93 protein-coding genes and 2 tRNA genes (2 of these 95 only partly in view) are annotated in these 115343 nt (G+C 56.1%); 49 read left to right on the forward strand and 46 right to left on the reverse strand.

Features of this window, described 5'->3' with window-relative positions:
- Positions 1 to 973, reverse strand: partial view of an alpha-glucan family phosphorylase gene (gene glgP / locus ABGT65_RS06245; protein ID WP_346700616.1) — the beginning only. The gene continues 3278 nt to the left of window position 1, outside the view; only the first 973 of its 4251 coding nucleotides appear in the window; it begins with the start codon at positions 971 to 973; its stop codon lies off the left edge, out of view.
- A gap of 156 nt (positions 974 to 1129) precedes the next feature.
- Positions 1130 to 2242 (reverse strand): radical SAM family heme chaperone HemW, encoded by a 1113-nt coding sequence (gene hemW / locus ABGT65_RS06250; protein WP_346700617.1) that lies wholly within the window; start codon positions 2240 to 2242, stop codon positions 1130 to 1132.
- A 353-nt stretch (positions 2243 to 2595) separates the two neighbouring features.
- Here hemW and pckA point away from each other — a divergent pair, with 353 nt between their 5' ends.
- Both pckA and ABGT65_RS06260 read left to right on the forward strand, forming a co-directional pair.
- Positions 2596 to 4200: a phosphoenolpyruvate carboxykinase (ATP) gene (gene pckA / locus ABGT65_RS06255; RefSeq protein ID WP_346700619.1), complete on the forward strand. Its 1605-nt coding sequence runs from the start codon at positions 2596 to 2598 to the stop codon at positions 4198 to 4200.
- A 140-nt stretch (positions 4201 to 4340) separates the two neighbouring features.
- Entirely contained in the window at positions 4341 to 5747 is a 1407-nt protein-coding gene (locus ABGT65_RS06260) for an alpha/beta fold hydrolase (RefSeq protein ID WP_346700621.1), read from the forward strand.
- 172 nt (positions 5748 to 5919) lie between these two features.
- Here the strand turns inward: ABGT65_RS06260 and frr are convergent, their stop codons facing one another.
- From frr to pyrH, 3 genes are read right to left on the reverse strand one after another with little or no spacing between them, the layout of a single operon-like run.
- Positions 5920 to 6477 carry a ribosome recycling factor gene (gene frr, locus ABGT65_RS06265; RefSeq protein WP_346700622.1) on the reverse strand — a complete coding sequence of 186 codons (558 nt, stop codon included), beginning with the start codon at positions 6475 to 6477 and terminating at the stop codon, positions 5920 to 5922.
- Between the two features lie 48 nt (positions 6478 to 6525).
- Positions 6526 to 7134 (reverse strand): redoxin domain-containing protein, encoded by a 609-nt coding sequence (locus ABGT65_RS06270; protein WP_346700624.1) that lies wholly within the window; start codon positions 7132 to 7134, stop codon positions 6526 to 6528.
- A 4-nt stretch (positions 7135 to 7138) separates the two neighbouring features.
- Entirely contained in the window at positions 7139 to 7846 is a 708-nt protein-coding gene (gene pyrH / locus ABGT65_RS06275; protein ID WP_346700626.1) for a UMP kinase, read from the reverse strand.
- 81 nt (positions 7847 to 7927) lie between these two features.
- Between pyrH and dxs the strand changes: the two genes are divergently transcribed.
- Entirely contained in the window at positions 7928 to 9832 is a 1905-nt protein-coding gene (dxs, locus tag ABGT65_RS06280; RefSeq protein WP_346700627.1) for a 1-deoxy-D-xylulose-5-phosphate synthase, read from the forward strand.
- 69 nt (positions 9833 to 9901) lie between these two features.
- Here the strand turns inward: dxs and ABGT65_RS06285 are convergent, their stop codons facing one another.
- Positions 9902 to 10657 carry a YaaA family protein gene (locus ABGT65_RS06285; protein WP_346700628.1) on the reverse strand — a complete coding sequence of 252 codons (756 nt, stop codon included), beginning with the start codon at positions 10655 to 10657 and terminating at the stop codon, positions 9902 to 9904.
- 38 nt (positions 10658 to 10695) lie between these two features.
- A complete protein-coding gene (locus ABGT65_RS06290) occupies positions 10696 to 11469 on the reverse strand; it encodes a radical SAM protein (RefSeq protein WP_346700630.1) in 774 nt (257 codons plus the stop codon).
- Positions 11470 to 11518: 49 nt separating this feature from the next.
- Between ABGT65_RS06290 and ABGT65_RS06295 the strand changes: the two genes are divergently transcribed.
- The 4 genes from ABGT65_RS06295 (at position 11519) to ABGT65_RS06310 (ending at position 15588) form a co-directional block, all read left to right on the forward strand.
- Positions 11519 to 12685 (forward strand): dicarboxylate/amino acid:cation symporter, encoded by a 1167-nt coding sequence (locus tag ABGT65_RS06295; RefSeq protein WP_346700631.1) that lies wholly within the window; start codon positions 11519 to 11521, stop codon positions 12683 to 12685.
- A gap of 320 nt (positions 12686 to 13005) precedes the next feature.
- Complete coding sequence (locus ABGT65_RS06300) at positions 13006 to 13242, forward strand: helix-turn-helix domain-containing protein (RefSeq protein ID WP_300258805.1); 237 nt, start codon at positions 13006 to 13008, stop codon at positions 13240 to 13242.
- Between the two features lie 160 nt (positions 13243 to 13402).
- Positions 13403 to 14341: a phage/plasmid replication protein gene (locus ABGT65_RS06305; RefSeq protein ID WP_346700633.1), complete on the forward strand. Its 939-nt coding sequence runs from the start codon at positions 13403 to 13405 to the stop codon at positions 14339 to 14341.
- Positions 14342 to 14448: 107 nt separating this feature from the next.
- Positions 14449 to 15588 (forward strand): IS481 family transposase, encoded by a 1140-nt coding sequence (locus ABGT65_RS06310; RefSeq protein ID WP_346699178.1) that lies wholly within the window; start codon positions 14449 to 14451, stop codon positions 15586 to 15588.
- 82 nt (positions 15589 to 15670) lie between these two features.
- Here ABGT65_RS06310 and ABGT65_RS06315 read toward each other — a convergent pair whose 3' ends face one another.
- Positions 15671 to 16249 (reverse strand): hypothetical protein, encoded by a 579-nt coding sequence (locus ABGT65_RS06315; RefSeq protein ID WP_346700635.1) that lies wholly within the window; start codon positions 16247 to 16249, stop codon positions 15671 to 15673.
- A 448-nt stretch (positions 16250 to 16697) separates the two neighbouring features.
- Positions 16698 to 17840 (reverse strand): site-specific integrase, encoded by a 1143-nt coding sequence (locus ABGT65_RS06320; RefSeq protein WP_346700636.1) that lies wholly within the window; start codon positions 17838 to 17840, stop codon positions 16698 to 16700.
- A gap of 405 nt (positions 17841 to 18245) precedes the next feature.
- Between ABGT65_RS06320 and ABGT65_RS06325 the strand changes: the two genes are divergently transcribed.
- Positions 18246 to 19517 carry an aminotransferase class I/II-fold pyridoxal phosphate-dependent enzyme gene (locus ABGT65_RS06325; RefSeq protein WP_346700638.1) on the forward strand — a complete coding sequence of 424 codons (1272 nt, stop codon included), beginning with the start codon at positions 18246 to 18248 and terminating at the stop codon, positions 19515 to 19517.
- A gap of 150 nt (positions 19518 to 19667) precedes the next feature.
- Positions 19668 to 19743, forward strand: a tRNA-Gly gene (locus tag ABGT65_RS06330).
- 225 nt (positions 19744 to 19968) lie between these two features.
- Here the strand turns inward: ABGT65_RS06330 and ABGT65_RS06335 are convergent.
- Together ABGT65_RS06335 and ABGT65_RS06340 are read right to left on the reverse strand one after the other, a co-directional pair.
- Positions 19969 to 20739 (reverse strand): CPBP family intramembrane glutamic endopeptidase, encoded by a 771-nt coding sequence (locus ABGT65_RS06335; protein WP_346700640.1) that lies wholly within the window; start codon positions 20737 to 20739, stop codon positions 19969 to 19971.
- Positions 20740 to 21037: 298 nt separating this feature from the next.
- Positions 21038 to 21340 carry a hypothetical protein gene (locus ABGT65_RS06340; protein WP_346700642.1) on the reverse strand — a complete coding sequence of 101 codons (303 nt, stop codon included), beginning with the start codon at positions 21338 to 21340 and terminating at the stop codon, positions 21038 to 21040.
- A 79-nt stretch (positions 21341 to 21419) separates the two neighbouring features.
- Between ABGT65_RS06340 and ABGT65_RS06345 the strand changes: the two genes are divergently transcribed.
- The 6 genes from ABGT65_RS06345 to ABGT65_RS06370 all read left to right on the forward strand — a co-directional run bounded on the left by ABGT65_RS06345 (position 21420) and on the right by ABGT65_RS06370 (position 28971).
- On the forward strand, positions 21420 to 21638 hold the full coding sequence (locus ABGT65_RS06345) for a hypothetical protein (protein WP_346700644.1): 219 nt from the start codon (positions 21420 to 21422) through the stop codon (positions 21636 to 21638).
- Positions 21639 to 22118: 480 nt separating this feature from the next.
- Positions 22119 to 22964 carry a prephenate dehydratase gene (locus ABGT65_RS06350; RefSeq protein WP_346700646.1) on the forward strand — a complete coding sequence of 282 codons (846 nt, stop codon included), beginning with the start codon at positions 22119 to 22121 and terminating at the stop codon, positions 22962 to 22964.
- A gap of 57 nt (positions 22965 to 23021) precedes the next feature.
- Complete coding sequence (locus ABGT65_RS06355; protein ID WP_346703068.1) at positions 23022 to 24089, forward strand: bifunctional 3-deoxy-7-phosphoheptulonate synthase/chorismate mutase type II; 1068 nt, start codon at positions 23022 to 23024, stop codon at positions 24087 to 24089.
- Between the two features lie 311 nt (positions 24090 to 24400).
- Positions 24401 to 25081 carry a response regulator transcription factor gene (locus ABGT65_RS06360; RefSeq protein WP_346700648.1) on the forward strand — a complete coding sequence of 227 codons (681 nt, stop codon included), beginning with the start codon at positions 24401 to 24403 and terminating at the stop codon, positions 25079 to 25081.
- Entirely contained in the window at positions 25059 to 26507 is a 1449-nt protein-coding gene (locus ABGT65_RS06365) for a HAMP domain-containing sensor histidine kinase (protein WP_346700650.1), read from the forward strand. The genes ABGT65_RS06360 and ABGT65_RS06365 overlap by 23 nt, the downstream gene beginning before the upstream one ends.
- Positions 26508 to 26724: 217 nt before the next feature.
- Positions 26725 to 28971, forward strand: a complete 2247-nt coding sequence (locus ABGT65_RS06370; RefSeq protein WP_346700652.1) for an inorganic phosphate transporter — start codon at positions 26725 to 26727, stop codon at positions 28969 to 28971.
- A 202-nt stretch (positions 28972 to 29173) separates the two neighbouring features.
- Here ABGT65_RS06370 and ABGT65_RS06375 read toward each other — a convergent pair whose 3' ends face one another.
- On the reverse strand, positions 29174 to 29566 hold the full coding sequence (locus ABGT65_RS06375) for a DUF2721 domain-containing protein (protein ID WP_346700654.1): 393 nt from the start codon (positions 29564 to 29566) through the stop codon (positions 29174 to 29176).
- Positions 29567 to 29785: 219 nt separating this feature from the next.
- Here ABGT65_RS06375 and pflB point away from each other — a divergent pair, with 219 nt between their 5' ends.
- Both pflB and pflA read left to right on the forward strand, forming a co-directional pair.
- Entirely contained in the window at positions 29786 to 32014 is a 2229-nt protein-coding gene (gene pflB, locus ABGT65_RS06380) for a formate C-acetyltransferase (protein ID WP_346700656.1), read from the forward strand.
- Positions 32015 to 32133: 119 nt separating this feature from the next.
- A complete protein-coding gene (gene pflA / locus ABGT65_RS06385; RefSeq protein WP_346700658.1) occupies positions 32134 to 32859 on the forward strand; it encodes a pyruvate formate-lyase-activating protein in 726 nt (241 codons plus the stop codon).
- A gap of 90 nt (positions 32860 to 32949) precedes the next feature.
- Here the strand turns inward: pflA and ABGT65_RS06390 are convergent, their stop codons facing one another.
- A complete protein-coding gene (locus ABGT65_RS06390) occupies positions 32950 to 33840 on the reverse strand; it encodes an endonuclease/exonuclease/phosphatase family protein (RefSeq protein ID WP_346700659.1) in 891 nt (296 codons plus the stop codon).
- Positions 33841 to 33864: 24 nt separating this feature from the next.
- Entirely contained in the window at positions 33865 to 37260 is a 3396-nt protein-coding gene (locus ABGT65_RS06395) for a DUF5689 domain-containing protein (RefSeq protein ID WP_346700661.1), read from the reverse strand.
- Positions 37261 to 37523: 263 nt separating this feature from the next.
- Between ABGT65_RS06395 and ABGT65_RS06400 the strand changes: the two genes are divergently transcribed.
- The 5 genes from ABGT65_RS06400 to ABGT65_RS06420 all read left to right on the forward strand — a co-directional run bounded on the left by ABGT65_RS06400 (position 37524) and on the right by ABGT65_RS06420 (position 45780).
- Positions 37524 to 40394 (forward strand): TonB-dependent receptor, encoded by a 2871-nt coding sequence (locus tag ABGT65_RS06400; RefSeq protein ID WP_346700663.1) that lies wholly within the window; start codon positions 37524 to 37526, stop codon positions 40392 to 40394.
- Positions 40303 to 40644, forward strand: a complete 342-nt coding sequence (locus ABGT65_RS06405; RefSeq protein ID WP_346700665.1) for a hypothetical protein — start codon at positions 40303 to 40305, stop codon at positions 40642 to 40644. Before ABGT65_RS06400 ends, ABGT65_RS06405 begins: the two co-directional genes overlap by 92 nt.
- Before the next feature lie 24 nt (positions 40645 to 40668).
- Entirely contained in the window at positions 40669 to 42576 is a 1908-nt protein-coding gene (locus ABGT65_RS06410; RefSeq protein ID WP_346700667.1) for a RagB/SusD family nutrient uptake outer membrane protein, read from the forward strand.
- Between the two features lie 79 nt (positions 42577 to 42655).
- Positions 42656 to 44827, forward strand: coding sequence for a DUF6259 domain-containing protein (locus ABGT65_RS06415; protein ID WP_346700669.1), 2172 nt, complete (start codon positions 42656 to 42658; stop codon positions 44825 to 44827).
- Positions 44824 to 45780 carry a hypothetical protein gene (locus ABGT65_RS06420; RefSeq protein WP_346700671.1) on the forward strand — a complete coding sequence of 319 codons (957 nt, stop codon included), beginning with the start codon at positions 44824 to 44826 and terminating at the stop codon, positions 45778 to 45780. Before ABGT65_RS06415 ends, ABGT65_RS06420 begins: the two co-directional genes overlap by 4 nt.
- A gap of 69 nt (positions 45781 to 45849) precedes the next feature.
- Here the strand turns inward: ABGT65_RS06420 and ABGT65_RS06425 are convergent, their stop codons facing one another.
- Genes ABGT65_RS06425 through ABGT65_RS06445 form a run of 5 tightly spaced genes read right to left on the reverse strand, consistent with a single transcriptional unit; the run spans position 45850 to position 52873 of the window.
- Positions 45850 to 46812 carry an ROK family protein gene (locus tag ABGT65_RS06425; protein WP_346700672.1) on the reverse strand — a complete coding sequence of 321 codons (963 nt, stop codon included), beginning with the start codon at positions 46810 to 46812 and terminating at the stop codon, positions 45850 to 45852.
- The gene (locus ABGT65_RS06430) at positions 46793 to 48652 is read right to left on the reverse strand and encodes a phosphoheptose isomerase (protein ID WP_346700674.1); all 1860 of its coding nucleotides are present in this window, start codon (positions 48650 to 48652) and stop codon (positions 46793 to 46795) included. Before ABGT65_RS06430 ends, ABGT65_RS06425 begins: the two co-directional genes overlap by 20 nt.
- A gap of 25 nt (positions 48653 to 48677) precedes the next feature.
- Complete coding sequence (locus ABGT65_RS06435) at positions 48678 to 50120, reverse strand: hypothetical protein (RefSeq protein ID WP_346700675.1); 1443 nt, start codon at positions 50118 to 50120, stop codon at positions 48678 to 48680.
- Positions 50110 to 51381, reverse strand: coding sequence for an MFS transporter (locus ABGT65_RS06440; RefSeq protein ID WP_346700677.1), 1272 nt, complete (start codon positions 51379 to 51381; stop codon positions 50110 to 50112). Before ABGT65_RS06440 ends, ABGT65_RS06435 begins: the two co-directional genes overlap by 11 nt.
- Before the next feature lie 19 nt (positions 51382 to 51400).
- A complete protein-coding gene (locus ABGT65_RS06445; RefSeq protein ID WP_346700679.1) occupies positions 51401 to 52873 on the reverse strand; it encodes a GH39 family glycosyl hydrolase in 1473 nt (490 codons plus the stop codon).
- Between the two features lie 159 nt (positions 52874 to 53032).
- Between ABGT65_RS06445 and ABGT65_RS06450 the strand changes: the two genes are divergently transcribed.
- The 10 genes from ABGT65_RS06450 to ABGT65_RS06495 all read left to right on the forward strand — a co-directional run bounded on the left by ABGT65_RS06450 (position 53033) and on the right by ABGT65_RS06495 (position 57720).
- On the forward strand, positions 53033 to 54067 hold the full coding sequence (locus ABGT65_RS06450) for a GntR family transcriptional regulator (protein WP_346700681.1): 1035 nt from the start codon (positions 53033 to 53035) through the stop codon (positions 54065 to 54067).
- A complete protein-coding gene (locus ABGT65_RS06455; protein ID WP_346703106.1) occupies positions 54031 to 54255 on the forward strand; it encodes a hypothetical protein in 225 nt (74 codons plus the stop codon). The genes ABGT65_RS06450 and ABGT65_RS06455 overlap by 37 nt, the downstream gene beginning before the upstream one ends.
- Complete coding sequence (locus ABGT65_RS06460) at positions 54197 to 54553, forward strand: FAD-dependent oxidoreductase (RefSeq protein WP_346700682.1); 357 nt, start codon at positions 54197 to 54199, stop codon at positions 54551 to 54553. The genes ABGT65_RS06455 and ABGT65_RS06460 overlap by 59 nt, the downstream gene beginning before the upstream one ends.
- Positions 54554 to 55091: 538 nt before the next feature.
- A complete protein-coding gene (locus ABGT65_RS06465; RefSeq protein ID WP_346700684.1) occupies positions 55092 to 55343 on the forward strand; it encodes a glycoside hydrolase family 88 protein in 252 nt (83 codons plus the stop codon).
- A gap of 394 nt (positions 55344 to 55737) precedes the next feature.
- A complete protein-coding gene (locus ABGT65_RS06470; protein ID WP_346700686.1) occupies positions 55738 to 56115 on the forward strand; it encodes a hypothetical protein in 378 nt (125 codons plus the stop codon).
- Positions 56042 to 56368 (forward strand): carboxypeptidase-like regulatory domain-containing protein, encoded by a 327-nt coding sequence (locus ABGT65_RS06475; protein WP_346700688.1) that lies wholly within the window; start codon positions 56042 to 56044, stop codon positions 56366 to 56368. Before ABGT65_RS06470 ends, ABGT65_RS06475 begins: the two co-directional genes overlap by 74 nt.
- Positions 56369 to 56619: 251 nt before the next feature.
- Complete coding sequence (locus tag ABGT65_RS06480; RefSeq protein ID WP_346700690.1) at positions 56620 to 56850, forward strand: hypothetical protein; 231 nt, start codon at positions 56620 to 56622, stop codon at positions 56848 to 56850.
- Between the two features lie 2 nt (positions 56851 to 56852).
- Positions 56853 to 57035, forward strand: a complete 183-nt coding sequence (locus tag ABGT65_RS06485) for a hypothetical protein (protein WP_346700692.1) — start codon at positions 56853 to 56855, stop codon at positions 57033 to 57035.
- A gap of 90 nt (positions 57036 to 57125) precedes the next feature.
- A complete protein-coding gene (locus ABGT65_RS06490; protein ID WP_346700694.1) occupies positions 57126 to 57437 on the forward strand; it encodes a hypothetical protein in 312 nt (103 codons plus the stop codon).
- A gap of 151 nt (positions 57438 to 57588) precedes the next feature.
- A complete protein-coding gene (locus ABGT65_RS06495; RefSeq protein ID WP_346700696.1) occupies positions 57589 to 57720 on the forward strand; it encodes a hypothetical protein in 132 nt (43 codons plus the stop codon).
- A 247-nt stretch (positions 57721 to 57967) separates the two neighbouring features.
- Here the strand turns inward: ABGT65_RS06495 and ABGT65_RS06500 are convergent, their stop codons facing one another.
- The 14 genes from ABGT65_RS06500 to ABGT65_RS06565 form a co-directional block, all read right to left on the reverse strand.
- Entirely contained in the window at positions 57968 to 59017 is a 1050-nt protein-coding gene (locus ABGT65_RS06500; protein ID WP_346700697.1) for a Gfo/Idh/MocA family oxidoreductase, read from the reverse strand.
- Between the two features lie 7 nt (positions 59018 to 59024).
- Positions 59025 to 60425 carry a neutral/alkaline non-lysosomal ceramidase N-terminal domain-containing protein gene (locus tag ABGT65_RS06505; protein WP_346700699.1) on the reverse strand — a complete coding sequence of 467 codons (1401 nt, stop codon included), beginning with the start codon at positions 60423 to 60425 and terminating at the stop codon, positions 59025 to 59027.
- 12 nt (positions 60426 to 60437) lie between these two features.
- Positions 60438 to 61829, reverse strand: coding sequence for a hypothetical protein (locus ABGT65_RS06510; RefSeq protein ID WP_346700701.1), 1392 nt, complete (start codon positions 61827 to 61829; stop codon positions 60438 to 60440).
- 34 nt (positions 61830 to 61863) lie between these two features.
- Positions 61864 to 64161: a glycoside hydrolase family 3 N-terminal domain-containing protein gene (locus tag ABGT65_RS06515; protein WP_346700703.1), complete on the reverse strand. Its 2298-nt coding sequence runs from the start codon at positions 64159 to 64161 to the stop codon at positions 61864 to 61866.
- On the reverse strand, positions 64158 to 66566 hold the full coding sequence (locus ABGT65_RS06520) for a family 78 glycoside hydrolase catalytic domain (RefSeq protein WP_346700705.1): 2409 nt from the start codon (positions 66564 to 66566) through the stop codon (positions 64158 to 64160). Before ABGT65_RS06520 ends, ABGT65_RS06515 begins: the two co-directional genes overlap by 4 nt.
- 250 nt (positions 66567 to 66816) lie before the next feature.
- Positions 66817 to 68628, reverse strand: coding sequence for an endo-1,4-beta-xylanase (locus tag ABGT65_RS06525; protein ID WP_346700706.1), 1812 nt, complete (start codon positions 68626 to 68628; stop codon positions 66817 to 66819).
- A gap of 24 nt (positions 68629 to 68652) precedes the next feature.
- A complete protein-coding gene (locus ABGT65_RS06530) occupies positions 68653 to 70743 on the reverse strand; it encodes a hypothetical protein (protein WP_346700708.1) in 2091 nt (696 codons plus the stop codon).
- A gap of 13 nt (positions 70744 to 70756) precedes the next feature.
- The gene (locus ABGT65_RS06535) at positions 70757 to 72316 is read right to left on the reverse strand and encodes a sulfatase (protein ID WP_346700710.1); all 1560 of its coding nucleotides are present in this window, start codon (positions 72314 to 72316) and stop codon (positions 70757 to 70759) included.
- Positions 72306 to 74897, reverse strand: coding sequence for a glycosyl hydrolase 2 galactose-binding domain-containing protein (locus tag ABGT65_RS06540; RefSeq protein ID WP_346700711.1), 2592 nt, complete (start codon positions 74895 to 74897; stop codon positions 72306 to 72308). The genes ABGT65_RS06535 and ABGT65_RS06540 overlap by 11 nt, the downstream gene beginning before the upstream one ends.
- A complete protein-coding gene (locus ABGT65_RS06545; RefSeq protein ID WP_346700713.1) occupies positions 74894 to 77068 on the reverse strand; it encodes a hypothetical protein in 2175 nt (724 codons plus the stop codon). Before ABGT65_RS06545 ends, ABGT65_RS06540 begins: the two co-directional genes overlap by 4 nt.
- A 12-nt stretch (positions 77069 to 77080) precedes the next feature.
- Positions 77081 to 78505 (reverse strand): hypothetical protein, encoded by a 1425-nt coding sequence (locus ABGT65_RS06550; RefSeq protein WP_346700714.1) that lies wholly within the window; start codon positions 78503 to 78505, stop codon positions 77081 to 77083.
- 25 nt (positions 78506 to 78530) lie between these two features.
- Positions 78531 to 78884 carry an InlB B-repeat-containing protein gene (locus ABGT65_RS06555; RefSeq protein WP_346700716.1) on the reverse strand — a complete coding sequence of 118 codons (354 nt, stop codon included), beginning with the start codon at positions 78882 to 78884 and terminating at the stop codon, positions 78531 to 78533.
- Positions 78885 to 78913: 29 nt separating this feature from the next.
- Entirely contained in the window at positions 78914 to 80728 is a 1815-nt protein-coding gene (locus ABGT65_RS06560; protein ID WP_346700718.1) for a RagB/SusD family nutrient uptake outer membrane protein, read from the reverse strand.
- Between the two features lie 21 nt (positions 80729 to 80749).
- Complete coding sequence (locus ABGT65_RS06565; RefSeq protein WP_346700719.1) at positions 80750 to 84016, reverse strand: TonB-dependent receptor; 3267 nt, start codon at positions 84014 to 84016, stop codon at positions 80750 to 80752.
- A 418-nt stretch (positions 84017 to 84434) separates the two neighbouring features.
- Here ABGT65_RS06565 and ABGT65_RS06570 point away from each other — a divergent pair, with 418 nt between their 5' ends.
- On the forward strand, positions 84435 to 85298 hold the full coding sequence (locus ABGT65_RS06570) for an AraC family transcriptional regulator (RefSeq protein WP_346700721.1): 864 nt from the start codon (positions 84435 to 84437) through the stop codon (positions 85296 to 85298).
- A gap of 407 nt (positions 85299 to 85705) precedes the next feature.
- On the opposite strand, the gene ABGT65_RS06575 is transcribed toward ABGT65_RS06570, so the two are convergent.
- Both ABGT65_RS06575 and ABGT65_RS06580 read right to left on the reverse strand, forming a co-directional pair.
- A complete protein-coding gene (locus ABGT65_RS06575; RefSeq protein ID WP_346700722.1) occupies positions 85706 to 86257 on the reverse strand; it encodes an IS110 family transposase in 552 nt (183 codons plus the stop codon).
- 28 nt (positions 86258 to 86285) lie between these two features.
- On the reverse strand, positions 86286 to 86696 hold the full coding sequence (locus ABGT65_RS06580; protein ID WP_346700724.1) for a transposase: 411 nt from the start codon (positions 86694 to 86696) through the stop codon (positions 86286 to 86288).
- Positions 86697 to 87009: 313 nt separating this feature from the next.
- On the opposite strand from ABGT65_RS06580, the gene ABGT65_RS06585 reads away from it, so the two are divergent.
- Together ABGT65_RS06585 and ABGT65_RS06590 are read left to right on the forward strand one after the other, a co-directional pair.
- A complete protein-coding gene (locus ABGT65_RS06585; RefSeq protein ID WP_278964211.1) occupies positions 87010 to 88173 on the forward strand; it encodes an IS4 family transposase in 1164 nt (387 codons plus the stop codon).
- 317 nt (positions 88174 to 88490) lie between these two features.
- The gene (locus tag ABGT65_RS06590) at positions 88491 to 89594 is read left to right on the forward strand and encodes an IS4-like element ISBf13 family transposase (RefSeq protein ID WP_032528339.1); all 1104 of its coding nucleotides are present in this window, start codon (positions 88491 to 88493) and stop codon (positions 89592 to 89594) included.
- On the opposite strand, the gene ABGT65_RS06595 is transcribed toward ABGT65_RS06590, so the two are convergent.
- From ABGT65_RS06595 to ABGT65_RS06610, 4 genes are all read right to left on the reverse strand, one after another.
- Positions 89583 to 90014, reverse strand: coding sequence for a hypothetical protein (locus tag ABGT65_RS06595; RefSeq protein WP_346700725.1), 432 nt, complete (start codon positions 90012 to 90014; stop codon positions 89583 to 89585). The two genes, ABGT65_RS06590 and ABGT65_RS06595, sit on opposite strands and share 12 nt — an antisense overlap.
- Before the next feature lie 120 nt (positions 90015 to 90134).
- On the reverse strand, positions 90135 to 91343 hold the full coding sequence (locus ABGT65_RS06600; protein WP_346700727.1) for a site-specific integrase: 1209 nt from the start codon (positions 91341 to 91343) through the stop codon (positions 90135 to 90137).
- Positions 91344 to 91762: 419 nt separating this feature from the next.
- Entirely contained in the window at positions 91763 to 92686 is a 924-nt protein-coding gene (locus ABGT65_RS06605; protein ID WP_346700729.1) for a hypothetical protein, read from the reverse strand.
- Complete coding sequence (locus tag ABGT65_RS06610; protein ID WP_346700731.1) at positions 92670 to 92864, reverse strand: NUMOD3 domain-containing DNA-binding protein; 195 nt, start codon at positions 92862 to 92864, stop codon at positions 92670 to 92672. The genes ABGT65_RS06605 and ABGT65_RS06610 overlap by 17 nt, the downstream gene beginning before the upstream one ends.
- Before the next feature lie 371 nt (positions 92865 to 93235).
- Here ABGT65_RS06610 and ABGT65_RS06615 point away from each other — a divergent pair, with 371 nt between their 5' ends.
- Entirely contained in the window at positions 93236 to 93865 is a 630-nt protein-coding gene (locus ABGT65_RS06615) for a recombinase family protein (protein ID WP_346700733.1), read from the forward strand.
- A gap of 57 nt (positions 93866 to 93922) precedes the next feature.
- On the opposite strand, the gene ABGT65_RS06620 is transcribed toward ABGT65_RS06615, so the two are convergent.
- On the reverse strand, positions 93923 to 95212 hold the full coding sequence (locus ABGT65_RS06620; protein ID WP_346700734.1) for a phage integrase SAM-like domain-containing protein: 1290 nt from the start codon (positions 95210 to 95212) through the stop codon (positions 93923 to 93925).
- Between the two features lie 184 nt (positions 95213 to 95396).
- Positions 95397 to 95468: transfer RNA gene (locus ABGT65_RS06625), tRNA-Thr, on the reverse strand.
- A 111-nt stretch (positions 95469 to 95579) separates the two neighbouring features.
- Here ABGT65_RS06625 and ABGT65_RS06630 point away from each other — a divergent pair.
- The 3 genes from ABGT65_RS06630 to ABGT65_RS06640 all read left to right on the forward strand — a co-directional run bounded on the left by ABGT65_RS06630 (position 95580) and on the right by ABGT65_RS06640 (position 98150).
- Positions 95580 to 96530, forward strand: coding sequence for an NAD-dependent epimerase/dehydratase family protein (locus tag ABGT65_RS06630; RefSeq protein ID WP_346700735.1), 951 nt, complete (start codon positions 95580 to 95582; stop codon positions 96528 to 96530).
- Between the two features lie 97 nt (positions 96531 to 96627).
- A complete protein-coding gene (locus ABGT65_RS06635) occupies positions 96628 to 97602 on the forward strand; it encodes an alpha/beta hydrolase (protein ID WP_346700737.1) in 975 nt (324 codons plus the stop codon).
- A 17-nt stretch (positions 97603 to 97619) separates the two neighbouring features.
- Positions 97620 to 98150: a hypothetical protein gene (locus tag ABGT65_RS06640; RefSeq protein WP_346700738.1), complete on the forward strand. Its 531-nt coding sequence runs from the start codon at positions 97620 to 97622 to the stop codon at positions 98148 to 98150.
- Between the two features lie 220 nt (positions 98151 to 98370).
- Here the strand turns inward: ABGT65_RS06640 and ABGT65_RS06645 are convergent, their stop codons facing one another.
- Positions 98371 to 99372 (reverse strand): class II fructose-bisphosphate aldolase, encoded by a 1002-nt coding sequence (locus ABGT65_RS06645; RefSeq protein ID WP_346700739.1) that lies wholly within the window; start codon positions 99370 to 99372, stop codon positions 98371 to 98373.
- Between the two features lie 181 nt (positions 99373 to 99553).
- On the opposite strand from ABGT65_RS06645, the gene ABGT65_RS06650 reads away from it, so the two are divergent.
- The 5 genes from ABGT65_RS06650 (at position 99554) to ABGT65_RS06670 (ending at position 105719) form a co-directional block, all read left to right on the forward strand.
- Positions 99554 to 101167, forward strand: a complete 1614-nt coding sequence (locus tag ABGT65_RS06650; RefSeq protein WP_346700741.1) for a fumarate hydratase — start codon at positions 99554 to 99556, stop codon at positions 101165 to 101167.
- Positions 101168 to 101377: 210 nt separating this feature from the next.
- Positions 101378 to 103237, forward strand: a complete 1860-nt coding sequence (locus tag ABGT65_RS06655) for a BatD family protein (protein ID WP_346700743.1) — start codon at positions 101378 to 101380, stop codon at positions 103235 to 103237.
- A 7-nt stretch (positions 103238 to 103244) separates the two neighbouring features.
- Positions 103245 to 104093: a tetratricopeptide repeat protein gene (locus ABGT65_RS06660; RefSeq protein ID WP_346700744.1), complete on the forward strand. Its 849-nt coding sequence runs from the start codon at positions 103245 to 103247 to the stop codon at positions 104091 to 104093.
- Positions 104094 to 104690, forward strand: coding sequence for a recombination mediator RecR (recR, locus tag ABGT65_RS06665; protein ID WP_346700746.1), 597 nt, complete (start codon positions 104094 to 104096; stop codon positions 104688 to 104690). It abuts the gene before it with no gap.
- 30 nt (positions 104691 to 104720) lie between these two features.
- Complete coding sequence (locus ABGT65_RS06670) at positions 104721 to 105719, forward strand: lactate/malate family dehydrogenase (protein ID WP_346700748.1); 999 nt, start codon at positions 104721 to 104723, stop codon at positions 105717 to 105719.
- Between the two features lie 144 nt (positions 105720 to 105863).
- On the opposite strand, the gene ABGT65_RS06675 is transcribed toward ABGT65_RS06670, so the two are convergent.
- Positions 105864 to 106292, reverse strand: a complete 429-nt coding sequence (locus ABGT65_RS06675; protein ID WP_346700750.1) for an META domain-containing protein — start codon at positions 106290 to 106292, stop codon at positions 105864 to 105866.
- A 74-nt stretch (positions 106293 to 106366) separates the two neighbouring features.
- Here ABGT65_RS06675 and ABGT65_RS06680 point away from each other — a divergent pair, with 74 nt between their 5' ends.
- From ABGT65_RS06680 to ABGT65_RS06690, 3 genes are all read left to right on the forward strand, one after another.
- A complete protein-coding gene (locus ABGT65_RS06680; protein WP_346700752.1) occupies positions 106367 to 106741 on the forward strand; it encodes a RidA family protein in 375 nt (124 codons plus the stop codon).
- A gap of 215 nt (positions 106742 to 106956) precedes the next feature.
- Complete coding sequence (locus ABGT65_RS06685) at positions 106957 to 109512, forward strand: adenosylcobalamin-dependent ribonucleoside-diphosphate reductase (RefSeq protein ID WP_346700754.1); 2556 nt, start codon at positions 106957 to 106959, stop codon at positions 109510 to 109512.
- Between the two features lie 185 nt (positions 109513 to 109697).
- The gene (locus ABGT65_RS06690) at positions 109698 to 110888 is read left to right on the forward strand and encodes an OmpA family protein (RefSeq protein WP_346700756.1); all 1191 of its coding nucleotides are present in this window, start codon (positions 109698 to 109700) and stop codon (positions 110886 to 110888) included.
- 176 nt (positions 110889 to 111064) lie between these two features.
- Here ABGT65_RS06690 and ABGT65_RS06695 read toward each other — a convergent pair whose 3' ends face one another.
- The gene (locus tag ABGT65_RS06695) at positions 111065 to 111337 is read right to left on the reverse strand and encodes a DUF721 domain-containing protein (RefSeq protein WP_346703069.1); all 273 of its coding nucleotides are present in this window, start codon (positions 111335 to 111337) and stop codon (positions 111065 to 111067) included.
- A 14-nt stretch (positions 111338 to 111351) separates the two neighbouring features.
- Positions 111352 to 112515 carry a DNA replication/repair protein RecF gene (recF, locus tag ABGT65_RS06700; RefSeq protein WP_346700758.1) on the reverse strand — a complete coding sequence of 388 codons (1164 nt, stop codon included), beginning with the start codon at positions 112513 to 112515 and terminating at the stop codon, positions 111352 to 111354.
- 105 nt (positions 112516 to 112620) lie between these two features.
- Here recF and ABGT65_RS06705 point away from each other — a divergent pair, with 105 nt between their 5' ends.
- Both ABGT65_RS06705 and ribH read left to right on the forward strand, forming a co-directional pair.
- Positions 112621 to 113304, forward strand: coding sequence for a tetratricopeptide repeat protein (locus tag ABGT65_RS06705; protein ID WP_346700760.1), 684 nt, complete (start codon positions 112621 to 112623; stop codon positions 113302 to 113304).
- Between the two features lie 9 nt (positions 113305 to 113313).
- Positions 113314 to 113844, forward strand: coding sequence for a 6,7-dimethyl-8-ribityllumazine synthase (ribH, locus tag ABGT65_RS06710; RefSeq protein ID WP_346700762.1), 531 nt, complete (start codon positions 113314 to 113316; stop codon positions 113842 to 113844).
- Positions 113845 to 114034: 190 nt separating this feature from the next.
- Here ribH and ABGT65_RS06715 read toward each other — a convergent pair whose 3' ends face one another.
- Positions 114035 to 115343: the 3' portion of a sodium-dependent transporter gene (locus ABGT65_RS06715; RefSeq protein ID WP_346700764.1), read on the reverse strand. It continues 41 nt past the right edge of the window; 1309 of the gene's 1350 nt are visible here — the last part of the coding sequence; its start codon lies beyond the right edge, outside the window; it ends in the stop codon at positions 114035 to 114037.

A 115343-nucleotide genomic window follows, 5' to 3' on the forward strand; every position in this document is an offset into this window, starting at 1 on the left:
TGAGCGACTCGATGAAGACATCGATGCCCTTGTTGCGGAATTCGTAGCGTCCGCTGGTCCCGACGATGAGGGGATCTCCGTGGAATTTCTCGCCGAGGCAGGCTTCGGCGACGGAGATCATGGCTTTCCGGGCCTCGTCCCGTTTGGCGTAGTACTCGTCGCCGGACCAGACGAAGTCGTTTTCGAAACCGTTGGGGGTTATGGCATCGGGTTCGCGTCCGAGGAGGTATTTGCACTCGTTTGCGGTGATGTCGCTGACGGTAAGGAAGGCGTCGTGGTATGTCGCGGCCATCTTTTCGATGGAGTGCTTGGCCACGACGTTGAAGCGCCGGGCAAGTTCGTCGGCGTTGAATTTCGTGAGGTCGTTGTAGAGCGGGAGGCGGTTTCCGGCGATGCATCGGCCCATGACGGTCGCATGGGTGGTGAATACGGTGGCCACATAGGGGGAGTGGTTCCGCAGGTAGAGGCCTCCGGCCGCGGTCTGCCACTCATGGAAGTGAGCCACGGCCTTTTCGGTGGGGGTTCCGAAGGTGTTGGCGTAGGACGCGATCACGACGCCGGCGGCCCAGCCGAAGAGTACGGGTTCGACATAGTCCCACTGTCCGGAGATGGAGTCCACGTGATAGGATTCCCAAAGGCTTTTGAGAATTTCGTCCTTGCGGGGGATCAGCGAGGAGAAGTCGACGAGGAGGACTTTGGGTTCGCCCTTTATTTTCCAGTGTCCGGCGCGCACGCGGATACCTTCATTGTAGAGACCCTGTCTCCAGGCTTTCAGCAGATTGGGGTCCTCTTCGAATTCGGGGTTGACGCCTTCGTGGGAGAGGTCCGGTCCGATCAGGAGATATCGGTCTGCGAATTTTCGGGTTACGGTTTGTGCCTTGGTGGAGATGACGGTGTGGATTCCGCCCACCTTGTTGCATACCTCCCAGCTTACTTCGAACAGGAAATCGGGAGTGTGTTTAGCGTTGCTCATATACTTACTTAATCGCTTGTTTGTAATTCGTGACGAACGGATTTGAATCCGGCCGCAAAGGTAATACTTATATTTAGATAAAACAATTCCAATTTTAGTTTCTAAAAATATTTAAGAATAACTTAACATTTCTGTTTCACTTGGTTGCATCTTCGGTTACGTTTCGAAGAGCGCTTCGATCACGGCATCGGAGAGGAGCATTTTCGGGGCCGGAATGTTCAGACGCCGGTCGGAAAAGACTACGGTTCCTGATTGCAGCCAGGCGGAGGCCAGTTTTTTCAGTCGGTCGGTCCGTTCCGAACCGAAACGGGCTTCCGCGTCGCGGAGGTCGATCCCCTCGGCGGTTCGCAGCCGGGTCATGACATATTCGTTGAAGCGGTCGCGGTCGGAGAGGGTTTCGGTTTCGGGGGCTTCGCCGTTGATGTAGCGTTCGACGGATGCGACGTTCCAGTGTCGTTCCCGGCCGTCGAAGGAGTGGGCGGCGGGGCCGATTCCGAGGTATTTCGAGCCGTTCCAGTAGGCGGCGTTGTGGCGGGCGCGACATCCGGGGCGTGCGAAATTCGAGACCTCGTAGTGTTCGAATCCGGCTCGGGTGAGGGTTTCGTGTACGAGGGCGAATTCCGCCTCGCTGACCTCCTCGTCGACCGGGGCGAAGGTTCCGCGTTCCGCCCGGCGGCCGAAAGCGGTTCCGGGCTCGATGGTCAGGTGGTATGCCGAGATGTGCTCCACGCCGAGTTCGAGGGTGCGGTCGAGGGTCCTGCGGAGCGAGTCTCCGCCGAAACCGGGGATGCCGAAGATCAGGTCGACGGTGATGTTCTCGAATCCGGCATTCCGGGCATCCCGGACGGCCTGAAGGGCCTGTGCGGCGTTGTGTCGGCGGTTCATCAGGCGCAGGCAGTCGTCGTCGAAGGACTGGATGCCGATCGAGAGGCGGTCGATGCCGATGCGCCGGAGGGCGTCGAGGTATGGGGAGGTGAGGTCGTCGGGGTTGGCTTCGAGGGTGGTCTCCTCGACGTGTGAGCAGTCGAAGATCCGGGCGGCGTGCTCCAGCAGTCCGCCCAGGAGTTCGGGCGGGCAGAGCGAGGGGGTTCCGCCTCCGAAATAGCGGGTCCGGATCGGCTCCTGTCCCAAATATTCCCTGCGGTGCTCGAGTTCGCGGTGCATGGTGTCGGCGAGGGCGGGCATACGGGCTGTCCCGACCTCCTTGAAGAAGTCGCAATAGGCGCAGATGCGCTTGCAGAAGGGGATATGGAGGTAGAGTCCGGCCATAACATCCAAAGTTAATAAAAATAATCGGATCGGCTGAAATTTTTTTCGGAATGGAAGATTTTTCTTTTCGGGACTGTCATTTCGGAACCCCGGGGACGGGAATTCGGATTCCGGCCCGGTTTTCGCAGGGGTTGTTTCCAAAGGTTCCGGCGGGTGTTCCAGGGGAGCGGAGCGCTTTCGGAAGGGGCCCCGTGAAGCCCGGGGCGTGATAATAAAAAATTTTCGTAATTTTGACTGTTATTTTCTTCACAATTCTAAAAGTTTTTTTACCTTTGTGCCGTCCGGGTGTGTACTATTTTGGAATCTCCGGACGTTAGGTTACGGATTGAGGTTTAATTAAAAAATAAAAAGTTATGGACAAGATGGATCTGAGAAAGTACGGGATCACGGGTGTTACCGAGATCGTGTACAACCCCTCCTACGACGAACTGTTCCGTGAGGAGACGAAGAAGGGCCTTCGCGGCTACGAGAAGGGCCAGCTGACCGAGACGGGCGCCGTGAACGTCATGACGGGCGTCTACACGGGCCGTTCGCCCAAGGACAAGTTCTTCGTAATGGACGAGACCACGAAGGATACGATCTGGTGGACGTCGGACGAGTACAAGAACGACAACAAGCCCGTGACGAAGGCCGCCTGGAAGGAGCTGAAGAAGATTGCCGCCGAGGAGCTTTCGAACAAGAAACTCTACGTGGTCGACACGTTCTGCGGCGCGAACGAGAACTCGCGTCTGAAGATCCGCTTCATCATGGAGGTAGCCTGGCAGGCCCACTTCGTAAAGAACATGTTCATCCGTCCGACGGACGAGGAGCTGGAGAAGTACGGTGAGCCGGACTTCGTGGTTCTGAACGCTTCGAAGGCCAAGGTGAAGAACTACAAGAAGCTGGGTCTGAATTCGGAGACGGCCGTTGTGTTCAACCTGACGGAGAAGATGCAGGTGATCATCAATACGTGGTACGGCGGTGAGATGAAGAAGGGTATGTTCTCGTACATGAACTACCTGCTTCCGCTGAAGGGCATGGCTTCGATGCACTGCTCGGCGAACACGAACGAGAAGGGCGAGACGGCGATCTTCTTCGGACTGTCGGGCACGGGCAAGACGACGCTTTCGACGGACCCGAAGCGCCAGCTTATCGGCGACGACGAGCACGGCTGGGACGATGACGGCGTCTTCAACTTCGAGGGCGGCTGCTACGCCAAGGTGATCAACCTCTCGCAGGAGAACGAACCGGACATCTGGAACGCGATCCGCCGCAACGCGCTGCTGGAGAACGTGACGGTTGACAAGAAGGGCAAGATCGACTACGCCGACAAGTCGGTAACGGAGAACACCCGCGTATCGTACCCGATCTTCCACATCGAGAACATCGTAAAGCCGGTATCGAAGGCTCCGGCTGCCAAGAAGGTGATCTTCCTCTCGGCCGACGCATTCGGCGTGCTGCCTCCGGTGTCGATTCTGACTCCGGAACAGACGAAATACTACTTCCTGTCGGGCTTCACGGCCAAGCTGGCCGGAACGGAGCGCGGTATCACGGAGCCGACGCCGACCTTCTCGGCCTGCTTCGGAGCAGCCTTCCTGTCGCTGCACCCGACGAAGTACGGTGAGGAGCTGGTGAAGAAGATGGAGAAGTCGGGCGCCAAGGCTTACCTGGTGAACACGGGTTGGAACGGCACGGGCAAGCGTATCTCGATCAAGGATACGCGCGGCATTATCGACGCGATCCTCGACGGTTCGATCGACAAGGCTCCGACCAAGACGATGCCGATCTTCGACTTCGTGGTTCCGACGGAGCTGCCGGGTGTCGATTCGAAGATCCTGGATCCGCGCGACACCTATGCGAATGCCGCCGACTGGGATGTGAAGGCCAAGGATCTGGCTGGCCGCTTCATCAAGAACTTTGCGAAGTTCACGGGCAACGAGGCCGGCAAGGCGCTTGTTGCTGCCGGTCCGAAGCTCTAATCTTCGATACCGAAAATCTTGTGCGGGAGGTCGATGTCGGCCTCCCGCTTTTTGTGCGGTCGGGGACGACAAGAACCGGAAATTTTCGTAATTTTGGCGGAAACCGTTCCTGCCGGAATCTCCTTTTCGAGAATTACGCTATGATAAGAAAGTTGCAATTGCTGGTTGTTTTGTTGCTGTTTCTGCCGTTGGGCAGTGCGGCGCAGGAGCCTGCCGGGGTCTGGGAGGGCACCCTTTCGATGGATGCTGCCAGCCTGCGGCTCGTTTTCCGCATCGCGGCATCGCCCGACGGCTATACGGCGACGTTGGACAGCCCCGATCAGGGGGTGCGGGGAATCCCGGTCGATTCGGTCGCCTTCCGCGGCGGGGAGCTGACGTTCCGGATCGGGGCCCTGAACGCTTCGTTCCGCGGGAATCTGCTGCCGGGCGGGATGCTGATGGGGGAGTTTGTACAGTTCGGACGCTCTTCGATGCTGCTGTTTACGCGACGGGAGGCTCCGCGGCGCCCCCAAACCCCGCAGCCGCCCTTTCCGTATGCGACCCGGGAGGTGACCTTTCCGAGCCGGGCGGCGGGAGTGACGCTTGCGGGGACGCTGACACTTCCCGACTCGCTGCCGCTGCGGGCGGCGGTTGTGCTGGTGACGGGCAGCGGCCTGCAGAACCGCGACGAGGAGCTTTTCGACCATAAGCCGTTCTGGGTGATTGCCGATTACCTGACCCGCCGGGGCATTGCCGTGCTGCGTTACGACGATCGGGGCTTCGGCGCTTCGGAGGCGGAACAGCGGGCGCTGCTGGCGGATGCCACGACGGCGGATTTCGCGCTTGATGCCCTGGGAGCCGTCGACTGGTTGCGGGCGCAACCGGGTTTCGATGCGGTGCGGATCGGAATCCTCGGCCACAGCGAGGGCGGGACGATCGCCTTCCTGGCGGCTGCGGAGGAGCCTGCGGTGGCGTTTGTAGTGTCGCTGGCGGGCGGTTTGGTGCCGGGCGGCCGTCTGAGCCTGCTCCAGAACCGCCGGGCCATGGAGTTGCAGGGGCTGGATGCTCCGATGATCGATGTCTGCTGCCGTCTGATCGGGCGGTGCCACGCGATGCTGCGGGCGACACCACTGGCGGAACTGCCGGGGCGGTTGTCGGCGCTGAAGGCCGAACTTTCGGCCGATCCGGAGGTGCAGGCCCTGCCGGAGACGCTCCGCACGCATATCCTCCGCCTGCTGGACGGAGCTGCGGCGTCGCCGTGGGTGTACCATTTCCTGACGTTCGATCCTTCGGAAGCGATCCGCCGCACGGGCGACCGCCCCGTATTGGCCCTGAACGGGGCTTTGGACCGCCAGGTCGATGCCGGGGTGAATCTTGGGGCGGTCCGGCGGTTGCTCGGTGACTCGGAACTTCTCACGGTGAAGGAGTACCCGAGTTTGAACCATTTGTTCCAGCACTGTACGACGGGTGACGTTGCGGAGTACGAGACGATCGAAGAGACCTTTTCTCCCGCGGTGCTGGCCGATCTGGCGGCCTGGATCGGGTCGCTCAGGCCGCTTGGCGAGTAGGCGGGGCGGGGACCAACCGGAGGCGGGGTGCAGCCTTGCCTCCGCCTTTCCCGACGCTACTCCGTTTCCACCGCTCATTCTGTCGTCCGCCTTACCCCCCCCCTCTTCACGAAAAATCCGACCGCGGGCAAGCGGTCGGATTCTTTCGTAAAAGGCGGTTCGTGTCCGGGTCTCAGACGGTCATGATCTCCTTCTCCTTTTTGGCGAGGATTTCGTCCAGCGTCTTGGAGAATTTTTCGAGGAGTTTCTGCGACTGGTTTTCGCCGTCTTTCGATTCATCCTCGGGCATCCCCTCCTTCTGGGCCTTCTTGAAGGCGTCGACGGCATCGCGCCGGGCATTCCTCAGGCTGATGCGGGCGGTTTCGGCCTCACCGCGGACCTGTTTGACCAACTCCTTGCGGCGCTCCTCGGTCAGGGGCGGGATCGTGAGGCGGATGGTTTCGCCGTTGTTCGAGGGGGTGAGCCCGATGTTGGAGTCGAGGATGGCCTTTTCGATGGGGCGGAGCATCTTCTTGTCCCAGGGCTGGATCAGGATGGTCTTGGCGTCGGGGACGGTGACGCTGGCGGCACCCGATACGGGCACCTGCGAACCGAAATAGTCGACCATAACGCCGTTGAGGACATTGGGCGAGGCTTTTCCGGCGCGCACGTTGAGGAGTTCCTCTTCGAAATGGTCGATGGCCTTCTGCATCCGGGACGAAGCGTCGTTGAGAATAGTCTTGGTATCCATATTGCAAGTATCGGTTTGATTTATTGTCGTTTTCTCTCGGTCGGTGGATTATTCGGCCTTTTCGAGGGTAGCTTCGATGGTTTGGATCAGCTCCTTGAATTCCAGGTTGTCGAAACCTACGGTTGCCGTGACGACCCTGCCCTTGGCATCGATGAGGAAGTTGCGGGGGATGTAGTTCGATGCGAAGCGGTCATAGACGGTGCGTGTGGGGTCGAGTCCCATGGGGAATTCGTATCCGGTCTTTTCGCGGAATGCGGCGACGTCGGCCCGGCTCTCGCCGCGCGAGACGGGCAGGAAGACGAAAGGTTGTCCGGCGAACCGGTCGATGATCTCCTTTTGGACGTGTGTCAGCTCTTCGCGGCAGGGCGGGCACCATGTGGCCCAGAAGTTGAGCAGGACGACCTTTCCGCGGAGTTCGGCGAGCGAGACCGTGCTTCCGTCGAACATCTCGACGGTGAAGTCCGGGGCCATGTCTCCGGCCTTGACGAGTGTTGTGGCCTCGATTTCGTTTGTTTCGCGGGCGGGTTTGTTGTTCGTTTCGCGGGCGGGTTCATTGCCGGAGGGAAGCAGGGCGATGACGGCGATGATGACGACGATTAGCGCGATCATGATCCACAGCTGGCGGTTGCTTTTTCTGCGGGGTTTTCGGATGGGCATAGAATCAGTGTTTTACGAGGGTTCCGATGGGTTCGCCGGCGAGGACCCGTTCGAGGTTGCCGGGGGTATCCATGTCGAATACGATGATTTTGAGGCCGTTTTCGCGGCAGAGGGTGAAGGCCGTAAGGTCCATGACTTTCAGACGGCGGTCGAGTACCTCCTCGAAGGTGATTTCGGCGAATTTCGTGGCCGTGGGGTCCTTTTCTGGGTCGGCGGTGTAGACCCCGTCGACGCGGGTCCCCTTCAGCAGCACGTCGGCTTCGATCTCGATGCCGCGCAGCGCCGATGCGGAATCGGTGGTGAAGTAGGGGTTGGAGGTGCCTCCGCCGATGATGACGACGTATCCGGCCTGGAGGTACTCGATGGCGCGGGCCTTGGAGAAGTATTCTCCGATGGGTTCCATGCGGATCGAGGTGAGGACCTTGCACTTGACCCCGTTGTCTTCGAGTGCGGATTGCAGGGCCAGGGAGTTGATGATCGTGGCGAGCATTCCCATCTGGTCGCCCTTCACGCGGTCGAAGCCCTTTTTGGCTCCGGAGAGCCCGCGGAAGATGTTGCCTCCTCCGATGACGATTCCGATCTGGACGCCCGTAGCGGCCGCGGCCTTGATCTGTTCGGCGTAGGATTGCAGCACTTCGGGCGAGAGACCGTATTTCTGAGCACCCTGGAGCGATTCGCCGCTCAACTTCAGGAGTATCCGTTTGTATTTCATCGCGCGTATGATTTAACCGTTATGCGAAGATAGGAAAATTTTCGAAAAAATTCTCTATTATTTCGTATCTTTGTCTCCCAAATGTCGTGCGAAGATCATAAACTGCTGGACCGGATTTCGTCGCCGCGGGAGCTGAAGCAACTCACGCCGGAGGAGTTGCGCCGTTACTGCGACGAGTTGCGGCACTACATCATCGAGGAGTGTTCGGTGAATCCGGGGCACCTGGCATCGAGCCTCGGGACCGTGGAACTGGCTGCGGCTCTGCACTATGTCTACGATACGCCGGAGGACCGGATCGTCTGGGACGTCGGACACCAGACCTACGCCCACAAGATCATCACGGGACGCCGCGAAGCGTTTCGCACCAAACGGCAGTTGGGCGGGATCAGCGGTTTCCCGCGCATGTCCGAGAGCGAGTACGACGCTTTCGGGGGCGGTCATGCCTCGGTGTCGATCTCGGCGGCTTTCGGTATGGCCAAGGCGGCCGAACTGCGGGGCGAGAAATACCACGTCGTGGCTGTGATCGGCGACGGTTCGATGACCGGCGGCCTGGCCTTCGAGGGGCTGAACAACGCCGGAGCCTCGAAACGGACGAACCTGCTGGTGATTCTCAACGACAACAACATGGCCATCGACCAGGCCACGGGAGCGCTGAAAAACTACCTGCTGAAGATCTCCACGTCGGTGCACTACAACCGCTTCAAACAGCGGCTGTGGGACATCCTGTCGCATACGCCGCGGCTGTTGCGCCTCTGCCAGAAGGCGGGCAACGCCGTCAAACAGGGGCTGCTGAACAAGAGCAACTTCTTCGAGAGCCTCAATTTCCGCTACTTCGGACCGGTGGACGGCCACAACCTCAAGGAGTTGGTGCGGACACTTCGAGCGATGCGCGACATCGAGGGTCCGAAACTGCTGCACGTCTTGACGGTGAAGGGCAAAGGCTACCTGCCCGCCGAGCACGACCAGCCGGTATGGCACGCTCCCGGGCGCTTCAATCCCGATACGGGCGAGCGTATCGCACCCCCGGAGGGTCCGGCCCGCTACCAGGATGTCTTCGGCGAGACGCTGCTCGAACTGGCCCGGCGTGACAAGCGGGTCGTGGGCGTCACGCCCGCCATGCCGACAGGCTGTTCGATGAATATCCTCCTGCGCGAGATGCCCGACCGCTGTTTTGATGTCGGAATTGCCGAGGGGCACGCCGTGACCTTCTCGGCGGGACTCGCCGCCGCGGGGATGGTCCCCTTTTGCAACATCTACTCGACCTTCATGCAGCGCGCCTACGACAACGTGATTCACGACGTGGCGATCCAGGACCTTCCGGTGGTGATGTGCCTCGACCGGGGCGGGCTGGTCGGCGAGGACGGCGTCACCCACCACGGCGTCTTCGACATGGAGGCCTTCCGGGCCATCCCGGGACTGACGATCGCCGCTCCGATGAACGAACCCGAACTCCGCAACCTGATGTATACGGCACTCCAGTCCGGCCATCCCTTCATGATCCGCTATCCGCGCGGGTGCGGCGAAGGACTGCCGTGGCGCGGTGTGGCGTTCGAGGCGCTGCCGGTGGGCCGGGGACGGAAACTGCGCGAGGGGAGCGATGTGGCGCTGGTGACCGTCGGAACGGTCGGGAATGCCGCGGCCCGTGCGGCCGAACGCGCTGCGGCCGCGGGCGTCGAAGCGGCCCATTACGACCTGCGTTTCGTGAAACCCCTTGATGAGACGCTGCTCGACGAGGTGGGGCGCCGCTTCCGGCGGGTCGTCACCGTCGAGGACGGCTGTCTGTGCGGCGGGGTCGGCGAGGCCGTCACGGTCTTCTTCACCTCTCGCGGATACGACGTGCAGGTTACGCGCCTCGGCATCGGCGATGCGTGGGTCGAGCACGGAACTCCCGCGCAGTTGAGGGCCCTTTGCGGCTATGACGAGGAGGGAATCCTCCGGGCGCTGCTTTCAGCCCGCTTTCCGGGACCGTCGGCCGAACGGGAATAACTCTTTTTCCCTTGCTGTATATGCTGCTCCGAAGGGGTGAAAATCCCTGTCGGACGGATTTCCTGCGTGTTACATCGTGAACACCCAGTTGTCGTCGCGGCTCCGGGCCGCATCGAACTGGAATCCTTCCCATTCGAAGGTTTTCAGGGATTCGGGATCGTCGATCCGGCCTTTCAGCGCAAAACGTGCCATCTCGCCGCGGCACATCTTCGTATAGATGACGATGGTTTTCAGCCGGTCGCCTTCGTGGATCCGGAACTCCGGGGTGATGATCCGCACCTCGCGGGCGAGGCGCCGCCAGTCGAAAAGGCGTTTCATCTCGCCGCTGGCCAGATTCAGCAGCACGCCGTCGTCGGCCTGGATTTTGCGGATGAAACCGTCGGTGAGGCGTTGCCGCCAGAAGTCGAAACGTGTCTGCTCCTCCTCGCCCGGCAGGATGGTGTCGCCTTCGAGCCGGTAGGGTCGGATGGCGTCCAGCGGGCGGAGCAGCCCGTAGAGAAACGAGGTGATGTTCAGATGCTCCTGGGCATATTCGAAATCGTCGTCGGTGAAACTCCCCGGGTCGAGCCGCTTGAAGACGATTCCCGTGTAGGCCGCCAGGGCCGCCTGGCTCTCGGCGTCGTGGAACGAGGCGTAGCGGCGTCGGTTTTCAGCGGCGATCGTGCGGTTTACGCGCAGGATCCGGGCCAGGTCGTCGGCCGGAAGCGAGGCCAGGGCTGCGGCCGCCGCATCGGCTTCCCGCTGGAAGCGGGGTTCGGTGGTGCGGGGCGTGCGGATCGCGGTGTGGTCCGCCATCGTCTTGGCACAGGAGAGCAGGATTTGCATGGCGGTCCGGATTTTGCGGTTCGGAATCGGACGGCTGCTCAGGCGACGGAGCAGGAAATGCCCAGCGCCTCGACCCGGGCGGCAATGCGCTGCAACTCCTCGCGGGAGACCTTTTCGAGCGTCGGGCAGGGGGTGTCGCGGTCGAGCGAGTAGACCATCACCTGCCGCGGGCGGATTTCGGCGACGAGCCGCAGCCAGGCCGAGACCTCCTCTTCGGTGGTGTTGTCGATCGTCTCTCCGTGGCAGGTGCCGCGCAGGAACATCGTCTGCAGGATCATCCGCCCCTCGAAACGCTTCATCCGCTCGACGATGTCGCGGACCGCATAGGCGGGATTCTGCGGGTTGTCGATCCGCCGCACGGTGGCGTCGAAGGCCGAGTCGAGTTTCAGGATGTTGTTGTCTACGCGCAGCAGCGCCCGCCGGACCTCCTCGCGGTGGATCTGCGTGGCGTTCGACAGGACGGAGACCTTCGCTCCGGGACAGTAGCAGTCGCGCAGCGCCAGCGTGTCGTCGATCACCCCTTCGAAATCGGGGTGGAGGGTCGGTTCACCGTTCCCGGCAAAGGTGATGACATCGGGCGGCGTACCGGCTTCGGACATGCCTTTCAGGGCGGTTTCGAGGTGCGTGCGCACCTCCTCCCGGGCGTTGAAACGCCGCCCGCCGGGGTGCTCGGCATTCCAGCCGCACTCGCAGTAGATGCAGTCGAACGAGCAGAGTTTCGACTCGGTGGGCAGCAGGTTGACCCCGAGCGAAAGGCCCAGGCGCCGCGAATGCACCGGGCCGTAGATGATGTCGTGATACAAGGATGTCATACGGCAAAAGTAGCGAATTTTTTCGTACCTTTACAAAAATTGTTCTCCGATGAAACGAAAATTCGGTCTCTTGCCGCGCGTGGTGCTGGCCATCGTGCTGGGGGTTGTCTGCGGCTGTTTCCTGCCCGGATGGGCCGCCCGGGTGGCGTTGACGTTCAACGCCGTTTTCGGGCAGTTTCTGGAATTCGTCATACCGCTGCTGATCTTCGGACTGGTGGCTCCGGGGATCGCCGATCTCGGACGCAGTGCCGGGCGGCTGCTGGCCCTGACCGTAGCGCTGGCCTACGGCTTTACGCTGATCTCCGGATTCGGCACCTATTTCGTCGGAAAGGCCCTTTTCCCGTCGCTGCTTGCCGGGGCGGAGGTGGAGCTGCCCGAGGCCAGCGAGGCGCTGACGCCCTATTTCACCATCGAAATGCCGCCCGTCATGGGGGTGATGTCGGCACTCGTCCTGGCCTTCGTCCTCGGACTCGGCATGGCCTCGATCCGCTCCGTGACGCTGAAATCGGCTCTCGACGACTTCAAACGCATCATCGAACTGGTTGTCGTGCGGGTCATCATCCCGTTGCTACCCTTCTACATCTTCGGCATCTTCCTCTCGATCACGCAGTCGGGGCAAGTCGCCAGCGTCCTGGGCGTCTTCGTGAAGCTCATCGTGGTGATCTTCCTGCTGACGGTCGTGTTGTTGCTTTTCCAGTTCTCGGTGGCGGGGCTCGCGGCCCGGCGGAATCCGCTGCGGATGCTGCGCACGATGCTGGCGGCCTACGTCACGGCCCTCGGGACGCAATCCTCCGCGGCGACGATTCCCGTGACGCTCGAACGCACGCTGCGCCTCGGCGTGCGGCCCGAACTGGCGTCGTTCGTCATCCCGCTGTGTGCCACGATCCACCTGTCGGGCTCGATGATGAAGATCACGGCCTGTGCCCTGGCCGTGGCGATGATTGCCGGACTGGAGTTGTCTGCGGAAACCTTTGCGGGTTTCATCCTGCTGCTGGCCGTGACGATGGTTGCGGCGCCGGGCGTGCCGGGCGGGGCCATCATGGCGGCCCTGGGGCTGCTGGAGTCGATGCTCGGGTTCGACGAGACGCTCTGCGGGCTGATGATTGCCACCTACATTGCCATGGACAGTTTCGGCACGGCAACCAATGTCACGGGCGACGGCGCCGTGGCTGTTATCGTCGACGCTATCGACCGGAAAAGGCGAAAAGAGAGATAAATACGTATAAATCTGCACTTCTGCATTCAACTAATTGATTGCCATATTATTACCTTATTGAACCCTATGTCCGGGTAACAACCAGGTAACAAAAATATCTAAATTCAAAGAATTTGTAAGGAATATAAGAACTTGATTTCTTGAATTTTACAGAACCCGATTCATCGCGAATCGGGTTTTTTATGTCGTGTTCCTAATCGAAATGAGATTCCGATGATATACTATATAGATCGTGGTAGTACGACGAAAAATAAAAAAAATATCAAAATATGGTGAATATATTAAACGCAGAGTTGAAGGAGATCAAACATCTCCTGTTGATGAATTCCAAGAATGTTTTGACCTCGACTGAGGTATCCATGATGTACGGAATCAGTCCGGATTATCTGTACCACCTTACCAGTGACAAGTTGATCCCCTACTACAAACCCAACGGAAAGAAAATTTATTTTCTCAAAGAGGAGATCGAAACTTGGTTGTTGCGGAATCGACAGGATACCGTTGACGAAATGCAACAACAGGTAGTAGTACGAGATTTAAAAAATAACAAGAGATAATTATGGAGGATATATATTATAAAAAGGACGTATCGACAACCTATGACAACCTGTGTTACACCTATTCGATGGATTCATCTCGGAGGTTATCCCGTGATCTCCGAGGGGATCTTCGATGTAATATTAATATGGTTTTAATACAAAAAATTTGTTATAGGTTATGTTCGATACTATTCAATTTAATTTAAAATATAAGGATGTGAACCAGTTGAATGTTCTGAAAACGATAACAAGAGATCATTGTTTCGAAGAGACAAGAACGTGTAACGGAGTAGTATTTACAACCCGTCTCGAAAATTTAACGGTGAGATCCACGGAAACTACGTTATCGATCGGAAATGGGAGTCTATGCAAGTTCCTTTATGGAAATAACATGGTCAACTTTACCCGGGATGACACGTTTCATGCAATCGAAAAACTATCGGATCTGTTACACGTCTCATTGAATCATGCAACCGTATCCCGAATGGATGTCGCATATAATTTCGAAGTCAAGAATCCTCCGGAGTCTTATTTTTATTATCTGGGACCATTGTCCCGTTACAAACGGTTGGAGCAAACCTATCACAGTTTGGAGGGGTTATATTATAACTGTCAGACGGATAAAAAACAATTGGTGTTCTACGATAAGATCAAGGAGTCATCCTATCGAAAAGATCGGATTCCGGAAGGATATTCGGATCGATATTTATTGAGATACGAACTCCGGTTGAAGAATCATGTGAATCGCATGTTCGGGGTGGACAAGATTACCGTTCCGATGTTATACGATGTCCAGTTCTATCGTCGTATCGTGGACTTTTGGAAAGGTGAATATCGCAAGATCGTTAAGGTCAATGAATATGAGATCGACATCGAGGGATGTAAGGGAATTCGAGATTTGAACAAGATGGGGATGTTGATGTTGGTGGAGAGATACGGAGGAATGAATGAATTTTTTAAGACGTTTGACCATCAGTTTGAGTTGGGAGTATTAGATAAGAGACAATTGTCGGAGATTAAAAGACAGACGAAGCAATTATTGGAGAATCGTTCGTTGGGAATCGTCCGGAATTCGCAAATCGAAGAGTTGAACTCCCTTATCGAACATGTGGGGTAAAATTATATAACGACATAGAAAACCGGGAGAAAATTGAATTAGTCAAGACTTAATCTGACAGTTACGCATAAAAAGAGTAGATTTGTAACATAAAAGCAGATTAAGTTATGACCACATCAGAAAAAGTCATCAAGAACAAACTGGGACTGCTTGAGCTGTCCCAACAGTTGGGAAACGTGTCACGAGCCTGCAAGATTATGGGATACAGCCGTGACAGTTTTTATCGTTTCAAGGAACTGTACGAGCAGGGCGGAGAACTGGCCCTGCAGGAGATTTCCCGTAAAAAGCCGGTGATAAAGAACCGCGTGGAGGAGCGCATAGAGCAGGCTGTAGTGCAGATGGCCATAGCCAACCCGGCTTTGGGACAAGTACGCGTATCCAACGAGCTGCGCAAGAAAGGCATACTCGTATCTCCCGGAGGAGTGCGCTCCATCTGGCTCAGGCATGACATGGAGACCTTCCAGAAACGCCTGAAGGCACTTTCGACCAAGGTGGAGCAGGAAGGCATCGTGCTTGACGAGAACCAGGTGGCCGCGCTGGAAAAAGCCAAGGCGGAGAAACAGGCACACGGGGAAATAGAGACTTATTATCCAGGCTTCCTTGTGGCGCAGGACACCTATTATGTAGGGTATATCAAAGGCGTGGGGCACATTTACCAGCAGACGGTCATCGACACCTATTCCAAAATCGGATTCGCCAAACTTTACGACAGGAAGAACGCGCTCGTGGCGGCGGACATGCTCAATGACAGGGTGGTTCCGTTCTTCGAGCAGCATGACCTGAAACTGATGAGGATGCTCACGGACAGGGGAACCGAATACTGCGGAAACAGGGAAACACATGAATACGAACTGTATCTGGCCATCGAGGACATAGACCATTCCAAGATCAAGGCCAAGAGCCCGCAGACAAACGGCATCTGTGAACGCTTCAACAGGACTGTCCAGAACGAATTCTACGCCATCGCTTTCAGGAAGAAGATATACACCTCGATAGAACAACTGCAGGCAGACCTTGACACTTGGATGAACTCCTATAACACGCAAAGGACGCACTCCGGGAAATACTGTTTCGGGAAAACACCCATGCAGACTTTCCTCGAAGGAATGGAGGTGGCAAGGAGATATCAATTGCAGGATGCAGGGAAAATACAACCTGATGAGCAGGTTATTGGCTCACCAGGTTGTGAGAGTGAGAATAGTTGCGTATCTTCGCAGATGGCATCGGACACTTTTTTTGCCCGATAGTATAGAAAATGTCAGAACAAGTCTTGACTATTACAAGAAAATCATCTTTTTTTGAGCGATTTTCTCCCGGTTTTCTATCTCGTTAAAGACCGAACATTGCTTTTAATAACGCATTAGATATTTCTTCTGCTGCTTGTTCTTGCTTTTTTTTCTCCTCTTCTCTTTTTTCTTCTTCAGTTTTTTCGATGTTAGATTGTATAGATATGCGTTTGGTCTTCTTTTTGATTTGTTCGAGTTCTTTTTTGCTTAATGAATCATTATCAAGAGTTAAGCTAAATTCGATATGAGATTTGATTCCTTTATACTTAAAAAAGTCTCTATTTACATTGTATGTGAGGTATGTTAATCGTACTTCATTCTCATCCAATAAATTGACTTGAATAAATGGAAAATCTTCAAAAGAATTGATCTCTCTAATACATTCAACGACAAGATCTAATATTAGATCATAACTTTCTGTGGAATCGTCATCTTTGCCATAATATCGAATTTTAAGTTCTCCGTCTTGTTTTGGAACTCTGATGCAGTTTTCAACAACAATATCTTCTTTGACTAATTCAACTCGTCCCAGATTGCAAGATGAAAAAGTTATTCCCAAGAGAGAGAATATCACCGATTGGATTAAGAGTTGGGAGAGGTCATGTTTGGTAGATAATAACATAGTTTGAATAATTTTATTACCATCCAACTCCTTAATGGTGATTTTATTAAAAAAGAAAGTGTGGAGTTGTTTGTCTATCTGATCGAAGGTTCTGGAATACCCGTGTACAAATAAACAATACCCCACACCTGTATGATATGTTGAGAAATAAACATACCAATACAAGTGACGAGTGTTATTGTTATCCTTGTACACATGAATTTTCCAGATTCTCGATCAAGGATGAAGCAAAACACTTTCATCAAATATGTCTGTTCCCGAAAGAACACCACAAAGGTATAAAAATGTTTCCTAACTCCAACACTCTGAGGGGTATTGTACAGGACAAAATTAACCCGAATATTCTAAAAAATGCTATTTTACTTTTATTATCTTCTTGTTAGTTTCCCGATTTTATCTTTTCATGAAAGTCGAATCCTGGGAAGAGAATCCCGAGGGAATACCCAATTCACATGGGAACTCCTTCGGATTCCTCTTTCGTCGAATATAAATTCGGGATCTTGTTGACTGCAATCCGTTTGGTTTTGTCGATTACCTTCGTGTACTTCATGGTGGTTCCTATGTCGGTATGTCCCAGGATCTCCTTGACGGTATAGATGTCCACTCCCGAATTCAACAACAAGGTTGCACATGTATGTCTGGATGAATGGAAGGTGATATGTTTGTCGATCTTTGCATTCGTCATCCATTCCTTTAATGTTTTGCGGATCGTTGTCTCCTGTGGTAACGGGAAGACCGGATCGGAGTCCGATTTGTCGTCTTTCGGAGGTAAGACTGAAATTGCATTCTCCGATAGTGGAACATAGTTCTCGATTTTGGTCTTCTTCTGTCGGTAGTTGATGTGTACTCCTTGTTCCTCGAAGATCACCTTTTTCCAAGTGAGTTCCCGAACATCGGAGATTCTCAAACCAGTGAAACAACAGAACAGGAACGATCGTTTCACGATCTCTTTCGAACAGGGAGTCTGAATCAGTCGTTTCAACTCCTTTTCCGTCAGGAACTCCTTGTGGGGGAGAATCATTCGGGGAGGATCGATCGATTTCGTCGGATCGGTTGTCAACAGATCATCTTTAATTGCTTGATGAACAATCGTTTTTAAACTCGTGTAGATGTTGTGTTGAGAGGATGTTTTCAAAGTCTTTCCACTCGTTCGTGAAATTGCGGTAGAGAGATAGAGAACGAATCCCTTGGTGTATCGATCGTCCAGATCGGATAGCAGAATTCTTTCCCCTCGATATTTGGTCAGATGGTAGATTAACGTTTCAAAGGTACTCTTGATTCCGGTTTTCCCCTGTTTCTCCTTGTTCTCCATGACCAAACGGATGTACTGGATCAGATTGACTTCCGGTTTCTCGTTTGAGAATCCGTATTTGTTGTTGAACAGTTCCACCAATCGTTTTGACTTGATCGTATTTGCAAGACGGAGAGTCTGTTCATTCTTGAGTTTATCTGCTTTTGTCCGTTCGGGTATTAGATACAACCGAAGAAATTCATATCTCCGTTTTCCCTTGAAATAACTGTCGAGGTAGAGGGATTCCCCCGATTGAATTCTCTTCCTTCGCAATCTTATGATCTCTTTCTCGTGCATCATATCTCATTTTTTTGTTTAGAAATTATATTCGGGTTTTAGCGAAAGGATTCGATGTCATTGCAAATTTTTTTCTTCGGGTAACACCTGGGTAACATCCGGGTAACAAGAGATTCGGTTCCCGGGTAACATCCGGGTAACAAACCACGAACAGGAAAGGACCGATAAAAAACAGCCATTCGCAGGAATTGGCACTGGATCCAACTCTCCGGGAATGACCGGATTGTCATGAGATGCCGATGACTGCTTTTGGCTGTTGGACGCTGAATCCTTGGAAAATACGTATAAATACGTATCTCCGGGGAGCAAAAAACGGCTACTTTTGACTGTTAAATTCGTTTTATTATTTGTACCTTTGCGCGTCCCAAACGAAAAAAACGGAACACAATTCAATAAATACAAATCAAAATGGTTGATATTTTTGCACGCCTGGAGAAAAATGCCGGCGGACCTATCGGTCAGTATATGGCTTACGCTCACGGCTATTATGCATTCCCCAAGCTTGAGGGCGAGATCGGTCCCCACATGACCTTTCGGGGCAAGAAAATGCTCAACTGGAGCTTGAACAACTACCTGGGACTGGCCAACCATCCCGAAGTCCGCAAGGCCGACGCCGAAGGCGCTGCCCAGTTCGGTATGGCTGCCCCGATGGGCGCCCGCATGATGAGCGGCCAGACCGTCTATCACGAACAGCTCGAACGTGAACTCGCCGCCTTCGTCGGCAAGGAGGACGCTTTCCTGCTCAATTTCGGCTACCAGGGTATGCTGTCGATCATCGACTGCCTGCTCTCGCCTCGTGACGTGGTGGTCTACGATGCCGAGGCTCATGCCTGCATCATCGACGGCCTGCGTCTGCACAAGGGCAAGCGTTTCGTCTTCGGCCACAATGACATGGATTCGCTGCGCCTCCAGCTCAAACACGCTACGGAACTGGCCGAGGAGCAGAACGGCGGTGTGCTGGTCATCACCGAGGGTGTGTTCGGCATGAAGGGCGACCTGGGCAAGCTCGACGAGATCGTTGCCATGAAGAAGGATTTCCAGTTCCGGCTGCTGGTCGACGATGCCCACGGCTTCGGTACGATGGGCGAGGGCGGTCGCGGTACGGCTTCGCACTTCGGAGTGGTTGACGGTGTGGACGTGCTGTTCAATACCTTCGCCAAGTCGATGGCCGGAATCGGCGCTTTCGTCTGCGGCCCCCGCTGGCTGATCAACCTGCTGCGTTACAACATGCGTTCGCAGCTCTATGCCAAGTCGCTGCCCATGCCGATGGTTATCGGAGCCTTGAAGCGTCTGGATCTGATCCGTACGCATCCCGAATTCCAGCAGAAACTCTGGGAGATCGTTCGCGCCCTGCAGAGCAGCCTGAAGGAGAACGGTTTCAATATCGGCGTGACGAACTCGCCCGTAACTCCGGTTTTCCTGAAAGGCGGTATCCAGGAGGCTACGAACCTGGTTGTGGACCTGCGTGAGAATCACGGCATTTTCTGCTCGATGGTGATCTATCCTGTCATTCCGAAGGGCGAAATCATCCTGCGCGTGATCCCGACGGCTGCCCACACGCTGGAGGACGTAAAGGTTACGATCGAAGCCTTCAAGGCCGTGCGGAGCAAACTCGAAAGCGGTTATTACGCTTCGCTTCCGATTCCGATGCGTGCCGACGAAGGATTCAAGGTTCGCTAAACCGTACGCTGAATCATTTATCCAGCAAAACTCCCCGGTCTTTGTAGGGCCGGGGAGTTTTATTTTTGGAAAAATTACGAAAAATTTTGCGGAATCGAAAATTCGGTATATATTTGCACTCCCGAAACGCAAGTTTAGGGCGTATGCAATGCGGAAATAGCTCAGTTGGTAGAGCGCAACCTTGCCAAGGTTGAGGTCGCGGGTCCGAGTCCCGTTTTCCGCTCCAAGGGGGGGGAGCTCCGAAATAAAGTAAAAGCATTGTATATCAATGATATGCAAGGCTTTTTCATTTTTGGCTGGTTCCTGAAAATACATTCTCAGGCAACGAGTCCGAGACCAAATCGTGACCTGTTTTGCCTCGGGCCGAAAACAGGTCACGATTTAGCTATATTTCGTTGATATGCATTATTTTACTTTGTATCATTCCGATGCTGAAGACAGATAAGAAAGGTTAGAATTCCCAAATGGGATAATCAAAGATTTTCCCACCTCTCTTCTTATGATAATAGATTGTAATGGCAATAGCCAATGCAATGCTGATAATTCGGACAATGTTGGAAACCAAGCCTCCCGCTGCGACTTCTGTACCCTCCATGGTGAAAACATGCCAGGCTCCGTTCATCAGTGTATGTAATCCGATTGGAATCCATATATTGAAATTCCACTCGACATATATCCAACTGAAATAGAGTGCGCCGATAAAGGTTACACCGAAAGCCGCGAGTGCCGAAAGCGCATCGTGTCCCTGATAGAGATGCACGGAGCCAAAATAGAGGGCCGGCAATATGACCGCCCAGAAGAAACCTGTTTTTGCATATCGGAAAAGCAAACCAAACATGAAAGCCCGAAACACCAGTTCCTCCTTGAATCCTGTCAGAATACATCTATCATAAAACACGGAGAATGTCAACTCTGTATTAAGGTTGCCGAAAAAAGGGAATACAAGATACAACGGTAGCACGCAAAGGAGTGCGATACCAAATCCTTTGAGAATATTTCCACTCAGCCCGAGAAAAGAAAACAGTTCTTTCGGTCTAATTACAACTATTGTCAAAATCAAAGTAACAAGCGAAAGGAGCAATGCCTTTATCGACAGCCCGAGGATAGAATTGCTCGGTATATCGAAAAGTGTTGTTACAAAGCCTATGTTTCTCCAGAAGAAGATTATAATAATGCTCGCAATGATAGAATACAGTATCCTTGCTGTTTTCGATTGAATCATATATTTATTGCAAAATCCTGTTTTAGAATCGCAAAATTAGAAAATATTTCTCAGCCTCGGAATGCCAATTGATATAATCGCCAAGATCCTCGGCCACTCGAATACCAACATGACCCGTCATTATGCCAAAATATCCGAGGCGAATATCAGTCGGGAGATGCAAAAAATCGGGAAAATCCTAACGTACTGATGCAGGCGACCGACCGGGCGGCAGTGACGGGTGTTCATTGAGCCTGTGTAGTATAAATATGAGGTTGGATCAGTGTCGATTCATGGGCCTTTTCTTCTTTTTCCGAATCTACTGTTGTTGCTCCTTCTCATAAGCCTGTACGTCTGCCAACTCCAGAATCGCGGCCAGCGGATGGATCAACGGATCCGGCCGGTATGGCTCTTTTGAGGAAAACGGTGTCTGTTCTGAGGTATTCCGATAGACTCTTCTGCCCTCCGCTTCGGGATAAAACTGCTGCTCGAAGGCATTGGCCGAGAAACTCCTTTCCTGCAGGGATCCGTTAGCTACAATTCCCTGCCCTCGGTTAACCTTCTCCTCGTTGTAGCGGATAGCGCCGCCGACGGTCGCTCCCGTCCTTATATTCGCAACCATCTTTCGGCCTGTTTGGTAAGATCCCGAATCTCGATGCTCGACCGCTTCTACATCACGCGCCGCCGATCGCATCACGGAGGTGGTAACCTACCTCTCGGGCGTGGCCGGAGTAAACAGCGGCGTCGTGACCGACTGCTACGCTACGGGAGATGTCACGGGGGATGACAAGAATGTCGACGGCGTGACAGGAGAAAACAACAACGCCGGCACCCTGACCGACTGCTGCTGGAGCAACAGCCTCGAAACGGGTATCGGCGACGGCACAAAGCCGGAATCCTGCCCGCAACCGGCTCCATGAAAAGTTGCTGCCCGGGTACGGATTACAACGTAATATCGGCCCGACAAACCAGTGACCCGCCCCATCGTGAAGAGATTGCGACAAAGGGATATACAAGGAATTGACGCTGTAGGACAAAACTCCATCAACAGCACTATCTATCAGATGGTTGCAAGGATTTGCAACCGCATTTTTCAGGCAATCCCGAGCGGCCATGAAGCAATCGGACCCCCGAAATTCCGCATATCCCGTTCAAAAAACAGCGTCCCGGATTTGGTTTTTCAAAAATTTTAACTATTTTTGTAACCAGTTAAAGTCAGAAATCATGAGACTCTACGGTTTTGCATACTTCTTTTATTACTTTTTCTTTTTTACCAGAAGAAGAAGCGGGACGGTATGCATCAATACCCTGAATTGAATCAAGCAACCATAAATTCATGAAGAATCCCGCACGACACCACGTGCGGGATTTTTTCTTACAAAAAAAACAAATCTAAAAACATGGAGCAAATCGCCATACAGGGCATCGCAGGATGCTATCACGAAACCGCCGCCCGGCGCTACTTCTCCGATCGACAAATCGGCGTACTCCCCTGTTCGAGTTTCGACATCCTCTTCAGCCGCATGTCCGCAGACCCCGCCCTGCTGGGAATCGCCGCCATCGAGAACACCATCGCCGGAAGCCTGCTCCCCAACCACGAACTCCTCCAGCGCAGCCGTGCCCGGATCGTCGGAGAACAGAAACTCCGCATCTCGCACGTCATCGCCGCACTCCCCGGACAAACCCTCGACGAAATCCGAGAAGTACACTCCCATCCCATCGCCCTGATGCAGTGCGGCGAATTCCTCAAAAGCCTGCCCGGGATGAAGGTCGTCGAACGCGACGACACCGCAGGAAGCGCCCGCGAAATCGCCGAAGAAAAACTACCTGCCACGGCCGCCATCTGCGGAGCCGACGCCGCGGAACTATACGGCCTCGAAATCCTCCAGCGCGGCATCGAAACCAATAAACACAACTTTACCCGCTTCCTGATCCTCGCCGACGTGAGCCGCGCCGCGGAGTTCCACGATCCCGCACGAACCAACAAGGCCTCGCTCGTCTTCACGCTCCGTCACACCCAGGGAAGCCTCTCGAAGGTCCTCACCGTACTCTCGTTCTACGACATCAACCTCACGAAAATCCAGTCCCTGCCGATCATCGGCCGCGAATGGGAGTATCAGTTCTACGTCGACGTCACCTTCGACGACCCCGTGCGATACCGGCAGGCCGTCGATGCCGCCCGCCCGCTCACCAGCGACTTCCGCGTCCTGGGCGAATATGCCGAATGTCCCAATCCGGAGATCTGAAACCCGGAAACGTCCGCAATACAATCCATAAAAGTCGAACAGTCAAAAATAACAACCATTATGAACGATCTCCAACCCATCGTACTTCCCGGGGTCGATCCCCGGCGTCCGTTAGTCATTGCCGGCCCGTGCAGTGCCGAAACCGAAGAACAGGTCATCCAGACCGCCCGTACCCTTGCATCCGAAGGGATCCGGATCTACCGTGCCGGGCTCTGGAAACCCCGCACCAAACCCGGAGGCTTCGAGGGCGTCGGTGAACAGGGTATCGCCTGGCTCCAGCGCGTGAAGCACGAAACCGGCATGTACACCGCCACGGAAGTCGCCACCCGCCGACACGTCGAAGCAGCCCTGAAGGGTGGAATCGACCTGCTCTGGATCGGAGCCCGTACGGCCGCCAACCCCTTCGCCATGCAGGAGATTGCCGATGCGCTGCGCGGGGTAGACGTCCCCGTGCTGGTGAAGAACCCCGTCAGCCCCGACCTCGAACTCTGGATCGGAGCCATCGAGCGCATCCACAACGCCGGGATCCGACGTCTGGGAGCCATCCACCGCGGATTCACCTCCATCGACAAGAGCATCTACCGCAACCACCCCATGTGGGCCATTCCCATCGAGCTGCACCGGCGCCTGCCGTCGTTGCCGATCTTCTGCGACCCGAGCCACATCGGCGGCAAACGCGAACTGATCGCCCCGCTCTCGCAGCAGGCCATGGACATCGGGTTCGACGGCCTAATCATCGAGGCGCACTGCTCGCCCGACTGCGCCTGGAGCGACAAGGCCCAGCAGGTGACGCCCGACGCGCTGGCCTACATCCTCCGCAATCTGGTGATCCGCGAGCAGACCATCACCACCGAAAGCCTCAACGAACTGCGCGCCCAGATCGACAAACTCGACGATCAGCTGCTCGAAATTCTGGTCCGCCGGATGCGCGTTTCACGCGACATCGGGCAGTACAAGAAGGAGCACGACATGCCGATCCTCCAGGCACAGCGCTACGAGGAGCTGCTGGCACGCCGGGCAGCCCAGGCCGTGGAGCTGGGTATGGACCGCGAGTTCATGCGCACGGTGCTGCAGGCCATCCACGAAGAGTCGGTCCGCCAGCAGATGGAGGTACTCGGCAAGTAGCTTCACCGCAGGTCACGGAGCACCCGTCCCGCACGGTATCGGGGAAGCCGCTGCACAACGTGCGGACTCGAAGCCGTCCACGGGCGGTCCCGGACCGGGACCGCCCGTCTTTCCATACGGATTGCCCGCCACTCTCCGGAAAGAACGGGAAGAACGGCGCACCGGGACAAAGGGACGACCGGGACGAAGAGGGAAAAGGAATAAAGAAAAAGGGCAACGGCTTCTGTTACATTTCCGTGAAATGTCGGAAGCCGGGCGTGTAACATCCGTGAATGTTGTGTAAATTTGGCGCGGATTCAAACCCCGAAGCTATGGCAAAACACAAAATCCTCGTGGTCGACGACGAAGAGTCGCTGTGCGAAATCCTCCAGTTCAACCTCGAAGTCGAAGGTTATGACGTCGAGGTCGCCTACAGCGCCGAACAGGCCCTCGGAATGCACCCCGAACGCTATTCGCTCATCCTGCTCGATGTCATGATGGGCGAAATGAGCGGCTTCCGCATGGCCCGCATCCTCAAGGAGAATCCCGAAACGGCCCGTATCCCCGTGATCTTCTGCACGGCCCGCGACTCCGAAGACGATACTGTCGCCGGGCTGAACCTCGGCGCCGACGACTACATCGCCAAACCCTTCTCCATCCGCGAAGTCCTCGCCCGCGTGCGCAGCGTCCTGCGCCGCACCGCAGCCTCCGGCTCCGAACCCGAAACCATCGCTTTCGAAGGGCTCGAAATGGACCTCCGGCGCAAGGTCTGCACCCTCGACGGCGCGGAACTCTCCCTCACCAAGAAGGAGTTCGAAATCCTCGCCCTGCTCCTCGCCCATCGCGGCGTGATCTTCTCCCGCGAGGAGATTCTCCACCGTATCTGGAGCGACGAGGTCATCGTCCTCGACCGCACCATCGACGTCAACATCACCCGTCTGCGCCGCAAGATCGGACCTTACGGAAAGCACATCGTAACCCGGCTGGGATATGGCTACGGCTTTGAGGAGTAGGCTCTCCTACCACCGGAGGCTCTTCCTGCTGCTGCTGGCCTTCTCGTGGGTGCTGGTGGCCTGCTTCATCGTGTTCCAGTACGGACGCGAGAAGCACTTCAAGGCCGAACGCCTCAACGCCCGGCTGCAACTCCTCAACCTGCGGATGCTCGACGCACTGGACGAAGGCGTCGAACCCGCAGCCTGCATCGCTGCCCATAACGGGCCCTTCGAGGAGCTGCGCGTGACGATCATCGACCGTCAGGGGAACGTCCTCTTCGACAACTCGCTCGACACGCTCCCCGCAGCCAACCACCTCGACCGCCCGGAAGTCGCCGAGGCCCTGGCCCACGGCTCCGGATACACCATCCGCCGACACTCGGAGAGCACCCACCGCAACTACTTCTACTCGGCGATGCTCGGCGACCGCTATATCATCCGGTCGGCCGTGCCCTACTCCGTACCGCTGAGCACGGTCCTGGCCGCCGACCGCGTATTCCTCTGGTTCATGCTCGGGGTCACGCTGCTGATGAGCATCGCGGGATACTTCGCCACACGGCGGCTGGGGCACAACATCTCGCGGCTGAACGACTTCGCCCAGCGCGCCGAACGCGGCGAACGGATCGACGAACCGGAGTCCTTCCCCCACGATGAACTGGGCGAAATCTCGAACCACATCATCCGGCTCTACGCCCGACTGCAGCAGACGACGGCCGACCGCGATCGCGAACACGCCCTGGCCCTGCACGAGGAACAGGAGAAGATCCGCATCAAGAAACAGCTCACGAACAACATCAACCACGAGTTGAAAACCCCCGTAGCGGCCATCCAGGGCTATCTGGAGACACTGCTGGCCAACCCTTCGCTCGACGCGGGCAGACGCACGGAGTTCCTCGAAAAGAGCTGCGCGCAGATCGAACGCCTACGCCGTCTGCTCTCCGACGTGGCGACCATCACCCGCATGGACGAAGCGAGCCAGGTGATCCGCAAGGAGCCCGTCGTCGTGAACGACCTGATCGCCGAGGTGGCCGAAGAGATGGCATTGAAACCTGCCGAACAGCGGCTGCGCGTGAATGTCGACTTCCCGGAGCGGGTCGAGGTTGTAGGGAATCCCGCCCTGCTGAGTTCGATCTTCCGCAACCTCGCGGACAACGCCGCCGCCTACTCCGGCGGGCGCGACATCTACATCCGGCTGCTGGACAATTCGCCCGAAGCGTGCACGATCCTCTTCGCCGACAACGGAATCGGTGTCAGCGACGAGCACCTTCCCCACCTCTTCGAACGCTTCTACCGCGTCGACAAGGGGCGTTCGCGCAAGCTCGGGGGAACGGGGCTCGGGCTCTCGATCGTCAAAAACGCCGTGATGATCCACGGAGGGACGATCTCCGCCCGCAACCGCGAACGCGGAGGTCTCGAATTCCGCTTCACACTCCGGAAAAAAGGCTGAAAAGCAACGTTTCACAACGTCGAAACACCGCTGTAACCATTTTGTAATATCTGTTTCGGACCTTTGCTCCCGGCAAGCCGAATCTCTCCCGGAAGTCCCCGGCACGGCGCCGAAGCCCCGCCCCGCGGCGAGGACGCAACGGCAGCCTCGCGTCGACCTCCCCGAAGACGGCCCGCCCCGAACGGGAAACTTTCAAAAACGGAACAGATATTTCACCATGTCGCCCTTGTTTACAGCCATCGTCATCATCCTGGCCATCCTGGCCGTGATGGGCATCGTCGTGGGTGTCGCCAACGACGCCATCAACTTCCTCAACTCGGCCATCGGCTCGAAAGTCGCACCCCGCCGCACGATCCTCTGGGTCGCCGCGGCCGGAATCCTCGTCGGAACGCTCACCTCCAGCGGCATGATGGAGGTCGCCCGCAGCGGCGTCTTCTACCCGGCGCAGTTCTCCTTTCAGGAGATCATGATGCTCTTCCTCGGCATGATGCTCGGAAACGTCCTGCTGCTCGACCTCTACAACACCCTCGGGCTCCCCACCTCGACCACCGTCTCGATGGTCTTCGGGCTGCTCGGCGCCGCCGTCGCCACGGCCCTCTTCCACATCGCCGCCGACCCCGCCTTCTCGCTCCAGGACCTCTCGCAGTTCATCAACACCGGGAAGGCCATGGTCATCATCGCCGCCATCCTCCTCTCCGTGGCCTTCGCCTTCGTCGCGGGTCTCTTCTACATGTACGTCTCGCGCCTGATCTTCTCGTTCCGCTACGCCCCCGCATTCCGGCGCTGGGGTGCCGTATGGTGCGGAGTCTCCCTCTCCGGGATCCTCTACTTCGCACTCTTCAAGGGGCTCAAGAGCTCGGGACTCATCCCCACCTCGGTCTCGGAATACGTCACCGACCACGTGCTGCTCACGCTCCTCGCCTTCTGGGCCGTGGCATCCATCGCGCTGTGGCTCTTCCAGCGGATGCGGCTCAACATCATCCGCATCACGATCCTCTCCGGCACCTTCGCCCTGGCCCTGGCCTTCGCAGGAAACGACCTCGTGAACTTCATCGGCGTGCCCCTGGCCAGCTTCGACGCCTGGCAGATCGCCCGCGAGGCCGGCAGCGAAACCATCATGATGGGAGCCCTCGAAGCCCCGGTCCGCACGGACTTCCTGATCCTGCTCGCCTCGGGACTGATCATGGTGTTGACGCTCTTCTTCTCGAAAAAGTCCCAGCACGTGGCTGAGACCGAACTCTCGCTCGCCTCGCAGCACGAAGAGGATGAGCGCTTCGGCTCGACGTTCCTCTCGCGCGGGCTGGTGCGCCTGACGCTGATGGCCAACCACCTCTGGGCCGGCATCGTCCCCAAACGGATGCAGAAGGCCATCGACCGGCGCTTCGAGCCCCTGCCCGTCGAGGAGCGCGCCTCGGCGCAGTACGACATGATCCGCGCCGTGGTGAACCTCACCGCCGCCTCGATCCTGATCGCCATCGGTACCTCCTACAAACTCCCGCTCTCGACCACCTACGTCGTCTTCATGGTGGCGATGGGTTCGTCGCTGGCCGACCGCACCTGGGGACGCGAAAGCGCCGTCTACCGCATTACGGGCGTCATGGCCGTCATCTCGGGGTGGTTCATCACCGCACTGGGAGGATTCCTCATCGCACTGGCCGTCACGGCCCTGCTGCTCTGGGGCGGCTGGATCGCCGTTGCGGCACTCACGGTTCTCTGCGCCTGGCTGCTCATCCGCAGCCACCGCAAGACCCCCGAGTTGAAGGCCGAGGCCGAAAAGGCCCTGCTGCCCCTCGAAAAGGCCGAAACCCCCGACGAGGTGCTCTGCGCCTGCATCGGCGAGGTCTGCAACACCATGCAGGAGGTCACGCGCATCTACAACCGCACGCTCGTGGCCGTCTTCAAGGAGAACCGCAAGGTCCTCAAGGAGATGGTCCGCGACTCGGAACGCCTCTTCTCGGAGGCCCGTGAGCGCAAGTACAACATCATGCCCACGCTGCGGCGCCTGCAACAGTGCGACATCGACACCGGGCACTTCTACGTCCAGGTGGTCGACTACCTCTCGGAGGTGACCAAGGCCCTGATCCACATCACGCGCCCCTCGTTCGAACACATCGACAACAACCACGAGGGCATGTCGAAGGAGCAGATCGTCGACCTGATGCGCGTGAACGACCAGGTGGAGGAGATCTTCGACAAGATCAACGAGATGCTCGCCTCGAAGGACTTCACGGATCTCGACCGGGTGCTCGACATGCGCGACCGCCTCTTCGACACGATCGTCGAGGCCGTCAAGAGCCAGCTGCGGCGCATCAACAGCAACCCCTCGACCTCGACCCGCGCCAGCGTGCTCTACCTGACGATCCTCAACGAAACCAAGACCATGGTGCTCCAGTCGCGGAACCTGCTCAAGTCGCAGCACTACTTCCTGGAATCGCAGCACGAAATCGCTCCGTCAAGGCAATAGCAGTCCTCACGCTTCACGCGAATGTAACGGGGCCGTCATCCGAAAGAAATGACGGCCCCGTATCTTTGTCATGTGAAAACCGGAAGAGGCTTTCACAAGTTGGTTTTAGGTTACATAAGCAGGTTAGTGGGAGATGCAGCGACGCGACGTCGCAGCATCTTCGTTTTTTTACGCCGCAAGTGCCCTCGGAAGGGCCGGCGCCCTATTTCTCCATATCCCTGAGGTGGATCTCCAGCGCCCGGACCGAGATCTGGATCTCCCAGATCGAAACCCCCAGCGAGGCGATCAGCAGCAGCAGCGCAGCCCCGAACACCCAGGCCGAAAGCGTGAAGAAATCGACATAGATCAGAAACATCGTCACCACACACAGAAACAGGCTCGACACCCCGAGCGCCTGCATCGTGCGGGTGAGGTGGAGGCGGCGGCGGAGGTTGTCGATCTGTGCCTGCGTCACCTTCGAAGGGTGCTGCAGGTACTGCTCCTTGAGCGTGCGGACCAGTTGCGCATAGGAGAGAAAGCGGTTCGTGTAGGCCAGCAGGATCAGCGAAACGGCCGAAAACAGCAGGGCTGGGGTAGTCAGCGTAAGTTCTTCCATATCAGTCTGTCAATTAAGCGTTCTTCATGCCGCAAAGGTACACTTTTTCCCCGATTCCAAAAAGCAAGCCCAAGCGGCCCTTCGGATACCGAAATCCAGGTATTTTTTAAATTTTTATAAGAAATTGTAAGCAAAATTCGTCCCATGTGGAAAAAACAACCTATCTTTGTGGGCCGAAAGGAGACAATCTTAATCCCAAAACGAACAATAGCACATCTTATGGAACTGAACAAAACCTTCATCGACGGGCTTTGGAGCAAGGAGATCAACGTCACGAGTTTCGTGCAGACGAACATCACCCCCTATCTGGGCGACGCCTCGTTCCTGCAGGGTCCCACCGAACGAACCAAGCACATCTGGGACCTCTGTCTCAAAGCCATCGAAGAGGAGCGTCAGAATAACGGCATCCGCTCGCTGGACAACAAGACCGTCTCGACGATCACTTCCCACAAGGCCGGATACATCGACCGCGAGAACGAACTCATCGTCGGGCTCCAGACCGACGAGCTCCTCAAGCGCGCCATCAAGCCCTTCGGCGGCATCAATGTCGTTTCGCGCGCCTGCCGGGAAAACGGCGTGGATGTCGACGAAAAGGTGCGCGACATCTTCACCCACTACCGTAAAACCCACAACGACGGCGTCTTCGACGTCTACACCGAGGAGATCCGTTCGTTCCGCTCGCTCGGGTTCCTGACGGGTCTGCCGGACAACTACGCCCGCGGCCGCATCATCGGCGACTACCGTCGTCTGGCCCTCTACGGCACCGACCGCCTGATCGAAGCCAAGCAGCAGGACCTGCGCAACCTCACCGGCCCGATGACCGAGGCCCGCATCCGCCTGCGCGAGGAGGTCGCCGAGCAGATCAAGGCCCTGAAGGATATCCGCACGATGGGCGAATACTACGGTCTGGACCTCAGCCGCCCGGCACACTCGGCTCAGGAGGCCGTGCAGTGGGTCTACATGGCCTATCTGGCCGCCGTCAAGGAGCAGGACGGAGCCGCCATGTCGCTGGGCAACGTCTCGTCGTTCCTCGACATCTTCATCGAGTACGACCTGGCCCACGGCCTCATCGACGAAACCTTCGCCCAGGAGCTTATCGACCAGTTCGTCATCAAGCTCCGTATGGTGCGCCACCTGCGGATGCAGTCCTACAACGACATCTTCGCCGGAGACCCCACCTGGGTCACCGAGGCCATCGGCGGACGCTTCAACGACGGCCGCACCAAGGTCACGAAGACCTCGTTCCGCTTCCTGCAGACGCTCTACAACCTCGGTCCCTCGCCCGAACCCAACCTCACGATCCTCTGGAGCCCCGACCTGCCCCAGGGATTCAAGGACTTTTGCGCCAAGGTCTCGTCCGACACCAGCTCGATCCAGTACGAGAACGACGACCTGATGCGCGAAGTGCGCCACTCGGACGACTACGGAATCGCATGCTGCGTGTCGTACCAGGACATCGGCCGCCAGATCCAGTTCTTCGGCGCCCGCTGCAACCTGGCCAAGGCGCTGCTGCTCGCCCTCAACGAGGGGCGCTGCGAGAATACCGGCACGGTGATGGTCAAGGGCATCCCGGCGCTCTCCGAGGGCCCGCTGCGCTTCGAGGAGGTGATGCAGAACTACAAGAAGGTACTGCATGAGATCGCCCGCGTCTACAACGAGGCGATGAACATCATCCACTACATGCACGACAAGTACTACTACGAGAAGGCCCAGATGGCATTCGTCGACACCGACCCGCGCATCAACCTCGCCTACGGCGTGGCCGGGCTCTCGATCGCCCTCGACTCCCTCTCGGCCATCAAGTACGCCAAGGTGACGCCCCGCCGCAACGAAATGGGCCTCACCGAGAGCTTCGACATCCAGGGCGAGTTCCCCTGCTTCGGCAACAACGACGACCGCGTCGACCACCTCGGCGTCGACCTGGTCTACTACTTCAGCGAGGAGCTGAAGAAGCTGCCCGTCTACAAGAATGCCCGCCCGACGCTGTCGCTGCTGACGATCACCTCGAACGTGATGTACGGCAAGAAGACCGGCGCCACGCCCGACGGCCGCGCCAAGGGCGTCGCCTTCGCCCCGGGCGCCAACCCCATGCACGGACGCGACAAGAGCGGCGCCATCGCTTCGCTCTCGTCGGTGGCCAAGCTGCGCTACCGCGACTCGCAGGACGGTATTTCGAACACCTTCTCGATCGTCCCGAAATCGTTGGGCCCCACGCCCGAGGAGCGGGTCGAGAACCTGGTGACGATGCTCGACGGCTACTTCACGAAGGGTGCCCACCACCTGAACGTCAACGTCCTGAACCGCGAGATGCTCGAAGATGCCATGGAGCACCCCGAGAAGTATCCGCAGCTGACGATCCGCGTCTCGGGCTACGCCGTGAACTTCACCAAGCTGAGCCGCGAACATCAGCTGGAGGTCATCAGCCGCAGTTTCCACGAGCGCATGTAGCGGCTTAAAAAGCCGCTCATAGGAACGGGGGGGGCGTAGTGCTGGTCCAAAGCTGCAAAACGGCCTCCATCCGACCCCGCTCCCGATTATTGACAGGTGATTCCAAACAATCAAACGATATGATTCGCGTACACTCCTACGAATCGATGGGAACTTTCGACGGGCCGGGACTCCGGCTCGTCGTTTTCCTGCAGGGCTGCAATTTCCGCTGCCTCTACTGCGCCAATCCCGACACGATCGAGGCTTGCGGCGGCACGCCCACCGAAGCCTCGGAGATCCTCCGCATGGCCGTCGACCAGAAACCCTTCTACGGACGGCGGGGCGGCGTGACCTTCTCGGGAGGCGAACCGACCTTTCAGGCCGCGGCGCTCGTCCCGCTGGTCCGCAAACTGAAGGAGGCGGGCATCCACGTCTGTCTGGATTCGAACGGCGGGGTGTGGAACCCGGCCGTCGAGGAGCTGCTGGGGCTGGTGGACCTGGTGCTGCTCGACGTGAAACAGGCCAATCCCGAACGCCACAAGGGGCTCACGGGGCGCGAAAACGCCCAGACGCTCCGCACGGCGGCCTGGCTCGAAGCCCACGGCAAACCTTTCTGGCTGCGCTACGTCCTCGTTCCGGGCTACAGCGACGCCGAAGCCGATATGCGGCTGCTGGGCGAACGGCTCGGCGGCTACCGCTCGATCGAACGCGTCGAGTTGCTGCCCTACCACACGCTCGGCGTCCACAAGTACGAGGCGATGGGGCTGGAGTACCAACTGCGCGACGTACGGGAGAATACGCCCGAGCAGATCGACCGGGCCGCGGCGCTGTTGCGGGAGTATTTCCCGACGGTGGTGGTCAACTGACCCGCTGCCGCGTATCGCCCGTGCGCGAAAGCCGAAAAAGGCCCGGACTCACGTGAAGTCCGGGCCTTTCGTTTCGATCCGACCGGATGATCAGAAAATCGTCGTCAACAGGATCGGATAGTGGTCGGAGATATAGGGGACCCCGTAGTTATCCGTAATCGTGCGGAACGATACAGCAATGTCATTCCGGTAGAAGATATGGTCCAGGTTCCGTTTCGGGGTGGCCGTACCGCTTCCGTAGTTGTTGAAGCTGTACGCATCACCGGCCGGTGCGATGTCCCGGGCCGCCGACATCCACTGGTAGTAGGGCGTCAGCGCCTCCCGCGAAGCGTCGTCCGTCGCATAGGAGCAGTTCATGTCGCCCGTGATGAAGAGCATGGCATTCTCCCCGGCCAGCTCCTTCATCTTCGAGACGTTGAGCTTCGCACTCTTCTCCCGGGCCGAGATGTTCGAGGCATAGGCCGGCATGTGGGTCGTGAAGAGCCAGAAATCCTTCCCGGTCGTCACATCCTTCAGATGGGCCCAAACCGTCGTATGCCACTGCTTAGCCTCCCAGGCTACGGAGGGTTCGTCGGGCGTATCGCTCAGAAAGTAGTAACCCCAGTCGATGCGCGTGAAACGGCTCTTGCGGTACAGCAGCACCGAGTTGCCGCCCTTGCTCGTACCCGTATTGGGGACTTCGAGCATCTCGTAATCGGGAAGGTGCTGCTTCAGATAATCGCGCTGTGCGGTCCGCGGCTCCTGCATCCCGATCACGTCAGGCTGGATGCTGTTGATCATCTTCACGCACGGGGCCTTGCGCACGTCCCAGGCCTTGTCGCCCGTATCGCTCGTCGTGACGCAACGGATGTTGAACGACATCACCTTCAAGGTGTTCTCAGAGGCGCCGCCTCCGCTCGGTCCCGGATTGTCATCGCTGCCCGACGAGCATCCCAAGGCGCACAATACGATTCCGTAGAGCAAATACTTCAGTTTTTCCATTTTTTATTGTTTTAAGTGTTGGACTCAATCTTTCGTAATCACGATGTCGTCGATGTAATGACGCCCCGTACCTCCAATGGTAATTCGAGTATCTTTCGTTGCACCGGAGATCTTCACCGTCACAGGATACCACTTATAATAGGCATCCTCCATCACCTTAGCTTCTGCTTCAGTCGCCGGTTTACATTCCTCAGGCAACGAAGCCAAATCGTGAACAGGGGCGGCTGCAGTACCCGCACCTTCGGCCGTTACCGTCAACGTTATGGGATCAGGCTTGTAAGAACTGCTTCCTCCCATGTGAACAGCAATCTTGAACGTCAGGGTAACATCAGCCGAAGCATCGCCCAATGCTGCTAAAGCCGGAGTGGTAATGCTTCCTGCGCCAGACGCCGAATCATCCAATCCGAGACGAATATAACCGGGCAATTCATAAACATAATTGTTCGCATCCACAGACCAACCCTCAGGAACGGCATACTTATTCGGTATATTCTGAGCCACACCCATCTGCCAGGTCGGAATAAAATAGTCATGTCCCAGGAATGCATCATCAAAGCCTTCAGTCAACAGTACGTTCTCTCCAGAAGGCAATACCGAGGTATGATAAGCGCGCTTTTCATGCGTAGCAAGATAGAAAGCATGTTGAAGCAGAAGCGGAGCATCGGTTTTAATTCCGGTTTCAGGATACAATGCCGTTGTATTATCCGCCTGCACGATCTTGATGTAAATATAGTCCCCCTCTGCTACTGCCTTGCTTTCCGGCACATTAAAATAGGCCATCTTGTAACCGCCACTGTTTGCTTGGGTCGGGATGGTGAATTCCTCTGTGCCTTCTCCCGTATAAGGACCTACCAATACACGGACTCCATCATACCAATCCCGGTTATTATTGCTCCACTTGATCTTATATTTTGCAGGAACATACCCTTTTATACTCTTATTCGAGAACATACCGAACCCGAAGCGCAGATTGCCCACAATCCGGGACGTAGCCTTGATCTTGAAGACCAACCCGTTATCTTGCCAGTTGTCACCACCCCAGCCGGTAGTCTGGAAACGTCCGTCATAAGGTGTCTTCTTACATGTCAATTCACAGGTTGTCAAATCTTCATTACCGACTTTGTAAACCGAACAACCGTTGGTATAATTCAACGTCTTGCTGGCAGCATCATATGTCGCACTGTAAACCGAAGGTGTTCCGCCCAATAACATCTTGAGCATACCGTCGATCGGCGTAATGGCGTAGACCGCCTCGCCGAAACGTGTGCCGTTCATCGCCGAAAGATCCGATACCGAGGCCGGAAGCACATAACCCGCTCCCGCAATACCCTTCACCGGGCCCCGCTTCTGCGGCACCGTCGTCGAGGCAAACGTCGCATGGGCATAGGTCTTCATCGAATAGGTCGTTACCCGATCCTCCAGTTCGAGCGTGACTGTCCCGCTCAGCGTCTTCGACAGATCGGCATCCACCACCTGAGACTCCGGAAGCAAAACACGCATCGCCTCATAGGTCCCTGCCGCCAGGTCGCCGACCGAAATCGAACGCTCGGCAGGCAGTTCGGTTGCCGTTCCGCTCCTGGTCACCTGCGTCGCGGCGGTCGGAGTCACCACCAGCAGTCCGTCGGCATCCTTGGCCAGTTTGGCCCCCTTTACAACCACTTCGACCTGGTCGCCGACCGTAAGCCCGTGATTCGGAGCGCTGACGAAGATACCCGCCTCGTCATCCTGCACCGCGAAACAACCCTGCGGAACGTTGTCCACCGAAACCACCGTACCCTGTATATAAAGATTGTCGGAAACCGTCACCTCCGAAGCGCCCGCCTTGCCACGGAGCTCCGCAATGGTGGCCTTCACCGGATCGTCGGCACTCGGGCGCTGCGGTTCACCCTCGACGGCAAGCACGATGTCGTCCACGAAGAAACGAACGTCGTCCGTGCTGGAGGCCATCGCAGCTGAAGTAATGGTGATTTCGGTCTCGGGAGTCGCCCCGCGGACATAAACCGTAAACGGCTTGAACTCGTTGTTCGCAACCCCTTCGAGCTCACCGCCCTCCACCGTGGCGCCGCTCGCACCATCGACTTTCACCACCACGCCGGGATCGGTCGGGTTGCCGTAGGCGTCGATCATCGCCGTCGCCAGGAACGTCAACTTGAGATCGCTCTTCAAGATGCGCATCGCCTCGAAACGCGAGGCCAGTTGGATCGTATAGGAACCCTGCGTATAGCGCGAAACAATCGCTTCGTCGCCGCGTCCTACCTGCAGGAAGCCCGGGCGCGTATAGCACTCATCGAAAGCGACGATGCCGGAGTGCTCCTTGGGCAAGGAATAAGCCCCCGCATTGAATGACGACATGAAGTCGAGCGGCAGATCGATATAGGCCGCCACGGCATCACGCACGTCATCGAATCCGGTAGAGAAGACGATCGTCTCGTCGTCCATGGCCGGAACTTCCGACGCCTCGGCCGTGGCCTTCGTGATGCAGAAGCCCGTCTGGAAGGCAACCGTCGGCTTCGAATCCGACGTGCTGGCCGACGAGCCGTCCGTGCAATAGTGCCGGATCCAGAGCGTACCGCCCGCCGGAATCTGCTTCTCCGCGGGAATCGTGAAGTCCACGATCTTCCAGACCGCATCCGACGCTCCCCCGACCGACGCCTTGTCGAACGGCGTCCAGCTCGCTCCGTCAGCACTCCACTCGAACCGCCAGGCATGGTTTGCATTCTGCGTGCCGTCGCGGCGGCTGCCATACATATAGCGCAGGTCCCCGGAAAGCGCCTCCTTCAACGGAATCTGCAGCTGCAGCGCATCCCCGGTCTCCCACGATCCGATCACCACGCCGCGCTGGAAATACCAGTCCGATTTGGGATTCGTGTGGGTCTGGGTGCTGAACGTCATGTCGGCCGGGCTTCCCGTCCGGCTCAGGATCATGCCGTCGTCGAAATAGCAGGTCCCGCCCTCGATGAAGGCGTTGCTCAACATCAGATTCGCATCGATCGAGAACATCTGGTAGATCGGGAAACCGTAGCCGTCCCCGCCGCCAACGGTCCCGGCCCCCTGCGACAGCAGGATCGAAACCGTCGACGACTCCGAATCCGTCGTTACATGGATGCAGGCCTGACGGGCACTCGTCGAACGGTTCCGCGCTACCACGAGTTTTACCGCCGCGTCGCCCATACCATAGGTCTCGCTGGGTGTAATCCAGCGGACGGCCTCTCCCGTCGCCGGATCCGTGAAATCGATATGCCAGTAGGAATTACTGGTCACGTCGAGGGTCAGCTCCTCGCCCTCGCCCGAGGCCGTCAGACTCTCCTGGGTAATCCCGACCCGGCCGACACTGTCCACCTCCGGATCGCTCGTGCAGGAGACGGCAGCGCCCGCCAGCAGCAACGCCGCCGTCCAAATCCCGAATAAATGCTTTTTCATAGGTGCGTAATAAAGGTTCATTTGAAATTTCGATTCGGGCCCGGAATCCCGGCTCGATGGCTCGTCCGCTCCGAAACACCGCCCCAAAACGCTACATTCGCATGACATTCGCCGAAATTTTTCAAAAAACAGCCGCTTTTCTTTGGAATGTCAAATATTACTTTTATTTTTGTACCACACTAAACCACACTATTCTATTTACATGTGCCCTATGTGTTGTGTGGTGTGGTGTACGATGCAAATATACTACTAATTCTAAAAAGATGAAAAAAAGTTACGATGAATTTCAAAGAAAGTGCGATTTTCGGACAATCGCCGCTTTCTGCGCGCTTCTGGCAGCGATCGTATTTGCACCATCGTACGCTTCGGCCCAGAACTTCACCCTACAGGGGAGCGTCAAGACCGAAAAGGGCGAGCCGGTCCCGGGAGCAACCATCATCCTCGCCGGAACCCAGCAGGGCGTAACCTCCGACGCACAGGGTAACTTCACCTTCACCCTCACCCGGAAGCCCGCGGCCGATGCGTCGCTGCTCGTCTCCTATCTCGGCTACAAGAGCCAGACGATCCTCATCGGAAGCCGCACGACCTTCGATATCGTACTGGCAGAAGAGAGTACGGCCATGGATGAGGTCGTGGTCGTCGGATACGGCACCGTCCGCAAAAAGGACCTCACCGGAGCCCTCTCCTCCGTAGGCGGCGAGACCATCCTCAACCGGCAGACCCAGACGCTCTCACAGGCCCTCCAGGGCGCCATGCCCGGCGTGACCGTCACCCGCACGAACTCCGCTCCCGGAGGTTCGGCCTCGATCCGGATCCGCGGTATCACCTCCATGACCGAAGGCGCGTCGGACCCCTATGTGCTGATCGACGGTGTGGCCGGGTCCATCGACGACGTGAACCCCAACGACATCGAGAATATCACCGTCCTGAAGGATGCGGCTTCGGCTTCGATCTACGGTTCGCAGGCCGCCGCCGGCGTCATCCTCATCACCACCAAGCGCGCCGGGAAAACCGGAGCCAGCGTTACCTATAATTATACGCTCGGCATCGACTACCAGTCCCAGACCCCCGAATACATGAATGCCACCGACTACATGGCCGCCGTCAACGAACTCCGTTACAACGACCTTCCTTCGGGCGGCTGGTATCAGGAGTATTCGCGGGAGATGATCGAAAACTACTGGATCCTCAACCGGGAGAATCCCGACCTCTACCCGAATGTCGACTGGATGGACCTGATGCTCAAGGACAAGGGCGTCCGGCAGTCGCACAGCCTGACGATTCAGGCCGGCGGCGAGAAGATCAGCTCGGTGCTGAGCCTGGGCTACGACGACGTCGACGGACTCTTCCGCAAGAACCTCAACTGGCAGCGCTACACCGCCCGGCTGAACAACGACATCAAGGTCTTCAAATGGATGAATGCCTCGGCCGACCTGTCGCTGCGCTACGTCGACCAGCTCAACCCCCATACCTCACCCTCGGGCATCATGCGTTACATCCCGCCCATCTACCAGGCTGTCTGGAGCGACGGACGCTACGCCCCGGGCAAGGACGGCACGAACAAGTATGCCGCCCTGATGTCCGGAGGTGAAAAGGAGACCGACAAGTATCTGGCCAACGCCAAGTTCCAGATCGATATTATGCCCGTCAAGGGGCTGACCGTCACGGGAATCTTCGCCCCGCAGTTCTCCTACACCAAGATCAAGGATTTCCAGCGCCAGACCTCCTACTTCAGCTACCAGGAGGAGAGCCTCACCAGTACGAAGTACATCTCCGACGCCCAAACCACCACCCTCGAAGAGACCCGCGGGGATACCTTCTCGCACACGACACAGGTCTATGCCAACTACCAGCACACTTTCGGCGAGGACCACAACATCAACGCCATGATCGGTTACGAGAACTACTGGTATCAGGAAGGGGCGATCGTCGCCAAAAAATCCTCGTTCGCACACTCGCTGATCCCCGACCTGAGCGCCGGAGGCAGTGAGGACGTTACGGCCAATTCGAAGAACGTCAACGAACTGGCACGCCGCTCCTACTTCGGGCGTCTGATGTACAACTACCGGTCGAAATACTACATCCAGGGCAATATCCGCCGCGACGGGTCCTCGCGTTTCGCGCCCGACTGCCGCTGGGGTACGTTCCTCTCGGCATCGGCCGGATGGGTCTTCACCCAGGAGCGCTTCATGGAGGGGCTTCGCAAGGTCCTGGACCACGGAAAACTCCGCCTCTCCTACGGAGAACTGGGCAACGAGCGCATCAAGGGTTACTACCCCTACCAGGCCGTCCTGGCCAACAACAACGTCGTCGGATACACCGGCTCCACGATAACAGCCCTCTCGGGTTATGCGCAGGCCGCGGCCATCGTCTCCGACATCACCTGGGAGACCACCTCGACCGTCGACGTGGGTCTCGACCTGACGATGCTCAACAACCGACTCTCCGTCACCGCCGACTGGTACTACAAAAAGACCCGCGACATGCTCCTGCAGGTCCCCATCGCCCCGATCATGGGACTCTCCGACCCCTATGACAACATCGGCGACATGCATACCAAGGGCTGGGAGGTGACCCTCGGATGGAGAGACAACATCGGCGATTTCAGCTACGGGGTTACGTTCAACCTCTCGGACGACGTCTCGACCATGGGTTACATCGGGAACAAGGAGGTCATCTCCGGCGGCAAGATCATCCGTGAAGGCGACGAATACCAGTCGTGGTACGGATACGTCTGCGACGGGATCTACCAGACCCAGGCCGAAATCGACAATTCGGCAACCACAGGAGCCGTCTACCCCGGCGACCTGCACTACCGCAACCTTGCGGATGCCGACCCGAACAGCCCGCTCATCAACGCCGAATACGACCGCACGATCCTCGGCTCCTCGCTCCCGCACTTCAACTACGGCGGTACGATCGATCTGGCATGGCGCGGCATCGACTTCAACCTGACGTTCCAGGGCGTCGGCAAGCGCAACTCCTACCTCACGGACGAGATGGTGCAGCCGCTGCGCTCGCAGTGGTATAACGTCCCGACCATTGTCGGGGGGGGGGAGTTCCTGGAGTCGCAAGAACACCATCGAGCAGAACCAACACGCCAAATATCCGCGCTATTCGTGGAACAGCGCTAACAACAACTATGCGGTTTCCGACTTCTGGATCTTCGACGGCTCCTACTTCCGCGTCAAAAACATCTCGCTGGGATACACGCTGCCCCAGAAATGGATGAACCGGGTGCACGTCAAGAGCCTGCGCTTCGCCGTGACGCTCACCGACTTCTTCACTTACAGCCACTTCCCCGAAGGCTGGGACCCCGAGGTCGGAACCACCGGATACCCGATCACCAAATCGGTGCTCTTCTCGGCACAACTCAAATTCTAACATCGGATCAAAGAACGAAAAGATATGAAAACCATCAAATGCGCAATCTTCGCCCTGGCCGGGAGCCTGCTCTTCTCGTGCAGCGATCTGGATCTCTCACCCAAGGATTCGGCAGCCAGCGGTTCGTGGTTCCAGACCCCCGAGCAGTTCGAACTGAACCTCAACGCCCTGCTCCACCACAGCTACTGGCCCATGGAGCGGAACGAATGGACCTCCAACGAACAGACCGAACTCGACATGCTGACCGATGACGGCCAGAACCGAAGCGCCCCGGGCCGGTTCCTCATCGACGGCGTGGACGGCACCTATCCGCTCGCCGTCCGCATGTGGGACATCACCTATACGGGCATCAACCGCTGCAACAAGATCATCACCGAGATCAAGAAACTCGAAGGCGAAATGGATCCCGAGCGGTACAACCGCATCATCGCCTGTGCCCGCTTCTACCGCGCCTGCTTCTACTGCCGGATCATCATGCACTTCGGCGACCCGGTGGTCGTGCCCGAGGACATGGACATGGACTCCGAGGCCGGACGCCAGGCCGCCTATGAGCTGACCCGCACGGACATGTGGGAGGTGGTCGACGACATGCTCCGGGAGTTTGACGAGATCGCACCCCTGCTGCCCGTCTCCTACGGCGGCGGCGAGGTCGAGCGCGCCACGCAAGGGGCGGTCTACGGCATGAAGGCCCGCTACGCCCTGCACTTCGCATCCATCCGCAAGTGGGATACCATCGAGCTGGACGAGAACGGACGGGGACACGGATTCGGCGATGCCAACGAGGAGGAGGCCAAACGCCTCTTCAAACAGGCCCGCGATGCCGCCGCGAACTGCATGACGCTGAACGCCTACACGCTCCATTCGGATTTCGGGGAGCTCTTCCGCATGTCCACGAAGCATTCGCCCGAGGGAATTTTCGTCATTCCCCGCTCGAAAGCCCTTTCGAACAACTCGAAGTATCAGTATCTTTACGGCGGCGCCACCAAGGCCAAGTTGCCACGTCTGTCTGGCGCCCCGACCTGCACGACCTGCCTGCCCTCGTGGTACCTGCTCTGCTCCTTCCTCGACGACCAGGGCAAACCCATCGACGAATCGTCGGTCTACGACCCCCACAAGCCCTTCGAGCACCGCGATCCCCGCTGCACCTACACCATCGTGGAGCACGGGACACAGCACCTGGGCGTCATCTTCGATCCCCATTTCGACGTGACCGAGGTCTACAGCGCCCGCGAAGGAGGCATGGTTACCAACAACGACTCGCGGTCGTACAAGATCTCCGGCAGTTCGAACCAGTACGCCTCCTACAACGGTCTGGTCCTCAAGAAGCACGTCGATGAAGACTGGCTCTCGCCCTTCGAGGCCGAAAACGACAAGCTGATCCTGCGCTATGCCGACGTGCTGCTCATGTACGCCGAGGCGAAAATCGAACTCAACGAGATCGACGATTCGGTGCTCAATGCCATGAACCAGGTCCGCGCACGGGCCTACAAGGTCGACGTATCCGCCACTTCCGACTATCCGGCCATCACCGAACGCGATCAGGCCCGGCTGCGGACGATCCTGCGCTTCGAGCGCCGCATGGAGTTCGCTTTCGAGAACCTGCGGCTCTACGACCTCTGGCGCTGGCGCATTGCCGAGAAGGTGCTGAACCGCCCCTGGATCGGGCTCCCCAAGAAGGATGAGAAACTCCAGCGCGCCTACATCGACGACGGCATGTGGTTCCACGGCGCCGTGCCGCAGGTCGACGAGGACGGCTGTGTGGATTTCATGGCCGATGTCGCCAAGGGAGACCCCAACTTCTTCCGCAACAACATGTATGCGCAAGTACTCGCCGAATGCAAGTTCGTGGCCCCGAAAAGTTATCTGTGGCCCATTCCGACCACGACCATGCAGGTCATGAAGAACATCACGGAGAACAACCCGGGATATTGATTCCATTCCGTCAAGGCCGGGCCGATTTTCACAAGTCGGCCCGGTCTTTGCCAGCATCCAACCTACCAATCCAACAGCCATGAAAAACAATCCGATCACCTTTCTCCGCCATCTGGCGGCTCCGTTGCTGCTGCTGGGCGCCACGAGCCTCTTCGCAGCTACTGGAACCCAGACCCTCCGCAACGACAAGCTGCAGATCTCGATCGACAAGGACGGGCGTCTGGTCAGCCTCAGGAATCTGGAGACCGGGCGCGACTACGCCGGCAACGACTTCCTCTGGAGACTCTACTACGACACCCAGAAAGCCAAAGAGATCGAGGTTCTCCCCGAACGGCAGACCCCGCACGTCTCCTCCGACGGCAAGACAATCACACTCACCTACAACGAACTGAAGGCTACGGATTTCAGCACCCGGGAGGAGGTGACGCTCCACATGCGGCTCCGTCTCGACCTCTCGCTCGAAGGGGATCTCATCCGCTGTGCCTCGACGATCGAGAACAACGAGCCCCACACGATCATCCGCGAGTTCCACTACCCGCTTGTCGGCAACATGCCCCTTCCGGAGGACCACAAGCTGCTGCTTACCCACACCGGAGGGCAGCTCTACGACGATCCGAAGGGTATCATCCTGCGCAACAGCAACTCCTCACCCTACAAGACCCCGGCACAGAAATTCCGACAGATGGACGCCAAATATCCCATGCGGACCGTGACGGGCGGGACCGGAGGCTGCATGGCCTCGAACTGCTTCGCCTATGTCGGCGAGCGCGAGGGGCTCTATTTCGGGAGCCACGATCCGCAGTTCCAGGACACGGGACACGGACTGCGCCTCTACCCCGACGGGGAGGGGAACTTCACCCGTCTGGAGTCGGGATTCTACAAATATCCCCACTGCTTCGCGGGTGAACGCTGGAGCTGCGACGCCAACGTCATTGCCCCCTACACGGGCACGTGGCATCAGACCTCGAAACTCTACCGCCGCTGGGCCGACACCTGGTGGGATCACCGCGATGCCCCCATGTGGGTGAAGAAGATGCGGAGCTGGCAGCGCATCATCTTCCGCCACCAGTACGGGGAGTTGCTCTTCAAGTACACTGACCTGCCCGGGCGCATCAAGAGCGTCGGGGAGAGCGTCGGGGCCGATGCCGCCTTTACCTTCGGGTGGTGGGAGACGGGCATGGACCACGGCAATCCCCACTACAACGCCGATCCGGCCCAGGGCGGCGACGAAGGGTGGCGGAAGGCCATCGCCGAATTCAAGAAGGACGGCGCAAAAGTGCTCCTTTACTTCAACGGCAAGCTGATCGACCGAGAGAGCGAATTCTACAAAAGCGGCGTCGGCAAGCAGATCTGCTACCGCGACAACACGGGTGCGGAATTTACCGAGCAGTACCGCTTCACCGGGCAGGGGACCTTTCTCGGCGACTACAACGCCCGCACGTTCGTCATCGCCGACACCCGGTCCGACATCTGGCGCAAGATGCTCCTCGAATGGGCCGACCGCGCCCGCGAATACGGGGCCAACAGCGTCTTCTACGACCAGCTCGGATACGGCGAACGGGCCTCGAACTGGGACCTCAGCCGTGAATTCCCGGTTCCGAACGTCCGCGTCATCGCCGACAAGGCCGAGGTGCTGAAGATGATCCGCGATCGCAATGTCAGTTTCGACCCGGAGTTCGCCCTCGGAACCGAGTGGCTCACCGACGTAACGGCCCAGTACTGCGACTACATCCACATCTACCAAGTGACGGCCGGGAAGTACAGTTTCATCGACTGGTTCCGCTACACCTTCCCCGAAATCATCATCTCCGACCGCGAAATCCGCGATGACACGGACATCGAACGCCGGGTGAACAACACGCTGCTTAAGGGACTGCGCAACGACATCGAAATCTACCGCTGCCGCGACCTGATCGACAAGACCCCGCACTACCAGGCCTATCTGGCCCAAGTAAACAACATCAAGAAACGGTACGAGGATCTGCTGCTGGTCGGCACGTACCGCGATGTGGAGGGTTTCACGCTCTCCGTGCCGGGCATCGAGGCCCGGGCCTACACGAACGGCGACGGTATGGCTATCGTGGCGACCCGGACCGAAGCGGGAGACCCCGTGAGTTGCGGGATCGAGGTGCCGGGGTATCGGTTTGTCGAGTCCGCGACGCTGGGCAAGGCCCGTGTATCATCCGACGGCGGAGAGGTAACCCTCGGGCAATACGATCTGGCGGTCCTGATTTACAAAAAGGGAAAATGAATGCACTGATCCGAGATACGGGCCCTGCCTCTCCGCTTGCGGAGACCGCAGGATCGGAGGAATCCCCGATCCTGCGGTTGGGAAACCGCACGGTTTCGGCCGTAGTATGCCTGCCCGATACCGCGTACGGCTACTACCGAGGCACCCGGTTCGACTGGAGCGGCGTCGTGCGCGACCTCCGCTGCCGGGGACACCGCTACATCGCACCCTGGCAGAGCCGCCACGACCCCCTGCGGCACGACGGGCTGACCGGGCCCGTGGATGAATTCTCCCCGATCGGCTACGAGCAGGCCCGTCCGGGCGAGGAGTTCCTGAAAATCGGGGTCGGGACCCTGCGGCGATACTCGAAAAACCCTTACGACCGCTTCCGGCTCCACGAAATCGTCAACCCGGGAGTCCGGGAGACGGTCGCCGCACGCGACCGCATCGAATTCCGCCACCGGCTCTTGAGTGACGATTACGGATACGACTACCGCAAAAGAGTGCTCCTGACTCCGGACCCCGGACTGCGGATCGAATACACGCTCAAGAACCTCGGTCCCGCAATTCTCTCGGGATACGTCTACAACCACAACTTCTTCACGCTCGACAGGATGGCCACGGGGCCCGAAACGGAGATCCGCTTTCCGTTCCACCCCGCGGGTACCTGGCGCGAGAGCTACGACTGCGTGGCCCTTACGGAGAACGGCATCCGCTTCAACCGGGAGCTCCGGCGCGGGGAAGTGGTCTTCATGGGAGACCTCCACAGTCCGGAACCCGCGACCCGGAAATATGAATTTTCGATTCGCAACCTCCGCACGGGAGCCGGAATCCGGGTGTCGGGCAGCGGGTCGCTCTCCCACATGGTCTTCTGGGCCTGCCCGAATGTCGCCTGTATCGAGCCCTACACCTCGTTTCAGGTATTCCCCGGAGAAACCGGGGTCTGGCAGATCGGCTACGAGTTGCTGGGATAGACACCATCCTCAAGAAAGACGCCCCGGAGCAGCACTGCCCCGGGGCGATCTCTTTTCCGGAAACGGAATTCAGCAGACTTTCGCTACCGCCGCATCCACCGAAGAAGCAGCTGAAGCGGCAGCAGGCAAATCCAGTCCGGCCAGCAGTCCGTAAAAGGCGGCTTCGCCGATATGGGCCGCCGGGGCCACCTTTTGCAGGCACATCACGTCCCGCAGCCCATCGACGAGTGCCGGTTCCAACAGCGCGAACGAACGCGAGATCTGGCCGCCCAGCAACAGGCACTCGATCCGCAGCTCGGAAAGCACGCCGCCGATCGCTCCGGCCAGGATCCGTCCCGCCTCGGCGAAGGTCTCCCGGGCCGCCGGATCCCCGGCAAAGGCCATCCGGGCCAGATCGGCCACCGTAAGATTCGGGTCCGACTGCCCCGTCAGACCGGCATGGATCCGCAGGATACCCCGTTTCGAGACCCAGTCCTCCAGAATGCCGTCCCGGCACGGGCGTCTGAAGATCGAGATCCGCGGGGACCCCATGGGTGAATACTGCACTTCGCGATCGAGGCAGCAGGCGAAGCCCAAACCTGTTCCGAGCGTCACGAGGGCTGCATTCCCGAACGTGCGGGCATTGCCGCGCGTCATCTCGCCCAGCAGCGCCGCATTGACATCGTGCATGAACCGAACCGGCATGTCGGGACCCGTTTCGGGAAGTTTGCGCAGCACTTCGACAAGTGAACAGCCGTAGATACTCCGGAACTTGTGCTCCATAAGGGGAATGCCCCGGGCAAAGTCGAACGGGCCCGGAAAGGCGACCCCGATACCGTTCAGCACGAGCCCGTGCGCCGAAGCGAAGGCGGCGCCCCGAACCACCGAAGCGGTCAGGGCACCGACAATCTCTTCCCGCGTACCGTCCGAGGGCATCGGGCAGGAGAACTCCGACGCGGGAATCAGCACCCCGGCGGCATCCGCCACCACGGCCTTGAGGAACGTCCCACCGACGTCGAACAGCAGGCGGCAGTTATTCGCGATCGAATCCATCCTTGAGCATCGTCTTGTGGACGCAAATCGGTTCCGCACGCAAGTTCTCGATCACGTAGCGGCCCATGTCGGCCGGGACCACCACCATATCCATGTATTCGGCATCGAAATAGCGCTCGGGATGATCGACGGAACGGATCCGGATGTGTTCGCCGTCGACAAGCGTCAGCACGTGGAACCGTCCGCAGGTATCGTCCTCGATCTGCTTCTCGAACTCCAGACGGCGGAGCGTGAAGTAGAGCAGGTCGTGCTCCCCGACGATGTATTCGGCCCAGCCGTCACCTCCACGGACCTGGCGCGGCTGCTGGACGATGTTCCGGCGCACCCAGCTCGTCCGGCGCTCGCGGACCAGATTCCGCTCGCCGTGCCACGTGTGAATCGGACGCGGCTTGCCGTCGAAGTCTGGACGCAGGTAGTCGTAGAGTTTGTAGGTATAGGAGCCGATCGTGAGGCTGCCGATCTCCAGAACCACCTGGTTGCGGCCCGACGAGTGGACCGTCCCCGCGGGAATCATCACCTGAAGACCCGGCTTCGAATCCTCGTAGCTCACGTACTTCAGGTAATCCACCGGCTTGTACTCCTTGTCAGCCAACTTGATGTCGCGGATGAAGGCGTCGATGTCGGCATCGTCACGGAATCCGATGAAGGTCTTGGCATGGTGTCCCGCCACGACCACGTAGTAGCTCTCGTCCTGGCGTCCCAGTTCATCGTAGTTGTCATGGTTGTACTGCGCGCCGGAGTGGACCTGGATCGACATGTTTCCCGTGCTGTGGTACGAGTCGTCGTAGTTGAAGCGGATCGGGAAGTAACCGCCGAACTTCTCGACGCAACGGGCGCCCATGATCGCTTCGCCCTCCCGCTGCACGAAGGAGAAGAACGGGAACTCCAACTGCTCGGCCCCGGCCTCGACCACGATGCTTACCTCCATGGGAATCAGGTCGAAGACCCAGGCGCAGTTGCGCATCGTATCGGGCAGATTGCGAAGTTTCTTGACGTAGGTACCGCCCCAGACGCCCTCCAGATAGACGGGCTTGCAACGGAACGGATAGGTGGCCAGGGCCGCCAAAATCTGCTCCAGCGCCTTGCGGGGGATCAACTGGAGGTGGTCCGGGCGGTCCGAAGCGACGTAATAGTCGAGCAGGCCCTCTCGCAGCAGTTCCCCGCGCAGGTGCACCGCCATCTCGAAATCGGCGTAATAGCAGCGGCGGATCACCTGATTGGCCGGCTGTGCGGTCCGGTCGCCCAGGTTGGCATACTGGCCCCGGCGGATGCGGAGAATCGACTCCTTGGGCGTCACGTCGAAGTAGCACCGCACGTCGTAGAGGTCCCGCATCCGCGGCATCAGGCAGCCGCTGCCATAGACGACCACCACGCGGCGCGAGCCGTCCGAAGGCCGGAGCGCAGCGATCCGCAGGCGGAAATCCTCCGCATTGGTCTCATCCAGCAGCGCCTCGTAGCCGCCCCGAAAGATGCGTCCGTAGAGCAGCGTCGGGTCCTTCTCCCGATCCCACTCCAGCAGCGGGTCGATCAGATCGCGGATCTCCTGCTCCGACTTGAAGGCCGCGCGGAAATCGACCGCCTCCAGCCCGATGTTCCGGAGCTTCAACTGCTGCGACAGCAGGTTGATCATCCGCGACCAGTCGGCCGTGGCGTAACCGTCGAAAGCAACGACGAGATTCCGGCCCGGCGCGGCATCCATGCGTGCGGCAAACTCCGCAGCCAGTGCCGTTGCGGCCTTGAGCGTTCCGCCGACGACGGACTCGACGGCCTCGGCCGGAAGTTGCGGGCGGTTGACGGCCCGGGGATCGTCGTACGGGAAGGGATTGTACATGAAACTCATGACTCTGATTGTATTTAAGGGTTAATCAAACAATTGCGTGATATTCGAAGTCCATGATTCCGGCGAGCATCTCCAGTTCGCGCAGATAGTCGCCGTCGACCAGTGCGAAATGCTGCGTGGTGCCGATCTTCAGGATCTGCTCGAAGAGACGCTCCACGGGAACCACCGGACGGAAAATACTGTGGGAATAGGTCGCCAGGATGTGATCCCCTTCGAGCGAGTCGACCAGCGTGGCAACCAGTTTGTAGCGGCCGTCGCACTCCACAAGCTGCGCCATGGTCTTGCGTCCCGGCGAGATGCGGTACCAGGCGAACGGAGCACCGGCATACTTGTAGCTCGTCTTGGCGAAGCGCACGTCGCGGGCGATAACCACGTTCTGCTGCCAGGCCGGGTCGTTGTGGTCGTTCGGGCCCGCATGACCGCCCGCAAAGGTGCCGTAGTCGGTCTCGATGTGGAACGGTTCGAGGAAATTGACATGCCTGCCCGAGATCAGTTTCAGCAGATAGGTGATCAAACCCGCGCCGATGTCGGCCTCGGGAACCAGCACCGAGCAGTTCTCGTTGAACCACGGGTGGTAGAACCCGGCCCGCAGCCCCACCAGCTCGAACATCGCACGGTCGATGTCGTTGAAGACCATCACGTCGATGTCCGAGCGTTCGGCCATCTTCGCCAGCCCGATCGAGGCGCGGACCGACGCCTCGAACTTGTCGCGCGCCACGTCATCCATCATCCGGTAGCGCGAAGTCAGGGCGTCGCAGTAGCCCTTGAGCTCCGCCGCACTCACGGCGTCGATCACCTCGCCGTAGACCGAATAGGGCAGGAAACGGATCTCGGGACCCAGTTTGGTGAAGAGATCGTAGGGGTCGATGTAGGTCGACCACATGGCCTCGTTGTAGTTGGCCAGCAGTCCCAGGTTCGACTGCCGGAGGATGGCACGGGCACGTGCCGCCGAGGCAAAGAGCCTGATCTCGCCGGTCACCTCCTCGCGCGAGCCCATTACCACACGAACGTGCCGACGGCCCGTGCGGGGCACCGACCCCGACGCTTCGAGCGAACCCACGAGCGTCCCGGCGCAGAGATAGTCAATGAAGTCGTCCTCGTCGAGCGTGTCCCGGAACGAGACATGGTCCCGGGCGACATTCACGAAGAGAACCGGCACCTCGGGCATGTCACGCAGGAAGCGGATCCAGGCGAAATCCTCCGACCAGGAGAGAAACTCCGCAATCACGAAGTCGACCTTCTCCATGTAGAAGCGATCCATGGCCGCCTGAGCCTCCTCCTTCTCGTAGACGATCCCCGGGAACACCACGTCGAGAAAATCCAACGTCCCGAGCATCTTCTCCACGTCGGCGCTCTTGCGTTCGGCATACGTCCCGCGTTTCAATCCTTCACCCAGCATCTTGAAGCGGGGCGACGCGATCAGCAGCAATCCTGCCTTCGCTTTTCTGGTTTTCAGGTTACTGTTCATGTTCTATTTTGTTGTAGTCTTTCAGATAGAAAAGTTTGGCGCCCAGCACCATGACCGCTCCGCACACGAGCCAGACAACGGCCAGCATCGAGATGCCGAACGACAGCCCGGCAGCCTGCTTCACGGCACCCAGCACCACGGGAGCCAGAGCCCCGATTCCGAATCCGACCATCATCATCAGGCTCGAAGCCGACGAGTGATAACGCGGCGGGATGACGTCGTAAAGCACCGTATAGGTATTGGCGTCGAAGAAGGCCCGGGCGAATCCGAACCCGGCGAACCCGACGTAAATCACCCACAGCGTCGCCGAATTGCCCATCAGCAGGATGAACGGCACGGCTGCCAAAAGTCCGAAACCCTGCATGGCCATTCGCCAGGCGGGATGCAGCCGTCCGAGTTTGTCCGAAAGACGCCCGGCCAGCAGAACCCCGAAGAAGGCAAACAGGTGGGTGTAGAACATCGAGTGGAATCCGGCCCCCGAGAGGTCCATGTCGAAGCGCTCGAAGAGGTAGGTGGGCATCCAGGTCAGGTAACCCGTCAGCACGAAGATCAGGCCCGCAAAGCAGACGGTAAGGATCAGGGCCGTCGGGGTGGTGAATACCATCCGGAAGCCCTCCAGAAGTTTCGGTTTGGGAGCCGACGAGTCTGCAGCAACGGCCTTCGACGGCTCCTCCCGCTTGTCCTTCAGGCGCACGGCCATCACGATGCCGTGGATGACACCGATGGCGCCGAACACGTAGAAGGCGCTGCGCCAGCCCCACAGTTGGCCGATATATCCAGCGGCGTAACCGCTGATGATGATCCCGATGTAATAGGCCGTCTGGTGCACCGACATGGCAAAGGCCCGGGTCCGGTCGTGATACTGCGCCAGCAGTGAGTAGTTCGCCGGGCCGAAGAAGGCTTCACCGCCTCCCGTGGCGACGCTCCGCATCAGCACGAGCATCAGGAAGCCGTTGCAGAGGCCCGTGAACATCGTGGCGACGCTCCAGAAGAGGATGCTGCCCGTGACGATCCATTTCCGGCTGAAACGGTCGCCAACCAGACCTCCGATCGGCACCAGCACGGCGTAGAACAGATTGAAGATCGTGGCAATGGAGCCGATAGCCACATCGCTCAGCCCCAAATCCTCGCGGATAAGCGGGAGCACCACATTGAAAACCTGACGGTCCGCCTGGTTGAGCAGGTAGGCAACCCACAGCAAAGCCAGAACTTCCCATTTGTAATTCGAGCGTTTTTTACGCCCGTCACACGCAGTCGTCATCGTCTATCGGCAAATTGAATCAGTACAACATATCCACGCTCGATCCGGCAGCCCGGCGTTCCGCCGCCGCACCCTGGAACGGGACGGCACTGCGTTCGATGAGCAGCATCGGAGCGTCCCAGACCGGACAGCCGGTGAACTTCATCCGCCCGCCGTCGCGGTTTCCGTGAGGTTGGGGCAGTTCGAAGATGCGGCCCGTGATGGGCTCCACCAGCACCGGATCCTTCAGCGAAAGGCCCTCGACACTCAGCTCGACCCGGTCCCAGGCGAGTTCATCCGACGGGATGCGGTCGGCATACCAGAACATCACGCCGATCGGCGTATCGGCCGTATCAGCCAGTTCGACAAGCGCGATCTCCCGCGCCGTATTGGCCGAGAAGGCGGGGTGTCCGGCAGCCTTCACCCCGGCGTGCAGCAGGTTGACCATGTGCTGCATGGCGTGGTACGAGGGGCGCTTGTAAACCACCTGCTTCAACAGGTTGGCCCGCAGCAGCCCGAACGACTGGAGCATATTGGGATACTGGTTGTCGATGATGGCGAAGATCGACGAGCGGATCCCCAGCGCGAAATCGTTGGCCAGGCGGCGCGCCACCCATTTGGCCTGGCTATACTCGCTCCACTCGTGGTAACGCAGGGCATGGGCCCACTCCAGCACCGAAGGGCATCCGCTCTCACCCGAGAAGAGGCGTATCCGCGGATCATACGAGGCCACGAACCTGGCCAACGCCTCGATCCCAGGCGTCGCATCATCGGGATTTTCATGATAGGGGTGGAAGCTCACATAGTCGATCAATCCGAGTTTGTTCCGCTCACGCAGAATATCCAGCACCTTGCCCGTAAAGTCGACCGGCATCCGCGAAAGCCCGAATCCGATGATGACGGCTTCAGGGTCCACCTTGCGGACCGCCTCCGCCGTGCGGATCAACAGTTCGGCATAAGCCGCCGACTGGTCTGCCCCCTGCAGGTTGGGTTCGTTCCAGACCTCCCACTCGTGCACCCGATCCTTGTAACGCTCCACAACCGCCGTCACGTAGCGCTCCCAGGCCTGCAGCGTCGGCTCATCGGTGAAAATCCGCGATCCCAGGCTCTTCTGCGCCCCGTAAACCGGATTCCCGTAGGCCAGGCACATCCACGGACGGACCCCCTCTTCGCAAAGGCCGTCGACCGCTTCATCGAGCCATCCGAAATCGTAGCGGCCCTTCTTCTGCTCGCAACGCGCCCAGCCGCTCTGGATGCGCGCAGCGCCAACCCCCAGCTCCCCCACATAGGGCTTGTAGGCCGAAAAATCGGCATACTCCCGGTCGAGGCATTCGCATCCGACCGACCAGCGGGGATTCGCAAGTTCCCGCGACGACCGCGTCTCGATACGGCCGACAAGCTCCAACTCAGGCGAAACAGACTGCATCTGCTTCCAGGTCAACGACCAATGCTGCGCCAAAACGGCCGAAGGAAGACTCGCTCCCAGAAGAACGGCAAGGAAAGTTTTTTTCATTTTCAAAGTCGGTTAACAGTTTTTTTCATATCTTTGTAACACGCAACATAAAAGTTGTGAGGTGTGGTCTTCTCTATGAGGAGTGTTGTGTAGTGTGGTGCAAATATAGGCATTTTTTTAGACATTCCAAGATTTATTTCACTTTTTTAAACGACTGATATGCCGGAAAAGATTAAAATCGACCAGGAAAGTCAGACTCCGGTCTACAAGCAGATCGTCGGACAGGTCGAGCAACTGGTACGCAGCGGAGAATACCCCGAAGGGTATCTGTTACCCTCAATGAACGAACTCTCGGCATTGCTCGACATCTCGAAGGAGACCGTGAAAAAGGCTTACTCCATACTCCGGAACAAGGGCTGCATCGATGCAAAACAGGGTAAAGGTTTCTACGTAGCCGCTACCGGTACGTCGAACAAACTCAACATTCTGCTGCTGTTCGACAAACTGAGCACCTACAAGCAGGTGCTCTTCAACTCCTTCGCCGAAGAGATCGGGGATGCCGCCGAGGTAACTATCCGCCTCCACAACCAGAATGTGGACCTGCTGGAATACTACATCGACGAGAATCTCGACCTGTTCGACTACTACGTCATCACACCCCACTTCCCGCTCGATGCCGTCACGCAGAAACGGGTGCTGAAGATTCTCACACGCATCCCCAACCGCAAGCTGATCATGGTCGACTACTGGATGAAGGCGCTCCCGGGAAACTACGGCGCCGTCTACCAGGATTTCGACAACGACGCCTACGAAGGACTGGGGTACGGACTCAAAAAACTCAAAAGCTATTCGAAACTCAACGTCGTGACGCTCCCTTCGAGCCTCTACTACTCCTCGGTGAGCAAGGCCGTGGAGCGTTTCTGCCGTGACAACGATATCGCCGTGGAGTTCCACACGAAGATCACCCCGGAGATCATCCGCGAAAAGGAGGTATACCTGATCCTCAACAGCCAATACGACCTCGGACTGATCGAACTCGTGCGCCGGGCCCGGGAGCTGAACTACAAGGTGGGACGCGACATCAGCATTATCTCCTACAACGAGTCGCCGATCAACGAAATCATCCTCAACGGACTGACCACCATCTCGACCGATTTCCGGCAGATGGGTATCCTGGTTGCGCGGATGATTCTCGACAAGGCCCCGGCCAAGATCAAATGCGACTTCCAGATGATCCGCCGCAATACGTTCTGAAACTCCCTCCGGCAGAAGGCCGGGACTACGGCAAGAACGACAAGGGATTCTACAACGACATCTTCGCACCGGGCCGGGCCGTCGCCTCGCTGTGGCAGATACTCAGCCCCGAACGCGTCAGCGACTTCTTTGCCCGAATGCTCGCCGAGGCGGGTTTCGGGAAGATCACGGTCCGGGCCCTCCGGTAATTCGACGCTGACGCGCGCAACGTCATCAAGCGCAGCGACCGTATCCGCGAGATCCGCATCCTCGACCGTACGACGGGGCGCACGGAGCGTTACCGCGGACGGATTCATCGACGCCACCTATGAGGGAGACTTGAGCGCTGCAGCCGGAGTGCCGTTCCGCCTCGGGCGCGAAGGGGCCGACGAATACGGCGAACCGCGCGCTGGAAAGATCTACCGCGGAAGCACGGCCCCAACGGCAAAGGCTCGACCTACGAGGGCGACAGTACGATCCAGGCCTACAACTATCGGCTCTGCCTGACCGACGCCCCGCAGAACCGGCTGCCAATCCCCAAACCGCGGCGTTACGACCGCGAAGAGTTCGCCTCGCTCTCGGCGACGTCTTCGAGAGGGGGGCAATACGGATGCCCTTTCCCTCCAAGCGGATTCGGCCGCAACCGGCCGCGAATCGCCGCCGGGGAGCGGACCGTCATCCCGGGCGACGTGTGAGGTATGGCCAAGATCACGAGCAAGACCCGCCTGCCAAATGCCAAGATGTATGCCGACAGCCAGTGGATCCTGCCCAAAGACCCAAAACACTACAAGTAGCTCCCCGAGGCAAAGGAGTATGCTGATCAGGGCTACTCGTGGCAGACCCGGCTCTGGGTCGACACCATTTTCAAGATCACCGACCTTCAGGCTCGGGTCTATCTGGTTACGGGCGACCGCAAATACATCGACCGTGCTGCGCGTGAGATGGTCCTCTACCTCAACCGCATCCAGCGCTCCAACAGAATCTTCTCCCACCACACCGAGCCCCCTACTTCCAGGGCCGCGGAGACGGCTGGATGGCCGTCGGAATGGCCGAGATACTGCGGATGCTGCCCAAGGACAACCCCGACCTGCCGCGAATCCGCACCGCCTACGAACTGATGATGTCGACGCTGCTGCGCTACCAGGCCTGCGACGGCATGTGGCGTCAGATCATCGACAACCCGAACACCTGGAAGGAGACCTCCTCGACGGCCTTGTTCTCCTATGCCATGGCCCTCGGCGTGAAAAACGGATGGCTCGACAAGAAGATCTACGGCACGGCGACCCGCAAGGCGTAGCTCTCGCTGTTCTCCTACCTGGACGAGAACGACAACCTGCGCAACGTCTGCGAAGGTATCGACGCCAATAACAGCTTCGACTGGTATCACTGACCGGCGGCCTCCACGGACAGGCCGCCATGCTTTGGTGCGCTTATGCCCTCTCGTGCGACGTAAAGCCCTATAAACTGTAATACGGATTAATACGAAAATCTCCACGAAATGGATCTTCCAGAGGATGATCGTCATTTTCCTGCTCTTTGCCGGCTTGTGACAGGCCGGATGCAAAGAAAAAGCGATCCTCAAATCAGGATCGGGCACGAAGTCCAATCCCGAACCGGATCCCGACGTCGAAGAGTAGGACCTGAACTACTTCCCCCTCGGGGAAAGGCCCCGCACGATCGAAAACGGAATCGTGGAGCTCTACCTCCGCTCGGAAAACTCCAACTGGGGTGACATGCACTCCTCGACCAAGAGTTCGCGGTCCTTCTATCCCAACGTCTGTGCCTGGCTCGGAGCCTTTTGGTATGCCGAAGCGGCCGGTGATACGGATCTCTTCAACCGGCAGGTCGCCAAGTTCGACATGTTCTTTGGCAACGAGGACAAGAGTATCGAACCCAGCACGAGCCTCGTGACGAAGATCTCCCGAACGGAGAACAATGCCGTAGGCTACAATATCTTCGGCGCCGGGCCGCTTCTTCTGTTGTTCCTGGCAGTGGATGCGGCACAGCGTACACTCAAAGTTCGGGCACTGCCGCCCAAAGTTCCGCGACTTCGAAAAAGCATCGTGTGACCAGTACCGTCACCGATACCGACGGATCCCACAGGTCGGCGCCACCGGTTACATTCAAAACACCAACATCGGTACCACGACCAACACCGACGGTCTCTTCGTCCTCGACGTTACGCCCGAGCAGGCTATTACGATCAGCTACATCGGCTATCTGTCGCAGACCCACGTAATCCACGGCCTGGATGTGATCAACGTCCAACTGAAAGCCGATACGGACCAGATCGAAGAGGTCGTCGAGGGTTACGGCAAGTAGAAACGGCAGGCCATGGTCAGCACCATCGCTGCTGCCGGCTCCCGGGAACTGATACAGTCCTCATCGAGCAACCTGACGAGCAACCTTGCCGCAGCGTCTGCCGAAGTTCGTCAACTCGTGGGACTACCTCGAACTGGTCAATGAATCGCGCTTCAACGACAGTCTGCCCCCAACTTCAGCGCGAAGACCATTCAGAAATACCGTGGCCGCGTAGATAACGACTCTATCCCAATACGCAGTGGATCGACGAGATGCCCGAGGAGAAGCGCGCCTGCTTCTACCAGGTACTCTATTATCCGGTGAAGGGCTGCGAGCACCTGAACCGCATGGCGCTGAGCGGGCAGCAAAACCTCCTTTACGCCACCCAACAGCGTGCCGCCACGGATTCGCTGGCTGCCGAAAGCCGCCTCTGCGACGACTCGCTGCAGGTTATCACGAAGGGTTACAGCCCCTCTGCGGCGGCAAGTGGAACCACATCATGACCATGAAGCAGGGATTCGCTTCGACCTACTTCGAACTGGCCGAACTGGCCGTCAAGGCCGAGGGTGAGGCCGTAATGAAAGAAATGGGGAACTACACACCCTATCGACGTTCGACACCTTCCTGCGCCACACGCTCTTCGTCGACATCTACAACCGGGGCGTCGGAGAACTGGAGTGATGCCTGACGCCAAACGACGGGGGGGGGCATCGCCAGCCTCCGTGCGGGCCGCACCCGCACCGAGGAGCGGATCGAAGCATCGATCAACTGGGAGAAGGTGCCCGTCGACGAGGCGTTTTCAAATTCGCTGACGATCGAGAATGCCGCCGGAATCCGTAAGCAGATACTCGTCTCTGTCTTCAATCCCATATCGCCCATCCGTGAGGAGATGAAGGAACTCTACATGCAGCACAAACGGGAGAACAACGTCATCCGGATGCGTCTGATTCCGAATCTCGGGGTGGAGAACACCGCCGTGCAGATGGGCAACCCGACCCACCCGAAGCAGAACACACGCCGCGACAAGATGTCCTCCCTGGAGTACGACTTCTACACCTTCAAACAGGGGTTGGTCGACGTCTACACCTAAGTTCTTCCAACGTTCGTCATCAGCGCCGACCACGGCTATGCCGGGCATGAGGCTACGAATCTCGAAACGCAGTACGCGTGGCGATTGACGACGGTCCGGCGATGAATCCGTCGATATCTTCGATCGAGTACGCACTGTCTGGCACGAAAGCGTGCTGAAGAACTGCCGGGTGAACAAGACCACACTGCACATCGTCCGGCCGGGCAAACATACGCTCCGGATTCTCTGCGGAGATGCCGACACGGTGCTCCAGAAGGCCGTACTCTGGACTTCGAAGGCTTGAAGCGTTCCTACCAGAGTCCGCAACCCACCCGGATGGAGTAACTCCGTCGGATACAAAGTCTGCAGTTTGACCGGGTGCTGTACGGGCAGGTGTTTGGCTTGTGGGAGGCTCCCGTCGGGTCAGATCCATCCAGAGGATGAGTTGTGGGAAAGCACGGCATCCGCAAATCCGTGTTCTACAACGTTTCCGCCTCCCCGGAAAACACAAGAGGATTCCGTCAATAAACGGAACAAGCGCAGTGAATCGGTCAGAAGCAACACAACAATCCGACGAACGACAACAAGGTCTCGCCGAAAGGCAGATTCACCGCGATTCCTTCCCGAACAGAGCGTTGACAGGCTTCAAGCAGACATTGGCTGCGAAGGCCCAGTTCGGCACTGTTGTAAGGGGTATCACCCGCCAGAATCGCACAACAAAACTCCTCGATCTCGGCCTGATAAGGATTCATTTCATCCGGGAAAAGCGTATACTCCTCCTTGCAGATCACCTCTTCGGCAGACTTTCCGTACAAACGCAGGATCAGTTTTGCCTTTCCATTCTTCGCCATCTCCACGGTCACATAGCCCTGCGAACCGTAAAGTTCGAAAAAATTGTCCATCGCGTCTTTCTGCGGAGAGACCGAAACATAAACATGTCCCATTCCCCCGTTGTTGAAGGAGAGCGACACGACGGAACTCTCGACGGAATCGGGTTCAAGACTCCGTCCCGTCGAAAAACAATGCACCTTGCAAGCCTCTCCGAAGAACATTTCAAGCAGATCGATGCAGTGGCACCCGATATTCGCCAACGGGTTCTGTCTGGCAATGGAGACTCCGGGAGCCGGATGACAGTCGGCATACAGAACCCGACCGTATCTCAAGGTTCCCAGCACCCCATCCCGGGCCAATTCCAGGATCCGCTGAAACTCCGGCAGGAAACGCAGAAAAAAGGCGCTGCCGAGCAGTACCCCGTTCTTGTGGCACAAGCCGATGATTCGCCGGGTCTGTGCCGGGTCGTGTCCGGGAGACTCTTCGCACAAGACATGTTTCCCGGATCGAACTGCCCGTTCGACATGTTCCGCGCGCACGGAATCTTCGGAAGCCACAAGTACAGCATCGATCCCCACCCGGAGCAGTTCGTCGATCGAACCTACGCTCCTTATAAAATATTCGCTCCGGACCGCTCGTTCCAATTCATTGCCGACATCACATACGGCAACCAATTCGGCGTGATTGGCGGCAAGCAAACCCTCCACGACCGTATGACGGGTAAAGACCCCTCCCGATCCGATCACACCCCACCTGACTCTACGCCTCATATTGCAATCAGTTTTTCAAAAGGTTCAACAATTCGACAGCTACGGATGCCAACTGTTCTCCGGCTCCGACCTCATACAGCGTGGTCCCGGGTGTCGTTTCATAACCATGCGCCATCGGCAAATAACCCGTTCCACCCTGCTCGAAGGAAGCTTTTGTCGGAAAATATTTCCGATTGTCGTTGGCGATCCCCACCACAAGAGTATGCGGGAAAGGCGACTGTTCGCGGATCATGCGCCGGAATTCGGAAAAAAACTCCCCGGGTAGCCCCACAACCGCCACATTCCCCACGCGGCACGCCATCACCTCCAGACTGTCACGTTCCTGCTGCGTGGCATACATTCCGATCCACTCCTGGGCATAATACTCGTCGGGCATTCCGTTGAGCTGGAACGGAGGCATTCCTTCCCGGGCAACTCTCTCCATGACCCGACGGGCCCAAGCATACTGCTCTTCGCTGATGGCGATACGTTTCACCGGGACGAACCGCCGAATAACCGCCACCTCGGCACCCTCGACCTTACAACTCGCCGACATCGCCCGGCGAGCCGCATCGGCCACCCGATTGCCCACAACCTCACACTCCTCATACGTATCAATATACCCGCGCCGATAGTTCACCTGCGTGGCATTCCCGCAGGGAGCATTCAGATAGACGGGAACAAAATCGGCACCTTCGCTCGCCTTCAGCGAAGAGGCCATATAGCCTGGATAATCGGCCGAATAGAGCCAGTTGTTACCGGAGAGGGTCGTGGCATGGCATCCGTAATTGACCACCGCTCCGCGGGCACCTCCGACCTGATCGATGCTGAGGACCGAGAGTTCGGTATCGATCGGCCCCGCCTCCCCGACCACGAAATCGGGATCGGGATTCTCCCACGACATATGAATCTTACCGTCGCGGCACAGCAAACGGCGGTTATAGGCCACGCTGTCCTCCCGCGTGGTCCCGAACCGAAGTCTGGCCGGTTTCAGGTCCGCATTGGCCAACAGGACGGCATCGGCAGCCCGTTGCAGGTACTCCACCGCACCCGGGGCATCCAACAGCGATTTCGGACCGCTGTGCGTATGGGTCGAGGCTATGAGGATCTGTTCCGGACGCAAATCCGAGCGTTCGGCGATATAGTTCCGCATCATGTCAACCGTCGCCCGGCGCATCCAGCAGATGTCCACACTCAGAATCGCCGCCTTATCTCCGTCCGGGCTCTGCATGACGAACGCCCGCGCATAAAGAGGATCGTGTTTGCCCCGCGAAGCATAGTCGTCGCCCCGATAGTTGCCCACGAGATCCTTCCCGACCTCCGGGGTATAATCCACCTCGGCCATGCCGACCTGCGGGAGTTGTTCTCCCCCGCAGGCCCCAAGCAACAGGCCGGGAACAAAAAGTGTCAGTTTGACAAAGAGATTCATATTTCGCAAAAATCAGTTTTCGTGCACCAGGCCGCTGCACTTGATCAGGACACCCGCCCCGGCAGGCAACCAGTATGCCCGTTCCTTGGCCATAGCCAACTGTTCGGGCGAACCGCCCAACATCGATGTGGATTTGAGTTTGGTCTCCTCGATCTCCTGGAAATAGGGCTGCTCCTCGCCCGTATTGATCACGAAGAGGCGTTCGTTCTTCACCGCGGTCTCCACAATAAACCGGGCCGAACGTTCGAGGCTCAGGTTGACCACCATGATGTACCGGTTACCCTTCTCGCTGAGGAACTCCCCGACCATCAGCGGCTCGGCACACTTGATATGCTTGACATGTTCGCCCGGCATCAGAGGCAGCGACGGATCAATTGACGGATCGGTGAAGTAGACTCCCGTGGACTTGAGCTGCTTCATGATCGGGCCCAGGATCGAAAGCTGACGGTTGACCTCCCGCAGATAATGCCACGTCTGGGTTCTGCGCTCCTGCTTGTTGATCGGAGCGTAGTTGTAGCCGCCCTGCCAATAGGTGAACCAGCGAATTCCTCCAGCTCCGGCCGCCAGCGACGTATAGGCCTGCAGCAACAGGTTCGAGAGCGTTGGAATCGTCGTATAGTGGCGGATCTGGTTCCCCGAGACGACGTTCCACCACGGAATGCCGTATTTGAGCGAAACTTCCCGGACGGCCATGATATTCGTATAATACTGGGCCGTGCGTTTGGCATCGGACTGGTCCATGGAGAACTGGACCATGTAGTTGTCATACGAGATCATGTCGGGTTTGATGATCGTAGCAGCCTGTTCGAGATACTCCTTGTAGGTCCGCGTTCCCAGCTGGGACTTCACCTGGTCCAGGGTCCACAGTGTCGCATAATTGGGATAAAGGTTGATCGTAGCCATCTTGCCCGGAGCATATTTGCGGACGGCAGCCACGGCAACGGCCAGTTTCGGGAAGGCCATGGCCGAAGGCTCATCGCAGATATGGTAGCCTACGATCGCATCGCTCTTGCCTCCGTCCTCGATCATCTGCTTTACATAGGCATCGATCTCCTCATCGCTCATGGCCATCCAGTCCTTTCCCGTGAGGTGCTTTCCCCGGGCCGAGATGATCGTATTCAGACCCAGTTTCTTACAAAGAGAGAGGTTCTGCTTTTGACCGTCGGAGGCATCCGACATGTTGAAATAGCAATCGGCCATACCCCGTAGTCCCTTATCCTGATCGATAAACTTGTTTTCGTGGAAATCGCGGCCTATGACGAATCGGTTCACATCGAAAGGTTTGTCTTCGATACGGAGGATCCCGTCATCGTCCGTCACAGGTTCGTCGGCCCAGGCCTGAACGGTCGAAGTCGAAAAGAGCAGTGCGGCCAGCAAAACACGCAGAAAAACAGAAGTCTTCATTACTGATTCGTTTAGGTTGTTAAAGATAGGAATTTTATTTTACGGTTATCGTCTCTCGAAGACGGATATCATCCGATGCCGCGCCGACCCGCAGTTCGAAATCGCCCGGTTCGACGACCTCCTGCATGTCGATATTCCACAAGGCCAGTTCGCACATCGGCAGTTCGAATGTCACACAACGGGATTCGCCGGCCGGGATAAACACCTTCTCGAAGCGGCGCAACTCCTGCACAGGCGTAACCACGGAACTGACCACGTCACGCACATAGAGCTGTACGACCTCTTTGCCGTCCCGAGTCCCCGTATTGGCCACCTCGACGGTGATCTTACACGTATCGTCCGCCGAAAAACTCCTTGCCGAAACCGACATCGTTCGATACTCGAAAGTCGTGTAACTCAGGCCGTGGCCGAATGCCCATACCGGATCGGGACTCGAAAAGACGTAGTCGCGGCCCGGGGAGTCCGGAGTTCCGGGGTTCTTGTAAAAGCCTTTATCCGTAGGATAGTAGTTGTAAAAGACCGGAAGGTGTCCGACACTCTGCGGGAAGGAGACATTCAGTTTGCCGGAGGGGTTGACCTCGCCGAAGAGGATCTCGGCGATGGCCCGACCCTCCTGCTCTCCGGCATACCATTGTACCACCACCGCCTCGCAATGCTCCTTGACCCACGGCATGGCCGAAGGTTTCCCGGCCACGAGCACCACGACAGTGGGAGTCCCGGTGGCCTCGACGGCTCGAATCAGCTCCTCCTGAACACCCGTCAGGACAATATCCGAAAGGTCGAAACTCTCACCACTGACCGAATTGGGCCACGGACGTCCCGGAGCTCCGCTCAAGGCGCCCACGAAGACCAGCGCCACATCGCTGTTGCGTGCTGCGGCAACGGCCCGGCCGAAACCGCTGCGATCCTGAGAGTGAATATCGCAGCCTTTGGCATAATGGATCTTCACACGATCGCCAACCAGCGCTTTAATTCCCTGCAGCGGAGTGATTCCGTAACGATTGTCATTGGTCCACATGTAATCCCCAAACTGGACCTGCGCAGCATTCGGTCCGATCACGGCAACCGAACGCAGTCGGTTTTTGTCCAGCGGCAGCAGGCCGTTCTCGTTCTTGAGCAGTACGGCCGATTCACGGGCGGCCTCCAGGGCGAGTTCCACCGCCTCGGGCGTATGGACTGTCTCCGACAGGTCAGCCAAAGCCTCGTAATCCTTGTCGAACAGTCCCATGGCGAACTTTGCCGTCAAGATACGGGAGACGCACTTGTCAATCTCTTTTTCGTCCAGGCCTCCGGCCCGCACCAGACTGTCGAGCCGGGCGTAACAGTCCCCGTCGACCTCCAGATCGACCCCTGCCACCACGGCCTGACGCGCGGCTTCCGCCTTGTCCGCCGCCGTCCGGTGGAAGTGGCGGAGCATGTCGACCGACCCCCAGTCGGAGGTGATATAGCCCGTAAAGCCCATCTCACCGCGGAGAATATCGTCCAGCAGCCAGTGCGATGCTGCAACCGGAACCGCTTCATAGGAATTGTAGGAGTTCATCACGCTGTAAGGCATCGCCTCCCGCATGACGGCCTGGAACGGCTTCAAATAGAGCGAACGGAGCTCCCGCTCGCTACCCACGACCGACGCCAAATTGAGACCGCCGCTCGGGGAACCGTGAGCGACGAAATGCTTCAGGGTAGCCATTACGCCCTCCTCGTTGAAGGCCGAAACATAGGCCACACCCATACGTCCGACCAGATAGGGATCTTCACCGTAGGTCTCCTCGACCCGTCCCCAACGCAACTCCCGAGCGAGATCAAGAACCGGGGCAAGCACCTGATCGACCCCCACTGCCTTCGATTCCCTGGCAATCACCCTGGCCACACGATGTACGAGATCGGGGTTGAACGTACTGGCCAGAGCGATGGATTGCGGAAAAATCGTGGCACCATCCTGAATCAATCCGTGTAAACCTTCGGCTTCTCCAATCACCGGAATTCCCAATCGATTTTTGGCGGCCATGTAACGGTTCAAGGTCAGAAGACTCTGTTGCAACTCTCCGACCGTAAGTTTCGCCCCGAAGACGGAGCCGTAGCTCATACCCTGAAGAACGGAATCCATCCGTGCCGAATCAACCTTCCCGTTCTCCGAAAACTGATTGAACGTGAGATCCTGCATCTGGGCAACTTTCTCTTCAAGGGTCATCCGGCCCAGCAGATCGGCAACCCGAACCTCAACCGGATTCTCCGGATTCTTATAAGCCGGAACTCTGTCTCCACATCCAACAGTCAGGGATGCAACGGCCAAAGCGGCCAAAGACACAACGTTTCTCATTGCACTCTTTCTCATAACGCATCTACGGTAATTTGGTTTACACCCGTTTTCAGGGCAACGGATTTTTCGCCCAGCCGAAGTGTCGCTTCCGTATTGGCCGGAACGGTCACTGTCAAGTCGATCTTGTTGCCGGAACGCTTCCACTCACTGCGGATCCATCCCCGCACGGAACGGTATTCCCCCCGGGCCCAGTCAAGTCCTTCGATAAAGCGGGGTTGAATCAGGATCGAGTCGAACCCGGGATTCCTCCGGTCGAGATTGATTCCCGCAATGGTATTGATCATCCAAGCCGAGACATCCCCGAGGAATGCGTGGTTGAGTGAAGCATCCTTGAAATGCTCGTCCAGCACCCAGGTTTCGGGCAAAGTTGTCAGCCCGCGATGGATCCAATTGGCCCACGAAGGCGCTTCGGGACGGGTGATCATCCAATAGGCATCGTCGGCATAACCGTAGGCCGAAAGCATCGCAGGCACGAACTTGCTGCCCAACATGCCAAAATCGAGCTGATGGCCATTCTCACGGATCATCCGCACAAGGTTGTCAGCAACCGCCTGTTCATGTCCCTCCGGGACCAGTCCGAGCGCCAGCGCCACGGCCTGTGCAGCCTGCGTCCCATTGGCATACAGTTCCTTTTCGGCGTCGAACCAACGGTCGACGATCGTTTGCTTGAGTACAGCGGCCTTGTCCCGATATTTCGCAGCATCCCGTCCGGTGAGTTCGGCAAACCGAGCCATCAATGCATGGTCCAGCCAGTAGAAGGCCGTCGAGGTAAAGTGCGTATCGGTCCGCGCCTTGTAAAAGACCCAGTCGCCAATACCGTAAGTCAGGATTCCATTCTTCTCGCGCGTAGCCAAGTAGTCGAGGTAGCGTTCACAGGTGTTCCAGACCCGCTCAATGGAACCCGTCTCCCCGTAATAAAGATAGAGGTTGTGCGGGATGATGAACAGCGCTGCATCCCACACGGGCCCGATCCAATCGGCATAGCCCCAGCCCGAACTGGGAATGATTCCCGACAGATCGCCTCGCTCCCGCTGGTTGTCGACAAAATCCTTCATCCATTTCTCATATACCGTAATGCCGTCGAAGAACAACAGTCCGTAATCCATCGCCACATATCCGTCGGCTGTCCAGCCGTTCTTCTCTCGCTGCGGGCAGTCGGTCGGAATTCCGAACAAGTTCCCCAAATAGGAATTACGACTGGCGGCGACCAGTTTGTTGAGCACTTCGTCCGAACAGGCAAAACTCCCCACCGGCTCCACATCGGTATGCATACAGAGACCCGTCAGGCTCTCTGTCGTCAACTCCAGCGGCCGCGAAGCCGAAACCTCCACATAGCGGAATCCGTGATAGGTAAAACTGGGCTGGAAAACCTCCAGGCCTCCGCCGTCGAGAAAATAGGTATCGGTCTGAAGACGTTCGAAGGGATCGCGATGCTGGGGCATTCCATTTTTCTCACGCTGGAAATAGACATCGATATTGCCCTGATTCAAACGTCCGTCGGGATGCACCAGTTCCCCATGGGCCATTGTCACGCAGGTTCCGGCCTCGCCCTGCACCTGCAAACGGCAGACTCCCGTAATGTTTTCACCCAGATCGTAGACACAGGTATAAGCATCGATCCGGCGCATCGCAATGGGTTTCACCTCACGGACAATCCGGATCGGCGGCATCTGCTGGGCATCGATCTGCGATGCCGGAGCCTCGACCAACTGAGCCGGACGCCAATTGGAATCATCGTAACCGGGTTCGGTCCAGCCCTTGCGTTCGGCTCGGGCATCATAGACCTCGCCACTGTAAAGGTTGTTATAGGCGCTGCCACCGCTGTTCGTCCGCCAAGAGCCATCGGTCGGGACCGTCTGTACCGTTCCGTCGGCATAGGTCACGCGCAACTCGGCAATCATCCGCGGCCGCATCCGCCAGCGGGCCCGTTCGAATTCCCAGACTGCCAGCGACTGAATATTGAGCCATCCGTTCCCCAACTCCGCGGCGAGCACATTTGCACCCGGTCGGAGCAATTCTGTTACGTCGTAGGTCGAATAGAGCACCCGTTTGTCGAAATGCGTATAACCGGGATCGAGTTCATGGTCACCAATCCGCACTCCGTTTATGAAACATTCGTAATACCCCACACCACAGACATAGAGCCGAGCCGCACGAATCGGTTTCGTCTCCAGTTCGAAGCTCTTGCGAAGCAACGGCGCCTTCCGAAACTCCTTGTCGAAAGTGTCGCTGATCCATCGGCCCGTCCACTCCTCGGGAGCGAGTTTCGCCGTTTCGAAGGAGGCCGTCGGCGAGGTCAGTTTCCGACCCTCGGCACTCCACGCCTCGACCTGCCAATAATAACGGGTATGCGCGCTCAGAGGTTTTCCAGCATAGACGACACGCGGCATCGCTCCGGAAATGCGGGAAGAAAGCCACATGTCAGCCTTTCCTTTCCGCAACAGGTCCGGCGACGTAGCTACACTGATTCGGCAAAACGCCTGTCGAAATTCCCGATCGGAGTCGATCTCCCAAGTCAAACGCGGCGCCCGGGCATCAATTCCGAGCGGTTCCCTAAGATATTCGCAACGCAGGTGCCCGACGGCAGGCCTCCGATCCGCACCCGGACTCGGAAGCACTGCCAGCAGGCAAAAGCAGCATGCAAGAATCACCCTTTTCATCACAACGGATTTACTCTGCAGAAGGATAGTTTGCCATCAACGCCTCAAGGACACCGTAAAAGGCCGGTTTCCGATTGTGATCGTAATCGTACATCTGAGCCGAATCGTAGGGCCGAAACGAAGGATCGTGACCATCGCCCAGCCCCCAGAAGAAGATTCCGTCGATTCCTGCCCCAATTGCCGTGTTGACGCACTTCTTGTAGGCCTTCTTCTGATTTTCCAACTGCGTTTCGGTCAGAGTGGTCGGGACCGTAAAGGTCTGCGACATGTCCACCTCATTGAGATAGACCTTCAGGCCCGTATTCTTGAGCCACTTGATATGCTTTTCGAGCAGGTCCCAACGCGGCGTATTCTCCGGATCATCGAAACCGGCCTTCCCGAACTTGATGTGTGTCTGCAGCGCCACGGCGTCAATCGGCGTACCCTTGGCCAGAAGGTGCTTGACCAACTGTCGGAAGGCACAGCACCGCTTGTCCGTTTCCAGACTGAGTTCGAAGCCCGCATCGCTCAGAATCAACTCCGCCTCAGGAGCGTATTTACGGGCAAATTCGAAGGACAACCGGATATAGACCGGAATCTCCTTTTCAACATTGGCCTCGTTGTATCCCAAACCAGACTCTTCAGGTTCGGTTCCGAGCGGCGTCCAGACACACGATCGATAGGATCCCTTCTTGTTGGCCAGGATTGTCGCTTCGTTCACTACGGTCCACATATCCACCCGATCGCCGCCCATCGACTCGAGAACATTCTTGATCCGGTTTTCGAGCATCTCGGAGAGTTGCTCGACCGTCCACGGTGTCGAAGGCGACGTAAGCCAGCTCGGATAATAGGTATTGTGCGACATCAGGAAGTGCCCGATACTCTTCTTGCCCCGCTCTACGCACCAGTCCACCCAGGCTTTCTGGGCCGAAAGGTCGAACACCTCCAGCGAAGACCAGTTGTTCCACGCCGTCGGATAGCACGGGATCTGTAAAACGTTGTACTCGGTATCGATGATATCCTCGGTCGTCGGATTCGTATTCAGCGGTACTTCAGCCGTCCCTCCGATCAGCAGTGGTCCGGCATTGCCCTTGAGTGTCATGTCAGCCTCCTCGGTCTTGAATTCCAACTCCTCGTCCCCATACACGACTCCCTTGGCATTCTCGGCAAAAGCCCGCACGTAGTAGGTCGTTCCGGGAGTCAGACTCCCCACATCAAGAACGAAAGCCCCGACCTTCGGAGACGACATCCCGACCAGCGTTCCGGTCTCGGCCGTCGGCATGTGATCCTCCCCGACACACAATCCGGCACTGCGCAATGTTCCGCCGCCGTCGCTAACGATTTCGGAACTGAACGTTGCACTCACCCGCTCGGGCTCTCCCACCAGTTCGACCGAACCGACCTCGGCATAGTCCATCAACTCAGGCGATTCGGCCAACGTCGTAAACTGCACCTGAGCACTATAGACCAACCCTCTCCGATTCCGAGCATAAGCACGCGCATAATAGGAAGTTTCGGGAAGTAGATCGGTAAGCTGAATATCGAAACTGCCCGGCTCCGACACCGAAACATTCATTTTGGTGAGCACATCCACCGTGGGGTTCTGCACCGTTCCCCAGCAGAGTCCGCATACATCGGGATCCCCACCCCAATCCACGAGGCTGCCTCGCAGAGTGACGGCATTGTGCGTCAAAGAGGATTCGACGACCACAACATCCCCCAAAGTAGGCGTAGTCATACCTTGCGTCGAAGCGGATTCCGTGTCATCGTCTCCGCAACCGGCCAACCAGGCAGTGCAGGCCAAAGGCACGATCAATACGTGCCGGAACATCGTTGATTTCATAAGGGTCATTTTATTGGTTTCAGGTTATTCATAGTCGATTCTGATCAGTTTTGTCTTCCCGAAAGGGACTTTGATCTCTATTCGGATCGTATCGGAGCCATTGTTCCGCGCTATAGCCTCGCCACGTTCGACGTCGGTCAAAGCCGCAATCCGTCCCGGCAACTGCCGCAATGTCACTTCACAATGCGGATCGTCCGATTCGTGGTTGATGAGGAACAAATAACCCCGTTTATCCGAGGAGCGCAGGGCAGCCTCGATGTCGGGATTCGAAGAGTATACGTGCGACTGTACCCCAGCCTCTTCGAAGGCAGTTCGAACCCAAGCGTAAAGCGCATTGAGCGTCGCATCGTCCTCCGTCTTGCAAGCGTGAAAGTAGGTATCCTGCAGACAGAATCCGAAAAGTGTCGTGCGTCCTCGCCCCACCGAGCGGTCGATCTTCCAGGGAATTCCGCTGTCGGCACAGGCAACCTGCACGCCTTCGACGGGCTTGCATGGTCGGGGTGAGACGATTTTCGAGATGACTGTTCCCTCCGTCACAGCATCGAACACCGACGGTGAATCGGTTTCGCCCGATGTCGGCGGGAAAGAGAATTTCGAAGCCAGATTCACGAAGGGAACCCATTGCCCGGCCCGACGGATCCGGTCGGTGGAAGCCTCCGTCACACCGAACAGTTCACGCATCGTGGCACTCGGTTGGCGGTTCTCGTCGAGTTGCGGCACACAGTCGGCAATCACCACGCCTCCGTGCTCGACAAAACGGGTAATCCGCTGCGCCACCCGCTCCGGCAGCAGTTTCACGTCACACAGGACCAGCACCCGATACCCTTTGAGCGTATCGTCGGTAATCTGCTCTTCATGCAGGATATCCAGTTCGCCGAACGCCCGCAGGAAGAGTTCGTATGACAGTCCCACGTTGTAATACTCCTCCTGCAACAACAGGTATTGGGTTCGCGGAAAGAGAAAACAGGCATTCGCCTTTACTTTCGGCGCCTCGGTAATCCAAGCGCCCTCCTTCTGAAGAATCCGCATACCTTCACCATACTCGTCCCAGTGATTCCGGTCAACCGGAAGGTTGTGGCCCATATAGTCCGACGGTGAAATGATGTAATCGGCGCCTCCTCCTACAGCCGTGTAAAGCACCTCCCGTTCCGACCAATATTGTGCGGCCCGCTCCTTGCCCCGGAAACGGACAAACCACGCCTTGTTATAGGTCCCGACCCAGAAACCCATCTTTTTACCGTACTCCGTGGTCATGTTGCGCAACTGCGCCATCGTATAGTGCAACTGACTCATTCGCGGCTTCCGGTAGACGCCGGTCTCCCCGTAGCGGTAATCGAAGGTCAGGTAGGGATAGATGTCATAAACGAACAGATCGGCATAATCCCCGCCCCAATAGAAGACGTCGTCGATGGCCATCTGGCTGTTCGACCCCACACCACCGCCATAGACATTGTGGCTGTCGTGCGTCATGGCGATCCGGACCCGCGGATCGAACTCCCGCACTATCCGCTCGGTCTTGAGCCATCCGTCACGGAAAATCAGCGACTGGAAATTCAGAAAATCGAGCTGTTTGCGGGCATCGGCGGCAGCTTCTTCGAAGCTCGACGGCATCGGATAACCGTAACGGCGCTGAAACTCCGCCCGGGTTGCCGTGGAGTAATCCAAGTAGGGTTTGCGGTGGAACGGCTCGTCGATATATGGGAACACGTAGTCCGGAGTCTCGATCTCGCGCAACGAGGCCAGGCCGCGGCGGACATTCTCCCGGACGGTCGACTCATAGGTAGGATCGTAGACACTCACCCGAGGCGCCTCGTCCCGAATGAAGGCCTCGTGCCCGTGGGTCATGAAGTCAATCCGAAACCCCTCCTGCTGAAACCGCCGCACAATGGCCCGGCTCTTGTCACTGCGACAATCCCGGATCCAGATATTCGTCACGCCATGCGCCCGCAGGTCGTCGAGCGTAGCGGGATCGAATTCCCGGTCTTCGGCAATTTCGTAATATTGCAGGCTGAAGGGAAAGGGCTGCACCTCCGTCGTCTCCTGCCCTCGGGACCGCACCGTCAGAGTCAGCAAGCAGAGCGTCCAAATCAAATATTTTGGATAATAAGCATTCATGTTCCGGTTCCGGTTAATAGTTACCCTCATTGCGGTGGTCTCCGTGAGGCCGCACCGTCCGCTTCAACGGAATCGACATGCCGTCGGTCTGCTCCAGCCAGTCGTAAAGATCGGCATCGAGTTGCCGGATAATCTCCTGATAAGCGGGATCGGCGATCCGGTTCTGCAGTTCGTGCGGATCCTTGCGCAAGTCATAGAATTCGTTGGTATCCCAAATGCCATGATAACGGATGTACTTGTAATCGTCGGTCCGTACACCGTGCATGGTCGGAGTTTGCGGATATTCGTGCTCCCAGTAGTATTCGTAGAAGATCCTGTTTCGCCACGGAACCTCCTTCCCCTGCAGAAGCGGGATAAAAGATTCTCCGACCATTTGTTCCGGTTTGGCCAGCCCGGCGCATGCCAGGATCGTAGGTGCTATGTCGACATTCTGGACCATCGGTTCGAGCACCTGCCCCGCCGGGAAGAGCCCCGGAGCACGGATCAACATCGGCACCCGGACCGATTCCTCGTAAAAATGACGTTTGTCGATCAATCCATGCTCACCCCAGCAGAAGCCGTTGTCGCCCATGTAGATCACCACGGTATTCTCATCGAGCCCCATTTCACGGAGGCTGTCCAGTACCCGGGTGATACTCTCATCAACGGCCCGCAACGTCTCACAATACTTCCGCACCTCATCCTGCCAGTCCCGGCGTCCGTTGTAGGCGTAATCCACACCGTGCCAACTCTCCCGCTGGCGTTTCACCCAATCGGGCTTCATCTCCTCGCCGTAGTAGTCGCTGCCCGAAAGGGGCTTTCCGGTCCGGGAATCCTTGTTGGGCGTAGGCGTAATATCGTAGAAGGGGTTCCGGAAGGAGACGGGAAGCGGGACCTCCTTGTCCGCATAACACCCCTCGTAACGCTTCGGAGCTTGAAACGGATCATGTACGCCCTTGTGCGAAAGGTAGACGAAGAACGGCTTGCCCGCATCCTTTTGTTCGCGAATAAAGTCAATGGCATGGTCAGTGAGCAGATCCCCCAGATAGGTGCTGTCGCGGAACTCCTGCCACTGTCCGTCGATGTTGATACGAGGATTCCAGTATTCACCCTGTCCGCGGATTCCCTCCCAATGGTCAAATCCCGGCTGGGGGTCCCCCGTATCGTTTCCCATGTGCCATTTTCCGAAGAAGGCGGTCGTATAACCCGCTTGCTGGAGATATTCCGGGAAGAAGGTCAGACCTTCGGGCAGCGGTGCGGCATTGTCCACGACGTGATGGGTGTGGGAATAGAGTCCCGTAAGGATCGAGGCCCGGCTCGGTGAGGAGAGCGACGTGGTCACGAAAGCGTTCCGGACATAGGCTCCTTCCCTGGCCATCCGGTCCATGGCCGGAGTTTCGAGCCAGGGGATCGTTCCCAGAAAACCCATATAATCGAAGCGATGGTCGTCCGAAAGGATAAAAACCACGTTGCGCGGCTGTGCTCCTTCCAGGCGGTCGAGTTTCAACGTCTGGCGATCGCAACCCGCCACGACGGAACACCCTCCAGCCACCAGTATCGCGGTTCCCCGTATGATATTCAGATCAGTAGGCATCTCTCAAGGTTTTAATGGTCAACAACCGCACGAACTCTCCGGGAGTGAGATCCGTACGCACCTCTACGCTCACGGGATGTCCGGGCATCAGATCGAAATAGTTATCGGAGAAGAATCCCTCCGCATCGTTCAAACCGAGACATACGCCCCGGGCAAAGCCGTCGCAACGCAATGTCAGGCGGATTCCGGAATCAGTCGCCGCAGCAGCGGTGTCTACCCGGACTTCGGGATAAGCCATCTCCTTCTGTTTTGCCAGGAAACAGTTGTTGGAGTAGATTTTCCGCTCCCCGCGGGGTGTGAAGAGTACCTGAACGACCACCTCTTCGGGCGCCTGCCCGCCGAGAAGTCCATCGAGAGCGATCTCGGCACATTTTCGGCTCTCGTCGGCCTGCAGGCGGACAGACTGCCGGAACGTTCCGGCACGTTTCCCGTCCATCGTCCAGGCAACCGCCTCCAACGACCCGTTGACAGCTTGCTGCCGATCGGAAACCACCCAGAGTTCCAGTTTGCCGGCGCGTGCCACCGGCGAGACGAGGATGTCGTCGAAAGCCTTAGCGGCAAAATAGTGCAACGCTTTCCAGCGTCCGTAATAGTCCCGGCTCGACCAGGAGGCTACCGGCCAGCAATCGTTAATCTGCCAGAAGAGCGTCCCCATGCAATAGGGCTTTTCACGTCGATGCGCCTCCATGGCAATCTTGACGGCATCCGCCTGCAGAATCTGGGTCATATAGAGGAAACTTTCGAAATCCTTCGGCTCGCGGTACTCCTTGAGCAGCTGTTTCCGGATCCGCTCGTTGGCATTCATGCCGCCCCGCTGATGCCACATCATCGCATCGGAAAGGATATTCCAATCCTCCGCCTCAGGGGCATAGCGCATTACCGTCGCCAGTTCAGGGAACGACTGGAAGCCATATTCGCTGAAGAAGCGTGAGCGCTCGTCCCGAAATGCCGAGATCGGGTGTGTTGCATTCCAAACGCCCCAGAAATGGCGGTCGCCCTCGTTGTCGGCCTGCCCCTTGTCGGGCGAGGAGAAGGGAGACGACGGCGTGTAAGCCACTCCGTTTCCGTACTCCCGGACCACATCGGCCAGCGTAACGAAGTATTGGTCGGCATACTCTTTCCAGATCTTCTCGGCCCAGGCCGGATTCTGACGTTCATAGTTCTCCTTCCAGCCCCAGCTGAACCAGGCAGTCTGGTTTTCGTTGTTCCCGCACCATACGGCAATCGACGGATGGTTCCGCAACCGCTTTACATTGTCCACCGCCTCACAACGAATGTTTTCGAGCAGCGCGCCTTCCGCCGGATAGAGGCTGCAGGCAAACATAAAATCCTGCCAAACAAGCAGCCCGTAACGGTCGCACAAGTCATAAAAGGCATCGTCCTCGTAGATTCCGCCGCCCCAGACCCGGAGCATGTTCATGTGCACGGCCGCAGCATCTGCCACGGTCTTTTCGTAATCAGCCCGTGTCACCCGCGGCAGGAAACTGTCCGAAGGAATGTAATTGGCTCCCTTAGCAAAGACCCGGACACCATTGAGCCGGAAATAGAAACTCTGCCCGTCGGCATCCCGTTCGCGCACCAGTTCAATCGAACGGATGCCCGTCGTAACCGTCCGGCTGTCTGCCATCCGGCCGTCGACGGAGAGTTCCGTGCGGAAATCGTAAAGTTCGGGGGATCCCAACCCGTTGCACCACCACAACCGGGGATTCCGAAGCGTAAACTCCACCCGCACCCGGTTGTTTCCGGGTTTCAAGTCGCAGGCGACCTCACCCAGCAGGCGTTCCGCCCCGGCATCGTAGACGGCAACCCGTGCTCCGGGAGTCACCTCCCGGGCTGTAATCTCGACTTCGCAGGCAATCTCTGCCGAACGCTGCGAAACCCGTTGCTGCGCCACCGCAACATCTTCGAGGAGCACATCATCCCACGCCTCAAGAACCACCGGTCGCCAGATCCCAGAGGTCACCAGACGCGGACCCCAGTCCCAGCCATAATGGTAGCCCGCCTTCCGGGCGAAAACACTCACCTTTTTTTCAAACAACCCGCCGTTTTGCGACTGGTCATTCCCAGCCTCATAACGGTACGGCAGTGCCTCCCACTTCGGCAAGTCGACCTTGATCGGCGAATGGAAATAGACCCGGAGCACATTGCCTTCCTTCCGCAGCCGTCCGGAGACATCCACCCGCCATTCGCGGAACATGTTGTCGGCAGAGAGGATCTTCTCTCCGTTCAGTTCGACATCGGCATAGGTATCCAGACCCTTGAAAACAAGGCGGTGACATTGGCGGCTCCACATTCCAGTCGGCAGGTCGAAGGTCGTTTCATAGACCCAGTCCTCCTTGTCGACCCATTGTACGTTGCGTTCATTCAGACGGAAGAAGGGATCCTCAATCAACCCACAGGCCAGCAAGTCCAGGTGGACAACGCCCGGCACCGAGGCTGGCCGCCACTGCTGAAGCCGCGCTTGTCGGAAACGCCACCCTTCGTGTAGTTCACAGCGCTCGACAGCCCCGACAACGGAGACGTTCAAGGCTGCCCACGCTGCGAAACACAACAAGCGGAATATCTGTTTTTTCAGCATCATTTATTTCCCTGTTTTTTCGGCGAGACCTTCAACAGGCGTGTTACGCCCGTAGGAGTCCCTTCGACGGCCAAAATCGTAAACCGGACACTGCCGTCATCCTGTTGCGTAAAATCGACCGTTCGACCCCATTCGACATCGAGAATCTCCCCAACCTCGAATCCAAGGTCCCGCAGTTCCACCTCCGTAATGGCCTCCCGGGCTTCGTGATTGATGACAAAGACGTAGGCCTCCCGGTCATTGCAGCGCAACGCCACCTCCATGTCCGGATTCGAGGAGAAAGCCCGGGCTCGGATCCCTGTATCAGCGAATACGTCGTGCACCAGCCGCTGCAACCCAGCCCGCGACTCTACATCATTCTCCTTCCAAGTCTGGAAATAGGTATCCTGCAGGCAGAATCCAAACAGATAGCAACGTCCCGTTCCTTCGCGGCGCGAAAGCAGCAGCGGATCACCCGAGGCCATGCGGGCCACCACTCCGGCATCCGAAGCCACACACGCCCGGGAAGTCACGACCCGGAAATCCTGCGGCACCCCGAAGGCTTCGCCCGCAGCCTTGTCGAAACGCTTTTCGGGGATGGGTGGCGGGGTCTTGAGTCCATGTGCCCATTGTGCCGGAAGCATCGAGAACGGATTCCACTGTCCCTTCTGTACGACACGGTCGGTCCGGGCAGACTCCACTCCAAAAAGACGTTTCATCGTCTCCAGCGGCTGCATCAAGGCATCGGTCTGAGGTACACAGTCAGCAATCACCACCCCGCCCCGCTTTACGAAGCGCACTATCCGTTCGGCAACCTCCTTAGGCAACATCTTCACATCGGCCAGCACCAGGATCTCATACCCGTTCATGGTGTCGTCGGTAATCTGCTCTTCATGAATGACATCCAGTTCGCCAAAGGCCCGCAGGCAGAGTTCGAATGTCAGGCCCACGTTGAAATACTCCTCCTGCAACTGCACGTACTGCGTGCGCGGAAAGAGGAAGCAGGCCCGGGCTTTCGGTTTCGGAGACTCCAGAATCCGGCCTCCGACCTTCTGCACGGTACGCATCGCACGACCGAAATCCTCCCAGTGGCGGGCATCGGAGGGGATATTGATTCCCGTAATGAGGTAATCGGCACCTCCGGCGATCGCCGTATAGGCCAATTCACGCTCCATCCAATACTGCTCGCGCATCTCCCGGGTCAGATAGCGGCGGAACCATCCTTCGTTGTAGGTTCCGAGCCAGAACCCGAGTTTCTTGCCGTAGGATGTCGTAAGATTCCGCATCTGAGCCAGCGTGTAGTGCATCTGGCTGATCCGGGGTTTAGGCGTCTTGCCGTACTCCCCGTAACGATAGTCGAACATCGTATAGGGGTAGATATCGTAGATGAACATGTCGGCAAAGTCCCCTCCCCAGTGGAAGACGTCATCTACAGCCCATTTCGAGTCAGACTCGACACCACCGCCCATCGTATTGTGGCTGTCGTGGGTCATGACAACCAGCGGACGGTCATCATACGCCTTGACCTCGCGATAAATCTTGCGCCACGCCTCCACGAAGGTCAAGGACTGGAAATTTACGAAATCCAAATGCTTGCGCGGATCGAGCCGGGCCTCGGCATAGGAACGCGGCATCTCGTAACCGTACTGCTTGCAGAATGCCTTGCGAACCGGATCCCGGTAATCAAACGATGTGGTATCGGCATGGAAGGGTTCATCCATGAAGGGGAAGATCGTATACGGCGCCGCGATGCGCTTTACGTGTCCAAGCACCGGTTCGATGCGGGTACGCACGGAATCGAGATACTCCCGCGAATAGACACAATATTTCGGCGGTGCATTGCGTCTGAAGAGCTGTACGCCATTGGACGTATAGTCGACCTTCATGCCCAGGCGGTGCGCATAGTCGAAGACCGAAGGGTTGGCCCCGCCGTGCGAAAACTCCCCGGCAGCGATATGTGTGCAACCGTGCAGGATGATATTATGGACGGTTTCGCGCATGATCTCGTCGGTCAGGGGAGGGCGTTCGTCATGCCAGCCGTTCCCCGACGGTACGGGCGTAAACTGTACGGCCACCGGGAAATAGGAGGCTCCCACTCGCGGAGTCGTAGGCGGCAACGAATCCTGTGCCGCAATGCGGGGCCCGCAGAGGAGCGAGGCCGCAATCAGAAAAACAGGAACGCAGTTTCTCTTCATCGGTTTTCGGGATTAATTCATCAACTCTTCGGGAAGTTCCACACCCAGTGTGGTCACAGCCACGAAACTGTTCGATTTCACGTCGAAAGACACCACACCCGCGGCATCGGACTGCACATCGGCAAGTTTCGTCAGGCCGCCCATCAGATCGTCGTTCCAGGCAATCACGTGGAAAGTCCGGTTCGCGGGCAGGCCGCCCACCTTGAAATTGACCTTGCTGGTCGAGGTTCCCAATGCATAAAGCGTATAGTCGTTCGCACCGTCCGTCATGGCCGCCAGCGACTTGGGCGAAAGGGTCGATACGGTCGGCTGTGCCGAAATAACCTTCCAGCCCGTGGCACAAGTGTGCGTAAAGGCCCATGTCATCCAGTAGGAGGGATAAAGCGGATAACCGTCCGATCCGGCTCCAATGACCGAAAAGAACTGGTTGCCGTTGTCATATTTGGCCTTGTAGCAGTCCCATTTGATCAGACCGGCCATCCCGACATTCAGGGCATCGATGTGGAACAGCGCGTGTTTGAAGGCATTCACATTCGTCCAGCCGATCGGGGTTTTAGTTCCTCGCAGGTATCCCGGATTGGTATAGGGATCGCCCGAAACCTTCTCGCCACGAATACCGTATTCGGTCACATAACAAGGTTTTACCCCGTCTCCGGACATTTTGGCCAACTCGGCGGCAATCCCGTCCAACCGATCGTTCGGCTTGGCCAGGTCCCAATGGTCCCAATAGATATGCGACGAATAGCCGTCAAGCAGATGCGACATCGAACCGGCCATGAAGGCGAACCACGAAGCCTGATTCGTCAACGTCAGGTCTCCGCCGACAATCTGGATTCGGTCCCGAATTCCGAGCGTCCGAAGCCGGGTGTTGAATGCCGCGTAGATATTCCGGTAATCGTCCTGCGTGATTTTGGTATCGTTCACCTCGTTCTGAATGGTGACCTGCTTGACACAGGTCAAGCCCCGCGTAACCAACAGGTCGTAGATTACATCCCCGAAAGCATCCATATCGTCAACCTTCGACGAATGCCAGTAGGTGATGTTCACCAGCGAACCGGTACGTTGTGCCAATTCCACCGTCCGAATGAACGAAGGCATGTACTCGGGATTGTACTTGTCGTTGGTCTCCCAACATTTGGGGTCGAAGAAGATCCGGACATACTGCGATCCGAGTTCCAGTACCTTCTTCTCCAAATCCGGGAGGTTGGAGTCCGTCACGCCATCGGACGCCGCCGTGAGCGACGTAAAAAGATTGTTGTTATACTGGGTACCGAACCCCAGGAAATTTTCCGTGATCACGTTCGAGGCATCAATCGTAAAGTCGACACCCGGCCGCACGCCGTCAGCCTTCGGAGGATTGTGCTCGTCCTTGAAACACGACACACATCCGGTAACAACCAGCAAGAAGGTCAGGATCAATATTTTGTTGCGATTCATAGTCGATCGTTGTTTTTAAGGTTGATTATTTTACCCAACGTCCGTACAACGTGACATCCAGATAAATGGGCATGGTTTCGAGATCGTAGGCCGCGAACTGGATCGTCGCCGAGGCATTCTGGTTGTTGGCCGACGCCTGGTCGGTGTACCAACCCGCAAATTCGAAACCTTCCCGGGTCAGTTCGGGCAGACCGGTCAACATCTGCCCGGCCTGCACTTCGAAATAGAGCTCATCACCTTCGGCGCCGGGATTGACATTGCATACCAGCGTCACGTGACACGTCCGATCAGGATCGTCGTCGTCACAGGAGATCATCAGGGACGAGGCCAGAACAGCAATCGCCGCCAAAAGCCATATCTTGCATATTGCCTTTTTCATCGTCGTGTGTTTTTAAATTCGTCATCGTATCATTCCGAACCCTGCGGCCATCCCGGATTCTGAACCAGATGGCTGCCGTTGCGTTCATAGTAATCAATTTCGTAAATCGGCAGGCACTCCCAATAGTTGCGGTCGAGGACATAACCGTTCGTCGCATTGCGGGGAGTTTGCGAAACCTTGAGGTAACCGCTGCCCAGCTCGTTGGAATCGGAAATCACATTTCCAGAGATGTCGGCAAGTACGAGCGACTTGGTTGCCGAAGTCTTGGTAATGTAGGCCCCGAGATTCTTCTTGGGATAGAGTTCCGTATTCGTGTAATCGATCTTGCGCCAGCGCTTGAGGTCGTTCAGGCGGAACCCTTCGTAAACCAGTTCCACCCGGCGTTCCCGGCGCACCTCCCAGATGAACGGCGGGACATCCTCGTCACGTTCGGCATCGTCGTAGGTCTTCGTCTCGACGGCCGGCAGACCGCCAATGATCTTTAGGTCGGGTAGCCGCTGGTCCGAAGCATAGCCGGCACGCTGACGCAGGGCATTGATCGTTGCATCGACATCGTCCTGCGTTACCGTATAAAGTCCCATGTCCTCCAATTCAGCCGCAGCCTCGATATAATTAAGCATCACCTCGCCCAAACGGATGATCGGGGCATCGGTAATATTAAAACTCTGTGACCCGGTAGTCTCGTACTGCGTCGCTTCGTCGAGGAATTTCCAGCATTTGAAACCCGTATGTGCGTAGCCGGTCTCCTCGTACTGCACATAGAATTTCGGACGGAAGGTCGCCGTAAGGCGCGGATCCCGATTGCTCATCTGTGCTTCGGCACTCTTGTCACCCTGATAGACCGTATTGGTTTCTCCCTTCGGATTGATCGGCAGGCCGTTCGTACACAGATAGGTATCGATCAGATCCTTGGGTGCCGAATAGGCCTGGGCTGTCGTTTCGCGGTTACCCGACATGATGGCATGGGTCACAAGACCGGTATCGTAAACCCGGAAGAGGATCATCTCCTGCTTGACATCAGCCGTCGAAGAGATATCAACCGTACTACACAGTTTCTGATAGTTCGATGCAAGTTTATGACGCCCCGAACTGATTACACGCCAAGCCGCATCTTTGGCCGCCTGCAGATAGACTGCCACGCGTTCCATCTGCTCGGGGGTCGTATCGGGGTCGTACTTGAGCTTGGTCCCCATCATCAGCATGTGCCGCGAAAAGAACGCATCGACGACATCACGCGTAACGACCTGTTTGTCGGGACCGGTACGGGTATCCGAGATGAATACGTTCTGTGCAGCATATTCATAATCTTCCAACACACGATCCATCACATAAGTCACGTCATCCTGAGTCTTGAACAGGTCTGGAGAAGTAATGGTCAACTCGTGATCATAATAGGGTACGTCGCCAAACGAGAAGGCGAAGAGCGAATAGTCGAAAGCTCGGAAGAAGCGGGCAATACCCATCCAGTGATTCGCCGTCTCCTGGTCGTCGAACGGTACACGAGCCACCCGGTCGACAAAGATGTTATCCTTGCGGATATCCGAGAAATAGGTTCCCCACAAACCGCCCTTGTTGGTCGGCTGGGCATTGAATCCCGGAAGGTTGATATTGGTAAAGTCGTCGTTGAGCGCCTGTCGGATGGACATCACGCCACCCGAGTCGTTGTTCCCGAATCCGGGGAATCGGTCGGCGTAATACCCGAAGGCAAATCCCCGAACATTGGCCTCCGAAACCCAGAAATTGTCGTCGGTAAACGACGCCAGTGGTTCTTTGGTCAGGAAATCCTCACACCCCGCGAGCCCCGTACCTGCCAGCATGGCCAGCAATATCATATACTTTTTCATAACCGTCGTATTTTACGAATACTACAAATTGATCTGAACGCCGAACGACCAGGTCCTGAAGTAAGGATAGGTACGTCCGAAACTCTTGGCATCGGTAAATCCCTCCACGGAGTTCTGCTGGATCTCCGGATCGATCGTAATATCGAGGTTGTCGATTGTGAAGAGGTTCTCACCGCTTACAAAGATCCGGGCCGAAGCCAGATGCAGTTTGCTGGTCCACTTCCTGGGAAGCGTATATCCAATGGTGATGTTCTTCATGCGCGCATAGGACATGTCGAGCAGATAACGTGTCTGGCACTGCCAGTTACCGTTATGGTTATTGGCTCCCGGATTCGAAGGCCGCGGATAGAAGGCATTCGGCCGTTCGGGGGTCCAGTAGTTCGTCACCTGATTCTGGTAGACAGCCTCGCCCATGGTGAAGGCCGGAATGAAGAGCGATCCGGTACCCCAGTAGTCCCGCTTGCCGACGCCCTGCATGAAGGCGCTGAAATCGAGATTCTTGTAGGTAAATCCCACTCGCAGGCCGAAGATATAGCGCGGCGTGGTGTTACCGATCACCTTCATGTCTCCGTGATCAAGGTTCGTACCGGCGCCATAGTCAACTACGCCGTCACCGTTCAGGTCCTTATACTTCACGTCACCCGGACCGTAGTGGAAGGCATTGGCCGTATTGAGCGCATCCTGATTGGGTGTGTGAAGCCCGTAATACCAAGTGGGGTTGGCCTCGCCGTTGTTCCCGTCGAAATCGTCCTCACGGAACAGACGGTCGGTCTCATACCCCCAGATTTCACCGAGGATCTTACCCTCATAATTATCACAGGTATTACCGCCAGCCTTGATATTGACCTCCTTGTTGGCATGTTTGGTAATTTTCCCTGTCTGATCCGACAGCGTGGCCTGGACATTGACCGACCAATTGTCGTTGAAACGCTTGTTGTAACCGACGGCAAGTTCCCAACCCATCGTTACCAGTTCGCCGTAATTGCGGGCCGGAGCCGATGCTCCCATCGAAAGAGGCACCTCTTCACCAAAGGTAGCCATATCGCGGGTCGTCCGGCGGAACCAGTCGAACTCGATATCAAGGCTGTTATCGAAGAACTTGACATTGGCACCGACGTCGATGGTCTCTACGGGTTCCCAAGTCAGGGTTTCGGCCGCAACAGTAGGCGTAGAGAACATCAGCGAGTTTGCGGTTCCGATAAACCAGTTCGACTTCCCGGCCGTAATCTTCGAGAGGTAATCGAAACTGCCGAGGTTGTTGTTTCCGATCTGGCCCCACGAAGCACGCAGTTTGATGAACGAAATCCGGCTCTTCTCCAAGAACGTCTCCATGAAAGGTTCGGAACTCATCACCCAACCTAACGAAAATGACGGGAAAGTATCCCACTTGTAGTTCCGGTTGAACTTCGAAGCTCCATCCCGACGGATATTGAATTCGAAAAGATATTTATCCTTGTAGTTGTAGTTGATACGCCCGAAGAACCCGAACGTACTCCAGTGGGAGGGGTATCCGGTCGTCTCTTGGATTTCGGAATCCGTCAGGTTCAGTTCGGGTTTCGAAGCATCATAGAGTCCATAACGCTTCGAATACTGGTATTCGGTGCGGTAATATTCAACATCAAGACCGGCCATTAACTTGAGATTATGGTTGCCGAAACTTTTCGAATAGGTCGAATAGGCCTTGCCCACATTCCGGTTGGTCCATGTAGAGTTGAGAATCACATAATCCTCGGCGGGGAAGAAATTGGTTTCATACTTGGTCAACGTTGCATCGGCCCAATGGTTGATACCGCTGATAGGCGAGGTCGCCGTCTTCTTGTGCGCATTGTTGGCCACGTACGTATAATCGGCGTCGACGGTCCAACCCTTCGCCAGCGTCAACGTCGTACCGATATTGAAACGGCTCATCGTGGTGATATTCTTGTTCATGTGTGCCTGTTCAAGTTCGGTGCGGATGTTCTTCAGCGGTTTCCCGTCAATCGTGCCGTAAGGATAGGTCTCGGGATAACGGTAGATATTGAACCAATACTCGTTGGCACCGTTGGCGGCATTGGCCAACCGGAAATTGGGATAATCCTTATCCGAATTGGAGAACATCAATCCGCCGCGGACAGTCAGATATTTGGTCGGTTTGGCTTCAAGGCGCAACGTCCCGGAGAAGCGGGTGAAGCGGTCCGGCGAAGGTGTAATCTTCACCAAACCCTTCTGGTCGAGCACTCCGAAACTTCCGAAATAGGAGAATTTGTCGCTACCGCCCGAAATGGAAAGGTTGTGTTTCTGCTGAAAGGAGGCATCATTCAGGAAGATGTCGTCAACATCCCATGCCCGGTAGAAATAGGGTTTGCCGCCGCGGATCTCATAGTCACGGCCCAACACCATCTCGTCGCCGAGATTTTTGCCGCCGTAGAGTTGCTTCCACTGGCGCATCCGCTCGATACTCAAATCGTCGTAATAGGCCCCGAGGATATTGAAACTGGCCTGATTGGGAGCCGTGCGGCGATAAGCCGCCAGCATGTATTCAGCTCCGAGCGCACCGTCAGCGATTTCCGGCGTATTCATGGGCGACGACCAGGCAAAACTGTTGTCGTAGGAGACCGTGGGCTTTCCCTTGGTACCCTTCTTTGTTGTGATGAGGATCACACCCCAGGTACCCCGGGCTCCATAGATCGAAGCCGATGCGGCATCCTTCAGAATGGAGATCGACTCCACGTCGGAGGGATTGACCATCATCAGGTTGTCGATCTCTACGTTGTCGAGCAGAATCAGCGGTTTGGCTTCGGCATTGATCGAACCTTGAATACCTCGAATATGGATTTCGGCATCCTGGCCGATATTACCACTCGAAGTAGTTACCATCAGCCCCGGCGAAGCACCCTGCAGACCGCGGGCAAGGTCCGTAACAGGACGAGAGCCGATGGTCTTGTCAACATCGACGGTAGCAACAGCCCCAGTCAAATTGGCCCGTTTCTGGACACCATAACCGACCACCACCACATCATCGAGCGTCTGAACATCTTCCGTCATCCTGACATCCACAAAGCTCTTTCCACCGAGAGCGATCTCCTGAGTCGTAAATCCGATAAAACTTACGATGAGCGTCTTCCCATTGGAGGGGGGGGGAATTTGGATGGAGAATTTTCCATCGGAGCCCGTAACGGTACCGATCTCCGGATGCTCTTTCACAACCACTGAAGCGCCGACAACCGGTGCGCCCTGTGCATCGGTTACACGTCCATTAACGGCGATTTTCGCATTTTGGGCGAAGATCCCGGGACACAAAGTCAGCATAAACAAGATAAATAGATATCTTCTCATACCATCAGAAAATTTTAGTTTTAGGTTTTTCATTTGGGGGACGATTGTCCCGAAATCGACTCTACGGAAGAGTTGCCGACCTCAAGTCCGGAAAAAGAGGATGCGTTTTTTTCATAAGGATCATTTAGGTTAGTTTATCGAGTTTTTGACGTTTTCACTCGTGTTAATGCAAAAATACAGTTTCGGTCTGTTCGAATTTGATACTTTTATTTCGAATTCCAATACAAACCTACAGAAAAGTACCATTCGTCTGAAAACCGACCTCCAGGGCATTTCATACAACATATATATATGGAATCCAGAAAGCGTATCGGCAAAAATCGCAGACAGATCTGTTTTCTTATACCTGACTTTTCGTATCTTTGTCTTTGAGACAACCAGAAACACGATCATGACAAAACCTGCTCACATCCGCCTTCGCCGCGAGGTATCCAACTCTTTTATTTATTATAAGGAGACCAAACCGTTCTCGACATGGCACTATCACCCTGAATATGAACTCGTTCTCATTACCCAAGGCAAAGGAAAACGAATCGTAGGGGATCATGTGGGACGCTTCGAGAACGATGATTTAGTATTGGTTGGGGCCAATATTCCACACGAATGGATGTGCACGCCGGACTACTTTGAGGAACCCGACATTTTCAAGGGTGAAGGGATTGTCATCCAGTTCGTGCGCAACTTCCTGGGCGAGCAGTTCATGAACAGTCCCGAGAACCGGGCTTTGTCCGATTTTCTGACCCGTTCGATCATGGGCATCGAATTTCTGGGCGAGACCAAGCGTCAGATCATCCGCATCATGCACGCAATGGAGCAGATGAATTCCGGTGAGCAGCTCTATGCGCTCTTCGACATTTTCCGGATCTTCATCACCAAACCGCAGATCCGGCTATTGACGAGTGCGGCCTACGTTTCAGAATATCCGGTGGACATACACGACCCCATGCAACGGGCTCTGCGATTCATCCTGCAAAATTTCCAACACAACATCACGATCGAACAACTCCTCCAGGAGACGAACATGTCCAATACGGCCTTCAGCCAACGATTCAAACAAACACACCGTATGACATTCAAGGAGTATTTGCAACAAACGCGCATCGGTTATGCGTGCAAACTATTGCAGGAGCACGATCTGAACATCGCGGAGATCGCCTATCAATCGGGGTTCGAGAATATTTCAAATTTCAACCGGCAATTCAAAAAAATCAAGGGAATCACTCCGACCCAATATCAGAACAATCTCAAAAGCTGAAATGCAAATCTCGCTAAAACGACAGGCTTGAAACAGTCCCGTTATACGGATCCATCGGCTGATCGTTCCTGCGTCCAAAGCGCATCAACAGCAGCCTAAAGTTCGATTCGATAGCTGATATTGGAAACAATATTCGCCACGCGTTCAAGTTCCACCGGCCCGGTAAGGTAGTTGTAACGATGACCGTAATAGTCCTTGTAGCCTGTCAGATTCAACACTTTCAAGGCAAATTCATGCGTCACACGCCGACGGTTAATCCGGTAGCTGACGGTCAAATGCGCAAACAGCATCCTAAGTTCAAAAGCAAGAAAAAAGCAGGGAAAATTTTGCTGTCGGAAGATTGTTATTAAATGGTGCGGATGGTCAATGTATTAATATTTAGTTATATGGACATATTCTTATTCTTATTAAGCTGCATATTGTCTGATATTCACATACGGAGTCCCTCGTTTTACAATGGCGAATGCTCTGGCAACGATTTTGTTGCGGATTATGTTGAGCGTGCTCATCTTCGATTTTCCTTCCGACTGCCTGCGGATGTAATATTCGCGCAGCTCCGGATCGTGCGAAGCCGCACTTACCGCCGCTAAATGGAGCAACCGTTTCAGTTGTTTATTAGCGATAGGACTTACTTGCGCAGGGCCTTTGACGCTGGTTCCGGATTGATGGCTGAACGGTGCTATGCCGCAGTAGCAGGCAAATTTGCGCCATGTTGCGAATTTGGTGATGTTACAAATATATACGATCATGTATGTCCCCACGATAAGACTTACACCTTTTAGCGAAGTTGTCAATTTGAAAGAGGTTTTAAGGTCTGGGTTGGTGTTAATTATATGCTTGATCGCGGCTTCTATTTTCTTGATTTCCGATTTCAAGGCAGTTATTATGGCGTCATACGTTGCAAATAGGTCAGACAGTTCCTCATGTCCGATACCCCTCTGAACCTCATTGACTGCCATGATATACCCGGACAAGGCTCTTGCGGTCTTATCTCTCAACGTGAGAAGAAAATGCAGTCTTTGTAATATCTTTGGCCGGTAATTTCGTCACGACGATCTTGTCCCGGAATCTGGAAGCGTATTCGGCAATGCGTTTGGAATCGACGACGTCATTCTTTCCACGTACAATACCCATGGAACGTTTGATTTCCAAAGGCGAAACCATTGCAAATACAATATGCTGCGATTCCAGAAATGCAGCCAAAGCCATCGAATAAACGGCCGTATGTTCGAAGCAAATAAAAGCGGATTGGCGCTTCGTGCATTTCTCTATCCATTGAAGAATGGCCGGAAAATCGTTCGAATTGTTCTTGAATCTGAGGTGCGACCGTACTTCGAGGATAAATACATCCAATGTGAATTTCGAAACATCAATTCCTACATGAACCTCACTTTGCATGATGCATAAAATTTTAGTTAATAATAAGTTGCTCTCGACTGAAGTTGTTTTTAAGACCTGATGTCTATCACCCTAACAGATCCCCGGCAACATAAAAGTCATTGATGAGGACAAATGCTCATCACAGGACTTTCTCCTTGCGAGCTGTTATGTTCACCCCATAATGGCTTTTATAAAATTAATTCAATCACTACTGTCCCGTAAAAGTGGATAAATAGTTCTTTGAAATTATTGAAATATAGTCAATTACACGGTTTTTTGAAATGAAACGGACTTGATTTTGCAACTTTGCAGTCTAATACAAATGGCTGCTATGTTCCAAGACAAATACGTATTCTCTCAATTAACCGCTTTTCTGAACAGGACTCAGTTCAACAACTATGTTCGCAAGTATGATGGCAACAGATATGTGAAACATTTTACTTGCTGGAATCAGATGCTCGCGATGATGTTTGGACAACTGAGTAACCGTGAAAGCCTGCGAGACTTAATCGTTGCTTTCGAGGCGCATAGGGCCAAGCAATATCATCTTGGTTTAGGTCGTGAACCGATAGCCAAAACAACTCTTGCGACAGCCAACCAGAACCGTGATTACAGAATCTTCGAAGACTTTGCATTCTATATGATGAAGGAAGCCTGCGAGAAGCGGACGACCAACATCCTTGACATTTCCGGAAAGAAATATGCGTTTGATTCAACAACGATTCCGTTGTGTCTTGCAACATTCCCATGGGCAAAGTTCCGAAGCAAGAAAGGAGGGGTGAAAGCTCATGTCTTATACGACATTGAAGCACAAGTTCCTGCTTTCTATACCGTAACCACTGCTTCAAAGCATGATTCCACAGCAATGTCTTCAATCCATTATGAACCAAATGCTTATTATATATTCGACAGGGCTTATGACTCCTTTAAAGAACTCTATAGGATACATCTTACAGACTCTTTCTTTGTTGTCAGAGCCAAGACAAACTTAAAGTATAAGACAGTCAAATGGAAGCGAAGAATGCCAAAGAACATAATGACAGATGCGGAAGTGAAACTGACCGGATATCTCTCCGAGAAAAAATATCCTGAGTCATTCAGACTCGTCCGATATTACGACGAAGAGGATGACCGTGAGTTCACTTTCTTGACGAATGCAAAACAACTTTCTGCACTGGATGTCGCCAATCTTTATAAGAAAAGATGGTTAATCGAGCTGTTCTTCAAATGGCTCAAGCAGCATCTCAAGATAAAGAAATTCTGGGGCACAGCAGAGAACGCTGTTCGCATACAAATCAGTGTGGCTATTATCACGTACTGTCTTGTGGCTATTGTCCAACATGATATGAAGTTGAAACGTTCAACCTATGAAGTTTTGCAAATTCTCAGCATATCATTGACTGACAAAACCCACTTGCGTGACCTGTTCGACAAGACTAATTTCAATGATGTCAAAGATCTAAATGATCCCCTGATTCCGGGGCTTTTTGATTAATTGTTTAACTCGTCCCATTTTAACGGGACACTAATGAATATTTTTTATAAGTTAGACTTTTAATATTTATTATGTTTCGGATTGGATAATATCCAATCTTTAGGAATATCTACTCCATAAGGTAATATCTTCGTGAATAAATCTTGGCTCCCACATTTCCTCTCCATTTTTATTTTTGGTTTTAATAGAATCTAAAAACTTTTTAGTAGATGACAAAATATAAATTATGTTGTTATATGCCTAATTATTAGTTGTTTATATTTGCAAAAGTCCCTAAGAATCAGTATCTTTAAAGAAAAGTTTGCCCGCTTTTTCGTATGAAGACAACTGACTTTAAGGACTTGGGCAAAGTTAACCAAATCCTTCCGATGATGCAAGAACATTTTGGGAAATCGATGAATCTGGCCCGCATAAAGTTTATGGCTTTCATGCTCCATGCCCTGTGTGTAGTACAGACCGTAAGCCTCCATAAACTCGCGGCGGCAATGCCAACCTCTGTTGAAAGGGACTCCAACCTTCGCCGCATTCAAAGATTCATAGCCAAGTACGCCCTCAACTTTGACCTTGTGGCGCAGATGATATACTCTCTGCTTCCCGTCAAGACAGGGCTGGTGCTGAGCATGGACCGTACAAACTGGAAGTTCGGTGATTTCAACATCAACATCCTCATGCTCGGCGTGGCATACAAGGGGATTGCATTCCCATTGATGTTCAGCCTTCTGCCTAAGAAAGGGAACTCCAATTGGAAGGAACGCAAGGCAATCGTTGAACGATTTGTCCGGCTGTTCGGCTCCGAATGCATCGACTCTCTTGTTGCCGACCGGGAGTTTGTCGGCAAGGATTGGATCGGTTGGCTCAACCGCAATCATATACGATATTATATCCGGATCCGGCAGAATTTCTGGCTTGTCAAGCCTTCCACAGGGGAAAGAATCCGTGCATGGTGGCTCTTCAATTCCCTGAAAGTGGGGCAGGAAAGATTTTATTACAAGCTTTTCCTGCACAAAGGTGAGTACGTTTATCTTGCCGGAAGCCGAATCAAGAACTCCGACGGTGTGCCTGAACTTCAGATCCTCATCTGCTTCAAACGCCCGGAAAAGGGTGTCGACACTTATAAAAGGCGATGGGAGATCGAGACCGCATTCCGGGCTATGAAATCCTCCGGATTCAATATCGAAGACACGCATTTGCGCGACACAGAGCGGATTGCAAGACTTCTGGCAATGGTTTGTATTGCTCTTGTATGGGCGTATCTCGTTGGGGAACATAAAGATGAAAACGTAAAGCCTATAAAGACATTGAAACATGGACGTAAAGCCAAATCTTTAGTAAAGTACGGCTTGGAGGAAATCTCCAACGTGCTTTTTCGACCAATTTATGTCCCGAAATTTGATGTATTCAAATTTTTGTCATGTACTTAGTAAAAACTTATTCAGTTCTTTATCTTTTAGCTCGTCGGATAAAAGATAGAGATAACAGTCAGGAGGATATTGATTCCCAGGGGTACAATCGACATAGCACTTATATTTATTTGAATAAATAAAGCTATGGTGTACAGCCATTATCGTTGGCTCTTTAGATATAATTAAGGCTACATAAGATATAACGATCCCCTCACAATAGTTGCAACATTCTCCGAATGCTCCTAATAAGTTGTTAAGACTGCAAATGAAGAGTGCGTTACTATTACATGCCCCAGGAGTTACCCAACTCCATATTGTTAGATTTTTTGTTTCTGGAACATCGGCTACCATTTTTGTTTTATACTCGTCGAAACTAATTACATGGTAAGCCCTATTATAGACTTTGCATGTGTCTTTGTAGTAGTTCTTGGTTTTCATAAATATTAAGTTTTAGGGTGTCGGAATCACCTGTTATCATAAAGATACAAAAAATGAGGACAAACATCGACAAGGGAGCTAAATTAAGTTCACCTGCCAATGTTTGTCCTTGCTCTCTCCTTACAATAGATGTTGCATTGCAGCGTCGATTTGTGAGTTCTCGAATGAATCCAAATAGATTTGTGTCGTGGATAGATCAGAGTGTCCCAGCGATTCGGAAATCAAGGCTACGCTTACTCCTGACCGCTTTAAGACGGTTGCGTATGTGTGGCGGGCAACGTAGGTTGTCAAGTTCGTTGCCAGTCCCAGCCGTTTGCTCCACTCTTTCAACTCTCGGTTTATATGAATCAGAACCTTATGCACCCTATTGTGAATCTGCTGTTCGGTACGATGCACATGACGATCAAGAATAGGAAAGATATAGTCCTCCTGCATAGCTTCCGAACGGGTGTACTTGGCAATGATCTCCTTTGCCTGCGGATGCAATCGACAAGTCATCGTTTTCCCTGTCTTATGACGGCGATAGAAAATCCGATCCTCTTCCATATCGACGTAGCGTAAGGTGGCAATATCCTTGAAATTGATTCCAGCCGAAAAGTAAGAAAACAAGAATATATCCCTTGCAAAATTGGTATAGGGAGACCTCGTTACGGGTAATTCTGCCTGCATCAATCGTTGTATATCCTCTTTATGAATGGCTCGTTTACGTGTCTGCGTCCAATGCTTTCCTACTTTATAGAGCACGAATGGATTCTCCTTGCAAAGGAAAATCTTGTCAGCAACGGCCTTATTGTAAACGGCTTTCAGTACACTGAATTTCGTGGCTATCGAGTTGGATTGGTTGCCCTTTCCACGCAGGAATGTTTCGAAATCGCCCAGCAGGTTGGAAGTAATCTCCTCGAATCGTAATTTGGAGGGATGGAACTTAACGAGCGAGGTACGGGTCGCCGTATATTTAATGGCCGTATTGATTTTCCCCGCTTGTTTCATGGCTGCAATCTGTCGTTCGAAATAGCCGTCCACCAGTTGCGGAGTGCATTTTGCGGTCTGGTCAAATAGGTTGGTAAAATCAACCTCCATGTCCAATGCCTCCAACCGCTGGATTTTCTTTCGGAAAGTCGCTAATGTGCTGTCTATCTGGCTTTGCAGTGCAGCACGGTCGGGGCAGTCTGCCGTTATCATTTCAGCATCCTTATCCCAATAGTGAGGCTCTATCGATAGCCCCATAGCAACAAATTTCGTGGTTCGGTCGTGGGTAAATCGAAGCATCAACGGGGATCGACCTTGCTTATTGATTTTACCTGTCCGTAAAACAACTTTGATTTTCATTTACTTGCGTGTTGCGCAAGTAATCGAGAGTAGCAGATTTAGGGTACAACAATGGGTACAACATTTGCGCTCGGAAGCGCCTTTCAGACTCTATCCCAGTCCCGAAGCGGCACAAAAAAAGAGGCTACTTAAATCGTAACCTCTTGATTTCCAGAGCTGTTGACGAGGCTTGAACTCGTGACCTCTTCCTTACCAATTAAGTATTAGTATTTATGTTAAATAACTAATATATAATAATTTATATTTAATTATTAAATATTATTACTCGATTTATTGCTCTATTTTTTTAATATTTTATAATAAATATCTAGTTACCAGTATGTTAAAAACTATATTATTATTTGTACTGGATTATTCGTTGATTGTTAGTTGATTAGCTCTCAATATATTGCTGGCTCAGGTATATTGGTTATATACCTTCACAACTCAGCAAGGTCAATTAAAGTCAGCTTCTTGCGGCTCTTTCGGTCTCTGAAATAAATTAGTCTGTCAGCCATTTCCATAAAGCATTTTGCTCTCCAAACTTTCAACCCTAGTAGATTGAGGACATTTTTTAGATTACCCTGTTCTTCAACCTGAGCGCCAGCACTTGTACAGAAATCTCTGACATTTACATTATGCATGGTTATTTCAGCGCGATAGATTTTGGGTGCAGTCCATCCCAGCCACTGGAGGAATCGTTCTTTTTTATATAAACTTTGTTCCGCTAGCTCTTTTGTCTTATCGTATATGCGCATTGATAAGCCTGTTTCTTTTTTGACCTGAGATAAATAGAGTGTTGGTAGCGATTCCAGCCGCTTGCGTGATGCACCATGAAACACTCCATAGTTAGGTAGTTTTTCATTAGGGTCAGTTATCTTTTTCCCATTTAAATACATGTCGTATGCTTCATAATTTTTGATAGCATGGGTAATTTTACTTATGAAATTAATATTGGAATCAAGGGCTAAATCAATCTGAGTTACATTGTTTAATTCCATGTCAAGTGTCTCTATAACATAGTATAGATATGAGATTTTGTTGTATTTATTGCCGCCTGCATCTATTCCTTCAACAGTATATAGAGCGGAGTTTTCAAACTCAAAAAATGCTTTTCCTAAATATTTGTGAGTGTCATTTAAAACGAGTGAGCCAAGTAAGACTTGTTCAGTCTGTTCTGCTTCGTCTAAAAGTACACTACATACAATAGTGTCTGTATCACATTCAATGCGTTTCAATGCGAACCCTTTGAAAACGATATAGTCTTGTTCATGCTTGTATATTCTTTCAAACAACCCTTCAGGCTGAATTAGACAAACCTTCAATTTGTCTATATTTACACTTGCTTTAATTGTCCTTCCCATATATCCGCTCCGTTTGAGTTTTATTTTCATCTGGCTTTGCAGGTAGCTCTGCCCAATATTTCTCCATGCTTTGTGCAATCTTGCGCTTGTGCTCTTCACTATGTCTACGTCCTTTTAAGGCTTGCGATATTGCCTGCTTCTGTTCATCAGACATATCATTTCTAAATTGTCTTTTCATATCATTAGTTTTATTTATTATTCAGTAGAGTAGATATACTACTTATAATAAATATAGTAACGATTGAAAAAGTACATAAATATACAGAAATATATTTATCAAACCGTTCTATGCCTATGATTGTAGGTAATTCGTTAACGACTTTAGGTAAGTTAAGTAGTTGAGGCTGGCTATGGTATAATGGTGAGGTGGCATAAATTAAAAGTAAAACTCCCAATAGTACAGGTGTCAAAATGTATTCAGAATAGACGTGTATTCAAATAATTCTATTAGTGTATTCATTACTATAAAGAAAACATGTTCATTTTTATCAAAGATTATTTTGAATACATAAATAAAGTTTGTATCTTTGAATAGTTAAATAACAGAATATGAAAACAGCAGTCATTTACGCACGAGTCTCCTCAACAACCGACCGGCAGAATACAGATAGACAAGTAGTAGACCTCTCTGCCTATGCCGATAAAAACGAGTATCAGGTAGAAAAGATTTTTACAGAGAACATTAGTGGAGCCAAGAAGAACGAAGAAAGACCTGTACTGTGTGAGTGCTTGGATTATTGCATTACTAACAAAATAGACACTCTTCTTATAAGCGAACTATCTCGCTTGGGACGCAACGTTGATGAGGTTCTTGCCAACGTAAGATTATGTAAGGATAAACACCTCAACATATACTTTCAAAAAGAGGCTCTATCCATTTTTCAAGCCGATGGTACAAAAAATCCATTTCTCAATATCTTTATCTCTGTGCTGGGGACCTGTGCAGAGATGGAACGCGAGAATATAAAGTTTAGGCTTAACTCCGGGCGAAAACTCTATATTGAGAATGGTGGTAAGTTAGGGCGGAAAGTAGGAAGTGTAAAATCTGCTGAACAAAAGAAAACACAATACAAACAAGTTATATCCTTGCTCAAAAAGGGGGAAAGTATCAGAAATACTGCTAAGATTGCAGGTGTAGGTGTTTCGACCGTTCAGCGTATAAAGAAAGAGTTTATATAGAAAGAGGAGGGGGCTAGCCCCCCCCCTCTTTTGTGTTGTAAGATTTTTTATTACACTCTATTTCTGAAATAGCCGTTTTAAAATGTCTGCGTGAGTTTGGGCTATTTTGTCTCGGTTAATGCTTATATAGTGATTTGCCGCAAGGCTTTTACTGCTGTGCCCAAGCCCTGCGTCAATGTACTCTTGCCCTAAATTATAGTCAACTGAGCAAATCGTTGCCCAAGAATCGCGTGCTGTATAATAACTGAAATCGTTGGGGTAGTTTAATATCTTGCGCAACTTACGTACAGCTTTTAATATCATACCTTTGAAACTATCGTATGAGGTATAATGATATTGAAACGCGAATAGGAAATCGGTATTGCCACAATCTTCTCTCCATACATTGGATTTGCAAGAATAGGGCTTTCCCAATCGTCTTATTGAATCCATTTCAGAAAGAGTTAAGCATATCTCTTTACCCGTTTTTTCGCGAATGTAATTCAAATCTTCTCTGTGAAAGTTCTTAGTTTTAAGATAATATAAATCTTTAAGATTCATACCTTGGAAGCAAAACGACAAAATGAATAAGTCTCTTGCCATCTGGATGGATAATGGATAGCTACTCAAATCGAAGTTTAGTATGCGTCTCAACTCATCTAGATTGAGTGTGTATATTTTCTTATTATTGGATTTTCGCGTAATAGAGACCTTACGGAATCCTTTCATTGCATTTGCAGATAACTTATCGTCGTCAATGGCGCAGTTTAAAACCGCTTTCAGAGTCGCTGCATAGGTCGCTATTGTTTCAGGGCTTCTCTGTTTGTATTTTATAATATTTTTTTGTTGATAGTGTTGGGGAATATATGGAGTTTCTTTCAAGTAAAAGAGAAAAGTCCGAATATATTCAGAGGTTATATCCCTAAATAGAATAGTGTCACTGCCTTTTGTTGTAATATTGAAAGCGACCAAAGACTTAAGCGCATATCTATACTTAGTTGCACTTTTGGGATGCAACATAGCAATACTTTGCCAATACTCTATAAAATCTCCATTACTGGTACCAACGACGTCTGTGTCAAAGTTCTTTATAAAATCGATAATGTAGCAAGCCTTCATGCCATGCAATCGATTGCTATTTCGCAAAACCTTAACTGCTGCTTGGGCTTTTTCTAAAAGCGAATCAAGCAAGTCGTTTTCTCTAACGCCTCCTTTTACCCTTTGCGGTTTGGCTAGCCATTGGGATTTCATTACCTCAACACAGGTAGCTAATGAAGATTGTGTATTGCCGTTGCGGACAATTAGGCGCACGGTGTACTTGCCGTTCTTGTTCTTGGTACGGTCTAATTGATAGTTAAGGGTCGCCATTTTACTCAGTTTTTGCTCGATTTTTTATACAATAAAAGTAAAAAATATCTTTGAGAACACCATCATTTTTTACTCGATTGTGCTGAGTTTAATGGGAGATATGTTGTTGATTTTAAGTGTAATATGTTGATTTATAGAGTTTTGTACAACAAAAAAAGGAAGGGGATTTCCCTTCCTTTTCGTGAGCTGTTGACGAGGCTTGAACTCGTGACCTCTTCCTTACCAAGGAAGTGCTCTACCACTGAGCTACAACAGCAATTTCCTTGTTGAGTGGTGCAAAAGTACACAAGAAAAATGAAATGACCAAAAAAATGTGCGCTTTTCACAATTATTTTCTATCTTTACTACCGAATTATAATCAAAACAGATGAAACGTATTCTGATAGTAGGCGCCGGAGGCCAAATCGGTTCCGAGCTGACAGTTTTTCTGCGCGGGATCTACGGTGGCGCCAATGTCGTGGCCACCGATATGCGCGAGTGCCGGAATTTGGGCGAGGACGGGCCTTTCGAAATCCTCAATGCCCTCGATGCCACCTCCATGGCTTCGGTTGTGGCCCGGCATCACATCGACACGATCTTCAATCTCGTGGCGTTGCTTTCGGCCGTCGGGGAGCGCAATCCCCAGATGGCCTGGAATGTCAACATGGGAGCACTGAACAATTCGCTCGAAGTGGCGCGCCAGCACCACTGCGCCCTGTTCACGCCCTCGTCGATCGGCGCTTTCGGCCCCTCGTCCCCCAAGGACAAAACCCCGCAGGACACGGTCATGCAGCCCACGACCATCTATGGGGTCTGCAAGGTGACCGGCGAGTTGTTGAGCAACTATTACCACCATAAATACGGCCTGGATACACGTTCGGTCCGGTTCCCGGGCATTATCTCGAACGTCACGCTCCCCGGAGGCGGAACGACCGACTATGCCGTGGAGATCTACTACGAGGCGGTCCGCAACGGGCGGTTCACCTGCCCGGTTCCGCCCGATGTCTACATGGACATGATCTATATGCCCGATGCCCTGCGTGCCTGTGTGGAGCTGATGGAGGCCGATCCGTCGAAACTCGTCCACCGCAACAGTTTCAACCTTGCATCGATGAGTTTCACGCCGGAGATCATATATGCCGAGATCCGGAAACGCCTGCCGGACTTCACGATGGACTACAACATCGACCCCGTGAAGAAGGAGATCGCCGAGAGCTGGCCCAATTCGCTGGACGACACCTGCGCCCGGGAGGAGTGGGGCTGGAAACCCGAATGGGACCTTTCGCGGATGACCGACGACATGTTGGCCCACATCCGTACGAAGCTGGGCGTGAGGTGATCCCTTTCCCGGAGGGCGGAGTGAGAAGATGGACGGTCGCCGGGGCAGGGTTTTTGCGCCGACGGCCGTTTTGTATGAACCCAATACACTGCAGCTTATGAAACGGATTATTCGCATCGTCGTGTTGGTCGTGCTGGTCGTGGCGGCGATTCTGGTAGGCGGGAGCCTCTACCTGCTACGCTACTCGCTGCGCCCCGAGGCGGCGATGGAGGCCAAGAACGCGACCTCCTATGAATATATGTATGGGGAGTATCCTTTCCTGGAGCCGTGGGTCGACAGCCTCCGGCAACGGGATGCGCTGCGCGACACGACGATGACGGGACGCGACGGCGAACGGCTCCATGCCCTGTATGCCTGGGCGCCGGAGCCGACGGACCGCACGGCGGTCATCGTCCACGGCTATACGGACAATGCGGTGCGGATGCTGATGATCGGCTACCTCTACAACCACGATCTGGGATTCAACATCCTGCTGCCGGACCTCTACTACCACGGCGAGAGCCGGGGCCGGGCCATCCGGATGGGGTGGAAGGACCGGCTCGACGTCCTGCAGTGGATGGAGGTGGCGAACGGAATCTTCGGCGGACATACGCAAATGGTCGTGCACGGCATCTCGATGGGTGCCGCGACGACGATGATGGTTTCGGGCGAGGAGCAGCAGCCCTACGTGAAGTGTTTCGTCGAGGATTGCGGCTACACGAGCGTGTGGGACCAGTTTTCGAAGGAGTTGAAGGGGCAGTTCTCGCTGCCGGCGTTTCCGCTGCTGAATGTGGCGAGCGGGCTGTGCGACGTGAAGTACGGCTGGAATTTCCGCGAGGCTTCGGCCTTGAAACAGGTGGCGAAGTGCGACCGGCCGATGCTGTTCATCCACGGGGATGCCGACGATTACGTCCCGACGTGGATGGTCTATCCGCTGTACGAGGCGAAACCCGGCGAGAAGGAGTTGTGGGTGGTCTCCGGCGCAGCCCACGCCTTGTCGTATCGCGACAACCGCGCCGAGTATACGCGGCGGGTCGGGGAGTTTGTCGGGAAGTATATCCCGAATGACCGGATTCCGGAGGTTCTGGAATAAACAGATAAGATTAAAATATGGAGTCCCAAGAGGCGCAATCGCGCAACGAGGTTTTTTATCGGACGTTGGAGGAGGCGATCGGGCGGCTTCCGGCCGAGATGCGGGCACGGCTTTACCGTCCGTGTGCCGAGGCGTGTGTCCGGGATGGTGTGCTGGTCGAACTGCGTCGGCAGTTCGAGGAGTGCGGATGCGACCTCGACCGTCAGTATGCGAAATACGGGCGTTCGCCCTATTTCTTCGCTGATGTCATCGAGCCGGGCCGGGTCTATGAGATGGGTTATCCGCGCTGCCTGTGTCCGCAGGTCGAGGCGGGATTCACCGCAGCGCCGACCCATTGCGAATGCTCCCGGCAGAGCATCCTCTATGTGCTGGAGGAGCTGTTGCCGGGGCGGGAGATTACGGTGGAGACGCTTGAAACGGTGTTGGACGGCGGTTCGGAGTGTCGCTTCCGGGTGACGGTCGGGAAGGCGAATAGCCGCACTTTGCTTGGAGCGGAACCGTTTCGGGAGCAGCACGCACGCCCGGAACGGGAGGCTGAAAAGGCCTGATCTTTCTGCGCCCGTTCAGTGTGTGCTGCTCCCGAAACCCGTGAAAAGCAACTTGCGGCTGGTTTTGGTGGTACCTTTTGCCACCAAAAGGTACCTGCTGAACCGGGGCTTCGGCATTTGTTTTCGATCCGGCAGTTTGCCATACGCCATAAGCTGCCGTTTTGTAAAACGAAAACCGGAGGCTCGAAGAGTCTCCGGTTTTCGTTTTGCGGAATATCGCTTATTCGGCCTTTCCGTCCGAGCCGAGCACCTCCTTGATCTTGTGGATGTAGAGCTTCTTCATGTTGTCACGAGCCGGACCCAGGTACTTGCGGGGGTCGAACTCTGCGGGCTTCGTGGCGAAGACCTCACGGATGGCGGCGGTCATGGCCAGACGCGAGTCGGAGTCGATGTTGATCTTGCAGACAGCGCTCTTGGCAGCCTGACGCAGCTCCTCCTCGGGAATACCTACGGCAGCCTTCAGCGCGCCGCCGTACTTGTTGATCGTGTCGACCTCCTCCTGGGGTACGGACGACGATCCGTGGAGCACGATGGGGAAGCCCGGAAGCTCCTTCTCGATGGCAGCCAACACGTCGAATGCCAAGGGGGGCGGAACCAGACGGCCCGTCTTCGGGTCTACGGTGCACTGCTCGGGGGTGAACTTGTAGGCTCCGTGCGACGTACCGATCGAGATGGCCAGCGAGTCGACGCCGGTCTTGGTCACGAAGTCAACGACCTCCTCGGGTTTGGTGTAGTGGCTCTCCTCGGCGGCCACCTCGTCCTCGACACCGGCCAGCACGCCCAGCTCGCCCTCGACCGTCACGTCGAACTGATGGGCATACTCAACGACCTTCTTCGTCAGGGCGACGTTCTCGTCGTAGGGGAGCGACGAGCCGTCGATCATCACCGACGAGAATCCCATGTCGACGCAGCTCTTGCAGAGCTCGAACGAATCACCGTGGTCGAGGTGCAGGACGATCTGGGGTTTCTCCCAGCCGAGCTCCTTGGCGTACTCGACGGCACCCTCGGCCATGTAGCGCAGCAGGGTCTGGTTTGCGTAGTTGCGGGCGCCCTTCGATACCTGGAGGATGACGGGCGACTTGGTTTCGGCAGCGGCCTGGATGATGGCCTGGAGCTGCTCCATGTTGTTGAAGTTGAACGCCGGGACGGCATAACCTCCTTTGATGGCCTTGGCAAACATCTCACGGGTGTTCACGAGGCCCAGATCTTTGTAGGATACCATAGTATTAGTTGTTAGAGAATTTGTGTCTCATCAAAAACCGCACAAATTTACTAAAAAATCTAAAAAACAGTCTCTTTTTGTGAAAAAAATAACAGAGCTCCGGAAATAGTTGTACAATCCGGATTGTTTTTTGTACTTTTGCATGGATAAAAACCGCAGACAACAACAAACACATACGATCATGGCAGAATTCATTTATCAGGAGCCGTTCCCGATTCAGGAGGACAAGACGAAGTACCGTCTTTTGACGAAGGATTACGTGAAGGTCGTCGAGTGCGACGGACGCAAGATCCTGAAGGTGGACCCGAAGGGTCTGGAGGTCTTGTCGAAGGCGGCCTACAGCGACGTCTCGTTCTACCTTCGCGCTGCGCACCTGCAGAAGCTGCGCAACATCCTGGAGGATCCCGAAGCGACGGACAACGACAAGTTCGTGGCCTATACGATGCTGCTGAACCAGTGCGTGGCGGCCGAGGGCGAGCTTCCGACGTGCCAGGATACGGGTACGGCGATCTGTATCGGCCACAAGGGCGAGGACGTCTGGACGGGTGCCGACGATGCGGAGTGTATCGCGCGGGGCGTCTACGAGACCTACAGGGAGCGGAACCTGCGCTATTCGCAGGTGGTTCCCTTCACGATGACCGACGAGAAGAACTCGGGCACGAACCTCCCGGCGCAGATCGACATCTACGGCGGCAAGCCCGGCATGGAGTATGAGTTCCTCTTCATCACCAAGGGCGGCGGTTCGGCCAACAAGACCTTCCTCTACCAGCAGACCAAGGCGCTGCTGAACGAGGAGTCGTTGACGAAGTTCATCCAGCAGCATATCTTCGACCTCGGGACGTCGGCCTGCCCTCCCTATCACCTGGCGATCTGCATCGGCGGGACGTCGGCCGAGATGTGCCTCTCGACGGTGAAGAAGGCTTCGGCGGGCTATCTCGACGAGCTGCCCACCTCGGGCAACGAGGGCGGGCGCTGCTTCCGCGACCTGGAGTGGGAGGAGAAGGTGCTGAAGATCTGCCGTCAGAGCGGCGTCGGTGCCCAGTTCGGCGGCAAGTATCTCGTGCATGACGTGCGTGTGATCCGTGCTCCGCGCCATGCGGCGTCGTGCCCCGTGGCCATCGGCGTGAGCTGCTCGGCCGACCGCAACATCAAGGCGAAGATCACCCCGGAGGGTATCTTCCTCGAAGAGTTGGAGAAGAATCCGGCGCGTTTCCTGCCCGCCGAGGCCCCGGCCATGTCGCCCGCGGTGGACATCGACCTCGACGAGGGGATGGACAAGGTGCGCGAGATCCTCACGAAATACCCGATCAAGACGCGCCTGAATCTGAAGGGTACGCTCATCGTGGCGCGCGACATCGCCCACGCGCGCATCAAGCAGATGCTCGACGAGGGCAAGCCGATGCCGGAGTACTTCAAGAAGCACCCGGTCTACTACGCCGGTCCGGCCAAGACGCCGCAGGGCATGGCTTCCGGATCGTTCGGTCCGACGACGGCCGGGCGTATGGACCCCTACGTGGACCTCTTCCAGAAGCACGGCGGTTCGCTGGTGATGGTGGCCAAGGGCAACCGCTCGCAGGCCGTGACGGACGCCTGCAAGGCCAACGGCGGATTCTACCTCGGTTCGATCGGCGGTCCGGCCGCCATTCTGGCCAAGAACTCGATCAAGTCGGTCGAGGTGGTGGACTTCCCCGAACTGGGCATGGAGGCCGTACGGAAGATCTACGTGGAGAACTTCCCGGCATTCATCATCGTCGACGACAAGGGCAACGACTTCTTTGCCGATTTCAAGCATTGAAAATCCGCCCTTCGGAGATACTAAACGGCAACGCTTTGCGTTGTATTTTCGGACTTGCGGCCGTAAGCGGGGTCTCCGGGTTTCCGGGGGCCCTTCGCGGCGGTCGGCAAGGGGCATGACAATACTTTTTCGGGTTTTCCGGCTCGGGATCCGTCATGGTTGCGGACCGGGTTTCGGAAGCCTGATGAACGGACCTATCGCTTTGATTCAATGAAAGCTTTCTTTGCGAAATTATCGCTGGCGGCACTCTTCGCACTGGTGGTCTTCCCGGCCTTTGCCGACGAGGAGGTCACCTTCGAGGCCAACTCCCCGCTGACGGTCTCCCTGGGCGGGGCCTTCCGCGTGGAGTTTGCACTCAATGCCAAGCCGGACCGGGAGACGTTCGAGGCTCCGACGTTCGAGGGTTTCGACGTGCTGGCCGGTCCTGCGGAATCCACGGGGTCGTCGATCCAGATCATCAACGGGTCGATGACCAAGAGCGTGAGCCACACCTATACGTTCGTGCTGCTGCCGCAGGCGGCGGGTACGGTGACGATCGGAGCCGCGACGGTGAAGGTCGACGGCAAGGTCTACCGGACGCAGCCGCTTCCGATCGAGGTGGTGGACGAGGGTGACGGAGGACGCCAGCAGCAACAGCCGTCGCAGGGCCGGGGTGCCGGAGACGGGGGCCGCTCCGAGGCTCAGCACCAGATCGGCAAGGATGATATTTTGCTGCGGGCCGTCGTGTCGCGCACGTCGCTCTACAAGAACGAGCCGCTTCACGTGACCTTCAAACTCTATACGCGGGTTCCGTATGTGAATATCGTTCCCGAATCGGCCCCGTCGTTCAACGGTTTCTGGTCGCAGGACCTCACGGATCCGAATGCGTCGCGCGTGGACCGTGAGACCTACAACGGCAAGGTCTACGAGACGCGCGTACTGCTCGATTACCTGCTCTACCCGCAGCAGGTCGGGACGCTGACGATCGATCCGGTGGATATGACGGTCGTGGCGCAGGTGGTGATCCAGAGCCGGAACGCCGATCCCTTCTTCGGGACGGGACGCGAGGTACTGAACGTGCCGCGCAAGGTGCAGAGCCAGCGTACGACGGTGACGGTCAAACCGCTTCCGGATGGGGCTCCGGCCAGTTTCTCGGGGGCCGTCGGTTCCTTCACGATGGATACGGAGTTCCCGGAGGAGCGCCTGGCGGCCAATTCGGGGGCGAATATCCGGGTGAAGATCTCGGGTCGTGGGAACCTGACCTTCGTGCAGGCCCCGAAGCTGCAGCTCCCGACGTCGTTCGAGCTCTACAACGTGAAGACCACCGAGTCGATCAACGCTTCGTCGTCGGGGATCTCCGGCTACCGGCAGTTCGAATATCCCTTCATTGCGCGGGCCGAGGGCACCTATGAAGTGGAGCCCGTGGATTTTACCTACTTCGATCCGCAGCGGATGCAGTACATGACGCTGCGTTCGAAACCGTTGTCGCTGGAGATCATGCCCGATGCCCGCGGAGGCGGCGATGCGGTGGTGATGCAGGGCCGCGGGATGTCGAAGGAGGAGGTGCGGCTGCTGGGCGAGGATATTCGCTTCATCAAGCTGGGCAGTGCGCAACTGCGTTCGGTTTCGGTTCCGTTCCTCTTCAGCACGACGTACTGGATTCTGTTGGTGGCCATTCTGCTTCTCTTTGCCGTAGCCTACGTAGCGCTGCGGCGTCAGATCCGGGAGTCGCAGAACGTGGCGCTGGTGCGGGGCAAGCGGGCGAACAAGGTCGCCGTACAACGTTTCCGGGTCGCCAAGCGCTACATGGAGGAGCAGAACCGCCATGCCTTCTACGAAGAGATGCTGCGGGCGCTGTGGGGCTACATGAGCGACAAGTTCAACATCCCGATGGCGAACCTCACGAAGGAGAACGTCCGCGAGGAGTTGCACAAGCGGGGCGTCTCGACGGAGGATTCGCAGCGCTTTACGGATATCATCACGCGCTGCGACGAGGCGCAGTACTCGCCGGTGGAGTCGACTCGGATGGGGGATGTCTACTCGGAGGGTGTGAACCTGATTTCGCAGATCGAATCGGCAATCAAACGGTGATCGAACTATGAAACGACTATTTTTGATACTGCTTCTGGCCTGGGGTGCCGGCGAGGTGCTTGCTCAGGGGGCCGATCCGGAGATGACGGCCGATACGGCGGAGGAGGCGGACAGCGTGGCGTATCCGACGGACGGAACGCCGGTGCCGGTCGGCAAGGCGACCCCCGACCGGCTGTGGGATCTGGCCAATACGGCCTATGTCAACGGCGACTACCATGCCGCCGCGGGGTATTACGAGGAGATTCTCTCCCGGGGGCTGAGTTCGGTGAAACTCTACTACAACCTGGGAAACGCCTACTTCAAGGAGGATCGTCTCGGCGAAGCGATTCTCAATTACCGGCGTGCGTTGCGCCTGTCGCCGGGCAGCGACGACATCCGTTACAACCTGGGGGTTGCCGAGGCGCGCACGAAGGACAACATCGAGGCGATCCCGGAGTTTTTCCTGACGACGTGGGTGCGGGGTGTGCGTCATACGATGAGCTGCACGGCGTGGAGCCTCTTCTCGCTGGCGGCGCTGGTTTGCGCCCTGTCGCTGTTCCTGACCTATCTGCTGGCACGCCGTTTGTCGTTGCGCAAGACGGGTTTCTACGGAACGCTGATCGCCTTTGTGCTGTTTATCCTGACGACGTGGTTCGCGCTGGGTGTGCGGCGTGAGATGCTCGACGATTCGCAGGCCGTGGTGATGTCGCTCTCGACGGCTGTGAAGAGCTCCCCGGACAAGTCGGCCACGGACCTCTTCGTGCTGCACGAAGGAACGCTGGTCGAGATCACGAACCGGCTCGACGACTGGTGCGAGATCACCATTGCCGACGGCAAGAAGGGGTGGCTGGAGTCGAAAACCATCGAGACGATTTAGATGTCGCGGCTCTTGCAGGATGTGGTCGGGGAGTTGTCGAAACTCCCGGGTGTGGGGCGGCGCACGGCGTTGCGGCTGGCGATCCACCTGCTGCGGATGGATCGGGAGTCGGTGGCCGCGATGACGGAGAGCATCGACCGCTTCCGCAACGAGGTGAAGTATTGCACGCGGTGCAACAACCTCTCGGACGAGGCGGTCTGCCCGATCTGTGCGGATCCCGAACGGGATCACACGACGATCTGCGTCGTGGAGCAGGTGGTCGACGTGCTGTCGATCGAGAATACGCGCCAGTACCGGGGGCTGTATCATGTCCTGGGGGGTGTGATCTCGCCCATGCAGGGCATTTCGCCCTCGGACCTGAAGATCGACCTGCTGTGCGAGCGGATCGAGGCGGGGGGCGTGCGGGAGGTGATCCTGGCGATCTCGACCTCGGTGGAGGGGGAGACGACGCTTTTCTACCTGATGAACCGCCTGCGGCACTATCCGGACCTGAAGATCACGGCGATTGCCCGGGGTATCGGCTTCGGCGACGAACTGGAATACGTGGATGAACTGACGATTGCGCAGGCGCTGCGGAACCGTCGGGAGATCGAATAGAGAGACGGAATTTTTAAACAGATAAACGTTATGGAATTTCTGACAAACGAGAAACTCACGATCGTGGGTGCAGCCGGCATGATCGGCTCGAACATGGCACAGACGGCACTGATGATGCGCCTGACGCCGAACATTTGCCTGTACGACCCGTTCGGCCCGGCGCTGGAGGGTGTGGCCGAGGAGCTGTACCACTGCGCTTTCGAGGGCGTGAACATCACCTGGACGACCGACATCAAGGAGGCGCTGACGGGTGCCGCCTACGTAGTATCGTCGGGCGGTGCGGCGCGCAAGGCGGGCATGACGCGCGAGGACCTGCTGAAGGGCAACGCGCAGATCGCCGAGGAGTTCGGCAAGAACCTCAAGGCCTACTGCCCGGATGTAAAACACGTGGTGGTGATCTTCAACCCGGCCGACATTACGGGTCTGATTACGCTGATATACAGTGGGCTGAAGCCTTCGCAGGTGACGACGCTGGCGGCGCTCGACTCGACGCGCCTGCGTTCGGAACTGGCCCGTTACTTCAAGATTTCGCCCGACGAGGTGCGCAACTGCCGCACCTACGGCGGTCACGGCGAGCAGATGGCGGTTTTCGCCTCGACGACGCTGGTGGCCGGCAAGCCCCTGTCGGAGTTGATCGGCACGCAGATGCCCGAGGCCGATTGGGCCGAACTGCAGCAGCGGGTGATCCAGGGCGGCAAGCACATCATCGACCTGCGGGGCCGCTCGTCGTTCCAGAGCCCGGCCTACGTCTCGATCTGCATGATCGCTGCGGCCATGGGCGGCAAACCCTTCGAGTATCCGGCCGGGACGTATGTCCACAACGGGGAGTTCAACCACATCCTGATGGCCATGGAGACCGAGATCACGAAGGACGGTGTACGCTACAAGGATGTGAAGGGCACGCCCGAGGAGCACAAGAAGCTCAAGGAGAGCTACGAGCACCTCTGCAAGCTGCGTGACGAGGTGATCGGGATGGGTGTGCTGCCCGCTATCGACAAGTGGGGTGAGCTGAACCCGAATCTGAAATAATCGCGCGAGCGAGCCTATGACGAAGCCCTCTTCCCCGAGCGGGGAGGAGGGCTTTTTGTGTGAGGGCATCGGTGCAGGATTCGGAGTGTAGTGCGGCAATCCGGTGCGGTCCCGGTGTGGCGCTCTTGCGTGCGCCCCGAGGAGTTATGGCTTGGCCTGGAAGACGGCGCGCAGTTCGCCGTTGGAGAGGATCAGCAGCATCGGGCCGTCCATATCGTAGTGGGTGGCCGATTCGAGCGCCTCGATGAAGGCGTGTTCGCGTTTCAAATCGGGGCAGGCCATGCGTGTGGCGGCCAGCGGCCCGATCTTGAGTGAGCGTTTCTCGTCGCTCCTGTAGGTGCCGGAGAGGCGGTTGCAGGCCCCCACGCCGGAGAGCTGTCCGTTCTCGGCCGAGAGCGTGACGGTGAAACATCCCTCCCGGGGCTGGATGGTTTCGCCGCCGAGCTGGATCAGCTGCCATTCGGTACCGACGAGCGGGCGGCGGGTCTTCTTCTGGTAGGAGCGGCAGTGGCAGCATCCGGCCATAAGCGCCGCAAGGCCAGCGACTACCGCGATTCGAAGCAAAAATTTCATGGTTTTTCGATTGTGTGATGCTGCAAATATAGAGAATTAATCGTACCTTTGGTGACCCAACGAACCATTTATCTATGAAAAAGATCATCGCATCGCCGCAGGCCCCCAAAGCCGTGGGGCCTTATTCCCAGGCCGTTGAGACGGGCGGGACGCTTTATGTTTCGGGTCAGCTGCCTCTCGACGGCGCTACGGGCCGCATGGCCGAGGGCGTCGAGGCCCAGACGCGCCAGTCGCTGACGAACATCGGCCACATCCTCCGCGAAGCGGGCTACGACTTCTCGGATGTGGTGAAGACGACGGTCCTGTTGCAGTCGATGGGCGACTTCGCGGCGATGAATGCCGTCTATGCGGAGTTCTTCACGGGCGACAAACCGGCCCGGGTCTGCTACGAAGTGGCCGCCCTTCCGATGGGTGCCCGGGTGGAGATCGATGCCGTGGCCGTGAAATAAAATCCTGCGGCCATTCCCTGTGCGCGTCCCGGATCCCCCGGGGCGCGTCTTTTCGCCTTTTGTAGATAAATTGTCGATAAAATTGCTTCCGGGATCTGGCTTTTTCGTGGGAAAAGTTTGAAATTTGTAGAACCGCACGTTTGCCCCGTGCGTTTGTCCCGGAAAGGGTGGAAAAATGCTGAAAAACTGAAAAAATAGATAAGAGTCAAGAAGTTATGTCTAAAACAGCCAATGTCGGGGCGCCGCAGAAGGTCGATTACAACGATGCGGTCGCCGAATCGAAAAAGTATTTCGAGGGTGACGATCTCGCCGCTACGGTGTGGGTGAGCAAGTACGCCCTGAAAGACTCTTTCGGAAACATCTACGAGCGTTCGCCGCGGGAGATGCACCAGCGTATTGCCGCGGAGATCGAGCGTATCGAGCGGAAGTATCCGAACCCCCTCAGCAAGGAGGAGGCTTTCGAACTGCTCGACCATTTCCGGTACGTGATTCCGCAGGGCGGTCCGATGACCGGTATCGGAAACAATTTCCAGGTTGCGTCGCTGTCGAACTGCTTCGTCATCGGGCACAAGCATCCGGCCGACTCCTACGGCGGGATCTTCCGCATGGACGAGGAGCAGGTGCAGTTGATGAAACGGCGCGGCGGCGTGGGCCATGACCTTTCGCACATCCGCCCGACGGGCAGCCCGGTGCTGAACTCGGCCCTCACGTCGACGGGGATCGTCCCGTTCATGGAGCGCTACTCGAACTCGACGCGCGAGGTGGCGCAGGACGGCCGCCGCGGGGCCCTGATGCTGACGCTCTCGATCAAACACCCCGACGCCGAGCGCTTCATCGACGCCAAGGTCGATACGGGCAAGGTTACGGGTGCGAATGTCTCGATCAAGATCGACGACGAGTTCATGCGTGCGGCGCTGGCCGGGAAGAAGTACCACCAGCAGTTCCCGATCGTCTCGGACCAGCCCAAGTTCGAGCAGGATATCGACGCGAAGAAACTCTGGGAGAAGATCATCCACAATGCGTGGAAATCGGCCGAGCCGGGCGTGCTGTTCTGGGATACGGTGATCCGCGAGAGCATCCCCGACTGCTATGCCGATGAGGGTTTCGTGACGGTTTCGACGAACCCCTGCGGGGAGATTCCGCTCTGCCCCTACGATTCGTGCCGTCTGCTGGCGATGAACCTCTTCAGCTATGTGGACAACCCGTTCAAGACCGACGCGAAGTTCAACTTCGAAAAGTTCCGTGACCATGTGGGCAAGGCCATGCACATGATGGACGACATCATCGACCTGGAGTTGGAGAAGGTGGAGCAGATCATCGCCAAGATCGAAGGCGATCCCGAGGATATGGATGTCCGCCGTGTGGAGCTGGAACTCTGGAAGAAGATCCGGACGATGGCCCAGAAGGGACGCCGCACGGGCCTCGGCATCACGGCCGAGGGTGACATGCTGGCCGCCCTGGGGTTGCGCTACGGTTCGCAGGAGGCGATCGACTTCGCCGTGGAGGTGCAGAAGACGCTGGCGCTGGCCGCCTACGGGGCTTCGGTGAAGATGGCCGCCGAGCGCGGGGCCTTCCCGATCTACGATACGGCCAAGGAGGCGAACAATCCGATGATCGCACGGATCCGGGAGGCCGATCCTGCGCTCTACGAGGAGATGACGAAGGTCGGGCGGCGCAACATCGCCATGCTGACCATCGCACCGACGGGTACGACGTCGCTCATGTCGCAGACCACGTCGGGAATCGAGCCTGTTTTCCGCACGGTCTACAAGCGCCGCCGGAAGATCAACCCCTCGGATCACGACACGCATGTCGACTATGAGGATGAAACGGGCGAGAAGTTCCAGGAGTACAACGTCTACCACCACAACTTCGTGAAGTGGCTGGAGGCGAACGGCTACGACACGTCGAAACTGGCGACGATCTCCGACGAGGAGCTCGCCAAGTGGGTGGAGGCGTCGCCCTACCACGGCGCTACGGCCAACGACATCGACTGGGTGGCCAAGGTAAAGATGCAGGGTGCGATCCAGAAGTGGGTGGACCACTCGATCTCGGTGACGGTGAACCTCCCGAACAACGTTTCGGAGGAGTTGGTTGCCGATGTCTACCGTACGGCCTGGGAGTGCGGTTGCAAGGGCGTCACGGTCTACCGCGACGGCTGCCGCTCGGGCGTGCTGCTGGACAAGAACGCCAAAGGTAAGAAATCGCGTTGTGAGGAGCACCCGGGTGAGGTGCCGAAGCGCCCGAAGTCGATTCCTGCAGACATCGTGCGGTTCAAGAACGGTTCGGAGGACTGGATCGCCTTCGTCGGGTTGCAGAACGGCCGTCCGTATGAGATTTTCACCGGAAAGATCGAGGAGGATGCCATGTACATTCCGCCGAAGATCCGGAAAGGCTATATAATAAAGGTACGCGAGGAGAACGGCACGAAGCGTTACGACTTCCAGTATGTCGACCGTTACGGCTATACGAATACGATCGGCGGGATCTCGCGCCTGTTCAACGAGGAGTTCTGGAACTATGCCAAGCTGATTTCGGGTGTGCTGCGCCACGGGATGCCGATCGAGAAGACCGTTTCGCTGATCGAGTCGCTGCATCTGGACAGCGTGTCGATCAATACGTGGAAGACGGGCGTCTGCCGGGCGTTGAAACAGTACATCGTCGACGGCACGAAGTCCAAAGGGAAGTGTCCGAGCTGCGGTCAGGAGAACATGGCTTACCAGAACGGATGTCTGACCTGTATGTCCTGCGGCTATTCGAAGTGCGGTTGAGGATTGTATCTTCAGCTCTAAATCAACCAAAAAAGGTTCGAAACGGCGTTTTCGGACCTTTTTTTACGGATCAGAAGAGATTTTTGCGCATTTTTTGCAGGTGTAGAATCGTTTTTTATAAAAAAATGCGTACTTTTACGACAAGTATGTGAGGTCAACAGAATGTGCAATAAAACGTATTTAATATGAAAAAGATTTTCCTGACTTTCGCAGTCGCGATATTCGCGGTTTCGGCATGGGCAGAAGGAACCCCCAAGAAGCCGAGTTTTGCAGGATTCGTCTCGAACGGTTTCTGGGATAATTGGGAGATATCGGCCGGTTTGGGTGCCGGTACGGCATTTTCGAACGGTGGGAACCTGGGAGCCCGCAGCGAGCGTTTCGGGTTCGAGGGCAACGTGTCGCTGACGAAGTGGCTGCATCCGGTTGTCGGAGTCCGCGGACAGTTGCAGGGCGGCTGGTTCAACAACTTCGATGCGGATCTGGGCAAGATGTCGTGGCCGTACTTGTTCGTTCACACGGACGTGATGGTCAACCTCTCGAACTGGATCGGCGGCTATCGTGAGGATCGTGCCTGGTATGGCGTGCCGTTTGCCGGTTTCGGTTATATGGCGTCGAACTTCACCGATGGCAGCCAGCGTGACAACCACAGCGGTACGAATCAGGAGTTCGCCTTTACGGCGGGTTTGCTGAACAAGTTCCGCCTGTCGCCGTCGTTCGACTTCAACCTCGAACTGAAGGGCCTTCTGGCCAAATCGGATATTTGCCCGGCCGGCATGAACGGTGCCTACCTCTTCGGGTTTACGGCAACCGCCGGTATCACCTATCGCTTCAACCAGCGCGGCTGGGAGCGTGGCGTCCCGGGATATACGGCCGAGGATATTCGGGCTTTCCAGGATGCCGTGGCTTCGGGTAATGCGGCTCTGAAGGCTGCGAAGGATGAGAATGCCCGTCTGAACGAGCAGTTGACGGCTGCCCAGGCTGCTGCTAAGGCCGCCGAGAAGGCTGCCGCGCAGGCTGAGGCCAAAGCCGCAGCCGAGGCTCGGAAGGTGAATACTTCGGCTCCGACTTCGATTATCTTCTACGATTACAGCATGTCGAAACTCACGGCGAAGGACAAGACGCGCCTGGAGCTGACCGCCGATCTGATCAAGAACGGTCCGAAGGATCGGGTTTACACGATCCAGGGCCACGCCGACCAGCAGACGGGTACGGCTGCCGGGAACAAGCGGGTTGCCGAGAACCGTGCGAAGAATGTCTACGACTTCCTGGTTAAATGCGGTGTGAACCCCAAGCAGCTCACCTACGAGGGCCTGGGCAACGAGCCGGATGTCTACAAGAACAACCAGAAGGCCAACCGCTCGGTAATCATCAAGTAACCGATACGGATGTCCCTTTTCAGAAAATGCTCCCCGCTTTTGGGGAGCATTTTTTTTGGTAGGCAGGGGTGGCGGCGATGCGGTGAAAGGATGGGGAAACGGGGGCGCGGAGAGTTGCAAGAGGGGAGGGGTATCCTGTTGTCACATGTCCGGCGGGAGGTTGGTGCGGGCCCGGGTCAGCGGATGATGACGGCATTGACCAGTTGGACTCCGGAACGCCGGTTAATCTCCTCCTTGAGTGCCTCCCGCTGGTAGAAAAGCTCGGAACGCACGACACTCGACTGGATCCGGACATACAGAATCCGCTTTTCGAGCCGCAACTCGGTTGTCAGATCCGCCACACGGTCTCCGACGATCTCCCGCCACGTATCGGGGAGTTTCCCTTCGGCGACCCTCGCGGCGACATAGGGGCGTTTGAAGAACTCGTCCAGCAGGTCGCCCATCAGTATGGTTTTCGTGCGTCTCATTCGTGTGCCGGTTGGGTCGGTTTCCCGGACGGGTTCTCGGATAGTTCTTCGGACGGTTCCTTCGCTCCGGCATCCCGGGTGACGTCGCCGTCGGTTACGGTAAAGAGCGCGTAGTCCCCACCGGCCCGATCGAGAATCCGCTTCAGCCGCGTGGGGTTGCAGTCGGAGATGAAAATCTGCCCGAAGGTTTCGGCCGATACCAGGCGGATCAGTTGCTCGACCCGTCCGGCATCGAGTTTGTCGAAGAGGTCGTCCAGCAGCAGGATGGGATGCTCGTGCTTCTCCTCGGCGACAATGGCGTACTGGGCGAGTTTCAGGGCGATCAGGAAGGATTTCTGCTGCCCCTGCGATCCGTATTTCCGCAGGGGGTAGCCTCCGATCTTCAGCACCAGGTCGTCGCGGTGGATGCCTGCGGTGGTGAATTCGTTGACGAGATCCCGCTGCCGGGCATTCTGCAGTACCTCCTCGAAGGGCCGTTCGTTCAATTCGGACTTGTAGAGGAGTTCGACCTGTTCGCAGTCTCCGGAGAGCGTGCGGTAGTATTCCGCCACGACGGGCTGCAGCCGCTGGACAAACTCCCGGCGGCGATCATGGATTTTGTTCCCGTGTTCGCAGAGCTGGCGGTCGTAGATCTGCAGCATCGTTTCGTCGGGCTGCATCTTGAGCAGGCGGTTGCGCTCGGCCAGGACGGCGTTGTAACGCATGACGGCCTGCAGGTAGGGGCGGTCGAGCTGCGCGATGAAGGCATTGAGGTAACGGCGCCGTTCATCCGCTGCGTCGGAGATCAGGGCGCTGTCGGCCGGGGAGACGATCACCGCGGGGATCAGACCCACATGGTCCGCAAGCCGTTCGTATACCTTTCCGTTCCGTTTGAGGACCTTGCCGCCCTTGCGGGAGAAGGAGCAGACGATGCTTTCGCTCTTTCCGGAGTCGGTGGCGTATGCGCCGTCCGCAAGGAAGAAGTCGGCATCGTGCCGGACGCTCTGTCCGTCGGTCATCTGCAGGGCGGATTTGCACATCGAGAGGTAGTAAACGGCATCGATGATGTTCGTTTTTCCGGCTCCGTTGTCCCCCACCAGCGCATTGATTCCGGGACAGAAGGCGAGTTCCACCTGTCGGATGTTTTTGAAATTCAGCAGCGCTAATTTTTTCAGGTACATAAGGCAAAAATACAAAAAATCCGGACACGACCTTGTACATTGTGAATAGTTTTGTATCTTTGCAGACTATCGTACGGATTATAAACTAAAAACACGGATAACACTATGGCAAAAAAGAATGTCGCCGAACCGGAAACCCTCGGTGAAGCAATGAACAAAACGGAGATCTTTTTCGAGAAGAACGGCCGCATGATGTCCTACATTTTCCTGGGACTTTTGATTCTTGCGGCCTTGATTTTCGGTTATCGGTCGCTGCTCGTCCAGCCCCGTGCGGAGAAGGCCGCGGAGATGATTGCCGAAGCCCAGAACCGTTTTGACAGTGAAACCCCGGATTTCGAACTCGCCTTGCAGGGCGATGCCAACGGCGCGGGCTTCCTGGATGTGATCGAGCAGTACGGTTCGACGCCTTCGGGGAACCTGGCGAAGCACTATGCGGGGATCTGCTACCTACGGACGGGGGACCTGGAGAATGCCGCGAAGTACCTGGCCAAATACTCGCCGGTGAAGGGAATCCCGGGATCGCTGATCAACGCCCAGAACTACGGGCTGCAGGGCGATGTGGCGGTCGAGCAGCAGAACTACGCCCAGGCGGTGAAATTCTATGAGAAGGCCGTGCAGGCTGCCGACAACAACATGACGACGCCGATGTACCTTCGCAAGGCGGGCCTCGCCGAGCAGGCGCAGGGTAACCATGCTGCGGCTGCAGCCTACTACGAGCGGATCCTGACCTCGTATCCCGCTTCGATGGAGGCCCGGGATGCCGAGAAACTGCTGGGCAGTGTCAAATAAGCGACAGCGATGGCAACCCGGAATCACAATCTTTCGAAATTCGACTCTCCGCTGCCTTCGGCTGCGGACATGCGCTTCGGGATCGTCGTCGCGGAGTGGAACCGTGAGGTGACCGAGGCGTTGCTGGAGGGAGCCGTGCGGACGTTGCGGGCTGCGGGGTGTCCGGACATGAACATTCAGGTGAAATATGTCCCCGGCACCTTTGAGCTCTCGCTCGGAGCGCAATTCTTCGCCGAATATACGGATGTCGATGCGGTGATCGCCCTGGGGTGTGTCATCCAGGGGGATACGCGGCATTTCGACTTCATCTGCCAGGGGGTCACCCAGGGAATTACGCAGCTGCAGATCCAGTGGAACATGCCGATTGCCTTCGGCGTGCTGACGGTCAACGACATGCAGCAGGCTCTGGACCGTTGCGGAGGCCGTCTCGGCAACAAGGGTGACGAAGCGGCTGCTACGGCGATCAACATGGTGAAGCTGCAGATCGACATGGAGGCCGCCTCTCCGGAGAAGGAGCCCGACCGCCGCAACATCAATTGATTGCGGATACCTCTTCGGGAGGCCGGGCCGAAAACGGCGCAGCCGACAAGCCATTTCCCGAAGACTCGAATATGAAAATCCCGGATCCATTCAGATGGGTCCGGGATTTTTCATGGCCAACCTCTCCATGACCGGCTTTTTACGGCCAGCCTTTCCCATGTCGGCCCTCTCATTGACCGGCCCTCCCGGCTTAAAAGACGCCCAGATTGTCGAGGAAGACCATCAGCATCACGATGGGGCAGAGATAGCGCAACAGGAAGATGAAGGTTCGGTAAATCCGGAATTTCAAGGCTCCGTTGTTGGTGATCTGATCCTTGAGCACCTGCCGGTCGAGTTTCCAACCGACGAAGATGCAGGTGAAGAATCCGCCGACGGGCAGCATGATATTGGCCGTGAGGTAGTCCAGCAGGTCGAAGAGGTTGAGCCCGAACAGTTTCCACCCGCTTAGCAGGCCGACCGACAGCGAGGCGGCGATTCCCAACAGCGAGGTAGCGGCGGTGGTGGTCCAGGCTGCGGCCCGGCGGCTCATGTGCCACTCTTCGTGGCAGTAAGCCGTGATTACCTCATGTAAGGAGATCGTTGAGGTGAGCGCCGCAACGACCAGCAGCAGAAAGAATACCGTCGACCAGACCATGCTCAGCGGCATTCCGTTGAAGATGCTGGGCAGGGTGATGAAGACCAGCGAAGGTCCCGACGAGGGTTCGATCCCGACGCTGAAGACCGCCGGGAAGATCACCACACCGGCCAGTATGGCGACCAGCGTATCGAGGATCGTGACATTCAGGGCCGTATGGCGCAGGTTGGTTTCGGGTTTGAAGTAGGAGGCGTAGGTGACCATGGTCCCGATGCCGATCGAGAGCGAGAAGAAGGCCTGCCCGAGCGCTACGAGGACCGTCGAAGGGGTAACCTTCGAAAAATCGGGCTTGAAGAAGAACCGGAAACCCTCTCCACCGCCGGGCATCAGCAGCGAGTGGATCGCCAGGGCGATCAGAACGACGAAGAGCAGCGGCATCAGGACTTTGGCCGAGCGTTCGATTCCCTTCTGCACGCCGAGGGCGATGACGAAGTGGGTGGCCAGGGCGAAGAGCAGCGTGTAGAGCACCGGACGCCACGGATTCTGGATGAAGTTCTCGAAGACCGTCCTGTACTCCTCGACCGTGGCGTATTTTGCCAGACTGCCCGTCACCGAGTGGACCATGTATTCGGCGGTCCAGCCCGACACGACGAAATAGAACCCCAGGATGAGGAAGGCTGCCAGTACGCCGTTGTATCCGAGGAAACTCCAGCGTTTGTCGAGCGAGCGGTAGGCCCCGACGGCATTGCGGTGCGTGGCGCGTCCGACGGAGAATTCGGCGAGCATGAGCGGCAGGCCCAGCAGCAGGACGCAGAGGATATAGATCACCAGAAAGGCTCCGCCTCCGTTGTCTCCGGCGACGTAGGGAAACCGCCAGATGTTGCCCAGTCCCACGGAACTTCCCGCTGCGACCAGGACGGCACTC

The organism is uncultured Alistipes sp. (genome assembly GCF_963931675.1).
Classification (GTDB): domain Bacteria; phylum Bacteroidota; class Bacteroidia; order Bacteroidales; family Rikenellaceae; genus Alistipes.

Excerpts from the sequence above, each read along its gene's own strand:
- ABGT65_RS06630 (WP_346700735.1), top strand. The coding sequence starts at position 95,580 with ATGAAACGTATTCTGATAGTAGGCGCCGGAGGCCAAATCGGTTCCGAG.
- ABGT65_RS06550 (WP_346700714.1), bottom strand. The coding sequence starts at position 78,505 with ATGAATCGCAACAAAATATTGATCCTGACCTTCTTGCTGGTTGTTACC.
- ABGT65_RS06310 (WP_346699178.1), top strand. The coding sequence starts at position 14,449 with ATGACCACATCAGAAAAAGTCATCAAGAACAAACTGGGACTGCTTGAG.
- ABGT65_RS06520 (WP_346700705.1), bottom strand. The coding sequence starts at position 66,566 with ATGTGGCTTTCTTCCCGCATTTCCGGAGCGATGCCGCGTGTCGTCTAT.
- ABGT65_RS06370 (WP_346700652.1), top strand. The coding sequence starts at position 26,725 with ATGTCGCCCTTGTTTACAGCCATCGTCATCATCCTGGCCATCCTGGCC.
- ABGT65_RS06435 (WP_346700675.1), bottom strand. The coding sequence starts at position 50,120 with ATGAACAGTAACCTGAAAACCAGAAAAGCGAAGGCAGGATTGCTGCTG.
- ABGT65_RS06660 (WP_346700744.1), top strand. The coding sequence starts at position 103,245 with ATGAAACGACTATTTTTGATACTGCTTCTGGCCTGGGGTGCCGGCGAG.
- ABGT65_RS06390 (WP_346700659.1), bottom strand. The coding sequence starts at position 33,840 with ATGGAAAAACTGAAGTATTTGCTCTACGGAATCGTATTGTGCGCCTTG.
- ABGT65_RS06525 (WP_346700706.1), bottom strand. The coding sequence starts at position 68,628 with ATGAAATCAACGATGTTCCGGCACGTATTGATCGTGCCTTTGGCCTGC.
- ABGT65_RS06300 (WP_300258805.1), top strand. The coding sequence starts at position 13,006 with ATGAATTCCAAGAATGTTTTGACCTCGACTGAGGTATCCATGATGTAC.
- ABGT65_RS06270 (WP_346700624.1), bottom strand. The coding sequence starts at position 7,134 with ATGCCCATCCGAAAACCCCGCAGAAAAAGCAACCGCCAGCTGTGGATC.
- ABGT65_RS06305 (WP_346700633.1), top strand. The coding sequence starts at position 13,403 with ATGTTCGATACTATTCAATTTAATTTAAAATATAAGGATGTGAACCAG.
- ABGT65_RS06670 (WP_346700748.1), top strand. The coding sequence starts at position 104,721 with ATGGAATTTCTGACAAACGAGAAACTCACGATCGTGGGTGCAGCCGGC.
- ABGT65_RS06480 (WP_346700690.1), top strand. The coding sequence starts at position 56,620 with ATGCCCGAGGAGAAGCGCGCCTGCTTCTACCAGGTACTCTATTATCCG.
- ABGT65_RS06485 (WP_346700692.1), top strand. The coding sequence starts at position 56,853 with ATGAAGCAGGGATTCGCTTCGACCTACTTCGAACTGGCCGAACTGGCC.
- ABGT65_RS06560 (WP_346700718.1), bottom strand. The coding sequence starts at position 80,728 with ATGAAAAAGTATATGATATTGCTGGCCATGCTGGCAGGTACGGGGCTC.
- ABGT65_RS06565 (WP_346700719.1), bottom strand. The coding sequence starts at position 84,016 with ATGCTGACTTTGTGTCCCGGGATCTTCGCCCAAAATGCGAAAATCGCC.
- ABGT65_RS06360 (WP_346700648.1), top strand. The coding sequence starts at position 24,401 with ATGGCAAAACACAAAATCCTCGTGGTCGACGACGAAGAGTCGCTGTGC.
- ABGT65_RS06655 (WP_346700743.1), top strand. The coding sequence starts at position 101,378 with ATGAAAGCTTTCTTTGCGAAATTATCGCTGGCGGCACTCTTCGCACTG.
- ABGT65_RS06340 (WP_346700642.1), bottom strand. The coding sequence starts at position 21,340 with ATGGTTGCGAATATAAGGACGGGAGCGACCGTCGGCGGCGCTATCCGC.
- ABGT65_RS06410 (WP_346700667.1), top strand. The coding sequence starts at position 40,669 with ATGAAAACCATCAAATGCGCAATCTTCGCCCTGGCCGGGAGCCTGCTC.
- ABGT65_RS06475 (WP_346700688.1), top strand. The coding sequence starts at position 56,042 with ATGCGGCACAGCGTACACTCAAAGTTCGGGCACTGCCGCCCAAAGTTC.
- ABGT65_RS06615 (WP_346700733.1), top strand. The coding sequence starts at position 93,236 with ATGAAAACAGCAGTCATTTACGCACGAGTCTCCTCAACAACCGACCGG.
- ABGT65_RS06690 (WP_346700756.1), top strand. The coding sequence starts at position 109,698 with ATGAAAAAGATTTTCCTGACTTTCGCAGTCGCGATATTCGCGGTTTCG.
- ribH (WP_346700762.1), top strand. The coding sequence starts at position 113,314 with ATGGCAACCCGGAATCACAATCTTTCGAAATTCGACTCTCCGCTGCCT.
- ABGT65_RS06540 (WP_346700711.1), bottom strand. The coding sequence starts at position 74,897 with ATGATGCTGAAAAAACAGATATTCCGCTTGTTGTGTTTCGCAGCGTGG.
- ABGT65_RS06515 (WP_346700703.1), bottom strand. The coding sequence starts at position 64,161 with ATGAGAAAGAGTGCAATGAGAAACGTTGTGTCTTTGGCCGCTTTGGCC.
- ABGT65_RS06285 (WP_346700628.1), bottom strand. The coding sequence starts at position 10,657 with ATGCAAATCCTGCTCTCCTGTGCCAAGACGATGGCGGACCACACCGCG.
- pflB (WP_346700656.1), top strand. The coding sequence starts at position 29,786 with ATGGAACTGAACAAAACCTTCATCGACGGGCTTTGGAGCAAGGAGATC.
- ABGT65_RS06535 (WP_346700710.1), bottom strand. The coding sequence starts at position 72,316 with ATGCCTACTGATCTGAATATCATACGGGGAACCGCGATACTGGTGGCT.
- ABGT65_RS06290 (WP_346700630.1), bottom strand. The coding sequence starts at position 11,469 with ATGACATCCTTGTATCACGACATCATCTACGGCCCGGTGCATTCGCGG.
- ABGT65_RS06505 (WP_346700699.1), bottom strand. The coding sequence starts at position 60,425 with ATGAATCTCTTTGTCAAACTGACACTTTTTGTTCCCGGCCTGTTGCTT.
- ABGT65_RS06635 (WP_346700737.1), top strand. The coding sequence starts at position 96,628 with ATGAAACGGATTATTCGCATCGTCGTGTTGGTCGTGCTGGTCGTGGCG.
- ABGT65_RS06260 (WP_346700621.1), top strand. The coding sequence starts at position 4,341 with ATGATAAGAAAGTTGCAATTGCTGGTTGTTTTGTTGCTGTTTCTGCCG.
- ABGT65_RS06430 (WP_346700674.1), bottom strand. The coding sequence starts at position 48,652 with ATGAGTTTCATGTACAATCCCTTCCCGTACGACGATCCCCGGGCCGTC.
- hemW (WP_346700617.1), bottom strand. The coding sequence starts at position 2,242 with ATGGCCGGACTCTACCTCCATATCCCCTTCTGCAAGCGCATCTGCGCC.
- recF (WP_346700758.1), bottom strand. The coding sequence starts at position 112,515 with ATGTACCTGAAAAAATTAGCGCTGCTGAATTTCAAAAACATCCGACAG.
- frr (WP_346700622.1), bottom strand. The coding sequence starts at position 6,477 with ATGGATACCAAGACTATTCTCAACGACGCTTCGTCCCGGATGCAGAAG.
- ABGT65_RS06570 (WP_346700721.1), top strand. The coding sequence starts at position 84,435 with ATGACAAAACCTGCTCACATCCGCCTTCGCCGCGAGGTATCCAACTCT.
- ABGT65_RS06575 (WP_346700722.1), bottom strand. The coding sequence starts at position 86,257 with ATGGCAGTCAATGAGGTTCAGAGGGGTATCGGACATGAGGAACTGTCT.
- ABGT65_RS06420 (WP_346700671.1), top strand. The coding sequence starts at position 44,824 with ATGAATGCACTGATCCGAGATACGGGCCCTGCCTCTCCGCTTGCGGAG.
- pckA (WP_346700619.1), top strand. The coding sequence starts at position 2,596 with ATGGACAAGATGGATCTGAGAAAGTACGGGATCACGGGTGTTACCGAG.
- ABGT65_RS06325 (WP_346700638.1), top strand. The coding sequence starts at position 18,246 with ATGGTTGATATTTTTGCACGCCTGGAGAAAAATGCCGGCGGACCTATC.
- ABGT65_RS06680 (WP_346700752.1), top strand. The coding sequence starts at position 106,367 with ATGAAAAAGATCATCGCATCGCCGCAGGCCCCCAAAGCCGTGGGGCCT.
- ABGT65_RS06425 (WP_346700672.1), bottom strand. The coding sequence starts at position 46,812 with ATGGATTCGATCGCGAATAACTGCCGCCTGCTGTTCGACGTCGGTGGG.
- ABGT65_RS06645 (WP_346700739.1), bottom strand. The coding sequence starts at position 99,372 with ATGGTATCCTACAAAGATCTGGGCCTCGTGAACACCCGTGAGATGTTT.
- ABGT65_RS06605 (WP_346700729.1), bottom strand. The coding sequence starts at position 92,686 with ATGGGAAGGACAATTAAAGCAAGTGTAAATATAGACAAATTGAAGGTT.
- ABGT65_RS06450 (WP_346700681.1), top strand. The coding sequence starts at position 53,033 with ATGCCGGAAAAGATTAAAATCGACCAGGAAAGTCAGACTCCGGTCTAC.
- ABGT65_RS06415 (WP_346700669.1), top strand. The coding sequence starts at position 42,656 with ATGAAAAACAATCCGATCACCTTTCTCCGCCATCTGGCGGCTCCGTTG.
- recR (WP_346700746.1), top strand. The coding sequence starts at position 104,094 with ATGTCGCGGCTCTTGCAGGATGTGGTCGGGGAGTTGTCGAAACTCCCG.
- ABGT65_RS06315 (WP_346700635.1), bottom strand. The coding sequence starts at position 16,249 with ATGTTATTATCTACCAAACATGACCTCTCCCAACTCTTAATCCAATCG.
- ABGT65_RS06400 (WP_346700663.1), top strand. The coding sequence starts at position 37,524 with ATGAAAAAAAGTTACGATGAATTTCAAAGAAAGTGCGATTTTCGGACA.
- ABGT65_RS06650 (WP_346700741.1), top strand. The coding sequence starts at position 99,554 with ATGGCAGAATTCATTTATCAGGAGCCGTTCCCGATTCAGGAGGACAAG.
- ABGT65_RS06440 (WP_346700677.1), bottom strand. The coding sequence starts at position 51,381 with ATGACGACTGCGTGTGACGGGCGTAAAAAACGCTCGAATTACAAATGG.
- pyrH (WP_346700626.1), bottom strand. The coding sequence starts at position 7,846 with ATGAAATACAAACGGATACTCCTGAAGTTGAGCGGCGAATCGCTCCAG.
- dxs (WP_346700627.1), top strand. The coding sequence starts at position 7,928 with ATGTCGTGCGAAGATCATAAACTGCTGGACCGGATTTCGTCGCCGCGG.
- pflA (WP_346700658.1), top strand. The coding sequence starts at position 32,134 with ATGATTCGCGTACACTCCTACGAATCGATGGGAACTTTCGACGGGCCG.
- ABGT65_RS06500 (WP_346700697.1), bottom strand. The coding sequence starts at position 59,017 with ATGAGGCGTAGAGTCAGGTGGGGTGTGATCGGATCGGGAGGGGTCTTT.
- ABGT65_RS06685 (WP_346700754.1), top strand. The coding sequence starts at position 106,957 with ATGTCTAAAACAGCCAATGTCGGGGCGCCGCAGAAGGTCGATTACAAC.
- ABGT65_RS06395 (WP_346700661.1), bottom strand. The coding sequence starts at position 37,260 with ATGAAAAAGCATTTATTCGGGATTTGGACGGCGGCGTTGCTGCTGGCG.
- ABGT65_RS06595 (WP_346700725.1), bottom strand. The coding sequence starts at position 90,014 with ATGAAAACCAAGAACTACTACAAAGACACATGCAAAGTCTATAATAGG.
- ABGT65_RS06640 (WP_346700738.1), top strand. The coding sequence starts at position 97,620 with ATGGAGTCCCAAGAGGCGCAATCGCGCAACGAGGTTTTTTATCGGACG.
- ABGT65_RS06675 (WP_346700750.1), bottom strand. The coding sequence starts at position 106,292 with ATGAAATTTTTGCTTCGAATCGCGGTAGTCGCTGGCCTTGCGGCGCTT.
- ABGT65_RS06455 (WP_346703106.1), top strand. The coding sequence starts at position 54,031 with ATGCGACTTCCAGATGATCCGCCGCAATACGTTCTGAAACTCCCTCCG.
- ABGT65_RS06585 (WP_278964211.1), top strand. The coding sequence starts at position 87,010 with ATGTTCCAAGACAAATACGTATTCTCTCAATTAACCGCTTTTCTGAAC.
- ABGT65_RS06580 (WP_346700724.1), bottom strand. The coding sequence starts at position 86,696 with ATGCAAAGTGAGGTTCATGTAGGAATTGATGTTTCGAAATTCACATTG.
- ABGT65_RS06590 (WP_032528339.1), top strand. The coding sequence starts at position 88,491 with ATGAAGACAACTGACTTTAAGGACTTGGGCAAAGTTAACCAAATCCTT.
- ABGT65_RS06555 (WP_346700716.1), bottom strand. The coding sequence starts at position 78,884 with ATGAAAAAGGCAATATGCAAGATATGGCTTTTGGCGGCGATTGCTGTT.
- ABGT65_RS06445 (WP_346700679.1), bottom strand. The coding sequence starts at position 52,873 with ATGAAAAAAACTTTCCTTGCCGTTCTTCTGGGAGCGAGTCTTCCTTCG.
- ABGT65_RS06320 (WP_346700636.1), bottom strand. The coding sequence starts at position 17,840 with ATGATGCACGAGAAAGAGATCATAAGATTGCGAAGGAAGAGAATTCAA.
- ABGT65_RS06335 (WP_346700640.1), bottom strand. The coding sequence starts at position 20,739 with ATGATTCAATCGAAAACAGCAAGGATACTGTATTCTATCATTGCGAGC.
- ABGT65_RS06600 (WP_346700727.1), bottom strand. The coding sequence starts at position 91,343 with ATGAAAATCAAAGTTGTTTTACGGACAGGTAAAATCAATAAGCAAGGT.
- ABGT65_RS06610 (WP_346700731.1), bottom strand. The coding sequence starts at position 92,864 with ATGAAAAGACAATTTAGAAATGATATGTCTGATGAACAGAAGCAGGCA.
- ABGT65_RS06530 (WP_346700708.1), bottom strand. The coding sequence starts at position 70,743 with ATGAATGCTTATTATCCAAAATATTTGATTTGGACGCTCTGCTTGCTG.
- ABGT65_RS06620 (WP_346700734.1), bottom strand. The coding sequence starts at position 95,212 with ATGGCGACCCTTAACTATCAATTAGACCGTACCAAGAACAAGAACGGC.
- ABGT65_RS06350 (WP_346700646.1), top strand. The coding sequence starts at position 22,119 with ATGGAGCAAATCGCCATACAGGGCATCGCAGGATGCTATCACGAAACC.
- ABGT65_RS06510 (WP_346700701.1), bottom strand. The coding sequence starts at position 61,829 with ATGAAGACTTCTGTTTTTCTGCGTGTTTTGCTGGCCGCACTGCTCTTT.
- ABGT65_RS06465 (WP_346700684.1), top strand. The coding sequence starts at position 55,092 with ATGGCCGAGATACTGCGGATGCTGCCCAAGGACAACCCCGACCTGCCG.
- ABGT65_RS06375 (WP_346700654.1), bottom strand. The coding sequence starts at position 29,566 with ATGGAAGAACTTACGCTGACTACCCCAGCCCTGCTGTTTTCGGCCGTT.
- ABGT65_RS06545 (WP_346700713.1), bottom strand. The coding sequence starts at position 77,068 with ATGAAGAGAAACTGCGTTCCTGTTTTTCTGATTGCGGCCTCGCTCCTC.
- ABGT65_RS06705 (WP_346700760.1), top strand. The coding sequence starts at position 112,621 with ATGGCAAAAAAGAATGTCGCCGAACCGGAAACCCTCGGTGAAGCAATG.
- ABGT65_RS06295 (WP_346700631.1), top strand. The coding sequence starts at position 11,519 with ATGAAACGAAAATTCGGTCTCTTGCCGCGCGTGGTGCTGGCCATCGTG.
- ABGT65_RS06365 (WP_346700650.1), top strand. The coding sequence starts at position 25,059 with ATGGCTACGGCTTTGAGGAGTAGGCTCTCCTACCACCGGAGGCTCTTC.